The sequence below is a fragment of the Bartonella doshiae NCTC 12862 = ATCC 700133 genome (assembly GCF_000278155.1).
Lineage (GTDB): Bacteria > Pseudomonadota > Alphaproteobacteria > Rhizobiales > Rhizobiaceae > Bartonella > Bartonella doshiae.
Genome location: NZ_JH725097.1, coordinates 56,069 through 165,876, shown reverse-complemented (window position 1 = coordinate 165,876; position 109,808 = coordinate 56,069). Strand labels below are relative to the sequence as shown.

The following is a 109,808-nucleotide window of genomic DNA, read 5'->3' as shown; positions in this document are numbered from 1 at the left end:
TTGACTGCATCCGGTCTGTTAACTTATGTGAGTGATAACAAACAAACGAGTGTTGGTTTGGAAAATCATCAATATGACTTTGTTGGTGGTGTGATCGGAGGCAATCCTGCTACTTTATACCAAGTTCCTACAGGCAGTAACAGATGGAAAGAATGGTGGCAAATGTTGACGAGTTATCCCAATGTTCATGCTTGTTATGGTCATGCGGATCAAGGATGTGAACATGCTTATGGGGCTTCTTATAAGCATCATGACCAAATTGATTCAATTAAATCAGGTAAATCAGGGGGAAAAAATGAATATATTTTTTAAATTATTAAGTGGGTTAATTCTGCTAAGTATAGCTGGATGTGGTATTGAAAACATTGATAAGCCTTCTCCAGGGTATTTGAGTTTGTGGGAGAAGCCAGGAGCAGATTTTACTGAGATAGCAAAAGCGCTGTTAGAATGTGGAATGCCAGCCCCTTATGATGTTTTTCCAGAAAGCAGGAAGCAGAGCATCAATGCAAAAGCAACAGTTCATGCTTGTATGACCCAAGCAGGATATCACTATAAAAATGAACATGAAGGAGGATGGTGTTATACGTTTAAAGAAGAAAACCTTCCGATTTGTCGTCCAGGTGCTGTCATCCCGCAACGAAGTGTGAAGAGGCGCTTGAATAGCCCGTTTTGTAAAAAGAATCCTAAAGAAGATGAATGTCAGCCTTAAGTCTTGCTTATGATGATCAACAATCCGCCATCCTTACTTTCGCTTGGAATGGCGGGGTTGTTTCCTCAATCCACTTTCTCATTCAGTCCTGAACTGTTTTGGAAGTGGAGGCATAAATATCAACAAACTTATGAGCTTTCTCATCGTAAACAAACCCATTGAAGGAGGGGGAAAATGAAGAAAACTTTGAAATTATTATTGAGTGGAATAGCGCTTCTAAGCACGGCTGGATGTATTAACCAGCCCCCTCCATCGACATTGGCTTTATGGGAAAAGCGAGGTGATGATCAGTCTACGATCGGCCAAACACTGTTAAAATGTGGTTGGAAACCGGTTTATGCTGCTCCTGATGATATGAATTCGCGTATGAGTGAGTTTGCATCCATTTATGAGTGTATGACTAAAGCAGGTTATCGGTACAAATTGCAAGACTCGAAGGGCATATATTTTTCAGAATCTCCACGAAGTGACTCATTGATAAGCAACCTTATGATAGCAGGATATCAGCAATTTATGGATAATGATAATTTTGGTGTGACCAATGCAACGAAACAGGAGCGCGTTTTGTTAAAGCGTTTTGAAAATGCAAAACCAGGTCAAAAAAGAACCAAAGCTTTACAAAAATGACCACCAGCGTCATTCATATTCTTAAAGAAGATTACGCATTGACTCACGCTTTTGTTTATTGCGTTCTTTAATAGAGTCACGCCCTTCACGTAAAACAGAACGATATTGGGTTGCATATTCACGGGCTTGTTTTAAAGAGACATCTCTCAAGGCATCCAACCATTTCGCGACGGCGTCTGTGAAGGGTATAGCGTAAAATCCTTTCAGCACCCCCATCTTTACGCTTGTGAAGAAGCAATTCGGCGCCATCATTATATTTGCCAGCTCCCAATGTTGCTACAGCCCTTGCATTAAGACGATTCATAAGAGCCATTTTTACTCCTTTCTTCCAGTGTTTTTATCCACACACTTATCCCGCTTGTGATGTGCAAGTGAGTGGTTTTGATTGATTCAAGATAGACAAATTTGAAATGAAAGAATCTTACGATATTCGGGGTTCTCATTCAATATGAATAACACTAAATTATCTTTACAAATCAATATATTGTACAGGATATTCTCATTTGGTTATTCTATTCATCGAACAGGATCTATTGAATTGTAGTGAATATGATTTTAAAGGGTACTGCAAGAGTCATCTTTTTTCATATAGATATTCAATATTGATATAAAAGAAGCCGTTATACGTAATTGTTCTCGATATTTAATATGCTTATTAAGATTCATTGAGGTAAAAACAATGATCATATGAGAAATGATCAAGAGGCACTAAGAGAAACAAAAAAGCATTTTGCGTGTTTTGTTCTAAGAAATTGATTATTTTTCAAGTTGTTTGAGGTGATAGAGTGCCTCTAAAGCTTGCTTAGGGGAAAGTTCATCAGGGTGGATATTTTTTAAAGCCTCATGAAGAGCACAAGTTTTATGTGTTTCTTCATTTATGGGAGATGCTGCTTTAAGAGAAAACAGCGGTAAATCATCAATTAATTTATGTCCTTTTCCAGCCATTTCACCTTGTTCTAATTGATGTAGAACATCTGTAGCACGTGTAATCACTTCTTTGGGAAGTCCAGCAAGTTTTGCAACTTGTACTCCATAAGATCGGTCAGCAGCTCCGGGTGCGATTTCATGAAGGAAAACAACATCACCATCCCAATTTTTGACTTTCATGGTTACATTATGAAGGCGGTCAAGTTTCTCGGTGAGTGCTGTCATTTCATGAAAATGCGTGGCGAGGATAGCACGACAGTGGTTAACTTCATGAAGATATTCAACAGCCGCCCAAGCAATGGAAAGTCCATCAAAGGTTGACGTGCCTCGACCAATTTCATCAAGAATAACAAGCGAATGACTACTAGCATGATTCAGGATCGTTGCGGTTTCGACCATTTCCATCATAAAAGTTGAACGCCCCCGTGCAAGATCATCAGAAGCACCAACACGACTAAACAAACGGTCAACAACGCCAATATGCGCTGAGGTGGCTGGAACAAAGGAACCCATTTGTGCCATAATAGCAATGAGAGCATTTTGTCGTAAAAAAGTTGATTTTCCTCCCATGTTTGGACCTGTGAGAAGCCAGATTGGTGCATATTGATGATTTTCTTGTACAGAGAGGTCACAGTCATTAGCAACGAATGGTTCTGCTGCTTGCTTTCGTAATGCTTGCTCCACAACAGGGTGGCGCCCTGCTGTGATATGAAAGGTCAATGAGTTATCAATTGTAGGACGACAATATCCTTGTTCTTCAGCGAGATGCGCTAATGCAACGGATACATCTAAAACAGCAAGGGCTTCTGCGGCTTTACGGATGAAATCAACCTGTTCGGTGATTTCATTGGTAAGAGTATCAAAAATTTCCAATTCAAGCGTCATAGCGTGGTTAGCTGCATGGGCAATACGGCTTTCAAGGTCCGCAAGTTCTGTTGTGGTAAAGCGCATAGCATTTGCCATTGTTTGGCGGTGAATAAAACGCGCTTTTGCTTGTGGAGTATCAGTGAGAGCAGACGCTTGCAGGCTGGTTACTTCAATGAAGTAACCTAAAATATTGTTATGCTTTATTTTAAGTGTTTTGATATCTGTTTCTTTTGCGTATTTTGCTTGAAGTTCAGCAATGACACGACGAGATTCATCGCGTAGGGCCCGCATTTCATCCAGTTCTTTATGATACTGAGGACGAATAAAACCACCATCACGTTTAAGTAGAGGGAGCTCATCGGCTAATGCTTGTTCTAAATGAAGATGCAAAGCAGTTGGTAATTGTGAAAAAATATGTTGCACATCACTTATTTCTTGAGGAAGCAACTCATCATTAAAAAGTTGATGAAGTTCACGAATGATGTCAAAACCGCGCTGAATTGCAGCCATATCACGTGGTCCTCCTCGACCAAGTGCTAAACGTGAAGCCGCGCGGGGCATATCTGGTCCCCCTTTTAAAATGAGCTTTATAGCTTCTGCAAGAGAAGTATTGCGTAGAAAAAAAGCAATTGAATCTAAGCGTTTGTCAATTGTTGAAGGCGTGGTTAAAGGTGCAATAAGGCGATCAATGAGAAGGCGTGATCCTCCTCCTGTTACAGTACGATCAATCGCTTTTAGTAAGCTTCCATCACGTTGCCCTGATGTGGTTCGAACAAGTTCAAGACTGAGTCTTGTTGCAGCATCAATAAAAAGGGTAGCGCTTTCATTTTGACGTTCAGGGCGCATGAGAGGAGGACGGTGGGTTATTTGCGTTTTTTCGATATAACGAATAGCGGCGGCAATTGCGGAGAGTTCGGGACGCGAATAATCGGCAACACCTTCAAGGGTTGATAATTTAAAATATCTACAAATATCGTATTCAGCGGTGATTGTATCAAAAAGACTAGCGGGTTGAGGTGAGAGGATACGATCGAGAACATTAAAAAGTGACTTATGGGATTTATCATGAAAAAAGGAGTCGGATACAATGATTTCTTGTGGGTCCACACGCATAATGTCTGCCAAAAGTTTTTCATGGCGGCTTTCTGTTACACGAAATATACCTGTTGAGATATCAATCCAGGAAAGGGCCAATTCCTCTCCCTCATTGGTTTTGATACAGGCTAGTGTCATCAGATAATTTGCACGCGTTGGATCAAGGAGTTTTTCTTCTGTTATAGTTCCTGGCGTTACAAGGCGAACAACATCACGCTTAACAACTGATTTTGATCCTCGTTTTTTTGCTTCTGCAGGATCTTCTGTTTGTTCACAAACAGCAACGCGATAGCCGCAAGCAATCAATTTTTGCAAATAATCATCTGCAGCATGAACAGGAACACCGCACATAGGAATATCTTTACCCAAATGTTTACCGCGTGCTGTAAGCGTAATTCCTAAAGCTTGAGAAGCTTCAATGGCATCATTAAAAAACAATTCATAAAAATCACCCATTCGGTAAAAGAGAAGGGAATCGCTATGGATAGCTTTGATTTCTATATATTGTTCCATCATCGGTGTAAGACGTTCTTGATGCGGAGCAGATGAGAGCACGAATGGAGTTAAATTATTTTTATGCTCTGTTTTTTTATTCATTTTTATGCGTCCGTTTCCTATAAGTGAGGATTTGACACCCTTTTTTGTTTACTTCAATGTTTATCTTCATTATCTCTAAATTGAAACGCATGATAAGGTTTGTTAAAGTAAGCATAGCGATTTCTGATATGTGAATCAAATTTTAAAATCGGATAATGACATGCATTATCGCGCAAAATTTACACTGTTTGTGGAGAAAATAAAGTGAGATGAAAAAAGGTGAGCAGGATCAGAAAACGCATAAAACGGTTTATAATGCCAATGAGCGAGAAGCTCTTGATTTTCATAGTCGTGGTAGGCCAGGGAAGCTTGAAATTATTGCAACAAAATCTATGGCAACGCAGCATGATTTAGCGCTTGCTTATTCGCCAGGTGTTGCTGTTCCGGTTAAAGCAATAGCGCAAAATCCTGCGTTGGCTTATGATTATACAACAAAAGGTAATCTTGTTGCTGTTATTTCAAATGGTACAGCTATTTTAGGTTTAGGCAATTTAGGGGCGCTAGCATCTAAACCAGTGATGGAAGGCAAAGCAGTGCTTTTTAAACGCTTTGCCGATATTGATTCTATAGATCTGGAAGTTGATACGAATGATCCAGAGAGTTTTATCAATTTAGTGCGTCATTTAGAGCCCTCTTTTGGTGGTATCAATCTTGAAGACATTAAAGCGCCAGAATGTTTTATGATTGAAAGTCGCTTACGTGAGGTTATGAATATTCCTGTTTTTCATGATGACCAACATGGTACAGCGATCATTGTGGCTGCTGGCGTACTCAATGCTTTGTGTTTAACAGGGCGTGATATGCAAAATACTCGGTTAGTCTGTAATGGCGCTGGTTCTGCTGGGATTGCTTGTATTGAACTGATTAAGGCAATGGGATTTCGACCTGAAAATATCATCTTATGTGATACGAAAGGCGTTGTCTATGAAGGTCGTGAAGAGGGAATGAATCAGTGGAAGTCCGCTCATGCTATTCGAACGGATAAGCGCACGCTTGTTGAGGCAATGGAAGGTGCTGACATGTTTTTCGGGGTTTCTGCTAAAGGTGCTATTACCCCTGAAATGGTAAAGTCTATGGCACCACAACCAATCATTTTTGCTATGGCCAATCCTGATCCAGAAATTACGCCGGAAGAGGTTATGCAAGTGCGTGATGATGCCATTATCGCTACAGGTCGTTCAGATTATCCAAATCAGATTAATAATGTTCTTTGTTTTCCTTATATATTTCGTGGTGCTCTTGATGTGCGTGCGAAAGTCATTAATGAAGATATGAAGATTGCTGCAGCAAGGGCTTTAGCAGGTTTGGCTCATGAGGAAGTGCCTGATAGTGTTGCTGAAGCTTATCGTGGAAAGCGGTTAAAATTTGGTCCAAATTATATCATCCCTGTTCCTTTTGATCCGCGTTTGTTTACGGTTGTTTCAATTGCGGTGGCAAAAGCAGCAATGGAAAGCGGTGTTGCGCAAAAGCATATTGATGATTTAGAGGCTTATGAGCGTGATTTGAGGGCAAGACGTGATCCCATTTCCTCTATGATGCGTGGAGTTTATAATCATGTTCGTCAAGCGCCAAAACAAATTGTCTTTGCAGAAGGTGAAGAAGAACAGGTAATGCGCGCAGCTGTTTCCTATGTTCATCAGAATTTAGGACAAGCGATTTTGATTGGTCGTGAAGAACAAGTGAGAGAAACTGCTTTTATTGCTGGTATTGATCTTGAGCGTGAAGGTATTTCTGTTATGAATGCTAAGCTCTCTTGTCGCACGGATGCTTATGCGAATTATCTTTATAAAAAGATGCAACGCCAAGGTTGGTTGTTGCGCGATTGTCATCGCCGTATCAATAATGATCGTAATTATTTTGCTGCATGTATGGTGGCATTAGGGGATGCTGATGCAATGGTTACAGGGGTGACACGCAATTATGAAACTGCGTTGATTGATATACGCCGAGTAATTGATGAGAAACCCAAGGAACGGTTGATTGGTATTTCAATGGCTATTTGCCGTGGAAGAACGGTGTTTATTGCCGATACAGCTATTTATGAGGCTCCTGACGCTGAGGAACTTGCTGATATAGCAGAACAGACAGCTTCTTTTGTTAGAGAATTTGGATATCAACCACGGGTAGCATTTGTAGCATTTTCTACTTTTGGTTATATGAAAGGACAAGTTACGCAAAAAATTCAGGATGCTGTTAACATGTTGCATGAACGCAAAGTTGATTTTGAATTTGATGGAGAAATGAGTGCTGATGTGGCGCTTAATTTGAAATTGATGCAGCAATATCCCTTTATGGGATTAACGGAACCAGCTAATATTTTAGTAATGCCTGGGTATCATGCCTCTTCCATTGCTAGCAAAATGTTGCAAGAGCTTGGTGAAGCAACCATTATTGGTCCTATTTTGATTGGATTGAAAAAATCTGTCCAAATTGTACCGTTTAGTGGAAACGATACGGATGTTGTCAATATTGCAATGCTAGCAGCTTATCATGCGAAAAAGTTGTAAAAATAAAGGCCTCTGATATTTCAGGGCCTTTACAGAAATTAAAAAGTAAGTTCTTAAGATGGCTGTATTTTGCTGTCTTTCTTTTCTTCGGCAATACGCTTCTGGAAAAGGGCAGCAAAATCAATTGGGTCAATCCATAAAGGTGGAAAACCACCATTTTGGGTGGCATCAGAGATAATTTGCCGTGCAAATGGAAACAAAAGACGAGGGCACTCAATAAAAACAAGCGGCATAACATGTTCTTGAGGGATATTTTTGAGATGAAAAACACCACCGTAAATCAATTCCACATGAAACAATATTGCCGTATCATCATTGGCTTTGACAGAGAGGGATAAAACAACATCATAATTGTCATCACCAATTGGGTTAGCGTTGACATTAATGTTGATATCAATTTCTGGCGCTTTTTCACGCGGACGCAATGATTGCGGTGCACTTGGGTTCTCGAATGAGAAATCTTTTAAATATTGAGTTAATACAGCAAAAACTGGCTCTGCACTATTGTTATTCACTTCACCTTCGGCCATACTACGAACCTCTCATTATAACAAAATATTATTTCTATTTTAGATCTGAAGATTAAGCTGGTTATCACGCCTTGTAGAAGGTTGCAAGGAATGCTCTTCTTATCTTGATTGTTTTTTTCGTGTTCGTTACAGATTTTTTTAGGCCTTTTAAGGACTATCATCATTTTTACGCCATGGAGATTCCTTGGTATTATAAATCTTGTAGTCTTCCGCATTAAGATCAATTATTTTTTCAGATTGATATGTGCTATTGGTATTATTTTTAGTATGAGTATTTATTTTGTTTCTAAATGATGAAAAGAAATGCCAGATAATAGAACGGATTGGCTTAATAATAAGCAATATTCCCAAAATATCGCTTACAAAGCCGGGAAGAATAAGCAAAATCGCTCCTATAATGATGAGACCATCATTGATGATATCACTTTCTACTGTTCGTCCTTGGATAAGTTCGCGTTGTATATTTTTTAAGATGCTAATTCCTTGAATTCGCAATAAAATGCTTCCAGCACATGTTGTGAGAATGACCAGAATCAAAGTGGCTAAAATCCCAATTTCTTCTCCGACAAAAATAAAGCCGGCGATTTCAATCAAGAGAACGCTAAGGGAGGTAACGATAAAAAGGCGAGGCTTTATAAGATAAGACTTTATCACATGAAAATTCCTTTTTCAGTGTTTGGAATAGAAAATCAGTAAGAGCTAACTTTTAGAATATAAATGTATTAAAGGTTATAAAAAATATTAAATGGCAGATTCCCTATTTTACATATTTATTGATAAATGGTATTGACTGCAATGTTCATTACAGATCACCTTAGGCTTGGAGATTGACAGAGTCCATGGAATTTGACGTATTATTTGTCGTAGCTCTTATTATTATGGTTGTTGTTTTTGTGCAACTCCGCAATGTATTAGGAAAACGGATTGGTTTTGAAAAGCCTCCCTTTGATCCTTATTCGGGTTGTTCTAAAAAACAGATTGAGACGGAAACGGCTGACAGTATTGTTTCGTTCCCCCATCAAGCTAATTCGCAAAAGAACAATTTTAGTGAAATTGATGCAATTGCACCAAAAGGAAGTGCACTAAATAAAGGTTTGCGGGCCATCTACGAAATTGATCCTCATTTTTCGCCTCAATTTTTTATAAAAGGCGCTCAAGTTGCTTATGAAATGATTGTAACAGCTTTTGCTAAAGGTGATCGCAATCAACTTAAAAAATTGCTTTCTCAGGATGTTTTTGAAAGTTTTTGTGCTGCCATTGAAAAACGCGAAAACAACAATGAAAGAATTGAGTTTACTTTTGTTGGAATTAATAAGATCGAGTTTATCAAGGCAGCAATACAAGATAAGGATGAATTTATAACTGTGCGGATTATCAGTGAAATGATTTCTGTAACCTATAATGAGCAAGGAGAACGTATAGATGGTGATTCTGATGCTATTGTAGAAATTAGAGATATTTGGACTTTTGTTCGCAATAGCTTATCATCGGATCCAAATTGGAAGCTTTTTGCAACGGAAGATGAAAATTAAGGCGTTTTTCATCTATAAGATCGTATCAATAAAGTTTATGAGAGATTGAAAATTCCAATGTCCACGGGTGAATGGAGACAAAAAAAGGATCCATTGGTTCCACAGGACCGTCTGCTATGGGAGATGGTTTGCCGCACAATAATACCGCTTCATGATAAGGTTCATGCTTCTATTGTGAAAGATGCTGCAAATATTGACAATAAAAAACAACACGGAACACAAATCTCCCCATTGATTCAAGCAAATCAAAAGAGATCAACAGTGGTTAAAAGAGAAAAGAGGACGGTTGCACAAACACCAAAGGTCTCTTTCTTCGATCGTGTTGTACATCGTAAAATTGCCAAGGGGCATTATCCTCTTGAGGCTCGTCTTGATCTTCATGGGTATGGGCAGGAAGAAGCCTATTTTTTCTTGAAAAAATTTCTACAATCATCTCAACAAAAAGGATTACGTTATGTACTCGTGATAACAGGGAAAGGTCGGTCACATGGGAGTGATGGCATTTTGTATCAGTTTGTCCCTCACTGGTTGTCAACACCGGCTTTTCGATATTATGTTCATGCATTTGAGCAAGCTTCCCGTCAGCATGGTGGTTGTGGAGCGCTGTATGTTCGATTGCGCCGTTTTGTGCCAGAGAAAGAGGTATGATGCTGTTTGGCTGTTTTAGATTCAATATGGGTTTCATTAGGTATATTATTTTGCAAGCAATGATATCCTCTTTCCGATATAATCAACCATATAGCCAATAAACCTAGCATTGCAGATATTTTGGGTATTTGTGTGCTTTTTTATTATTTTTTGTATAATTGCAAGAGAAACAAAACTGGAAAACATAAATAAATTAGAGATAGTCCGACTATTAGAACGAAAGAACAATTTAGGAAGAACTGCGTTGACTATAATCTTTGCGCTCGTTTCTCATATTCGAATGTGCGTGTTTTTTGGGTATACATATCTTTAAGCTAGAGCATTGAATAGGATTGAGCTGCAGCTTATTAAGATGAATTATATCGTTTTTAATTGTTAGTATGCTAGATGCAATAGTCTTCAAAAAGATAGAACAGATTGGCTTTATCTTTTTATATATTACCATTGATGGTTTACCACGTGTGATCGATTTTTCTTGCAGAACTATCTATGGCTGAAAATTTTGTGCTAATTCTAATATAGCTTAGCTTATATAATAGGAAACTTATGAAATTTATTGATAAGGCGTATGTATATTAAAAAACCTGAAATCTTTTTTCATTATTAATCATAAAATTGCAAAGATGGTTATAGAAGATAATGCAGGCGACGGTTTGTGTTATATACCGAAATGCCTGTACTTTCTGCGAGCATTATGTAAGGTCTGATTTTTCAGAAGCTGAAGGAATAGGGAAAAGAATTTCACCAAACCAATAAGGAAGTGATAATAGTAGAAAAGATTGAATATGTTACAGTGGGGGTTAAGAAGTTTACACAATAAAGAAAATTAAGATTGGCATAGAGCTAATGAGCACAGAAAATATAACAAAAGACAAGGAGGTGTACGTATTAGCCCTTTGGAAATACAAAGAAAATAAAAAGCAGATATCTACTTTCTAGAGGTATGTCATTGAATTTTGATCGTTCCTTTCATATGGGTGAATGAATTATCTTCTGCCGCGATATTAGTGTAGACTGTTTCTGTATTCCAATCTTGAACATGAACGACATTAGAATTCTTTTTAGGCTCTTGCCAGTAAACCATGAATACATTTTTACTGACTTCAACAGCGGTATATTCCACTGTATCTTCGATGCCTTTAAAGGCGCCAGATGTTCCTTTAAATGCCATTCTCCGGTTATCATGGAAGTTAAGTTCAAAAACAGCTTCACCAAAGTTCATTTCTGCTACTTTGCCAATAGGGGGATAAGGATTGTTTATATGCCAAGGAGTTTCACCGGCAAAAACTTTTGCTCCAAAGTCAAGAGATTGTTGACTAGGAAGATCGGGATATTTTTTCTCCATATCAGAAATAATGCTGGAAGAGTCCTTATATGAAATGGCAGCATTTTTGTAGTCAGTAAGATATTTTTTTACAAAATCGAGCGATGTCGGAGATGTATCATTTTTAATATAGTGTCCAGGAATAACCATTTCTGGTTTCAGTGATTGCATATCCTCAATACGCTTTATCCACAAATCAAGACCCTGAATGTTTGAGATATCAGCTATCCAAATATGCCCGCCGGTCGATATTGAGACGCCGCCAAGTACGGTTTTCAGGGAAGGGATCCAATAGATAACTGTGTGCTGTATTATTTCCATCCTGTCGAATATCGATATCTTGACCATCAATAATCAATTGATGAGAGGTTACAGAATCAGGAATATATTAATTCTTCTGGAGCATCAGTTCCCATTGTTTCTTTCCACACGTTTCTCTTCGCATCTTTGGTAACAGAGACTAGATACGCTTGTTTGTGCAGTTGATATTATTTGTGCTTGAGGGAACGCTTTTTTAATTTCATGTAGTCCAAAATAATAATTAGGGTCACTATGTGAGATAAAAATATATTTTAGATTTTTTTTGGTATTTTGCTTGCTTTAGGGGATAGAGACTCCTTCAGACTCTAGTCTGAAGCTCGTTTGTTTCTTTTAGTAAGCTCTTATTGCTGATTTATAGGATTGAATTTATATTTTAAAACGGTAAGTTGTTGAACAAAACTCACATGTGACAGAAATTTGTTTGTTTTCAACAAGTTGATTGTATTCTTCAGTAGAAAATCCATCTAATATTTCTTTAATTTTTTTGCGCGAACAGGAGCATTTATCTACAAGAGAAATGGGATTAAAGACTTTGACACCTTGTTCATGGAAAAGACGGTACAGAAGTCTTTTACTGCCAACTTTTGGATCTATCAGTTCTTCATTTTCAATTGTTGCAGTTAGAGCTTTGGCTTCTTGCCATTGGTTTTCAAGTTGAGCACGCGTTTTCGTTTCTTCTTGTTTGTGATCACGTTCATGTATTTTATGATGAGGCGATGCTTGGGGTAAGAGTTGGGTCAAAATGCCACCTGCTCGCCAGTTTTTTTGTGGTTTTCCTTGTTGGTTACGATTGATTAAGATAACAACTGCCAAACGGATATCGGTGGGGATTTGTTCTGATTGGTCAAAATAAGTGCGGGCAACTTCTTGTAAATTTGATCCATCTAATGCAACTATTCCCTGATAGCGCTGTGTATAAGTACCCTGGTCAATAGTAAATGCTAAAGTTCCTTTTCCGAGAAGTGTTTCTGAAGATGTTTGGCCATTCGCTATTGCTTGTTTTAGCTTATCGTCATCAAAACGAGCATACCCCCGTAGATTGGAGGGAGGAGAAAAGTCACACACCAACATGTTAACCGGTCCATCAGAATGGGTTTGTAAGATAAATTTTCCTTTAAGTTTTAGGGAGGTCCCAAGCAAGACAGTCAAAACTAATGCTTCTGCTAGAAGGTAAGAAACAGGTTCAGGGTATTGATGTCTTGTGAGAATAGAATTTAAACTTTCCCCAAGTTGTACAGCACGTCCACGGATATCAAGTTCTTTAACTTGAAAGGGGATAACGATATCATCTTCATTCAAGAAGATGTTACGGAGGTAAGCATCTTTAGTTTGTCTGCGTTTTTCACTCATATTTTGCCTTTTGTGTAATTTGTTTTGGCTCGCTATTGTGGAGAGAAAAATGCATCTTGTAAACACCAAGCAAGAATGGCTTTTTGAGCATGAAGACGATTTTCAGCTTCATCAAAAACCACAGAATTTGGTCCATCAATCACGGCATCAACAACTTCTTCTCCACGATGAGCAGGAAGGCAATGCATGAAAAGAGCATCGGGTTTGGCTAATTTCATTAAAGCTTCATTGACTTGATAAGGCTGAAAAATAGAATGGCTGCGGGCACGAAACTCTTGTCCCATGGAAACCCATGTATCTGTCATAATACAGTCAGCATCTTCAGCGGCTTCTTGGGGAGAATGGGTTAACGTAATATGAGCTCCTCGTTCACGTGCCCAGTATACAAATTTTTCTCGCGGTTCACTGCCTTTTGGTGTTGCAATTCGGAGATGAAAGTCAAAAAGAGCTGCTGCTTCAATTAATGAATGCAGCACATTATTACCATCTCCCATCCACGCAAATGTTTTGTGAGCAATGGGTCCACGATGTTCTTCATAGGTTAGTATATCCGCTAGAATTTGGCAAGGGTGGGTGTCATCTGTGAGTGCATTAATGACAGGAACTTGCGCATATTGCGCCAATTCGAGCATCCGGTGATGTGCTGTTGTGCGTAACGTGATGATATCCACAAAACGCGATAAGACGCGTGCTGTATCGGCGATAGTTTCGCTATAACCAAGCTGCATCTCTGAGCCTGTTAACATGATCGTGTTTCCACCAAGCTGGCGCATACCGATATCAAATGAAACACGAGTTCGTGTAGACGGTTTTTCAAAAATCATCGCTAGGGTTTTACCAACAAAGGGTTTTGAACTTTTTTCTTCTTTGAAGGTTGCTTTGAGGGTTTTAGCATAATCGATAAGTGAGCGAGCTACGAGTGGAGTTAAGGCGGATAAGTCTGTTAGGTGATGAAGAGCGTTTGTCATATTTATGATACTTGTCTTTTTGGGTTTATTTGTGAAAGATGAGCAATGGCTCTTTCAATACGATACAAAGCTTCACATATTTCTTCTTCAGTGATAGTAAGAGGAGGCAACAAACGCACTACATTGTTATTGGCACCAACACTTAAAAGATATTCATTTTCCAAGGCATTGATAATGTCCTCTTGAGGGATAATAGACTGAATACCCACCATTAGACCTATGCCTTGAATGGCGCAGATAATATCAGGGTAGGTGTTGAGAATGGTTAAAAGTCCACTTTTTAGCTTATCCCCCATGTTCTGAACATGGTCGAGGAAACCTGGTTCTAATATGATATCAAGAACACTGTTTCCTACAGCCATACCAAGCAGATTTCCTCCAAAGGTCGATCCGTGCGTTCCTGGTGTCATACTTTTTGCGGCTTTCTCTGTAGCAAGACAAGCGCCCAATGGAAAGCCGCCTCCGATTCCTTTTGCAAGAGTGAGAATATCGGGTGTGATATCACTCCATTCATAGGCAAAAAGTTTTCCTGTTCGTCCAATGCCAGTTTGGACTTCATCTAAAATCAATAACAAATCATTATCATCGCATATTTTACGCAAAAACTTTAAATTTTCATGAGATACTGTTCGTATTCCTCCTTCTCCTTGGATGGGTTCAATAAGGATAGCTGCTGTATTTTTATTGACAGCGTTACGCAAAGCGTTTTCATCACAAAAAGGAATTTGAATAAATCCACCAGCTTTAGGTCCAAAACCTTTCAGATATTTTTCTTCTCCAGTAGCAGCAAGGGTTGCAAGCGTGCGACCATGAAATGCGCCTTCAAAAGTAATAATCTCAACGCGTGTTGAATGACCGGATGCATAATGGTAATGACGAGCAGTTTTAAATGCGCATTCCAGTGCTTCAGCGCCGGAATTGCAGAAAAAGACCTTATCAGCAAAGCTATTTTCACAAAGCCGTGCGGCAAATATTTCTTGTTCATGTGATTGAAAAAGATTAGAAATATGCCAAAGTTTTTCAGCTTGTATTTTGAGAGTATTGACCAATTTGGGATGCGTATGTCCTAATGCATTGACAGCAATGCCGGATGTGAAATCAAGATAACGCTCTCCTTTATCGGAAAGAAGCCATACACCATTGCCTTGTTTAAAATGCAAATTACGGCGAGTGAAAGTATTGTAGAGTGGTTGTATAGCGGTGGTATTCATCATTTTTTCCTTTATTTTTTGAATTTTGCAATACAACAAACAAAGCAACGTTATACTATAAAACAACGTTGTATTATTGAAAACATTGTTTCAGCAAATTCATTACGATAAATTATATCACCCACATAATAGATCATTGCACCGATTGGCAAAAAGTCAATGAAAATTCTTTAAAGATGAATTTGTAAAAAAGTCTTAAGAAAAAATGAGAGATTAAGCTATGATTGATTTGCAAGTTGGGGAAAACATTCTAAATAGACTATTCCAGGAGGAAAGGCACTTGTCATAGAGTCAGTGCATATTGTAATTTAAATCATTAAGCAAGATTGTGTTTCAGTTTTAAATTCCATAGGTTGAGTGAAGTTTTTATGCTCGTGTAGGGTATAAAGTTTTTCCATTCGGCTCATTGGGAGTGTGATTGGAACATTTGAAGGTGCAATGGGATACCTCTCAATGAGGTGATCAGAATGGAGTGCTGATATGGGTTGGACATGTGAACGCGTTGAACTTCTTAAGAAGTTTTGGAGTGAAGGTTTAAGTGCAAGTCAGATTGCCGCTCAATTAGGTGGGGTTAGTAGAAATGCGGTGATTGGTAAAGTACACCGGTTAAAATTGCCGGGACGTGGTAAGACAGCACAGGTGGTATCACGTACACAAAAGACACTTGTAGGTTCTAATCCACCGTCTCCGCGGATGCGCCGCACCACATCGACAATTTTGCCAACGAATAATGCCACGTCTTGTAGTGTTGGAGCAACAGCTTTAAAAATGGAATTTGTAGCGGAGGAAGTGACAGAAGTTGATATGTCGGCAAAATCGAATGTGGTTGTGCCTATATCGCGCCAGCTTAATCTTTTACAATTGGGCGAAAATACATGCAGATGGCCTGTTGGGGATCCTTTATCATCAGATTTTTATTTTTGTGGTGCCGATTCTGGTGAAAATAGTCCTTATTGTGCATTTCATGCAAAAATAGCGTTTCAGCCAATATCTGAAAGACGGCGGATAAGAATATAATATTCGCAAATATAATTTAATTAAGTTTCATTTTTTCGTGTTATTGCGTGATTATGTACCGTTGAGTGTTTCTTCTGTTATTATAGCCTTTTCAATTTTGGGTAGGAATTTTTCCTGGTAAATTTGCCATGTTAGAGGACCTATATGTTTGGCAATAATGATACCATCTTGATTCAAGAGAAAAGTTTCTGGTGGTCCGTATACCCCCCAGTTAATAGCTGTATGTCCTGATGCATCAAAGCCAATAACTTTAAAAGGATTGCCAAAATTGTTCAGAAAGCGTTTGGCGTTTTCTTTGTTGTCCTTATAATTAATTCCAATAAGGTCAAAACGTTGATCTTGTGCGATCTGCATGAGAAGAGGCTGTTCTTCACGACAGGAGAAGCACCAAGATCCCCAAAAATTGATCAATGTGATGCGTCCTTTAAACTGTTCTGAATCTAAATAGTTTGTCTTATCAAGAGAGGGAAGATTTATTTTCGGAGCACGTTTTTCAGCGAATGTAATTGGAATAAGAGAAGTATAATTTGCATCTTTTTTTTCTATAAAGCTGAAGAAAAACATAATAAGAAAAAGCAAAAGCAAAAATGGTCCAAAAAGACTCAAAAAGACGGGAAAGGATATCTTTTTTTTAGTTTTTGAATGGATGCTTTTCATTGTATTTTTCTTTCAAGAATAACTCTTTTGCGTTTAGCCTCTGTAGGATTTTTTTTTGATGAATTGCTTTACGAAGAATATACCCAGTAAAACAAAGAAGAGAAATTGCGGAAAGCATGTAGCTCAAAATAACAATTTGCTCATGGTGTAAGGTTCCAAGGAAAAAATCAATTTTCTGCGATAAAGTTCCTAGAATGCCACTTTTCATGCTGTTTAAATGGGGCATGATGAAGAGTCCTGATGTCGTACACGACGGGCTTTTTTTATCCGAAGGACTTTGATATGACGACTGTCGATTTCATTACACATAGCCATTAAATATAACAAAATGAATATACAGGTAAAACAAAATATCATTGTTATCAGTGGCCATAACATAGCATGTTCAATTGTTGTGCCTCCTGAACGGAAAAGTGATGCTGGTTGATGAAGTGTATTCCACCAATTAACGGAAAATTTAATAATGGGGATATTCACAAGGCCAACCAATGTTAAAATTGCTGTGGCGCGTGTAGCTTTTGCTTGATTGTCAAAAGCACGAACTAACATGATAATAGCAAGGTAGATAAAAAGCAGAATTAAAACCGATGTTAACCGCGCATCCCATACCCACCATGTTCCCCATGTTGGACGCCCCCAAAGTGCTCCTGTCATCAAGGCTAAGGCTGTAAAAACTGCACCGATAGGTGCACCACATTTAAGTGCAACGTCAGCAAGATGATATCTCCAAATGAGAGTTCCTAGTGCAGCAGCACTCATTATTACATAACAAACTGTAGATAACCATGCAAATGGTACATGAATATACATAATTTTAACAGTGATTCCCTGTTGATAATCATTAGGGGAATACAGAACCAAAATGAGTCCTAAGAGAAGAAGACACAATGTTGTACCCGTTAACCAAGGCAAAACGGCTCTGCTTATTTTCATGAAACACGTTAAACTTGCAGGAAGAATTTTCATTTTATGGATGTGAGATATTTCATTCATGAGGTTTATAATAGGCAGACTTTAGCATTGCGGCAATCATCTTTTGCTATTCTGATAAAAACCTGAGCGTTATAGCGGCAACAAAAGAGCTAAAAAGACTCAGAAGGAGCGAAAAAGCGATAAGCAAAGTTAAAGAAGAGAGAAAAGAAACATTTGGATTTATTGGAGCTGTAGCAGTTAAAACACCAAAAATCATGATTGGAATTATCCATGGTAAAATGATGATAAAAATAAGAAGAGTACTGTGCAATAATGACGTTGCGAGTGCCGCTCCAATAGCACCAATAAAAATGATAGCTGGTGTTCCGCATAAGAGGCTGAGTATTGTTGTAAAAGTTATTGTTGCATCTAACTGAAGCATTAAAGCTAAAATAGGAGTGACAAAAATAAGGGGGAGCATAGTTCCTACCCAATGAGCAAGACATTTGATAAATACAATTAATGTAAGACTTTGTCTTTCTCCAGAAAGGATAAATTGATCAAGATTGCCATCATCGCGATCGGCTTGGAAAAGTTTATTCAGATTAAGGAGTCCTGCGAGAAGAGCTCCGAACCATAATATGCCTGGACCTATTTTTGCAAGAATTTTTGGATCTGGTCCGATGGCGAAGGGCGTTATCATAATAACAGCAATGAAAAACAAAAGTCCTGTTAATGAAGAAGCTTGTGGAGCTAAGGTTAGTTTGAGATCACGCCAGAACAATGCGTTCATTCTTTTTTCTCCTGAGGAGGTAAAAATTTTTCTAGGGCAATTCTATGGTTTTCTGGGATACCGAGAGAATTATGGGTTGCTGCGATAATCATGCCCCCTTGGTTCAGATGGTGTTGGAAAAGATGAGTAAGGAGAGTTTGGGCATGGCTATCAAGACCTGATATTGGTTCATCTAAAATCCAAATAGGACGAAAGGAAAGCAAAAGGCGGGCAATGGCGACACGTCGTTTTTGCCCGATTGACAAAACATTAAAAGGTAACTGCTCAAGATCAGCAAGACCAAGATCAGCAAGGGCTTCATAAGGATTGCGTAAATGTTGCCCATAAAATGCTGACCAGAATTTCAGATTGTCTATAACTGATAAGGAAGATTTCATAGCATTTTGTGTGCCGAGATAATGACACGCAGTTGCTACGGGGTATGTTTGTTTGTGGTCTTTAAGACTTACATGACCTTCATCAGCTTTAAGAAATCCAATAATGATTCGCAGTAATGTAGATTTTCCAATGCCATTTGGACCTGTTATTGTCATAAATTGCCGTGGAAATAAACAAAAAGAAAGACCTTGAAACAGAATTTTTTCGTTTCTATATGCTGCTAAATCTTTGCCAAATAGTACCATGCAATTACCTGTTTTGCTTTTATTTCTATAATCTTTATTGCATTATAGGATAAAAAACACGTTTTTTATGCAATTATGTCTAGAATAGTTCTAGAAATAGTTCTATAAGCTACCTGTTGCATCAAGATCTGGTGTGGAATAATTTTTGACGCCGATTTCTGAATTTGCCAATGAGAAGGTGAAGGGAGAGATGGTTGTATCTGCGCTCAAGCTATGACCTTGACTTGTAGTTTGTGTTGTTCATTCTGGGGGGAGATTTGGGTAGTTTGTAGTATGAGGGTGGGCAGTCATGTCTCAAATTAATAGCTTTAATTGTCGTAGAACTTTAGATGTTGGTGGTAAGCAATACACTTATTACAGTTTGATTGAAGCAGAGAAAAATGGCCTTAAGGGTATTTCTCGCTTACCATTTTCGATGAAAGTTATTCTAGAAAATTTATTACGATTTGAAGATGGTCGTACGGTTAAGAAAGAGGATATTTTAAACGTTGCTAAGTGGTTAGATGACAAAGGCAGCGCTGGTGCAGAAATTGCTTACCGCCCCGCACGTGTTCTCATGCAGGATTTTACAGGTGTTCCTGCTGTTGTCGATCTTGCAGCAATGCGCGATGCTATGGTGAAGCTTGGAGGTGATGCTGAAAAAATCAATCCTCTTATTCCTGTTGATCTAGTCATTGATCATTCGATTATAGTCGATAGTTTTGGCAGTTCTACAGCTTTTAAGGAAAACGTTGAATATGAGTATGAGCGTAATGGTGAGCGCTACCGTTTCCTTAAATGGGGGCAGCAAGCCTTTCAGAATTTTCGTGTTGTTCCCCCAGGAACGGGGATTTGCCACCAAGTTAACCTAGAATATTTAGCACAGTGTGTATGGATGAGGGATGAAGAGGGGCGCAAGACCGTTTATCCTGATACTTGTGTGGGAACTGATTCGCATACAACTATGGTGAATGGTTTAGGTGTTTTAGGTTGGGGTGTTGGTGGTATTGAAGCAGAAGCAGCAATGTTAGGCCAGCCCGTTTCTATGCTGTTGCCTGAAGTGATTGGTTTCCGTCTAACAGGTAGGCTTAAAGAAGGCGTGACTGCTACTGATTTAGTATTGACGGTTACGCAAATTTTACGCAAGAAGGGCGTTGTCGGTAAATTTGTTGAGTTTTTTGGTCCAGGTTTGGAGCACATGACGCTTGCTGATAGGGCAACGATCGCAAATATGGCTCCCGAATATGGAGCAACCTGTGGTTTTTTTCCAATTGACAAAGAAACAGTGCGTTATCTCAACATGACAGGGCGTGATGAAAGTCGGATTGCTTTAGTAGAGGCTTATTCCAAAGCGCAAGGGATGTGGCATGACGAGATGATCGCCAATCCCATTTTTAGTGATACAATTGAATTAGATATGGAAAGTATTGTGCCTTCTATGGCTGGTCCTAAACGTCCTGAAGGGCGTATTGCATTGGAAAGTGTTGGGCAAGGTTTTGAGGAGGCATTATTTAGTGACTATAAGAAAACTTTTGATCAAGATGGCCGTTATAGAGTTGAAGGTGAGGAATATGATCTTGGCCATGGCGATGTGGTGATTGCTGCGATTACTTCTTGTACGAATACATCAAATCCAAGTGTTCTTATTGCGGCAGGTCTTTTGGCACGTAATGCTGTAGCAAAAGGTCTCAAGAGCAAGCCATGGGTTAAGACTTCTCTTGCGCCTGGCTCGCAAGTTGTCGAAGCTTATCTTATCAATTCAGGTTTGCAAAAAGATTTAAATACACTAGGGTTTAATTTAGTGGGTTTTGGGTGCACAACCTGTATAGGGAATTCTGGTCCTTTGTCACCAGTTATTTCCAAAACAATTAATAATAATAGTTTAATTGCAGCTGCGGTTCTTTCAGGAAATCGTAATTTTGAAGGGCGCGTATCGCCTGATGTACAAGCGAACTATTTAGCTTCGCCACCACTCGTTGTTGCGTATGCTTTGGCAGGGACAGTGCGTAAAGATTTAACGAAGCAGCCTCTTGGAGTAGGTTCAGATGGTCAATCAGTTTATTTGAGAGATATTTGGCCAACTTCTAAAGAGATACAGGAATTTATCGAGAAGAATATTACACGTAAGATTTTTGTCGAAAAATACGCAGATGTCTTTAAAGGAGATGAAAATTGGCAAAAAGTTCAGGTTCCAACGGGAGCTACCTATTCTTGGGATGAGCAATCAACGTATGTGCGTAATCCACCTTATTTTGATAATATGCAGAAAATCCCTGAGGTGCTGTCAGATATTAAAGAAGCACGAATCCTAGGTCTGTTTGGTGATAAAATCACGACAGATCATATTTCTCCTGCTGGTGCTATTAAGGTTGATTCCCCTGCTGGAAAATATCTAATTGATCATGGGGTTAAAGTAGCTGATTTTAACCAGTACGGAACGCGTCGCGGGAATCATGAAGTTATGATGCGGGGGACCTTTGCCAATATTCGCATTCGTAATTTTATGTTAGGGGATAATGGTCGTGAAGGAGGCTATACAGTTCATTATCCGTCAGGAGAAGAACAAGCAATTTATGATGTAGCAATGAAATATAAGCGGGAGGGTATTCCACTCGTTGTTTTTGCTGGTATTGAGTATGGCAATGGGTCATCTCGTGATTGGGCCGCTAAGGGGACAAATCTCCTTGGGATAAAAGCGGTGATTTCTCAGTCTTTTGAGCGAATTCATCGTTCTAATCTTGTTGGTATGGGAATTGTTCCCTTTGTATTTGAAGACGGTGCAAGTTGGCAATCTTTTGGTTTAAAGGGGAATGAAAAGGTAACGATTGAAGGGATCAATAACTTGAAGCCTCGTCAGAAAACTGTTGCTACAATCACTTTTGCTGATGGAACAGTAAAAATCATTCCATTGTTGTGTCGTATCGATACTGAAGATGAGTTGGAATATTTACATAATGGTGGAATTTTGCAATATGTTTTGCGTAATCTTGCAGTTTAAACCCCATTTGTTTGTTTAAGCGTATTTTCTCAAGATGGGGATCAAGAAAGTTGGGCTATTATTATTTTGTATGTCCTTCTTTGAAAATTCAGCCCTTCTTTGAAAATTCGATTGACGTTGGCTTTAAGGTTGCGTTATAAGCTCCGTAGTTATGAGCAGCTTTAAAGTTTAGCTTGGCTTGGATTTATTTATATTGGTAGAGATGTCGTGAGACTATTCCTATCCGATGAATTAAAAGAGAGAGATATTTATGGCGAATACACCTTCGGCTCAAAAGGCAGTGCGTAAGGTTGCTATGCGTACGCAGGTCAATCGGGCCCGCCGTTCACGCGTTCGTACTTTTATGCGTAAGTTTGATGATGCTTTGGCTGGTGGCGATAAGGCATCTGCTGAAATGGCATTTAAGGATTTTGAGCCTGAAATTATGCGTGCGGTTTCCAAAGGGGTTTTTCATAAAAATGCTGCCGCACGAAAAGTGTCGCGTTTAGCAAAACGTTTAAAGGCGCTTAGCATTTAAGTTTTTCTATTTTATTAAAAAATTGGCCAGCATCCCTAGGGGTGCTGGCTTTTTTATTGTTCTCTAAAAATCTTATATTGTTGGGGAAGTATGGGGCGATTCTTTTTATGAAAAGGAAGGTTAGGATTGTAGAATTTGGATGGTTATCCACAAGCTTTGTGGATTTTTACAGAGTCTTTTTTGTCAAGCTTTTTTTATTTTTTTTTTTAATCTGAAAAGATTCTTTATTCCTGGTAATTTTAGAGAAAAAAAAGTGAATTGAATCAATTATTTTTCTCATGTCTGATTTATATGAGCATATTTATAGAAGTTTTTTATGGGCTTTTGATTTTTATTTGACCCCTTGCATTTTACCTTTGCTGTTTTGTATGGTTCTCACGGAGGCTGAAAACAGACAAGGTTTAGATCAGCTAATTGCCCTGTATTGTGTTGAGTGAAGGGGGATGAGTTTGGACTATCATGAGTCTCATGTTGGAGGGATTTTCTAGCGTGTTTTTTAGTTTTCTTAATTGGTATGTTTTCCATTTTAGAAGAGGGGATTATATCATGAGTACAAGTAAATCTTATTGGTCATCTTTGTTAGTGGGGTTGTAATAAGGCTATCCTAGGGGAGAGTGAATAATTTTATTGGGGTAGGTCGTTTTTGCCTTCGCTGAGTCTGTTTTAGCTGTTTGGCGAGACAAATTTAATTTTTTATCGGGATGAAAGATGGTGGATAAATTGAACTCTAGAACTAGTTCCTTTAAAAAGGTTTCGGTAAATATCCTGTCGGCAGAGAGAATAATAAAAAATAAGATGACGGATATAACGGATATAAGTGGATCAGTCGGTAGGAGTGCTTCTGTAGGGCATTCAGTTATTTCAGAGGAAGAAGGTGCTGCAGCTTTTGCACGTGTGATGGCACAAGTAAAGGCACAGGTTGGCATAGAGGCTTATACGAGTTGGTTTGGTCGTTTGAAGCTTGCTGAATATAGCCGTAATATTGTGAAACTCTCTGTTCCTACAGCATTTTTGCGTTCATGGATTAATAATCACTATGGCTCTCTTTTAACCAATTTATGGAAACAAGAGAATTCAGCGATTCTTCGTGTTGAAGTTATTGTGCGTGGTATGAAGCGCGTTTCAAAAGGTGTTGTATGTAGGACGAGTGCTGCTCCTGTTATTTTAGAGGAACAAACATCTTCGCCTTTTGTTGAGAGTTATACAGAGCATTCAGTAAAGGGTGTTGAAACAGGGATTTTAGGTTCACCCCTTGATTCTCGTTATACTTTTGAGAATTTTGTTGAAGGATCTTCTAATCGTGTTGCTTTAGCAGCAGCGCGTTCTATTGCAGAGGGTCATAAAAGTGCTTTGCGCTTTAATCCTCTTTTTATTCATGCATCCGTTGGTTTAGGGAAGACACATTTGCTTCAGGCTATAGCTGCTGCTGCTCTAAAGCGTTTAACATCTGCGCGCGTTATTTATTTAACTGCTGAATATTTTATGTGGCGTTTTGCGACCGCTATTCGTGACAATGATGCTCTTTCTTTTAAGGAACAGCTTCGTGATATTGATCTTTTGATTATTGATGATATGCAATTTTTGCAAGGAAAATCAATACAGAACGAATTTTGTCATTTGCTCAACATGTTGCTTGATAGTGCAAAACAGGTTGTTGTTGCTGCGGATCGTCCGCCAGCAGAATTAGAATCACTAGATCTTCGAGTTAGGTCTCGACTACAAGGAGGGGTCGCTCTTGAGATTGAAGCGCCGGATTATGAAATGCGTTTAAAAATGTTGCGTCAGCGGTTAAAAGTTGCGCAGCAAGATGATAACATGGTTACTATTTCTGATGAGGTTCTGGAGTATATTGCTAAAACAGTTTTAGGGTCAGGGCGCGATATTGAAGGGGCATTTAATCAATTATTATTTCGTCAGTCTTTTGAGTCGGATTTATCTCTAGAGCGGATTGATGAATTGTTGGGCCATTTGGTGCGTTCAGGAGAGCCTAAACGTATTCGTATTGAAGAAATTCAACGTGCGGTTGCGCGTCATTATAATGTTTCTAAGCAAGATTTATTATCTAATCGTCGGACGCGTACAGTTGTAAAGCCGCGACAAGTTGCGATGTATTTGGCGAAAATGTTGACACCTCGCTCATTGCCGGAGATCGGCCGTCGTTTTGGAGGGCGTGATCATACAACGGTTTTGCATGCTGTACGTAAAATTGAAGATATGGTTTGTGATGATCAAACATTAGCAAAAGAGCTTGAGTTGCTTAAGCGTTTGATCGGAGAGCAGGCTGCATAATATTTATAAATTTCCTTTTTTCAGGATGTATTACGGAGAAATGGCAGAGGGTATTTTTTTCTTGTGCAGGACCCACTTGCCATTTGTGAAGAGGTTGAATAGACTTCAAAAAGTGATTCTTTTAAGTGAATCGGTTGTTTTTTTATCTCTAAAGAATTCCTATGGTTCTTAGTAAGTTGTAACGGGGATTTTATGCGTATTACAGTTGATCGTAATCAACTTCTTAAATCTCTTGGTCGTGTTCACCGTGTGGTTGAACGTCGTAATACTGTTCCTATTTTATCGAATGTGTTGATTGATGCAGACAACGGCAGTGTGCAATTAAAAGCAACAGATCTTGATTTAGAAGTTACCGAATCTTTTATGTCCAATGTTCAACAGGCGGGAGCAATAACTGTTCCAGCGCATTTGCTGTACGATATAGTGCGGAAACTTTCCGATGGCAGTGAGATTGTTTTATCCGTTGGTGCCGATCAGGCAAGTACGATGTCTATTGTGTCTGGTTGTGCGAATTTTCAGCTTCAATGTCTTCCCAAGATAGATTTTCCAGAGTCACTACCAGGGCAGTTTGGTTACCGTTTTTCTTTATCCGCGTCAGGTTTGAAGCATTTGTTGGATTGTACGCAATTTGCTATTTCTACTGAAGAAACCCGCTATTATCTTAACGGTATTTATTTTCATGTTATTGATGATGGTATTCTAAAGCTGCGTTTAGTTGCCACAGATGGTCATCGTTTGGCGCAAGTTGATATGGTAGCTCCTTCAGGGGTTGAAGGTATGCCAGGTGTTATTATTCCTCGTAAAGCTGTAGGAGAGTTGCAAAAGCTTCTTTCAGAAGAAAGTGATGGCGATGTATGTATAGAGCTTTCGGAAACAAAAATTCGCTTTTCTATAGGGTCTGTAATTTTTACATCAAAGTTAATTGATGGCACATTTCCAGAGTATCAACGCGTTATCCCCCTTGGCAATGATAAAAAATTGATCGTCAATAGGCAGGATTTTTCTTCTGCAGTTGATCGTGTTTCAACAATTTCAAGTGATCGCGGGCGTGCAGTGAAGTTAACAATTACGCATGGGCAATTAAAGCTCGTTGTTAATAATCCTGATTCGGGAAGTGCAGAAGATCAATTGGCCGCGACTTATACGTCTGATCCACTTGAGATAGGGTTTAATTCGCGTTATCTTTTGGATATTGCTGGGCAGCTTTCAAGTGATGAAATGGTTTTTATGTTGGCTGAAGCCGGGGCGCCTGCTTTAATTCGTGATAATGATGATGCGGATGCACTTTACGTGTTGATGCCTATTCGCGTTTAGGGGCAATTATTTTGCGATGCATGGCTGATCATGTGCACAAAGTGACAGTGAGGCAGCTAAGGCTTGTACGTTATCGCAATTATTCTTCTTTTAATATTCATTTTTCAGGTCAGCATGTGGTTTTTATTGGCCATAACGGTGCTGGTAAAACAAATCTTTTAGAAGCGCTGTCTTTTCTTTCTCCTGGTCGTGGTTTACGGCGTGCGTCGTATTCTGATGTCAGCTTTGCGGATGGTGAGAATGCAGGGTTTGTAGTGTTTGCTCGTTTACAATGTGCCCTTTATGGTGAAGTAAATATTGGTACGGCTTTAGAGGCAGGCGATAACAGTCGAAAAGTCCATATTAATGGTGTAAATGAGACAAGTGATAGCTTGACAGATTACTGTCACATGAGTGTGCTAACTCCTTCTATGGATGGGATTTTTACGGGACCTTCACTTGAGCGTCGCCGTTTTTTGGATCGTATGGTTTTGGCTATTGATCCTTTGCATAGTCGTCGTATAGCAGATTATGATAGAGTTATGCGTGCACGTAATCGTTTATTTTTAGATGGAAATAATGATTGTGCTTGGTTTGATGCTTTAGAAAAGCAAATGGCAGAACTTGCAACGGCTATCGCTGCAGCGCGTATTGATGTTGTTAGGCTTTTAAATGACATGTTTTCACGAACGCCATCTCAGATACCTTTCCCGCGGGCTTTTTTACAAATTGATGGTTTTTTAGAGACGGCTCTGGGTAAGATATCAGCAGTTGAGGTTGAAGAGCAATTTTGTGATCGGTTACAGCATAATCGCGCGATAGATCGTGCTGCTGGGCGGACATTAGAAGGACCGCATCGCACAGATTTACAAGTTTTTTATGCCGATAAAAATATGGCTGCAACATCCTGTTCGACAGGTGAGCAGAAAGCTTTGTTGACAGGTTTGGTTTTATGTCATGCACGTTTAACAGGAATGATGTCAGAGAAAGCACCTATTCTTCTCCTTGATGAAATGGCAGCGCATCTTGATTCTCATCGGCGTGCTGCTTTATTTGATATTCTTGATGATTTAGGTGGGCAAACATTTATGACAGGAACAGATCGTATTTTATTTGATTCTTTAAAAGGGAGAGCAGAGTTTTTTGAAATTAAAGATGGAGCTTTATCGTAGCAAAAAGCGTGTTAAAGTTTTTTTATAGGGTGGTGATCGAGGAGAAGAGGCTTGCTATGTCTACTATTATAACAGTTTTAAATGGTCCTAATTTAAATTTTCTCGGTAGACGTGAGTCAGAAATTTATGGAACTAAAACCTTAGAAGAGATTGAACAATGCTGCAGAGAAAAGGCAATAAAGCTTGGTGTGAAAGTGCAGTTTCATCAAAGTAATTGTGAAGGACAATTAATAGAGTGGATACAGGAGGCTATTGGTGTCAGTTCTGGATTAATCATCAATCCAGCGGCTTATAGTCATACATCCGTTGCGCTTCTTGATGCATTAAAGATGTTTTCAGGGCTAAAGGTAGAAGTTCATTTGTCTCATATTTATCAGCGTGAAGCCTTTCGTCACCATTCCTACACCTCTGCGGGTGTGGATGCAATTATATCTGGTTGTGGAAGTGAGGGATATCTACTTGCGCTTGAATATATTGCTAAGCAATTTAAATATAATGGATAGAGCGTTGGATAAGAGAAATATGGATGTTGAATTTACTTGATAAATATTTTTGGATAGGTAAGATGGCCATTAAGGTGCTATCTGTTTATTTATAGTAACTTCCAGTGCATGTAACGGGGGTAAATAAAGATGAAAAGCTTTATTAGACAATTAGAAATGTTTGTGATTTTAGGGGTCGCACTGCTTTTATCTAGTTGTAAAATTGATGTTATCCAACCATCAGGGTATGTTGCACGTCAACAGCTTGTGCTGATTGTGATTTGTGTTCTTGTTATGCTTTGCGTTGTCATTCCAGTGATGGTGAGTGTGGTATTTTTAGCTATCAAATATCGTGCATCAAATACAGCGAAAGAGTATTTACCTGATTGGGGACACTCAAATAAAATTGAAGCCTTTATGTGGAGTGTTCCCATTATTATCGTAATTATTTTAGGAGCGCTGACGGCCTATTATACCTATGAGCTTGAACCAGAAAATCCGCTTCCAGTGGAGGTTGTTGGAGAAGAAAAGCCGTTACAAATTGATGCTGTTGCTCTTGATTGGAAATGGCTTTTTATTTATCCTGAGTATGGTATTGCATCTATAAATGAAATTTATGCACCTGAAGGTCGTCAGGTTTTTTTGCAGTTAACATCAGAGAGTTCTGTTAATGCCTTTTGGGTCCCAAAACTGGGAACGGTTCTTTATGCTATGCCGCAAATGAATGCTAAATTGCATTTAATTGCTGATGAACAGGGAGTATTTAAAGGGAGCTCTGCGAATTACAGCGGTGATGGTTTTGCAGGGATGCGTTTTAAATGGTATTCTGTATCTTCACAAGATTTTGATGATTGGATTATTAAAGCTCGGGCTAATGGTCAAGCACTTGACCGCGCATCTTATCGTCAGCTTTCTATTGCGCCTCGTATGGGTGATATTGTTGCGAAGGAAAAGGATGCTGAAGTGCGTTATTTTGCTCCTGTTGAAAAGCGGCTTTACTATCGGATTGTCAATCGATGTGTTGATGAAAATACGGTCTGCAATGAAGACTTAATGAAGCGTGCCGCTGCTCAGACACTTTGGGGTGCACTTTGTTCTGTTTTTGATCCTGGTGTTATCTAGGATCAATCGAGAAAGAACCTTTTTAAATAAGGTTTCTTTTAAACTGAAATTCATTTGATATGGGTTGAGAAATGTTTGGAAGACTTACAGATCCTACTGCTGGTGCTTTTCACGCACTTGCACATGAACCAATCGTTTTATATACATGTATTGCGATCGTTTTGGTTGGTTTAATTGCTGTTATTGCTTTAACGGTGCTTGGATGGTGGGGAGTTTTATGGCGAAATTGGATTACAACAGTTGACCATAAGCGAATTGGCATTATGTACATCGTTCTTGGGATTATCATGCTTGTTCGTGGTTTTGCTGATGCGATTATGATGCGGACACATCAGGCTTTGGCGCTTGGGAGTGAATCGGCAGGGTATTTGCCACCTGATCATTTTGATCAGATTTTTTCGGCCCATGGCACCATTATGATTTTCTTCATGGCTACGCCTATTTTATTTGGTCTTTTCAATTATCTTATACCGCTTCAAATTGGTGCTCGTGATGTTGCCTTCCCTTTTGCGAATAATTTAGGGTTTTGGATTACTGCTGCAGGGGCAATATTGATTAACATATCCCTAGGTGTTGGAAATTTTGGTCGTGGTGGTTGGTTGATGTATCCACCTTTCACTGAGTTGCAAGGTAGTCCAGATACAGGAGTAGATTATTATTTGTGGTCACTTCAGCTTTCTGGTATTGCGACGACAATGGGGGCGATCAATTTTGTCGCGACCATCATTAAAATGCGTGCTCCTGGGATGACGATGATGAGAATGCCCGTCTTTTGTTGGAGCGCTTTTGTTAGCAATGTCCTTATTTTAGTTATTTACCCTGTCTTAACTGTAGCATTTGCACTCTTGGCATGCGATCGTTATTTGGGCATGAATTTTTTTACCAATGTTGGTGGTGGAAATCCAATGGTGTGGATTAACTATGTTTGGATTTTTGGTCATCCTGAAGTTTATGTTTTGGTTGTTCCTGCTTTTGGGATTGTTTCTGAGGTTGTCTCAACTTTTTCTTCAAAACGCCTTTTTGGTTATACTTCTATGGTATGGGCAATGTTGGTTATTTTGATTCTTTCTCTTCTTGTTTGGGGTCACCATTTTTTCACAATGGGTGGAGGAGAAGCTGTAAATACCTTCTTTGGTATTGCAACAATGATCATTGCGGTTCCAACAGGTGTTAAAGTCTTTAATTGGTTGTTTACTATGTATAAAGGTCGGATTCGTTTTGAACCTCCGATGCTTTGGTGCATGGGGATGATATTTACGTTCGTTGGTGGTGGATTAACGGGTGTATTGCTCTCAATTGTTCCTGCTGATTGGCAGTTTCATAATTCGCTCTTTTTAGTAGCACATTTCCACCATACAATTATTGGAGGTGTGGTTTTTGCTTATTTAGCGGGACTTGCTTTTTGGTTTCCAAAAGCTTTTGGTTATAAACCAAATCGGGCATTGGGTATTGCATCTTTCTGGTGTTGGTTCATTGGTTTTTACCTTGCTTTTTTCCCAGTCTATGCACTTGGTTTAATGGGTGCGACGCGTCGTCTTCAACATTACATGGAGCCTAGTTGGCAACCAATGTTCGTAATCGCTGCATTAGGTGCTTTTATTATCTTGCTTGGTATTCTTTGTTTTGTGCTGCAAGTTGTTTTGGCAATTTGGTACGGTATTAAACATAGAGGATGCTTGCCAGTGACAATAAATGATTCTTGGGGTGATGCACGGACACTTGAATGGTCTATTTCTTCACCTCCTCCTTCTTACAATTTTGCAATACTTCCAGAGGTACAATCTGACGATGCTTATTGGAATATGAAGAAGAATGGTTATCAGCGTCCGACAAGTGGATTTGCAAAAATTCATATGCCATCAAATACATCCGCTGGAATTATTGCAGGATTCTTTTCATTGGTTGTTGGTTTTGCTCTTGTTTGGCATATTTGGTGGCTTGTTGCGATTGGATTGATTGGTTTTGTTGCAACGATTGTATGTCATTCATTAACTGGTGATCATCATGGTTACTATATTTCAGCTGAAGAAGTGCAGAAAACTGAGGATGCTTTTACAGCAGTTCTTAAAGAGCAAGGAGTAAGAGTATGAGTGCTATGACAATGAATAATGCTCATGTTGATGAGCATCATCACGACAATAGCTCAACAATGACATTTGGTTTCTGGATCTATATTCTTTCGGATTTGATTCTATTCGCAACGCTTTTTTCAAGTTTTACTGTTTTCTCTTCTTCTTATGGAGGGGGAAAAGCTGGCAATGAGTTTATTGATTTAAAATTTGTTTTGGTTGAAACCGCTATCTTATTGTTGTCATCAATTACTTATGGTTTTGTAATGGTACAAACCCATAAGAGCAATCTCGGTGGTGTGCGTTTATGGCTAGCTATTACCTTTGTACTTGGAGCTTTCTTTATTGGAATGGAAATTTATGAATTCCATGAACTTTTGGGCGAGGTATTCTATTACGATCCTGGTGCATACGCTGGTATTGATCATGCAACGGGTTTACAGATTTTTGGTCGAGAGATTTTGTCTGCTTATTGGTCAGCATTTTTTGCTTTGGTTGGCACTCATGGTCTTCATGTGAGTGTTGGGCTTCTCTGGATGATAGTAATGTTTTTTCATCTTCGTCGTAATGGTTTAGATCAAGATAATAAAACACGTTTGACATGTCTTTCAATTTTCTGGCATTTGCTTGATATTGTGTGGGTTGGTGTTTTTACTATGGTTTATTTGTTAGGAGCATTGTAATGAGTATGCACAATGATGCACATAGTCCAAGTAATGGTTCCTATATAGTTGGTTTTATTTTGGCTGTGTTTTTCACTTTGGGTTCTTTTATTCCTGTGATGTATGGAATGATGGAGAGCTGGGCAATTAGTACAAAGGTTGTATATCTTTTGGGGATGGCAATTATTCAAATTATAGTGCAAATTGTTTTCTTTTTACACTTAAATTCTGGTCCAGATGCCAAATGGAATTTAAGCACTTTATGGTTTGCAGTTATTTGCGTTTTCATTATTATTGGAGGAACGTGGTGGGCTATTTCTCATTTGAATTATAATATGATGGGTGGTTCAGGACGTATTATTGAGCCGGAAGAATTAAGAAGCAGTGGTTCTGTATCCGCAATAGAGGAATTATCAGATATACAAAAACCAGAGGAACAGTTATCAGGTACAGGGGTATCTTCGGAGGAAGTTTTAGGTACGCAGGCACCTGTAGAACAGGTACCTAGTGTAGAAATACCGGTAGGGCAAGCATCAGATGCGCAGGTTTCTGAAGAAGAGCAGACGCCTAATGAAAATATACCGGTGGGAGAAGCGCTAGGTGTGCAGACTCCGTAAGATGATTACCAGGTACATATAATGTATTTATAAAGCCAATGCACTTAGCATTGGCTTTTTTTATAGGCAGTTTAGTCATAAAAATGTTTGTAGGCTAGCAAGGTGGGTATTAAGCACAAGATTCAGTGGAGTAATCATTTAGAAAATGGTAAATGCGCTTTTATTCTAACCAAGAGAATCTATAGATAATTTAGAAAAATCTAATTTTAATTTGAAATTAACAGTCATTTGTAGAATGTACAAAAATGATGTTTATGTAATTCAATACATAGAATATGGGGATCTTTAAAAGGTTTTATATTCTAGTATTTTATAAAGCTACGGAGAAGTAGCTCTTTCAAATTCAATGAATTTATATTAAAGATATTTGCTACTATAATATAAATATACAGTAAAATCGGAAATTTGGAAAATAATCAGAAAACGTTAATGAAAACCGTTTCGATGACCGTTCTTGGTGCTGGTTCTTTTGGTACTGCATTAGCCGTTGTTCTTGCCCGTAATGGCCATCGTGTTTTACTCTGGGGCAATAAACCTCAACATATGAGAGAATTACAGGAACAGCGCAGTAATCAAACGTATTTGCCCGATGTTGAATTTCCCGATAATTTATTAATTGAAGCTTCGCTTGAGGCTGCAATAACAGCAAGCCATAACATATTAATTGCTGTTCCAAGCCATGGATTTCGCCAGCTATTATGCAATATTAAGCTCTATTTGGATCAATATTCGCGTATTATTTGGGTAACGAAAGGTCTAGAACATGGTACAGGACGTCTTTTACAAGAAGTTGCCCGCGAGATTTTAGGTGATAAAATCCCTTTGGCTGTCTTTTCTGGACCGACTTTTTCTAAAGAACTTGCAATTGGTTTGCCCACTGCAATTACGGTATCGGCTTCTAATACTGAATTTAGTGAAGAATTACAAAAACTTTTCCATTGTAGTAAAAGTTTTAGAGTTTATAAAAACTCAGATATGGTTGGTGTTCAATTAGGTGGGGCAGTCAAAAATGTCATTGCCATTGGTGCTGGAATATCAGATGGTATGGGATTTGGAGCAAATGCTCGAATAGCTCTTGTCACACGAGGATTAGCTGAAATCAGCCGTTTAGGCATTGCTATGGGTGCTGAGCTTAGCACATTTATGGGAATGACAGGTTTAGGTGATTTGGTTTTGACATGTACTGATAATCAGTCACGCAATCGTCGTTTTGGAATGTTTCTTGGCCAAGGAATGGATATAGAAGAAGCAAAAAAACAGGTAGGTCAAGTTGTAGAGGGTTATTTAAATACTCAAGAAGTGCGTATGTTAGCACAACGTATTGGGGTGGAAATGCCAATTACAGAGCAAATTTATAAAGTTCTATTTTGTAATAAAAGCATTTTTGAAGCAGCTCATGCATTATTGAGTCGAACACTCAAAGATGAAATGTATGATACAGTATGTTTTTAAACAATCCAAATACATGAACAATACGATTATAATATAACAGAAGCTTTTAAACAGATTACGTTGATCAATTAAATAATATGATAATGCTTTATAAAATTACAGTGTTACATGGGTTTAGTTTTATATAATATAACTTAAACATGAATAACTTAACTGGTGTCTAAATCACACTTTTGAAAATAAGCTATTTCTTCCAATTATAAATATTATAAGCTTGAGAAAATGCTCAATATATTTCTTAAAATAGTTTGCAAATAATCATTTCGTATTTCTAAGTACTATGAATAGTTATTCTCCCTGAGTTTCCTCACTTTGTTTTAATTCTTCAAGTGTTGGCATAGACATAATGTTATAGCCTGAATCAACATAATGGATTTCACCAGTAACACCTGATGACAAATCGGAAAGCAGATAAAGAGCCGATTTTCCGATTTCATTGATATTTACAGTACGGCGTAAAGGCGAATTACGGCGTTGATAGGAAAAAATTGCTCGCGCAGCAGCAATGCCATTACCGGCTAAAGTTCTAATAGGACCAGCTGAAATTGCATTGACACGAATATTTTGGGGACCAAAATCCGCAGCTAAATAGCGTACCATAGCTTCTAAAGCAGCTTTAGCAATACCCATAACATTATAATTAGGTACAACTTGCTGTGAAGCGCCATAGGTGAGTGTTAAAAGCGCTCCTCCATTCGGCATAAGCTTACCAGCACGCTGAGCAATTTCAGTAAAGGAGTAAGCTGAGATCACCATCGTACGGTTAAAGTTCTCGCGTGTTGTGACATCAACATAACGTCCTTTTAGTTGGTTTTTGTCTGAAAAACCAATGGCATGGACAACAAAATCAATAGTTTTCCATTCTTTTTCAAGATACTCAAAAACACGATCAATATTTTCAACTTTTTCTACATCGCATTCAAGCAATAACTTACAGCCGAGTTTTTCCGCGAGTGGTTGAACGCGTTTTCCGAAAGCATCTCCTTGATAAGTAAATGCTAATTCAGCCCCTGCATTTGCTAGTTGACATGCAATGCCCCAAGCAATTGAATGGTCATTTGCAACCCCCATAATAAGGCCACGTTTTCCCTCCATCAAAGCTTTCATATTATTCTCCGTAAGACCGTGCTTGTTTTCAATCAGCTAAGAACTCCTGTTTTATACATAGCGTTGGAAAATGAGCGTTGCATTGGTACCGCCAAAACCAAAGGTATTAGACAATACAGTATTAAGTTGTTGATGATCACGACGCTTACGAACAATTGGCATATCGGAAAAATTAGGATCAAGCTCTTCAATATGAGCACTTTCACAAATAAAATTATGATTCATCATTAACAGTGTATAGATCGCTTCTTGAACACCTGCGGCCCCCAAAGAGTGACCGGTAAGAGATTTTGTAGCAGAAATTGGCGGGCATTGGTCTCCTGTTCCAAAAATGCGGCGGATTGCTTCTATTTCAGGGGGGTCTCCAACCGGTGTTGCTGTTGCATGGGGATTGATATAATCAATTTTTTCATGCACGCTTGCAAGTGCCATACGCATGCATCGCTCTGCTCCTTCTCCAGATGGGGCAACCATGTCATGCCCATCAGATGTAGCACCATAACCAACAATTTCTCCGTAGATTTTTGCACCACGTGCTTTAGCGCATTCTAGTTCTTCCAGGACCAATACACCAGCTCCACCAGCAATAACAAAACCATCGCGATTGATATCATAAGCACGTGATGCTTTTTCTGGCACATCATTATATTTGCTAGACATGGCACCCATGGCATCAAATAAAACAGATAATGTCCAATCTAAATCTTCACAGCCACCAGCAAACATACGATCTTGTTTGCCATATTGTATCATTTCATAGGCATTACCGATACAGTGATTAGATGTAGCGCAAGCTGAAGAGATTGAATAATTTACTCCTTTAATTTTAAAAAAAGTTGCAAGTGTTGCGGATGCAGTAGAACTCATCGCTTTAGGCACGACAAAAGGACCAACGCGTTTTGGACCCTTTTGGCGTGTAATATCAGCAGCCTCAACAATGGATTGAGTTGAAGCTCCTCCAGAGCCCATAATGATACCTGTATGTTCATTTGATACTTCATGAGGTTCTAAACCCGCATCAGCAATTGCTTGATCCATGGCAATGTGATTCCAAGCAGTTCCACGTCCATGAAAACGTAAAGCACGTCGATCAACCAATTCTTCTATATTAACATCAGGTTTACCATGAACTCTGCTTCGGAAACCTAATTCAGCATATTGAGGTGCGTAAGAAATTCCGGATTTTGCTTCATATAAACTGGTTAAAACAGCCTGCGTATCATTCCCAATCGCGGAAACAATTCCCATTCCGCTTACAACAACTCGACGCATTCATACCTCCTTGTTCCATATAGAATAACAAAATACTTTTCTAATGGAAATTAATGTTCAGTCTTCTTTGAATAGAGCGACGCGTAAATCACTCGCTTTATAGATAGCTTCTCCATCTGCTTTCACCCATCCATCGGCTATTCCCAAGACCAAATTTCCACGCCGAATACGTTTGAAGTCTATCCCATATTCAAGAAGTTGGGTTTGTGGAGTGACCATACCTGACAATTTTACTTCACCTGTTGATATAGCTCTTCCTTTTCCTGGTTCACCTAGCCAACCAAGAAAAAAACCTGTCAATTGCCACATGCCATCCAAACCAAGACATCCTGGCATGACTGGATCACCTATAAAATGACAGTCAAAAAACCATAGGTCTGGAGTGATGTCAAATTCGGCACGAACCATTCCTTTACCGTATTCACCATCAGTTTCACTAATGTGAGTGATTCGATGAATCATTAGCATCGGTGGTGCAGGTAATTGTGCATTACCCTTACCAAACATTTCGCCGCGAGCGCAGCTTAGAAGCTCTTCATAAGTGTAGCGAGACTTTTGTTCAGTCATTATTACTCCATTTATTTGCGTATATTTTTACTTCTGCGCTTCTCCGCAATCTACTTTTAGAGCAAATTTACAGGAGAGGGAAATGGTTTTATATCATTTTTAATGACAAAATCCCTTTTTTGTGTATCTTGTGTAGTAGAATAATAAAAAAAATAAAAAATTATACCGTACAGTTTTCATTTTGCTGTATTTTAATCTTAGTTTGAACAGAAATATGTTGTGGTTTGTAACATGACAGTGATCGCAGATAATTTAGATTTGAATGAAGAGGAACGGTCTATGAGAGACTGTGAGAAGGTTGTGAATCATCATTCCGTATCTACATTAGAAGAGCGTTTGCGTAAAAATGGTTTGCGGCCAACACGCCAACGTTTAGAACTTGCTAATATGATTTTTTCTCAAGGGAATCGCCACATTGCTGCTGAAGAACTCTATGAAGAGGCAATAGGATTAGGGGTGCCTGTATCTTTGGCAACAGTTTATAATGCGCTTCATCAATTTACGGAAGCAGGGTTGCTGCGGATTATTGCTGTAGAAGGTTCAAAAACTTGGTTTGATACCAATACATCTGACCATTATCATTTTTATATTGAAGGCGAAAATCGTATTCTTGATATTCCTTGTGATTTGGATGAAACTCCTATCATTGAGAATCTACCTCCGCCACCAGAGGGTATGGAGATTTCGCATGTTGATTTGATAGTTCGATTGAGACCGAAAAATCTGACTTGATTTTAAAAATCAAGAAGTTCAGTGAGAAGTAAAAATAAAATAATAAAATATTGTTGGTTTTAAAATTTATCAGCCTTTGATTTTTTCATCAGGATAGATTCCCCATAACTGTGATTGTTGGAGCCATCCGCGGGTGTTCTGAATGTTTAATTCACACCAGTATCCGTCACATTGGCGGATTTTACCGATGACATTAGGCTCTACTTCTGCTACAAGTGCTGCGTTATCTGAGGGGCTTTTGCGTAGTATAAGTCTTTTTGTTTTATCTTTTTGCCATGGAATTGTTATAGCTGTTCGTTTTCCTGATAAAAGCGATTGATATACCCAGCCTTCATCACCTTCAGCATCACGAATTTTACGCCATTGATCGTATTCTTGGATAATTTCAATAGGTAAACCTTGCTTTTGGTAGGTGAAGATGATGGAATAATTGCTTCCTGGTCCGACACGTACATTCACACGGACAGGCTTAATTGAAGCAAACCGTGGGAGTGGTAAACCGCTTGTTCCTAAATTCTGATTAAGTGTTTGTGCGCGTAAAAAACGAGGTGAATTGAATAAGAAAATTTCTACCATAAAGATACATGATGCGTATACTAAAAATCGAAACCAATAAGAATGCTGCATACCTAAAACCTTTTATCTCTTTGTTACTTTAATATTGGCAATCTAAGATAAGAAAAATAGGATTGAGAGTTGATTGGAGGTATGGCACACTCTTAGTTAAAGAGATCTAAATAATAGGGAAATTTTTGTATAACTAAATCAGACAAATAAGAAAAAAGTTTGCATTTTTTGATGCTCATTTGGTTTATAAGTATGTTTATAAATTACTTCAGTTTTCATTATCATTTATGGATTCTGCTCAGAGATAAGATTTGCAATAAATAAAGCTGTCTTTTTTAAGAAAAGTTATGAAGAGAACTCAATGTTATAAAGTTATTTGTAAAGCACATAGTTTCATTAAAAATCTCAAAAATAGAAATGTAAGGTACTGAATAATTCAACCTGTTGTAAAAGTATGAACTGACAAAAAATAAAGCCTTGACAATTTATACAGACCGATTGTGAAAATAAATTACTCTGTACAATTGGGTAGGCTTATTTAAAGCGGGGAGCTATTTAAACATAGTATCAATCATAATCTCCTGTATCGCACTCTATGCCAATAATTTTTTTCTTCATAAGATTTTTGAAAGTATAGTGTCCCCATGAAGGAAGGCTGAGATGAAGAGATTTTACATCTTCAATTGTAAATATTTTATTTTCTTTATCATGCGTTATTTTGTTGTGATCGTCAGCAACAATTTTTAATTTGTTTAAGTCAGCAGGGGAAGAGTACGATAAAGTAAATGATACCTTTTTAGGTTTAAATGTATTGCATGCATATTCAACGCCTTGGTGTATTGTATCAGATGGAGCAATTGTAATACTTTCACCCGGAGAAAAGACCCATTTTTTTTCACCAAATCCGGCAAATGCAAAACTGGAGCATATGAGAATATTGGTAGCTAATAATATTTGAGTGGAGATTTTTTTCATTATTTATTCACTTTTTTATACAGGTAATGTGCGATCATTTTGGGCTGGATAAATGCCAAGAATACGTAATTCAGCAGAAAAGAAAGTAAGCTCTTCCAAAGCAAGTTTCATCATAGGATCTTCAGGATGTCCTTCAATATCAACGAAAAACTGTGTTGCATTAAAATGTCCGCCAATTTGATAACTTTCCAATTTTGTCATATTAATACCATTTGTGGCAAATCCTCCCATAGCTTTATAAAGGGCAGCGGGAACATTGCGGACTTTAAAAAGAAGGCTAGTAATGATTTTTTCGCCATTTTTGGGTTGTGGTATATGCTTCTGATATCGTGAAAGTATGACAAAACGGGTAATGTTATGAGGACTATCTTCAACATTTTTTTCAAGAATATCAAGTTCATAGAGTTTGGCTGCGATTAGAGGCGCTAAAGCTGCTTGTGAACGTTTCCCTTCTTTTTTTATAAATTTTGCTGCTCCAGCTGTATCGGCAGAAATGATAGGTTTCCAGCCGTTATTTCGTATAATTTTACGGCATTGGGCAAGGGCATGCGTATGGCTGTGGACGGTTTTAATTTCTTCGTGTGTAACGCCGGGTAAAACCATTAAGTGAAAATGGATCGGCAAAAAGTATTCATCAATAATATAGAGAGATAATTGCGGTAAAAGGTAATGAATATCTGCAACACGTCCAGCAAGAGTGTTTTCAATAGGAATCATAGCAAGATCAGCTTGCCCACGTTCCACTAAGTTGAGTGCGTCTTCAAAAGTTGTTGAAGGTACGGCCTCCATAGAGGGAAACATATTGGAGCAAGCAATATGGGAATTGGCACCGTATTCTCCTTGAAAGGAGATTTTATTGGTTTTTTCAGTTTTTTTCATGCTAAATTTATATACTCCCCTCTGTTACCTATCGACTCCTAAGGGAGTTATATCATCCTATTTTTCCATTATTATCCATATTATGCTCTAGTGTGCATAATTGTTCAAGTTTTTCACATTGTTTGAGTGTAGAGAATGAAGTGTTACAAATTATTCTAGGTCCTTATTTTTATAGATAGAAACGCTAATATGATAGTGAAAACGCTCTATTTCCCTATAGTGCTATTGTGTGGGTAAAAGAAAAAACAGAAGCCTTGAGCAAGTGATATAGTGATAATTTAATGATATTCGGATTATTTTTTATTTTTTGCAATGATTTTTGTATTCAATACTGCAATATTCATAATGTTATTGCTGGGGATAAAATGTGAACAATTCCACAAAATTAAAATAGCATGAGAGCGTTTTTGATTAATCAATATTGGGCGTAAGTATTATAAATGCAATTGGTTATTACTGCATGTTATGGACGCGTTTACGTCGATAAGTGATAACAGCTTTAACGATTATCATTATTGACTCATTGCAATGGAAGTATGTCTTAGTAGGATTTTTAAGCCTATATAGTGACATGAACAATCATCAAATTTTAGTGATATTTGCAAGATTTTTTAGAAATAGATATGTCTTAATCTATACAAGATCTATACAAGCAGGAAAATTAATTCAATAGCTATACTATTGCAATGTTTTAAAAGCTTTATGTAGTGCGTTTATAATAATGTTGTCTCTTATGAGGAAAAAGCTTAAACTGGAAGTAGTAATAAAAATATGAACAGTTGAGCTTTATGAATCTTTTGAAAGTTGCTTTTTTTGTTTGTGCTAGTCTCTTTTTGCTGATTATTTTGGCAGGGATTTTTGTACTTAGCGATATGATCTATGACAATTCTGCACCGGTTCAACGTTCTTATAAGGTCATAGAGAAGGAAGCACTTAAAGAAAAACAGCAGGCATTTGATACTTCTTTATCATTGAATGATCGTCTTAAACGGGCTAATCTTGAAAATGGGCGTAAGATTTTCCATCAGTGTGCTGTATGTCATACTTCTGGCCGCAACGAATCCGGTCGTGTGGGTCCAGCGCTTTGGGAAATTGTTGATCGCCCTTTGGCTGCTGCTACAGGTTTTGCGTATTCACGAGCATTGCGTGCCAATTCTGATCAGAATTGGAACTTTGTGATGTTAGATCGTTATCTGCGCGCACCACGTGAGGTGTTTCCAGGAACGATTATGTCTTTTCGTGGAATAAAAAATAATCAAGATCGTGCTGATCTTTTGCTTTATTTACGAAGTTTGTCTGACAATCCTGTTCCTTTGCCAATGGATAATAAATAAGATTAGTCCATAGTGCGAAATATTTAATTTCAGGGAAATTTGATTGATTTTTTGTTTGTAATGTGAGTTTGATGCATTAATAAAAAAGCGAGTTATCAAAAATGATTTAATACAACTGTATCGAAAGGTGAAAATAAAAAATGACAGCCTATATTCTCCGGCGTCTTTTTCTGATTATACCGACTCTGATCGGTATTTTGACGGTAACCTTTATCATTGTTCAATTCACACCGGGCGGGCCCATTGAAAATATTATTGCTCAATTACAAGGAATAGGTGGTGATGCCATAGGACGAGTAGGTGGAGGAAGCGACCTTGGTCTTTCTTCTGACATTATTTTGGATGGTGTTGATGTTGGATCGTCTTCTTCTGGAGTTTTTAAATATCGCGGTGCACAAGGACTCGATCCAGAATTCATTGCCAAACTTGAAAAGCAATTTGGATTTGATAAGCCACCTTTAGAACGTTATTTAACAATGCTGGGTCGTTATTTGCGTTTTGATTTTGGCGATTCTTATATACAAGGACGTTCAGTTATTGAGCTTATTAAGAGTGCTTTACCTGTTTCTCTTTCACTTGGATTTTGGCAATTGCTCATTTCTTACGCTATTTCTATTCCTTTAGGGATTCGTAAAGCGCTTAAGGAGGGATCGGCTTTTGATGTATGGACAAGTGCACTTGTCATTATTGGTTATGCTATTCCGAGTTTCCTCTTTGGTATTTTTTTAATGGTTTTTTTTGCGGGTGGGTCTTTTTTTAATTGGTTTCCGTTAAGCCATTTGACGTCTGATAATTTTGATCAATTATCCTTTGGTAGTAAAATATTAGACTATCTTTACCATTTGGTTTTGCCGTTAACGGCAATGATCATTTCCGCTTTTGCTACAACGACTTTATTAACAAAGAATTGTTTTCTAGAAGAGATTCGTCAGCAATATGTTATTACAGCACGTGCTAAAGGTTTAAGTGAAAGCTCTGTTCTTTATGGACATGTTTTTCGTAATGCAATTTTGATTGTAATTGCCAGTTTCCCTACAACGTTTATGGCATCATTTTTTAGCGGATCTTTATTGATTGAAATGCTCTATTCATTAAATGGTATGGGACTTTTAAGTTATACTTCTATTGTTAATCGTGATTATTCTGTTGTATTTGCCTCTCTTTATATTTTTTCGCTGATTGGTCTGATTGTTAGTCTCGTTTCTGATGTCGTCTATATGCTCGTTGATCCACGTATTGATTTTGATAAGAAGGATTTATGATGCAAAAGGCAAAATGTGAGAGTACACAGAGTTTTAAGTTGCAAAAAGAGTCTTTTTTTTCTCCATTAAATGCGCGTCGTTGGCGCAATTTTAAGAAAAATCGTCGAGGTTGGTGGTCATTATGGCTTTTTCTCTTTCTATGTTTTTGTTCTTTTTCAGCAGAGTTTATTGCCAATGATCGCCCGATTATTGCTTCTTATAAAGGAGAGATACTGTTTCCTATTTTTTTTGATTACCCCGATGAAAAGTTTGGTGGAAATTTAGCTGTAGCGGATTTTCGAGATCCTTTTATTCAAAATGAAATTGCTGAACATGGGTGGGCGCTTTGGCCACTGATACGGTATTCTTATAACACAGTAGTTGGAAATAAAACTGTAGCATTGGCACCTCCTTTTTGGCTTCAAAGTAAAGAGGAGCGTTGTATCAATTATGTGCAAGGGAGTGCTGATCCGGAGTGTACACTGAGTCAGTGGAATTGGCTTGGAACAGATGATCTAACGCGTGATGTTTTTGCGCGTGTTTTATATGGTTTTCGCGTATCAATAATTTTTAGTATTCTTCTGACGTTTGTTTCCACAATCATTGGTGTTACAGCAGGGGCTATTCAGGGATATTTTGGTGGTTGGATTGATTTAATTTTTCAGCGTTTTATTGAAATATGGTCTTCTGTACCATCTCTTTATTTAGTTATTATCATGGCTGCGGTTTTGGCACAGGGCTTTTGGGTTTTATTGGGGGTAATGTTGCTTTTTCAATGGGTGGCATTGGTTGGTGTCGTACGGGCAGAGTTTCTGCGGGCACGCAATTTTACCTATGTTGACGCTGCACGTGCTTTAGGAGTTCCTAATCGCATTATTATGGTGCGTCATTTATTACCAAATGCAATGGTTGCTGCTTTGACCTATATGCCCTTTTTATTAACATCGGGAGTTTCATTACTCACATCTCTTGATTATTTGGGATTTGGGCTTCCTCCTGGTTATGCCTCTTTAGGTGAATTGATGCGGCAAGCTACTACAAACTTAAATGCTCCTTGGATTGGTATTACAGGATTTGTTGTGATTGCTGTTATGTTATCGTTGCTAGCATTTATTGGTGAAGCCGCACGAGATGCTTTTGACCCACGAAAGACATTACAATGACAAATTTGCTTTCGGTACATGATCTTTCGATTGCCTTTTATCAAGCGGAAGAAAAAAAACACATTATTGAACAAGTCTCTTTTGATATTAAAGAGGGAGAGACGGTTGCTCTCGTGGGAGAATCTGGGTCTGGGAAATCGATAACTGCACTGTCTATTTTGCAATTATTGCCTTTTATGACAAAGTTTTCTCAATCGGGTGAGATTCTTTTTAATGATAAGGATTTATTGAAGCTGAAAGAAGAAGATTTGCGTAAGGTTCGTGGTAAAGATATTGCCATGATTTTTCAGGAGCCGATGACTGCTCTTAATCCTTTGCATAATGTAGAACGCCAAATAGGTGAAGTTCTAAAACTGCACTCAAAGGTACCCGATAAATCATTGCGCACACGTGTTATTGATCTATTAATTAAGGTAGGAATTCATGAGCCACAAAAACGTTTGGGTTCATTTCCTCACCAGTTGTCAGGTGGGCAGCGACAACGTGTGATGATTGCGATGGCACTTGCGAATGATCCACGATTGTTGATTGCTGATGAGCCAACAACGGCACTTGATGTGACTGTTCAGGCAAAAATTCTTGAGCTTTTGGTACAATTAAAAAAGCATAACAAGATGTCCATGCTTTTTATTACTCATAATTTATCTATAGTGCGTCGTATTGCGGATCGCGTCTATGTGATGAGGAAGGGAAAAATTGTTGAAGGTGGCACAACAAGTGAATTGTTTAATAATCCTCAACGGTTGTACACAAAGCAATTATTGGCAGCAGAACCTAAAGGTTGTCCTCTTAAAGTTGATGATAATGCAGCTATTTTAATGCAAGGTAAGAAAGTTCGTGTTTGGTTTCCGGTGAAAAAGGGATTATTGCGACGAACAGTGGATTATGTGAAAGCTGTTCAGGATCTAGATATTACAATTCGTGTTGGTCAAACACTTGGTGTTGTGGGAGAATCGGGTTCAGGAAAAACAACATTGGGGCTTGCGCTTATACGGATGTTATCTTCCAAGGGACAGATTATCTTTGATGATATTAATATGAGCAATTTTACTTTTAAACAGATGCGTCCTTTGCGCCGTCATATTCAGATTGTGTTTCAAGATCCTTTTGGATCACTATCTCCGCGTATGTCTGTGAGTGAAATTATAGCTGAAGGATTATCAATTCATGAACCGCAGCTTTCTTTTTCTGAACGCAATGATCGTGTGATTGAAGCGTTGTGTGAGGTTGATCTTGATCCTTCTGCTCGTCACCGTTATCCACATGAGTTTTCTGGTGGACAGAGACAGAGAATAGCTCTCGCACGTGCAATCATTTTAAAGCCGCGTTTTATTATGCTTGATGAACCAACATCTTCTCTTGATGTAAGTGTGCAAGCACAGATTATTAATCTTTTGCGTCATTTACAACAAAAGTACCAATTGGGCTATTTGTTTATTAGTCATGATTTGAAAGTTGTAAAAACGCTTGCACATGAAGTGATTGTTATGCGCAATGGGGAAATGGTTGAGCAAGGCCCTGCGAATTGTATTTTTTCTCGTCCCCAAAATCCTTATACACAAGCTTTAATGTCTGCTGCATTTGCGCTAGAATCGGATCGTTTATAGGTAATGACACGGAATTGCGCAGACAATCCATTATAGATTAGGATTTTTCCTACTAAGGGTTCACCGATATTTGTGATAAGCTTTATGGCTTCCATGGCTTGTAGTGTTCCTATAACTCCGGGTAAAGCTCCAATAATTCCAGCTTCAGCGCATGTTGGGAGAGTTCCAGGAGCTGGAGGGTTTGGAAATAAATCGCGATAATGCGGATTGTTGTCTTTATAGGGCATAAGCACTGTCAATGAACCATCAAAACGTCCTACAGCGCCGCTTATTAAAGGTTTGGCACACTGTTTGGTGTGATCAGCAAGCAGATAGCGTGTGGTAAAGTTATCACTTCCGTCAATAATGATGTGGTAAGCATTTAATAGTTTATCCACATTACTTTTATCCAAGCGTATTTGGTGTTTTTCAACAACCACATGGGGATTTATTTCTTTTATAGTAGCTTCAGCACTATCAGTTTTACATTGGTTAATAGCGCTTGTTTTGTGAATAATTTGGCGTTGTAAGTTAGAAAGAGAAACGATGTCATTATCAACAATTCCAAGGGTTCCAACGCCTGCAGCGGCCAAATAAGTGAGTACAGAAGCACCAAGACCACCTGCACCAACGACAAGAACGCGTGCAGCTTTGAGCTTTTGTTGTCCTGCACCACCAATCTCAGGTAAAATGATATGCCGTGCGTAGCGTTCAATTTCCTGTTTGTTTAATTTTTTATTAGTTTCTTGTGTCATAGGCTTTCTCTTGTCATAGTCACTTTACTAAGTTTATGGTGCATAGACCAGTCCGCATTTGGTTATAGAGAGGTTTTATTCATGAAAGTTGCCATTCAGATGGATCATATTTCAACGCTTCGCATTCAAGGAGATACAACATTTGCACTTGCGTTAGCAGCACAAGAACGCGGACACACTCTTTTCCATTATACACCAGATCGTTTATCTATGCGCGATGGTTGTGTGATTGCACGATTGGAAGCATTGAAAGTATATGATGAAGAGGGGCATCATTATCAATTGGGGCCTTCTGTACGTACAGAATTGATGGATATGGATGTGGTTCTTTTACGTCAAGATCCACCCTTTGATCTCAATTATATCACCACGACTCATTTATTAGAACGTGTTCATCCTCAAACGTTAGTAGTGAATGATCCGGTATGGGTACGCAATAGCCCTGAGAAAATTTTTGTGACAGAATTTTCTGATCTTATGCCAGAAACGCTCATTACAAAAGACATTGAAGAAATAACGACTTTTAGAGATACATTTGGTGATATTATTGTGAAACCACTCTATGGCAATGGAGGAGCAGGCGTTTTTTATTTGAAACGGGATGATCGTAATTTGTCATCGCTTTTGGAAATGTTTGCAAAAAGTTACCGTGAACCTTTCATTGTTCAGCGCTATTTAGATGCTGTACGAAAGGGGGATAAACGGATCATTTTACTTAATGGTACTCCAGTTGGAGCAATTAATAGGGTTGCATCAGAAATGGATGTTCGTTCTAATATGCATGTTGGAGGACGCGCGGAAAATATTGATTTAACAGATCGTGATTATGACATTTGCGCGCGAATTGGTTCAGCTTTACGGGAACGAGGGCTTCTTTTTGTCGGGATTGATGTAATTGGAGATTATATAACAGAAATCAATGTGACATCTCCTACTGGAATTCGTGAAATTAAACGCTTTGGTGGTAAGGATATTGCTCATCTTTTTTGGGATCTTGTTGAATCTAAGTGTTCAAATTAAATTTGCTGAAACAGAGAATAAGAACATGATTTTGTCAGAAAAATTATAAATATCACTTTTTTATATTTGTTATGCTGCAAATGTGAACTAGAATTACAGTATGATACAAACAAGAAGGTTTTTTACCTTCTAAGGAGCTTATGAATGTGTAGATTATTATCCGTTGGACTAGGTCTGATTTTTGCAGTTGTACTATTTGTGAATGTTGGTCATGCACGTGATCGAATTCAAATTGCTGGTTCATCTACAGTTTTACCTTATCAAAAAATCGTTGCGGAGATATTTGGGGAAGTTTATCCTCATTTCAAAGTTCCTGTTATTGAATCGGGTGGTTCAGGTGCTGGTATTAAAGAATTTTGCCGTGGGATTGGAGAAAATGCAATTGATATTGTCAATAGTTCGCGAGCAATGAAGCCTAGTGAATTGCAATCTTGTTTTGATGCTGGTGTAAAAGATATTGAGGAAATACGCATAGGGTATGATGGCATTGTTGTTGCAACAGATATTAATGGTCCTGATTGGAAATTGCATCCGGTAGATGTTTATAGAGCACTTGCTGCTCAAATTATTGTGAACGGAAAATTACAGCCCAATGCAGTTTCAAAATGGAATGTAGTCAATGATGCTCTTCCTGATTGGACGATAGCAGCTTATATTCCTGGAGAAAAGCATGGAACGCGGGAGGTTTTTGAAGAAAAATTGCTTGCTGTAGGTTGTAAAGACAGTGGAGCAGTTGATGCGATGAAATTATTAGGGATGGATGATAAGGCGATTCATGCGGCATGCGTTACTGTGCGTAGAGATGGAAAGGCTATCGATATTGATGGTGATTATTCTGAAACGTTTGCACGTATAACTTCTCATAAAACAGGGATAGGTGTTTTTGGTTTGTCTTTTTATGAAAATAATGCTGATAAACTCAAGGTCGCAGAGATTAATGGTTTTGCACCAAACGCTGAAACAATTTCTAGTGGCAAATATCCGGTTTCTCGTCCTCTTTTCTTCTACGTTAAGAAAGCGCATTTAAGTATTATCCCAGGTCTGCGGGAATATATTGATTTTTTTCTTTCTGATCAAATGATTGGTCCTAACAGCCCTTTGGCTGAATATGGTTTGGTTATTGCTTCTGAAAAAGAGCGCCAAGCGCAGCGTTCTGCGTTTTCTGCTGGTCTAGTGATGATTTTAAAATAATTTCAGGATTTGTAGTTTAGGAATTTTCTACGCTGCTTTTTTATAAAAATTGAAAGACAATATGCACATTTCCTTTATTATTTTATTCCTATTGCTTTTTGGTTTTGTTGGCTTTTTTATTTCTTATATGCGTGCGCGCTATCTTGAATATACACAATACAAGATGCACTCTCGTGCGTATTATTATGGTTGGTGGACATTTTTTCTTACTGTTATTCCTGCTTTAATTTTTTTTGTTTTTTGGAATAGTGGGAGTACAATTTATTTAGAGTATAGTGCCTCGCGAGAGATTAGGATGTATAGTGCGCAGGTTACAGAGGTTGTTAATCATGACCTCATTTTGGGGATTGTCCGCAGTTTAGCCAAAATAATTCATAATTTTAAAGGAGATCTTACCACTGCTTCGTATGAAGAGATACGGACGCAATTCTTCGCAAATGGTTTTATTTTACCTCATGAAGCACCAGAGGTTGTATTGAGGATTGCACAATCATGGTATGATTTATCCGAAAAATTGTGGTTTATTGGTTATTCTTTACTTTTTATTATTGCATTTTGTGGTTTTTCTTATGGAGTGATGCAGGTTACTTCACGTCAGCGTGCACGTAATAAGGTTGAGTGTTTGATTATTATTGGGTTAATTTGTGCATCTACAGTTGCGGTCTTGACGACAGCAGCGATTGCATTCTCCATGTTTTTTCAAACAATAAGTTTTTTTCAGTCTGTACCCCTTTCAAATTTCTTTTTGGGAACGGTTTGGGATCCACGTTTTTCGGCCAGTGGTTCGGGCAGTGAGGTAGGGCAATTTGGTTTGATTCCGCTGCTTGCAGGCACACTTTATATCGCGCTTGTCGCAATGCTTTTTGCTGTACCGATAGGATTATTTTCAGCTCTTTATATGGCTGAATATGCTTCTGCTCGATTGAGATCGATTGTGAAGCCGTTGTTGGAGGTTCTTGCTGGTATTCCAACCATTGTTTATGGTTTTTTTGCCTTGAAGATTGTTGGACCGTTTTTACATGATCTCTCTGTTTCCCTTTCTGGTGGTGTTGGTTTTATTATGGCTCAAAGTATTTTGACAGCTGGAGTTGTGATGGGAATTATGTTGATACCTTTTGTTTCGTCTTTATCAGATGATGTTATTACAGCTGTACCACGTTTTTTGCGTGAAGGATCTTATGGTTTAGGTGCAACACAATCTGAGACGATAAAAAAAGTAGTGATACCAGCAGCGCTCCCAGGGATTATAGGAGCGATTTTGTTAACGGCGTCACGTGCGATTGGGGAGACAATGATTGTGGTTTTGGCGGCAGGTGTTGCTGCAAATTTAACGCTTAATCCGTTTGAGGCAATGACCACGATGACGGTTAAAATTGTTAATCAATTAACGGGTGATTTTGAGTTTAATTCTCCACAAACTCTTGTGGCTTTTGCTTTGGGGACGACGCTTTTTATTCTGACTCTTGTGATGAATATCCTTGCTCTTTACATCGTGCGCAAATATCGGGAACAATATGAATGAATAAGGTCTTTTCTTCACATCATTGCAATATTGGTCTTAAGCGTCGATATTGGGCTGAACGTTGTTTCCGCGCATATGGCCTGATTGCTATTTTTATTGGTTTGTTTTTTTTATGTGCTCTTTTATGGTTTGTCATCAGTCAGGGTTATACAGCTTTTTTTCAAAGTGAAATGGCATTATCGGTTTATTTGGATGAAAAGGTCATTGATCCAAATAATCAACGGCAAACAAATCCTCAGGTACTTATAACTGCGAATTATCCATTTCTTGTACGGAATGCTTTGGCAGCAAAGCTTGATCTTGATCAAAATGATCGAGCATTACTGCGGGATGTTAACCGCATGTTTTCAGATAGTGTACGTGTTCAATTACGTGAGATGGTGACAAAAAATCCAAGTTTGATTGGAACAACACAAAAAATCAAAGTGTTAGCATCGGCAGACATTGATTCCGCTTACAAAGGGCAGATTGATTTACATGTAGCAGAAAAAAACCGCAAAGTCTCTGATCGTCAGGTAAAATGGATGAAACGTTTAGCGCATGATGGTACACTTTATAAAACATTTAATTTTGGTTTTTTTACATTTGGTGCTTCAAGTCGTCCTGAGACTGCGGGATTAGGAGTCGCTATAATTGGTTCTTTTTACATGATGGCCATAGTTTTAGTGATTTCGCTACCAATAGGGATAGCAACCGCTATTTATTTAGAAGAATATGCACACAAAAATAAGTTTACAGATTTTATTGAGGTTAATATCAATAATCTTGCAGCTGTTCCTTCGATTGTTTTTGGTCTTTTAGGCCTTGCTGTTTTTGTTAATTTTTTTGGGTTACCACGCTCAGCCTCTTTTGTAGGTGGGCTAGTTTTGGCTCTTATGACTTTACCTACAATTATTATTGCGACACGCTCTGCTTTGCGGGCTGTTCCTCTTTCTATTCGTGCGGCAGCTTTAGGGCTTGGGGCATCAAAAACTCAAATGGTTTTTCATCATGTTGTTCCTTTGGCCGCACCCGGTATTTTAACTGGTACAATTATTGGTGTAGCGCAAGCATTGGGTGAAACGGCTCCTTTGCTTTTGATTGGAATGGTTGCTTTTGTTGCAAATATTCCTTCTACACCAATGGATCCAGCTACGGCCTTGCCTGTTCAAATTTTTATGTGGGCGGGTGAGGCAGAGCGTGCTTTTGTTGAGAAGACATCTGGTGCTATTATCGTATTAATGATTTTTCTCGCTATCATGAACATTTCTGCTGTTTTTTTACGTCGACGATTTGAACGGCGTCAGTAATTTCGATAAAGCGGCAATCTTTGATAAAGTTTATGTTCTAAAGTTAAGGTGAATTTTATAATGAAGATTAAAATGCGTGGTCAGGATGTAAAGGTTTTTTACGGAGAAAAAGAAGCTCTTCATGGTATTACCCTTGAGATTCCTGAACATCAAGTTACTGCTTTAATTGGTCCTTCAGGATGTGGAAAATCGACCTTTTTGCGTTGTTTTAACCGCATGAACGATACAATTGAAGGCGCTAAAGTAACAGGTCTTATTAGTTTAGATGGGGAAGATATTTATGATTCGCGGATTGATGTTGTAGAATTACGTGCGCGTGTTGGGATGGTTTTTCAGAAGCCTAGTCCTTTTCCTAAATCTATTTTTGAAAATGTTGCTTATGGGCCACGTATTCATGGTTTGGTAAAATCACGCGCTGAATTGCATGATATCGTTGAAAAAAGTTTGAGACAAGCGGGTTTATTTGAGGAAGTAAAAGATCGTCTTCATGAGCCTGGGACAAGTTTATCAGGAGGGCAGCAGCAGCGTTTATGTATTGCGCGTGCTATTGCGGTTAGTCCTGAAGTTATTTTGATGGATGAGCCCTGTTCAGCTCTTGACCCTATTGCAACGGCACGTATTGAGGAACTTATTGACGCATTACGAAAAAATTATACGATTGTCATTGTAACACATTCAATGCAGCAGGCAGCACGCGTTTCTCAATATACGGCCATGTTTCATTTAGGGCATTTGGTAGAAGTTGGTGCAACTGAAATGATCTTCACCTCACCAAAAGAGCAGCGTACGCAAGATTATATTACGGGGCGTTTTGGATAGGTGAATGGAGGAGTGTAGAATATGACAATGAACCATACTGTCCGTTCTTATGATGCAGAACTCAAATATTTGGAAGCAAAGATTACGGAAATGGGGAGTCATGCAGAAAGGATGATTGAAGATTCTATTGCATCGATTGTGCGTAACGATCTTCAGCTTGCTGCGACGGTTATTGCTGATGATTTGTTTTTAGATGAAGCAGAACGTGATATTGATGAAAAAGCGATTACTATTATTTGCAAGCGTCAACCGATGGCAGTTGATTTGCGTGAAATTGTTGGTGCTATTCGCATTTCTTCTGATCTTGAAAGGATTGGAGACATGGCAAAAAATATCGCTAAGCGGACAGTTGCTCTTTCGGAAGTACGTCAGCCTGCGTCCTTTTATTGTGGGCTTGAAACGATAACAGCTTTAGCGCTCAATCAGTTAAAGGAAGTATTAAGTGCTTACACGAGTCGCTTATTAGATCGTGTTGATGCAGTGCGTGAGCGTGATGGTAAAATTGATGCTTTATATACTTCTCTTTTTCGGGAACTTTTGACATATATGATGGAAGATATGCGCAATATCACAGTTTGCACACATTTACTTTTTTGTATAAAAAACATTGAACGCATAGGTGATCACGTCACCAATATTGCTGAAACGCTCCATTATATCATAACGGGTCATCATATGTCTTCTGATCGTCCTCGCGATGATCTTACCTATAGAGTTGGGGTGAATGAGAAGAAGACAGATTAAGTTTTTTACTCTCAGAGGTATAAAGGATCATTTTTTGCATATTCATATTGTTGGATGTTTGGAAGTTTAGCATTTTTTAGCGATTGAAATATGAAGATTAATATTATGGGTTACATCTGGTGCTCAGTAATAAAAATATAAATTTATATTTTCTTTATTTATGAAAAGGTTAATCCCTTTAATTAAGATTTTTTTATTTTTTCTTTCATATAGGTGTCTTTTAATTACTGCTTGTATTAGAATTTTACTAAATTGTAATAATTAGCCATATATTTTCTTTTAAGAAATATTTAAAATACATTTGTATTTCAAGTATGTCTATGACATAGGAATGTGCTGCATAAGATGAAAAAAAAATATTGGACTGTTTTTGTTGCGTGTTGTATTGCGCCGTTGGTTATTGTGGGTTGTAGTTTAAATCACTTTAAAGTTGAAAAAGATAAAGATAATAAGACAAAAACAGTGATGTATCCATTGACAGAGCGTCAGTGTCTTATGCGTGCAATGTATTTTGAATCAAATCGCACAAGTCGTGAAGGAATGATTGCAGTAGGAACAGTTGTTATGAATCGTGTTAATTCAACTGCTTATCCAAAGACAATTTGTGGTGTTGTTGGTCAGTACAAGCAATTTGCCCCTGGTGTTTTAACGCGTTCTATGGATGAACCGGCATCTGTTGCCCGTGTTAAAGAGGCGGCTGATGCTGTTTTACGTGGTGAACGTGATAAGAAAGTTAAAAACGCTATGTTTTTTCACACTGCTGGTTTAACTTTCCCTTATACAAATATGTATTATGTTCGTGTTGCGGGTGGTAATGCTTTTTATGAAAAGCGATCACGTAATGGATCACGTCAGATTCCTGCTAATAACCGTCCTTATGATGTTGCTTATGCTTTTGCTCAAGAACGTTCTGGTAATGTACAAAGCTTCATTGGAGCAGGCTTAGGAAGTAAAGCAATAAAGATAGAAGCAAAGGAAAAAGAGAGACACAATGCATCTTCTACAGTAAAGGTTGCGCAAGTAAATAAGGTGCACACTACGTCTTTTGTTGTTGCACAGCTTGATAGGATTCCCATTCCTACGAGTGCACCTCGTCGTATAGATAAGAGGGAGGAGACTAAGACAGTTGTTGCATATGCTGTACCTTCATCAGATCAGTTAAATGCTATTGTTGCAGTGTTAGAAGAACGCTATAGAAGCCGGTAATGTTTACGAGCAAGGAAGAGTGTTGGTAATGTATTTTGATATTCATGAGATGATTTCGCCTGAAATGCTTAATCGGCTTGCAGAAATTACAGTAAAAGTAGGTCTTAATTTACAAGAGGGCCAGGATCTTGTTTTAACTTCTCCGGTTTCGGCATTACCTTTTGTTCGACGTATTGCTTATCATGCTTATAAGGTTGGTGCAGGTGTGGTAACCCCGATTTTTAATGATGATGTGTTATCGCTTATGCGCTTTGAAAATGCGCATATTGCTAGTTTTGATCATGCACCTTATTGGCTTTATGAGGGAATGGCGCAGGCTTTTAGAAATGGTGCTGCGCGTTTAGCTATTGTTGGTGATGACCCTTCGTTGTTGTCTAATCAGGATTTTAATAAAGTTGCGCGTTTGAATAAGGCTACTTCGATGGCTTACCGACCTGCTCTTAAAGAAATATCGAATTTTGCCATAAACTGGTCGATTGTTGCTTATCCAACAGCAGGATGGGCTACAGCAATGTTTCCTACTTTACCGCTTAAGGAAGCGGTTAGGCAATTAGCTGATGCAATTTTTGCTGCTTCAAGGGTTACAGAAGAAGATCCCGTGCATGCATGGACTGTGCATAATGCAACTTTGAAAAAACGGTCATCATGGCTTAATGAGCAGCGTTTTGCTGCTTTACATTTTACAGGACCAGGTACTGATTTAACAGTTGGTTTGGCTGATGATCATGAATGGCATGGTGGTGCATCCGTTGCTCAAAATGGTGTTGTTTGTAATCCGAATATTCCGACAGAAGAAGTTTTTACGACTCCTCATGCTTATAAAGTTGAAGGTTTTGTTCGTTCAACGAAGCCACTTTCCTATCAAGGAGCGGTGATTGATAATATTGAGGTACGATTTGAATCTGGACGTATTGTTAATGCACGTGCCTCAAAGGGCGAGGAAGTTCTGCGACAGGTTTTGCAAAGTGATGAAGGGGCAAGTCGATTGGGTGAGGTTGCTCTTGTTCCTCATTCTTCTCCGATTTCTAAAAGCGATCTTCTTTTTTATAACACATTATTTGATGAAAATGCTGCATGTCATATTGCTTTAGGGCAGTGTTATTCCAAATGCTTTTTGAATGGAGCATCGTTGACAGCAGAGGGAATTGCAGCGCGTGGTGGTAATAAAAGTGTAATTCATATTGACTGGATGATTGGATCAGGTGAAATTGACATAGATGGTATTATGCAGGATGGTGGGAGAGTTCCTGTCTTTCGAAAAGGTGAATGGGCTTAATATTTTATTGTTTATGATGCTTTGTTGGAAAATGTATAATTTTAAAAAAAATAGATGCCTGAGCTTCCTGAAGTAGAAACTGTTCGTCGTGGACTGGAATTAGTTGTGACAGGTGCAAAAATTATATCTGTCACGCTTAATCGTAGAGATTTGCGTTTTCCTTTTCCAGAAGCTTTTCCTGAGCGGCTTGTGAATAGAACAATCGTGGAACTTGGTAGACGCGCGAAATATTTGTTATTTCATCTTTCACAGAATGAAACAATTTTAAGCCATTTGGGAATGTCAGGGTCGTGGCGCATAGAGGATGATATTTTAAGAGAAACATCTTCTGCTAAAGAAAAACTTGTTAAGCATGATCATTTTGTCATGAATGTTCAGGCAAGGAATGGCAAAATTTACCATCTTATTTATAATGATGTTCGTCGTTTTGGGTTCATGCTTTTAGTAAATACAAGCAAGCTTTATGAGCATCCACTTTTAAAGAAGCTAGGAATCGAGCCTATGAGCAATGCATTTTCTGGTGGTTATTTGCGAGAGGTTTTTGTTAATAAAAAAATATCTCTTAAGGGGGCGTTGCTTGATCAGTCTATCATTGCGGGTCTTGGAAATATTTATGTTTGCGAAGCGCTTTGGCGTAGTCGCTTATCTCCACAGCGTAGTGCTTTTACATTAACATCAAAAACAGTGCATGCACAAGAACTTGCAGATTCTTTAGCACAGAATATACGCAATGTAATTGCTGAAGCAATTCTATCTGGTGGTTCTTCTTTACGTGATTATATGCATGTAGATGGCTCTCTTGGTTATTTTCAACATATTTTTTCAGTTTATGGGCGAGAAGGCAAGGAATGCATGCAATGTGGAACGCCCATTGTTCGTATTTTGCAATCTGGGCGTTCAAGCTTTTATTGTGCACAATGTCAAAAATAAATAAGTTGTCTTGCAAAATCTTACAGGAGGCTTAAAGTCGTATCTATAATTATATAAGGCTTGAGAGGTTTTTTATGCTAAATAAGGTACTAACACATATTGATGATAATATCGAAAAGAGCCTTGAACGCCTTTTTTCTCTTTTACGTTTCCAATCGATTTCTACAGATTCGGCTTATAAGGATGCGTGTCGTGAAGCAGCTGATTGGCTTGTAGAGGATTTAAAAAGCATAGGTTTTGAAGCTTCACGACGTGATACGCCAGGGCATCCAATGGTTGTTGGACATCATCCAGGTCCCTCAGATGATTGTCTACATGTGCTGTTTTACGGACATTATGATGTTCAACCTGTTGATCCGCTAAATTTATGGGAAGATGATCCATTTACACCTTCTTTAAAAGAGAGGGAGGGAGAGAAAGTTATTTGTGCTCGTGGGGCTTCAGATGACAAAGGACAGCTTATGACTTTTATTGAAGCATGTCGTGCATTTAAGAAAGAAACAGGACAGCTTCCTGTTAAAGTTACTGTTTTATTTGAGGGAGAAGAAGAAAGTGGTTCTTCTTCTCTTGTTCCTTTTTTAAAAGAGAATAAGGATGAGCTTAAAGCTGATTGTGCATTGGTTTGTGATACAACAATGTGGGATGCAGATACCCCTTCTGTTTGTATTGCTCTTCGGGGTATTTTAGGAGAAGAGGTTACGATTACAGCAGCTAATCGTGATTTGCATTCTGGTGCTTTTGGAGGAGCAGCTGCTAATCCTATTCATATTTTAACGAAAATCTTAGCCGGACTCCATGATGAAAATGGTCGGGTAACACTTCCAGGTTTTTATGATGGAGTTGAAGAAACACCTCCACATATTTTGCAATCATGGAATGAGCTTAATTGTACTGCTGAAAATTTTCTTGGTCCCATAGGGCTTTCCATTCCTGTTGGTGAAAAAGGGCGGAGCATTTTAGAGCTTGTATGGGCGCGTCCTACAGCAGAAGTTAATGGGATTAGTGGTGGTTATGAGGGAGAAGGTATAAAAACAGTTATTGCTTCTAAAGCGAGTGCAAAAGTATCTTTTCGTTTAGTACATAAACAAGATCCAAAAAAAATACGCCAATCTTTGCGTGATTATGTGCGTAGTCTTGTTCCTGTTGACTGTACAGTTGAATTTAAGGAGCATGGTGGTTCTCCAGCGATTCAGATTCCTTATGATTCACCTTTTATCAAAGCAGCAAAGGACGCTTTATCGCAAGAATGGAGCAATCTTGCTGTGCTCGATGCTATGGGGGGCTCGATTCCGGTTGTTGGAGATTTTCAATCAATTCTTAATATGGAAGCGGTTTTGGTTGGATTTGCCTTATATAATGATCGTATTCATTCGCCCAATGAAAAGTATAATTTAAAATCGTTTCATAAGGGGCAACGGTCTTGGGCACGTATTCTTGCAGCTTTTGCAAAGGAGGGTAAATGACGGAGATTCGTGTTCATCAAGGTGATTTACCAAATTTAGACAATTATAAAACGAACGCGATTGCGATTGATACTGAAACTTTAGGGTTACAACCACATCGTGATCGTTTATGTGTTGTTCAGCTTTCTTCTGGAGATGGTACTGCTGATGTTATACAGATTGCCAAAGGACAAAAGAGTGCACCAAATTTGGTTAAATTGCTTGAAGATAAGGACATCACAAAAATATTTCATTTTGGGCGGTTTGATCTTGCTATTTTAGCGCATACATTTGGCATTATGCCAGATGTGGTTTTTTGTACAAAGATCGCTTCAAAACTTACGCGTACCTATACGGATCGTCACGGATTAAAAGAAATTTGTAGTGAGTTGCTGAGTGTGAATATTTCCAAACAGCAGCAATCTTCAGATTGGGCAGCAGGAACTTTATCACGCGCGCAAATTGAATATGCCGCGTCAGATGTTTTATATTTGCATCGTTTAAAAGATATATTTGAAGAACGTTTAAGGCGTGAAGAGCGAGAACATGTTGCAAAGGCATGTTTTCAATTTTTACCGATGAGGGCAAAACTCGATCTATTAGGATGGTCAGAGGTTGATATTTTTGCACATAGTTGAATTTGAAAATTTGCTTTTTAAAAAGAGAATAGGGGGAAAATATTAATGCAAAAAAACAAAACTCCTATTTGTTTATGGGTATTTTCTATTTTCTCATCTGTTTTTACATCTGGACTATAGATTTGTGTACTGGTTATAAAATTAAAAACTGCGGCGTTGGCATAATTTAAAATTTTCATTCCAGTTGCTAGAAATCCCTACTTTAGGTGACTTTGAGTTTTTATCTATCATTTTTCTATAGAAAATTTGTAGTAGGATACTATATAAAATCCATTATGAATTTTAATATGAGGATAGATTTATGAATATGAAACATTTTATTATAGCGTTTGTTACAGTTTTTGCTGTTCAGGGAACGAGTGTTATGAGCGTTATGGCTTCTCAAAAGCTTGTGTTTGGCATGGCTTCAGCTATTTCTTCTAGAGATTTTTTATCAAATAGACAAATGAGTTATTCTTTGGAAGATGTCTTTAAAGAGAAATTTTCTTCTGTTGATTATGCTAAAGGAGCAGTGACTGTTCAGTTAATAGTTGTGTCATCTTCGACTAAAAATAAAAGTTCCAAATTTAGGAAAAAACCACCACAACGACTAAAAGGACGGCCAAATTTATCTAAGATAAGTCCGTTTGCTTTTTAGCAAATGAAGAAGCGATATCAGGAGATAATTTCTTTTGCTGGTGATGAATGAGAGGTTTGTCATACTCAGAAAGATAGTGATCAATTTCAATAAGTTTTAAAGAGCTGAAATTGTTTATATCCCAAAGTTTAAGCAGCATTCAATTAGTTTCTGTTGTGCAAGAATGGGTACTGTGAGAAAAAAGTTGAGAGAATTAATTGCTTTTGTTTGAGAGATGGAGAGAATTTTCTTCTTATATTCTAAGTTTGAAGGTTGATTTTTCTCGTGAGATTTTTTCTCACGAAGAATAGTATTCTATTACACAGCTAGTTACATACTTACTTAAACCTTTTCATTTGATAGTATTATTCACGGCATTCAGATATTTTCATCAATATGAAATACGATGAATTATGCTCAATTATTGTATTATTTCATATGCGAATATTGTTGCGCAGATTTTTATACAAAATTTATAGATAACAGAGTGAATCTTATATCAAAAGCATTAATTTCTATATTATTATAGTCGATAAGCATTATTTATATTATAGTTGAAACGATTAAAGATTTGTGTCTTTTTGACTAAGAAGTCTTGTTTTTTTATAGGTGTATCATTTTTACTACAGATATCTGTATTTGCCGCTCTATATGAATTCAGGTGTTCAAATATAAGCTATGGAGAGAAATTATGAATATAAAATGGTTAATAACAGCTTCTGCTTTCGCTTTTGTTTCGGCTTCTGCAGCGCAGGCAGCGGATGTTATTGTTCCTCCCAGTCCGGCACCAGTTGCACCAGTTATTGTTGCACCTACTTTTTCTTGGACGGGTTTTTACATTGGGGGTCAAGTTGGAGGCTTTTCGAGTGATATAAAGATGGATCTTCTCGGTAAAGAAAAAAACATTCCAGTAAGTGATGACTTTTTGCCGAAACTTTCAGATTTTGTAGGTGGTGTTTATGCGGGATCGAATGTTGATCTCGGAAATGGTCTTATTCTAGGTGTTGATACAGATATGATCTGGTCTGATAAAGAAGATGTAAAGTCAGCGCCAACACGTATTATTGCGCAGGATCGTATACCATATATTGTACAACTACTGAAAGATAATGGAATTCAAATTAATGAAAAAGCACTTAAGGATGGTGATAAAGTAGATAATAATTTTACTTTTAAAGAAAAGTGGGCTGGTGCTACACGCATACGCATTGGTTTTGCTGCTGATCGCATTATGCCTTATATTGCTGGGGGTATTGCCTATGCAGAGCTTCAAGATACTGCATCGATATCAATAACAGGAAAAGATACAGGTAGAGTTATTACTTCTGGTAATATATCCGATGAAAAAAAGACATTAGTTGGTTATTCCTTGGGTGCAGGTATTGATTTGGCGATGACTGATAATATCATTGTCCGTGCGGAATATCGTTATTCTGATTTTGGTAAAAAGAAATTTTCAAAGAATAAATACGAGATTTCTTACAAAACCAATAATTTTCGTGTTGGTGTAGCTTATAAATTTTAATTAAGTGCAAAACTGAATTACAAAAAAACAAAGAAAAACAAAGTTGTTAAGGGGTCCTGTCTTGAATGGGGCCTCTGTTTTTTTGTAACTGTGTCATTTTTACTACAGATTTTTGGAGTGTTGTCGTATAGCACTACATATATAAATAAATTAGGAGCAAAATTTATGAATATAAAATTTTTAATGACGACTTCTCTTGTCGCTTTGGTTTCAGTTTCTACTGTACAGGCTGCTGATGTTATCGTTTCTCATCAAGCTGCACCAGTTAAAGTTAAAGCAGCACCAGTTGTTGCTGTCCCTGAATTTTCTTGGACTGGTTTTTACATTGGTGCTCAAGCTGGACTTTTTTCAAGTGATACCAAAATAATTAATTCAGACGTAGAAAAAAATAATGTTTTTACGACAGTAGATGCACCTAAGCCTTCTGGTTTTAGAGGTGGGGTTTATTTAGGTTACAACGTAGAACTTGGTCAGGGTTTTGTTCTAGGTATTGAAACCGATGCTGTTTTAGCTAGCGGTAAAGACGAAAAAGAAGATGCAGAAAGAACTATTGATGACAAAGAAGTCACAGCTTTAAATACAGCTTTTGAGAAGGCTGGGAATAAGCCAAGTCAAGCTTTTGCTAAGGATCAAAAGATAAAGGAAACTTATACTTACGACGAAAAATGGTCTGGTGCTACACGCATACATATCGGTTTTGCTGTTTCTACACGCATTATGCCTTACCTTTCTGCTGGTATTACCTATGCGCAGATACAGGGTGTTTATGGGATTACAGAACAGAAAAAAGATGACACTGTATATACAGCACCTGGCCAATTGTATGATGAAACAAAGACTATGACTGGTTATACTCTTGGTGGTGGTCTTAACTTTGCAGTGACTGATAATGTTATTGTCCGTGCGGAATATCGTTACTCTGATTTCGGCAAAGAGAAATTTGTAAATAGCACACGCGAATTTAGTGACAAGACTAATGATTTCCGCGTTGGTGTAGCTTACAAATTCTAATTAAGTGTAAAACCAACTTACGAAAAGCAAAGCAAAATTGCTAGGAGGTCTCGTTTAAAACGGGGCCTCTATTTTTTTGTTATTGTGTCATTTTTACTACAGATATTTTTAAATAGATGCCCTATATATGCTTCGTTTTGTATATTTGGAGACATTTTATGAACACGAAACGTTTAATAACTGCATCTATTTTTACTATAATTTCGGCTTCTGCAGCGCAGGCAGCTGATGTAATGGTTTCTCGTCATCCAGTAAAAGCTGTTTCGCCAACTCTTGTGGCACCTGCTTTTAGTTGGACAGGTTTTTATTTGGGGCTCCAAGCTGGTGGTTTTTCAAGCAAGAGTGATATGAATATCATTGTTGATAAGAACAAAAGCATACCACTAAGCAAAGACTTAACTCCTAAACTGTCAGCTTTCTCGGGTGGTTTTTATGCAGGTATAAATATTGACCTTGGCGATAATTTTGTGTTTGGTATTGATACGGATTTGGTTTTGTCTGGGAAAAAAGAGACAAAATCTGCTGTCATAAGTGCATCTGATAATGCTGCGGTAGATAATTTAATAACAAGATCTCGCAGATCAGCACCAGCGCAGCCGGCGACCCCAGTAAAACCAGCACCAGCGCAGCCGGCGACCCCAGTAAAGCCAGCATCAGCGCAGTCGGCAACCCCAGAAAAACCAGCATCAGCACAGCCGACGACCCCAGTAAAGCCAGCACCAGCAGAACCAGCACAGTCGGCGCCCTCAGCAAAACCAGCACCAGCACAGCCGGTGACCCCAGTAAAACCAGCACCAGCGCAGCCGGCGACCCCAGTAAAGCCAGAATCATCACAGCCGGCGACCCCGGCAAAGACAGAATCAGCGCAACCAGTAGTAGAGGGAGTCCAAAAATCAGAAGGAGCATCATCTTCTAATCAATCATCTGGACTGGTCTTCGCAAGATCAGCGGGTTCAGGATCAGAATCTTCTGGTGGACTGGTATTATCAAGATCAGCGCATTCAGGACCAGAATCTTCAGGGTCAGAAGGATCATCTGTTAAAGGAGTGAATACAGCTAACTCTGGCGATCATTCTTATGGTGTATCACATGGATCTGGGCACGGAAGTAATTCTCCACATGGATCTGGACACGGTAGTGGTCATTATCACGGTGCACATTCTGGAGGTGTAAATCCTCATAATAATACACATAATGTATCTATTAAAAATGAAAAAGAAAATAATGTATATGGTGTAGAGCAAATTACGAAGTTAATTTCGGCTCTTGGTTTTGATCACAGTCAAGACCAGGGTGCTAAAGTATTCAATCATACTTTGAAAGAAAATTGGGCTGGCTCTACACGAGTGCGTATTGGTTTTGCTGCTGATCGCATTATGCCTTATATTGCTGGGGGTATTAGTTATGTGCAGCTTCAAGACATCATATCGGTATCGCTAAAGGAATCGGATAAAAAAGCATCCCCTGCTAAGGAATTAGTAAACGAAACAAATACGATGATTGGCTATACTTTGGGTGGCGGTATTGATTTTGCAATGACTGATAATGTTGTGTTGCGTGCAGAATATCGTTACTCAGACTTTGGTAAAAAGAAATTTGCTAAGGAAAAACTTGAAATTAATTATAAAACTAATGAGTTTCATGTTGGTGTAGCGTACAAATTCTAATTTTTTTAAGAATGAATGGCTAAAGGCTCTGCCAGTGGTGGGGCCTTTATTTTTTTGAAAGAGTTATTTTGGGGTTTCCTTTTAGGATAGTTTCATGATAAAGCCCATGAAACGTGATGATGTATCTTCTTGATCGCTGCTTAATACGAATGATGAGCTCGGCTTTCCCTATAGATAAAAAACCAGAGTTGCAGGGTTCAGGGAAGTTATGCAAAAATGAAATCGTAAAAGTGGACAGGGATATTTCACAATGACTGTGAAAAATGAAACAATAGACTATTCAAAAACTCTTTATTTACCACAAACAAGTTTTCCTATGCGTGCGGGGCTTCCTCAAAAAGAGCTTGAATTGATGGCGCGCTGGGAAAATATGGGGCTTTATGCGCAATTGCGTCAGCAAGCAAAAGACCGTCCACTTTACATTCTTCATGATGGTCCGCCTTATGCAAATGGCAATATTCATATTGGGCACGCTTTGAACAAAGTCTTAAAGGATGTGATTGTCCGTTCCTTTCAAATGCGCGGTTTTAATGCCAATTATGTGCCTGGTTGGGACTGCCATGGGCTTCCTATTGAATGGAAAATTGAAGAGAAATATCGTGCACAAGGAAAAAATAAAGATGATGTACCTCTTAATGAGTTTCGTCAAGAGTGTCGTGAATTTGCACAACATTGGATAACTGTTCAAAGTGAAGAATTTAAACGTCTTGGTGTTGTTGGAGATTTTAAGAATCCTTATACTACAATGGCTTTTCATGCAGAGGCGCGTATCGCCAGTGAATTGATGAAATTTGCTATGTCTGATCAGGTTTATCGGGGTTCAAAGCCTGTAATGTGGTCTGTTGTTGAGCGAACGGCTTTGGCTGAAGCAGAGATAGAATATCATGACCATGAATCAGAGGTGATTTGGGTTAAGTTTCCTGTTTTGGAAACAAATTCTACAGATTTATATGGTGCTTATGTTGTAATTTGGACAACGACCCCATGGACAATTCCTGGAAATCGCGCGGTGAGTTATTCCTCGCAGATTTTATATAGTGTTTATCAGGTTGAAAGTACGGAAAATGATTTTGGTCCTCAAGTTGGTGAGAAGCTTCTTTTTGCTGATAATTTGGCTATGGGTTGTGCTGAAAAAGCAAGGCTTGTTTTAAAGCGTTTGCGTGCTGTTTCTGCTGATGAACTAAAAAATCTTGTCCTTTCTCATCCATTAAAAGGTTTGGCTGGAGGTTATAACTATAAAATTCCGTTACTTGATGGTTCGCACGTAACGGATAATGCTGGTACAGGGTTTGTTCATACAGCGCCTAGCCATGGGCGTGAGGATTTTGAAATTTGGAATGCGTATAAACCTTTCTTGGAGCAGACAGGCATTGATTCGTCTATACCTTTTCCTGTTGATGATGGTGGTTTTTACACAAAGGATGCTCCCGGTTTTGGACCGGACCGTGAAGGGGGATCTGTGCGTGTTATTGATGATAATGGAAAGATGGGTAATGCTAATAAAGAGGTTATCAATGCTTTAATTCAAGCAGATCTATTATTTGCACGTGGTCGTTTAAAGCATTCTTATCCCCACAGTTGGCGTTCAAAAAAACCGGTTATTTTCCGTAATACACCACAATGGTTTATTTCAATGGATAAAGATTTTGGAGATGGTTCAACTTTACGCAGTCGTGCTTTAGAAGCTGTTTCGATGACGCGTTTTGTTCCTTCTTCTGGTCAAAATCGTTTGGCTTCTATGATAGCAGATCGCCCTGATTGGGTTCTTTCGCGTCAACGGGCTTGGGGGGTTCCTATTTGCATTTTTGCAAATGAGGACGGTGTTATTCTTAAAGATGAGCAGGTTAATGTGCGTATTTTGCAGGCTTTTGAAGCGGAAGGTGCGGATGCATGGTTTGCAGAGGGAGCGCGTGAACGTTTTTTAGGTGAACGTGCGCATGAGTCTTGGGTTCAGGTTCGTGATATTCTTGATGTGTGGTTTGATTCTGGGACAAGTCATAGTTTTGTACTAGAAGATCGAGCTGATTTGAAATGGCCTGCTGATGTTTATTTTGAAGGTTCTGATCAACATCGTGGTTGGTTTCAGTCTTCTCTTTTAGAAAGCTGTGGTACGCGTGCTTGTTCTCCTTATAAAACAGTTATCACACACGGTTTTACTTTAGATGAGAATGGCAAGAAAATGTCTAAATCCTTGGGGAATACGGTTGTACCACAGGAGATTATTAAAACATCTGGTGCTGATATTTTTCGGCTTTGGGTGATGACAACTGATTATTGGGAAGATCAGCGTTTAGGCAAGAAAATTATTCAAACCAATGTAGATTCGTATCGTAAACTGCGCAATGCAATTCGTTGGATGCTTGGAACTTTAGCGCATGATGAAGGAGAAGAAATATCTTATAATACTTTACCGGATCTGGAAAAATTTATATTGCATCGGCTTTTTGAACTCGATCAGTTGATTCATCAAGCCTATAATGAATTTGATTTTAAGAAGATTATGCGTGCATTATTAGATTTTTCAATTATTGAATTATCAGCATTCTATTTTGATATCCGCAAAGATTCTCTTTACTGTGATGCACCATCATCAAAAAAACGGAAAGCTGCTTTGCAGGTTGTACGTGAAGTTTTTGAACGTATGATCACATGGCTTGCTCCAATGTTGCCTTTTACAACGGAAGAGGCTTGGTTAGAACGTTACCCAGAAAGTCATTCGGTGCATTTGGAGCAATTCCGTCCTGCGCGAGAGGAATGGCAAAATGAATCTTTGGCTGGACGTTGGAAAAAAGTTCGGCAGGTTCGTAAAGTTGTGACAGGTGCTTTAGAGCTTGAACGTGCCGATAAGCGTATTGGATCATCTTTAGAAGCAGCACCTGTTGTTTTTATTTCTAATCCGGCTTTATTAGAAGCTTTAGAAAATTTGGATATGGCGGAAATTTGTATTACTAGTGCTCTCACAGTGGTTCATGATGAACCCCCTTCGGATGCTTTTACTCTTGGGGATGTTGAAGGTGTTGGTGTATATCCCGGAAAGGCTTTGGGTAAAAAATGTGCGCGCTCATGGCGCTACACACAGGATGTTGGAAGTGACCCATCTTATCCTGATGTATCTGCTCGTGATGCTGCTGCTTTACGGGAATTACAAATGCTTGGAAAAATTGAAAAGTTTTGAGTCAAAGAAAAAATACAGGATTTTAGATATCTAAATTTATTATAGATGAATAGGATGTTTTATAGTGTCGATAATTCCTGTTACTTTGTATTTTGAGAAAGTTTTATGAATAGAGCTGATCTCTTCTAATAGATCACGGAAATATTTACGTTGTCGGAGAGGGCAAGTTGGAAATGCCAATTAGCGTCGATATCTTACTGAGCTGTCTTAAGCTATCATCAACCCATCAACCGGTAACGCCGCTTTTATTGTGAAGAGCGGTAAGGGTGAAGCATTAAAGAGCAATGAAAGAAAAAATGCTACGAAAAAGAGCTCTGGTAAAAAGAATTGATAGCTTTTTTAAAAGAGCTCAAGTAGCATTAAGATAAGAAAAAAGGTGTTTTTAACGCCGCTTTTGGGTAAAAAAATCCTTAAGCAGTTGAGCGGCTTCTTTTTCTTTAAAACCAGTATAGATCTCAGGCTTGTGATGACAGGTTTGTTGTTGATAAAAGCGTGGCCCATGTTCGACAGCGCCTCCTTTTGGGTCTTTTGTTGCGTAATAGAGGCGTCGTATACGTGCAAATGAAATGGCTGCAGCGCACATAGCGCAAGGTTCGAGCGTTACATAAAGATCGCAATCGGATAGCCGTTCATTTTGAAGTATTTCGCAAGCTGTACGAATAACGCGCATTTCTGCATGTCCTGTGGGATCATATGTAGCTTTTATGGAGTTGCCAGCACGTGCAATAATTGTTTTTCCTCGTGTGATGATGGCGCCCACGGGGACTTCGCCTTTTTTTTCTGCCCATTGTGCTTCCAAAAGGGCTATTTCCATAGGAGTCAATGTCATAGTGTTCTTTCTCTTGAAGAACAGAGAGCCATAAGGCTTCTGCATAGAGAGGGGGATGTGAAGCGAGTGAGCAATTATCTTATATCATCAAAGTTCTCAATTTCAGAAAAATTTTGTAGCACACGAATCCTAAGCCTCTTCTTCTGAACTCAATTGAATCTATATACTGGGTATGAAGGCATCATTTAAATTTGTAGAAATTGTAGGAACTACTTTTATTCTCGTTTTTTCATTGTTAAAATCCCAATTTTTAAAAATTAGAATGGGTTTAGCAGAACCCATAATATTCATAATCGGAACGGTCTCTTTGTAATGAAGAAGATCTCATTGTTTTTTAAAAGAATTTACGACCAACTTGCAAGTAAACAAGTACATTATTGTTGTTAAAGGATAGAAAATAGTCAATGATTGTGCTACTTCCGTTTTTCGGGATAAGCAGTATGGTGCGTGTGAGCAATTTGCTGAATTTACAGGAAGAGATTGGTGTGAAAAGCAGATGAATGAAAACAGTGAGAGTGAGCGGATTGCCAAAAGGTTAGCGCGTGCTGGTGTTGCTTCACGTCGTGATGCGGAAATGATGATTATTGCAGGTCGTGTTGTTGTTAATGATAAAGTTGTAACAACGCCGGCTTTTAATGTTACTCGCTCTGATGTTATTAAAGTTGATGGAAAACTTTTGTCTCCTATAGAACGAACACGGTTATGGCTTTACCACAAGCCAGCGGGTCTTGTCACAACGAACCGAGATCCTGAAGGGAGACCAACAGTCTTTGGTAATTTACCGAAAGGAATGCCTCGTGTTCTTTCTGTTGGTAGGCTTGATATCAATACGGAGGGGCTTTTACTATTAACAAATGACGGTGGCTTAGCACGTGTCTTAGAGTTACCTTTAACAGGTTGGGTGCGTAAATATAGAGTTCGTGCTCATGGAAAAGTTAAACAAAGTGCGCTTGATAACCTTAAAAATGGTATTGCGATTGATGGTATTTTCTATGGTTCGATTGAGGCATCAATCGAGCGTGAGCAAGGAGCAAATCTGTGGCTTTCTGTAGCTTTGCGTGAAGGAAAAAATCGTGAAATAAAAAATGTTTTGGGTGCGTTAGGATTATCGGTTAATCGTTTAATTCGTGTATCTTATGGTCCATTTCAGCTCGCTGATTTAGAGGAAGGCGCTGTTCGAGAGCTAAAAGGTCGGATATTGCGTGATCAATTGGGTGAGCGTTTGATTATGCAAGCTAATGCAGATTTTGATTCTCCTATTCTTAAGCCATTTTCAAATGCTGCGGTTGTTGCAGAAAAACAAAGTCATAAAGAATCTTTTATTTCAAATGATGGTTGGATTGTTTCAAGTGTGAAAGGTGCACAGCGCAGACAGAAAGATGGTTCTGTTAAATCTGGTCGAGTACGGTTAAGCACGAAATCTGATGAAAATATACGTAAGGATAAAAACGAGGAAGGAAAAGTAGAGCGTTTTTTACCACGTTCCCGTCGTTCTAATGTTTGGATGGCACCTGGTGCACGTCCGCAGGGTACACGGAGAACATTTCCCTACAATAAGGATCATTCTCATGAGCATAAAAGTGATTTTTCAGGTAAGAGAGCCTTTCATAAAAGTCATGAAAAGCCATCAGAAATCCCGGTACGAAAGGAAAAAGGGGATGATCTGATTCAAAAGCGTAGAAAAACATCCTATGATGAAACGCATGTTTTTGGCAAGAAAGATCGTTTTTTTAAGGAAAAAAAGAAAGGGATGAAAGACAGCAGTGATGAACGTTCTTTTGATAGAAGACGAAAGACGAAATCATTTGATAGTGCTATAAAAAAATCTAAAAAGCGTGGTCATGGTGTAAAAACGTCAAAACCATTTGGAGGCTCACGTGCGGGTCATCGGCGGTAAATTTGCTGGGCGTGTTTTGTTTGCGCCTGTTGATCAGTCGATTCGCCCAACGAGTGATCGTACGCGTGAAAGTCTTTTTAATATTCTTGCCAACCGAGAAGAACAGTTTTGGACAAACAAACGTATTCTTGACCTTTTTGCTGGAACAGGTGCTTTAGGTATTGAGGCACTTTCACGTGGCGCTAAAGCGGCTGTTTTTGTAGAAAACTCTGTAGAGGGACGTGGGCTGATTCAAAAAAATATTGAATCTTTTGAATTACAGTCTATCGGGCGGATTTTGCGTCGTGATGCAACCAAACTTGGTAATATTGGAACAATGCTTCCATTTGATGTTATCTGCGCAGATCCTCCCTATGGCCATTGCTTGGGTGAGCGTGCTTTTGTGGAGGCTTTAAAAGGAGGATGGGCAAAAGCTAATACACTCTTTGTGCTTGAAGAAAAAAAAGATGCTATTATCCATTTACCTGATACTTTTTATCAAGAAGATGAGCGTTGTTATGGTGATACAGCAATAAAGTTCTATAAATTGCGATTATAGCTTTAGGCTTGTGGAAGAGTTTGCTTTATTGTAACAGAAAAAATAAGTGTAAAAAAGGTCCAAAAATAACCTTTGTACTTGATAAAGTTATAAAAACGTTTGTTATCTCTGATTATTCTAGAATTATTTTTACCTGTATACGTTTCGATCATGAGTATATTGTTTCAAAAGAGTCTGAATCTCAAAACAATAAAATTTGCAATAATTATTGGATCAAAACTTAAACAGTATCTTCACGATGCGGTGATTGTAATAAGCTGATGTGTTCTTAGTGGAGATAAACCCATTTCGTAGCTATGCGCATTTATGAGAAAAGTTGATGTTAAAAAATGATATAAAGATTATAATTTATGTTAAATTCAATCTCTGATTTATTTGTGTTTTATAGACAAATTATTCATGAATTGTTTTTGAGTTATTCATTTGAATATAATAAGATTATTGCATAGGGTAGATTTTGCACTAAAGCTCTTATAAAAATCATTTAATTTTGTCAGACACATAAAAGCATTATAAAAAAGCTTCTTTTCAGAAGAAGCGAAAAAGAAAAAATGCATGAACAGTGCATAATTTGTAATCGATGAGCATGCAAAGATATATTTTTGTATAAATTTATCGCGTTGCTTATAAACATGAATGATTAATATTTCAGGGAGTCTATAATGGCTGATAAAAACCAGATTGATAAAGCTGTTTCTTTGGTTGAATCGGCAAAGCGTTCTGGGGCAGATGCTGCTGATGCTTGTATTATTTACACACGTTCTACTAGTGTATCGGTCCGTTTTGGAAAAGTTGAAACGACAGAGGCTTCAGAAAGCAATGATTTTACACTCAGGGTTTTTGTTGGCAAAAAAGTAGCAAGTGTTTCTGCTAATTTATCGTCTTATCCGGAAGAACTTGCAGAGCGTGCTGTTGCGATGGCTAAAGCTTCTCCTGACAGTTTATTTGAAGGTTTACCAGATAAAGAGTGTTTGGTGACACATCCTAAAGATCTTGATCTTTTTGATGATTTTGTTCCGCACAGTCATTTTTTAACAGAAGATGCTTTGAAAACGGAAGCAGCAGCTCTCGATGTTGAAGGGGTTAGCAACTCTGGTGGAGCTGCGACAGCTTACGGAAATAGTGGATTTGTTCTTGTAACCAGCGATGGTTTTTGGGGGTCTTATCGTTCCAGTTGTTTTTCACGTTCTTGCAGTGCTCTTGCTGGTGAGGGTACAGAGATGGAGAGGGATTATGATTATACAACAGCCTTACATTTTTCTGATTTGAAAGCAGCAGAAATTGTAGGAAGGAATGCAGGGGTTGGTGCAGTTCGACGTTTAGGAGCAGTTCGTGCTGCTACTGGAGTTATTGATGTTATTTTTGATCCACGTACGGCTCGTGGAATTGCAGGGCATATTGCGTCTATGGTGAATGGGGCATCTGTGGCGCGTAAAACGAGTCTGTTACAAAATTTTTTAGGAAAGGCGGTGATGAAACCTGATGTTTATGTAACAGATCAACCTTTGCGATTGCGTGGGAATGCTTCTCGCCCTTTTGATGGAGAAGGAGTAGAGGGAAAAACATTAAATATCATTGAAAATGGTATTTTAAAAAATTGGCTTCTTTCATCATCGTCAGCGCGTGAATTAGGTCTTAAAACAAATGGTCATGGTGTGCGTTCGGCATCATTAGTGCAGCCAGCGAGTACGAATTTTGCTATTGAACCGGGTTTAGTATCGCCGCATGATATGATAAAAGGTTTGCAGAGTGGATTTTATGTTACAGAATTATTTGGGCATGGTATTGATTTTATTACAGGACAGTATAGTCGTGGCGCTTCCGGTTTTTGGATTGAAAATGGCGAAATTGCTTATCCGGTGAGCGAAGTCACATTAGGTTCTGATTTGCTCCATATGTTAACGCATTTAACACCTGCGAACGATATTGATCGTCGTTATAGTACAGCTGCTCCAACATTGTTAATTGAAGGGATGACACTTGCAGGAAAATAACACACATTATTCTTCTGATCTAAAGCTTTTGCTTGATAGTTGCCGAGAGGCAGGGGATTTGGCGATGAAGTATTTTGGGTGTGCGTTAGATGTTTGGATTAAAGATGGAAATTCACCAGTCAGTGAAGCGGATTTTGCAGTTGATGACTTTTTGAAAGAAAGGCTTCTTGGAGCGCGTCCGGATTATGGATGGATTTCAGAAGAAACAAAAGACAATCGAGGACAGCAAATTTATGAACGCTATTTTGTGGTTGATCCTATTGATGGGACGCGCGGTTTTCTTTCTGGTAGTGTTTATTGGTGTATTTCCGTTGCTATTATTGAGAATGGACGCCCTATTGTAGGTGTTTTGCAGTGTCCGGCTCAAAGGGATGTTTATGCGGCTGTTACTGGTGGAGGAGCAACATTAAATGGTAGAAAACTGCCTCTTTTACCATCTCAGGTTAATCGTAAATATATAGTTTCGCTTGATAAAGCGCTCGCGCAAAAATTGTCAGATGATTTTTGTAATCAGGTCAGTTTTTATCATCACATTCCTTCTCTTGCATATCGTATTGTTCTTGTTGCTCAAGATGAAGTTGATATCGTGTTGGTTCGTCCCAATTCTCATGAATGGGATATTGCTGCTGCTGATCTTATTTTGCAGGAATGTGGGGGAAGCTTTCTACCACTTAATGCACCTTATATATCTTATGGGAGCGAGCCTTATCAATATGGGCTCTTAGTCGCTGGTAAAAATAATTGCTGCCAACATATGATAGATATTGTTCGTCGAGCTAAGTTAGGTTAATCACATAAAATCGCGCTAAAATCATCTGAATGATATGGAGGCACACATGACTGAAACAAACGAAAAAAAACAATATTTGTATCTTGTATTTGGCGGAGAACTGAAAAATCTTAATAGTAATCAGTTTAAGAATCTTGATGATTTAGATGTGGTTGGTATTTTTCCAGATTACCAATCAGCTCAAGAAGCATGGCAGGCAAAAGCGCAAAGTAGTGTAGATAATGCATTACAACGTTATTATATTGTAGACTTACATGAATTTCTTGAATCTGAAATGGATTAAGCAGAATAAAGTTTGAACATTCAATTATTGTTTTTTTCGTTATGCTAATACAGTAAGGTTAAATCTGTTAAATTTACATCGGGATGAGTAAAGAAATTACGAAGAGAAAGGGTGCATTTTAAAATACTTTTTGTAAGAGAAACATATTATAGCAGCTTTGCTATGTTTTCTTAATTTTCTTATGCAGAAAGAGATGCACAATTGATAAAGAAGTGAGGGTTTAAATTGTATGTGATGTAGGGGAAAGCAGGTAAATATATCATATTCATAGAGGTAGAAGATAAAAGCTGTTAATGCTCGAAAATGTTTTTAAGTCTGAAAAATAATTATACCTATGAATATTCTGCATGAAAAAGTGTGTAAAACTAGGAAAAAGGTTGTTCTATTAACAAAATTATGTGTTCCTTCAGCGGGGCTTTTAAATTTTTCCAATTCATTAAAAAATTGTAGGGTCATATAATGCAAGCTTATTTTCATCACTGTTTTTTACAAACAAGAATTTAAAAAAGCTTACCAAAAGGCAATAGTGTACAACTTATGGCTAGCCACAACTGCTAAGGATTATACATGTACTTAGATTAAGAGTGCACAAAAAGATTTAAAAATCTTTTGTGTTTGATATGAAAGCTAATTTTTCTCAAGAATTTTTTTAATTGGTGATTTTAAAGGTAAGGGTTAGAGTTTATTTTTTCTCTGTTTTAATAATTGACGGAGGTACGGATTGCATTCTAGTTCACGATGATAGGAAATTTCACAACTGGCATATGCTTCTTGTCTGTGATGGTTCCAATATTTTAGATCATCTATAGGGATTTTTTGTCCACTGACAGCGCAAAGAGTATAGGTTCCATATTCTACGATTTTATATCCATTATTAGAATAATGGATTTTTGCTTCGCGTTCATCATTAGAAAACATTTTTATAATCCTTTTTTATCTTTGTGAGAATTGGTCAAGAAAGATGCTATAAGACATGTTAATAAAGTCGAGAGTGAAATAAAAAATATTTTTCTCCATTGGCGGGATAAACATTGACTTATTTTCTACCAAAAAGCCGTTCTATGTCAGCTAATTTGAGTTCAATATAAGTAGGACGGCCATGATTGCATGTACCTGTATTGGGTGTTGCTTCTATTTGTCGTAACAATGCATTCATTTCTTCTGGGCGTAAAAGCCGTCCCGATCGTATTGAACCATGACAAGCCATAGTTGCAGCAACATAATCAAGCATTTCTTTTAAATTGTTTGTAGTATCATATTCAGCGACTTCATCTGCGAGATCCTTAATGAGGGCTTGTACATTGATTTCTCCTAACATAGAAGGTGTTTCACGTACAACGATTGCACCAGGTCCAAAAGGCTCTATTCCTAAGCCGAATTGTTGCAAAGCATCTTTATGCATTAAAAGGCATGTTGCATCTTCTTCCGAAAGTTCTACAATTTCAGGAATCAGCAACAATTGTGAAGGAAGCGGTTTGGAATAAAGCGCATTTTTGAGTGCTTCATACACCAATCTTTCGTGTGCAGCATGTTGATCAACAATGATTAAACTGTCTTGTGTTTGAGCAATAATGTAGTTTTTATGGATTTGTGCTCTGGCAGTTCCTAGTGGATAAGAAAATTCTTCTGATGAAGGTACTGTGTTTTCCATGTAGACATCGCCACTTGGCGTATCTAATCCCTTTATAAGAGGAGGGGGATCTTCTCTGAAGGAGTCCTCTTTTAAATTGAGAGAGCTCATAGTATCAAGTGGTTGGTGAACCATTGATACAAGATGGGAGTGCTGTGGGCTGTAAGAAAAAGAGCGGTGAGTATTTTTAAAATTTCCTAATGGCTGTGGTGACTGAAATGCCGCTAGCATTGCTTCAGAGCGCGTTGAAGTAGGACGAACACCAGCCTGATGTAATGCTTCATGAATTGCTCCAACAATTAATCCGCGAATTAATCCAGAATCACGAAATCGTACATCTGCTTTGGTTGGATGTACATTAACGTCTACATCAGCAGGTGGCAGATCGATAAAAAGAATGGATACAGGGTAACGATCTCGTGCTATAACATCGGCATAGGCTCCTCGAATTGCTCCCCATAGAAATTTATCACGTACTGGACGTCCATTAACATAAGCAAATTGATGGAGGCTATTGCTACGGTTGAAAGATGGTAAACAGGCAAAACCAGTTAAACGAACGGATTCGCGTTCAGCATTCAGTGCAATGCTATTAGGGGCAAATTCTTTTCCCATAATTTGTGTGATACGTTGCAGCTGTCCTTGGATGTTATTTTCTGTTGCTGGTAACTCCAAGGAAGTTCTGTCTGGACCAGAAAGAGAAAAGCGAATATGTGGAAATGCAATAGCAATTCGCTTAATCATATCGGTAATGGCATTTGCTTCAGCACGATCTGTTTTCATAAATTTTAATCGTGCTGGAGTGACAAAAAAGAGATCGCGAACCTCAACAATTGTTCCAAGATTGGCAGGTGCAGGTTTTGGACCTACAATTTTCCCTGCTATGACATTAATTTCTGTAGCGTTGTCAGCATCTTTCGTTCGTGAGGTTAATTTAAGTTTAGCTACAGAACCAATAGAGGGAAGAGCTTCTCCTCGAAAACCAAGGAAGCAGATATTATGTACGTCATCTGTAATTTTTGATGTACAATGGCGAGAAACAGCTAAGGTTAATTGATCAGTAGGAATACCACAGCCATTATCACTTACCTTGATAAAGTTTTTTCCACCGTTGGCTGTAACGATTTCAATACGAGTTGCACCAGCATCAATGGCATTTTCCACAAGCTCTTTGACGACATTTGCTGGCCGTTCAATAACTTCTCCGGCAGCAATTTGATTAATAATATTTTCGCTGAGATGGCGTATAATCATCATAAATTCTAATAAGATTCCTATGGATTTTAGAGAAGCCTTAAATGATGATAACATCATTTGCTCAATATTCAAGAATGAGAGAGTGTGAAAGATATTCTTTTTAAAATGACTATTATTTAGGGAATATATACTTTCAAAGACTATTGTACCAAGTACTGTTTTATCATTTTAGCTATTCTATTAGCAATTATGGCAGAAAAGTGATTGACAAGAACGGAGGGAAATTCTTAACACCTAGAGTAGCTTACACCATCAATAATCTGAGATGAAAAAGAAGCAAAGTAGAAAATGGAAGGCAAGGCAAATGGCGCGTATGAGCGGTATTTTAGCAGATAGTGATATACAAGCTTTAATTGATAATGGTATTCTTAAGGCCTTTTGGCCATTTGATGCAACTCAAATACAACCTGCAAGTCTTGATCTTCGTTTAGGAGATAAGGCTTACCGTATCCGTGCTTCTTTTATGCCGGGGCCTGAAGCAACGGTTTTAGATAAGCTCGAACGATTAAAGTTGCACGAATTTGATTTACAGGATGGAGCTGTTTTGGAAACCGGTTGTGTTTATATTGTTCCTCTTTTAGAAAATTTAGCTCTACCTAAAACTTTATCTGCAATTGCCAACCCTAAAAGTTCTACAGGACGATTAGATATTTTTACACGTGTGATTACGGATAATGCACAGGAATTTGATAAAATTTGTGCAGGTTATCATGGTCCGCTTTATCTTGAAATTAGCCCACGTACATTTCCAATTTTGGTGCGTGCTGGTTCCCATTTGTCTCAGCTTCGATTTCGCAAGGGGCAAAGTTATTTAAATGAAATTGAACTATACACTTTGCATAAGGAAGAAACGCTGATATCAGCTGATTTTCCTAATATTAGCGATGGTGGTGTTGGGCTTTCCATTAATTTGCAAGGGGATGAAAATGGTCTTGTAGGGTATCGAAGTAAACGCCATACGAGTGTTATTGATATTGATAGACATGCTGCTGCGCACGTTTTAGATTTTTGGGAACCTCTTTTTGATCGTAATCAAGGGGAACTCGTTCTTGATCCTAATGAATTTTATATTTTAGTTTCGCGAGAAGCGATTCATGTTCCTCCACTTTATGCTGCTGAAATGACTCCCTTTGATCCTCTCGTTGGTGAATTTAGAGTGCACTATGCAGGTTTTTTTGATCCAGGATTTGGTCATGTAGAAGCGGGTGGAAAAGGAGCACGGGCCGTTTTGGAAGTCCGTAGCCATGAAGTTCCATTTATTCTTGAGCATGGTCAAATTATTGGTCGTTTAGTATATGAACATATGCTCAATAGGCCGTTAGCTCTTTATGGGCATGGCGTTGGTTCACATTATCAAGCACAAGGATTAAAGTTATCTAAGCATTTTAAATGAGTATGGAATATAGACTTTGATAAAGTGTATTGTTTGAGGAAAAGTTGTAATTTTCGTGAATAGGATACAATGATGGTTGATAGCTTTTCAAATTCAATGTCCGATATGGGGTGCTGCGACAGGTTCCATTATCTATATTAGAATTGGAATGACGATATTTGTATTTTTTTCTATGTAAAATGTCATTAAAGGTAAACAAATAAACATTCAAAAACGGTACAGTAGCAGCTTTTTCAGAAACTGTTCTAGTGATATTGTTTGCACGTTTTTATATTATTTTTGATTCGACTGTTCTTTTGGTGATTGTATGAGGGCACTTTTTTGTGTGTAATTAATTTATAGAATGATTGAATAATTACATAACCAAAGCTAAATTTCTCCTTAATGCATAAGAATATTGAATTTTTTTGAAAATGCTCTACCTCCAATAATAGATGCTTGGCATAATAAATTTGAATAAGCAGGAAATCTACAGAAGTTTGGATGTTGATATGAAAAAATTGTTAGATGCATTCAACGGTTTAGTTTTCAGTTTTATGAATAGCATTTTTGTCTTTATGGGGGAATAGTAGCATATACTCAATAATTGGTTTCAGCTCCATATGTGATATAATATGATACACCTTTGTGATGGATCATTTAAGATGGCAAGAAGTAATTAAGCCATATCTTTTGAAGAGATGTTGGTTAGAGGGGCTGTTATCTTAATTCTTAGTACATATAAATGACCTATCGTGTGTACATTATTGATTAAGGGCGAGCACTATGAAGTTTTAAATCTGAAAAAGAGAAATAAAAACGTTGTATTCATTGATATTTTTTTAAGTTGCAATCTTTATTGTTTGTATTTACTGAATGTAATGTTTGTTCTATTGGGGCGTTGAGAATATGCAGCGCGGGTTGGGGTTTATTGGTCTTAGGATGTTTTCGTTTTTCATTCAGAAACAGTGGTACCATTCATGATTATTTCCTCAACATTTGATTATCGCAAAGCAGCAAAACGTCGGCTTCCTCCTTTTCTTTTTCACTATATTGATGGTGGTGCTTATGCTGAGGAAACAATGCGCCGTAATTATACAGATCTTCAGGAACTTGCACTGCGTCAAAGGATTCTGAAAGGGGTTGGTGAAGTTGATCTTTCAACTAAGCTTTTTGATCAAACACTTGATTTGCCAATTATACTTGCCCCTGTTGGGCTAACGGGCATGTATGCACGCCGTGGTGAGGTGCAAGCTGCACGTGCGGCAGTTGCAAAGGGCATTCCTTTTACACTATCCTCAGTTTCTGTTTGTCCTATTGCAGAAGTGCAGAAAGCGGTTGGAAGTGCATTTTGGTTTCAACTTTATGTTCTCAAAGATCGTGGGTTCATGCGAGATGCATTAGAGCGGGCTTGGTTGGCTGGTGTACGTACATTAGTTTTTACAGTTGATATGCCGGTTCCTGGTGCACGTTATCGTGATGCGCATTCCGGGATGTCTGGGTCTTATGCTCGATTACGCCGTATTTTACAAGCTTTTACCCATCCGCATTGGGCTTGGAATGTTGGTGTTATGGGGCGTCCGCATGATCTTGGTAATGTTTCCGCTTATCTCAAAAAGCAGATTGCATTAGACGATTATGTTGGTTGGCTTGGTGCAAATTTCGATCCTTCAATTGGTTGGTCTGATTTGCAATGGATTCGAGATTTTTGGAAGGGAAAAATGATTCTGAAAGGTATTCTTGATCCAGAGGATGCGCGTGAAGCAGTGCGGTTTGGTGCTGATGGTATTGTTGTTTCCAATCATGGTGGACGTCAACTTGATGGTGTGTTGTCAACTGCACGGGCATTGCCAGCAATTGCGAAAGCTGTAAAGGGTAATTTGACCATTTTAGCAGATTCTGGTGTTCGTTCTGGTCTTGATGTTGTACGCATGATAGCACAGGGGGCGGATGCCATTATGATTGGTCGTTCTTTTGTTTATGCACTTGCTGCAGTGGGTGAGAAAGGGGTTGCTCATCTTCTTGATCTTTTTGCTAATGAAATGCGGGTTGCCATGACATTGACTGGTGTAAGTACAATTAAAGAAATTACACAGGAGAGCTTAACAAGAGTAAAGACCGTTGGCCAATAAAGGGAGCGTTTCTGAACTTTTTAAAAGAGTAAAGTTTGTTTCATTGTAAGCAGAAAAAATGCACTTTATATGTTTATTGCTATACGGCCTTTTTGCATCCTCAATAATTTACAATATTTTTTATGGATAGTCCATTTAGGTAAATACATTATTTCATTGCTAACACAGTTTGCGTTATACTATCTGAACTGATTTCATAATTTGCTAAAACGTCCAATTGGCTTCCATTACAAATTGGTGTATATGGTATTCTTAATGTTACAAATTTACATGCAAAACTATATTCTATGTATTCGGATAGAATGTATTATTGCAGAAAGTAGTACACTGACTCCCGATATAGCACTAAGATTAGCTTGTTCTTTTGATACAACAGCTAAATTCTAGCTTAGCATGAAGCTATTTTACGCAGTTAATATATTACCAACTGTAAAAACAGAAGAGTTCGCTAAAGTAAACAAATTTGAATATACAATTTTGTACGCAATATTAAAAAATTATATCATAACTTAATCAGAGTTTTACATTCATCTTATTAGAGCTTTATATTCGGAAACTCTTTTTTTGTGCGGAGAAACAGATACATTTTTACTCTCTATTACAACTGAGTTCTTATTAAACCTCTTATGAATATTTTCACCCTTCTTGTTAACGATTTCCTTTTTAGCTTGTGGATTTGATTTTATATACTCATTGAGACGATTTACACTTTGCACATGTTTGTAAAAAGTGACGGGCAGATAATGATCCAATTCATCAGAAGATACAAAGAGAGTATCTGGTTTACATAAGATACCGTTAACATTGTCTTTGTGTAATCTCCTTAATTTATTGGATTCAAGATAGAGTTTTTTGGCTAGAGCCACACTAAAAATCCCACATTCAGAAGCACTTCGTTGAATATCCATTTCCACCATAGAAAAATGATAATTAGGCAATTGACTTTCTTCAAGGGCTATTTTTGCCCTCATTGCTAACATGGTCGGTGGCATATGTTTGAATGCTACAGATTCAAATAATATTAGGGATATCTTATCATCGACGGTTTTATGATCGATTACTGCAAAATGGATTGCGTCGTCTTCTAGGTTAACTATTATTCTAGAAGATTGAATTCCATCATCGATTGTGTTTTTTATTAATGTAGGAATATCTTCTGGTGTTGGAGAAAATTTAAGTTTCATTTGTGGGTATTTTTTGTTTGCTTGCTTTACCAAGGCGGGCATCATTTTGAGATCTATCTTTCCGTAAAAGGTATCTATCCAATTACCATTAGTGATATCATTCTCTAGACGCGCAATAATACTTTCTAATGTTTCATCATCCCCAAATACAAAATCGTGTCTTTTCCTATGTACAGCATTTTCTTTTTTTTGTTTTGAACCACGGATTTTATTTAGTAAATCTCTTAGTTTTGGCATAATTAATCTCCATTTTAACATGGAGGTAAAATAATAGTTTTTTGGCTAAATGATGTTTTATATTAACCATCTCCCCACTTTTGAAAGCTGAAAGGTAATCAAGATATTTTACTTTACAGATTAACGAAAGCACTTTGCTTGCTTCTGGGCTTTCAACGACAGATATAAAGTATTGGGAAATTCAAAATTTCTTTTAATTGTGGACCTTTTGTTAAAAACTTATGAGCCGAGTTTTGTACACACTCTGAACTGTGTTTTGATACTACAATTCATAGAAGGAGGTTTTTGCGAAGCCTTTTTCTTTATCATAACAGATTTTCAATCCTTAGAGAACCACTGCTTCAAATGTATATGGATATCATCTATCGCATCTATAAGATGCACAAAATCAATAACTAATAAGAATAAAATAAAAACACTCCATTTCACATAGCGAGATACTATTTTTATACCTTGGTAAGTATTAATTATCTCATGAAGAAGCTGTTTTTCTAATTCTGTAAATTCTATGTTTCTATTACTTTGTTTTTTGTCCATGCTTCCATCCACACAGACGTTCACCTTGCATGTTATGTTTTAGGATATCTCTTGCCAAACTTGGGCTAATCACATTAAGATCTTTTAGGTCCAAATAAATTGGCAGCCATCCAAGACAAGAGGTTCGTTCATTCGTTGCGCAGCCAGCTAGAAAGCTCAGTACGCACATTAGCATCACTTTTCTTGTTAATTTCATTCTCTATCTCAATCCGCGTTTTTGCTGTGTTTAAAGCTTTCTCTGTTTGTTTTTTCTGCTCAGCTTTTTTTCCAAGAAAAAAGGCTTTTACTAAAGCTATAAAAAAAGCTGCCAAGATTGTTGCTATTACCGTCAGATATTTTTTTATCCATAAGATCATAGACGATGCTCCTGAAAGCGTTTAGCAATATATACCATAGCCGTACAAGCAGCCAAAACCATAATGCCTGCTAAAGCCCATTGAATAGGACCATTTCCTGCGAAAAGTCCTCCAAGCCCTGAGAAAGAACCTATAATTGGTGCAAGAGCTTCTACTTTGCAAATACCCGTTACGCCTTGTGCTTCTACTCTTTGATAATTTGGAGATACATGAGCTCCCTGAGCCCATAGCCACGCTTCGGCTGCTCGACGATTGATAAGACCTTGAAGACGCTTTCCTCCTGCTCTTGTCCATTTTTGCAATTCAATTGGTACAGCTTCATAATTTCCTTGATTAAGCTTTTTTAGGAGTGTAGAGCGACAAAAAGCTTCTGTTCCAACATTATAGCAAAACGATACAAGTGCTGCGAACTGCTTATCACTTAAAGGAACAGTAACAGTGTATTTAATGTGATCTTCAAATTGTTTCAAATCTTGAAGAAGGATCTTTTCTGCCTCTTTTTCTGTAATCTGCATGCCCTTATAGACATCTGGAGCACCGGCAGCGCTTGTATGTCCATAACCAATCGTCCACACACCGATAGCATCTTCATAAGCACTTAAACGCAAACCCTCCAATTGCTTAATGAGTGCAAGCCCTTCTTTTGATATTTTTCGCATTATCTTTAATCCCATAAAAAAGCCCCACACAAAGCAGGACATGAAGTGAAAATTAAAAACTTACCTTTCCATAAAAAAGTAACTCATTAAAATTGAAAGATCTGTGCGATAGGGAGTAAAACCTATGCCGCTTCTTCATTAAAACAAAAGTTACATTAATTATTATCCATTTTGTAGTTATTAATCTCTTTTCTGCTTAAAAAAACAACAATTTTTAATAAATAAAACGTGTAACTAAAAAATCTCTCGATGGCTTTCTACAGCTTCTTGTACAGTTTACTTCATAAACTCTATGAATAAACATTACCTTGTGTATTCATTTGTTGAACGACAAATCATACTTACAATATCCCATTGAATACACTCCACATTACTACCTAAAAGAATAACTTTCACGGTAAGCTAAAGAAATAAGAACTTGCAAGGTGTACAAATAAGAAGATCATTGATCTTCTGGCTAATTCTCAGTTTTTCCTTTGCAAATTTCTTTTTCCTAAAAACAAACAATAACTAACGCCACATGACAACATTATTATCTTTTGCAAAGTTAACACCAATACTAAATTGTACTAACATATTGTTTTACATTACTTTTCACCCGCTTAATTTAAATTTATATTCTCTTTACAGTGCTGGACCACATCGATATCTCTACCCAGAAATCTCTCTAAAATCTGCAAAACTACTCATAGATTTCAAAGATTCAGATAACAAATTTTCATTAACGCATACCCATTTTCCAGTATCAGCATCTTTAAAAGTTACTTAAAGCAGTTTTACTTGAAAAATCATCAATCTGCCTACCAACAAAAAACTCTCCAAGAAAAATATAATATTACAATAAGTTACAAAGTAATACACATTCACTCTTTAAGAATTATATCAACTTTTGCACTACAAGCATAAGTTGATATTAAACTGAAAAAATATACCGCAATTAAACATTTTGTATTTATTTATTTGCATAAAACCATATTCAAAATACATAACGTATTATACATGTTTCATTGAGAAAATCTACAGTTAATTTGAATATTTTCCATTTTGTTTTCTAAGTGCTTAAAAAATAACTTTTTTTGTCATATTAAGATACATATTTAGACAAAATTCGCTGTGAAATTACTTATTAAAATAAAAAATGATGTATCAATCAGCGCCGCAATGTGTATATCATAATTGACACATGTGCCAATCCGTGTTGACAAGATATCAATGATCAATGCTGGTAGCAGCTTTCCTTTGTTCCTTATTCAATTGGGACTTATTGTCATAGAGCACAACGAGGAGTAACAACGCCGTAAATATGTGTTGCTTCTTATAAACAACGCGTGAATGTGCACAACTTTTTAGCGTATCAACAACAACGATTCGCAATTAGCTTCTTCAAGGAGAGTTCCCCCAACCCTGTATGCTAGGGAGAGCAGTGAGGTGGAGAAAGAAGGAGATTTTAGTATTCACATCAAAGAAAAATAAGGAAAAAATAGGAGCAAATGAGGTAAAGTTTTATAAACCGTAAAGGGTGATCTAAAAATAGCTCTTTAAAGAAAAAATCTATATATTTCAATATGCTGAAGAAATAAAATGGTGCCGCATGCCGGATTCGAACCAGCGACCCCATCATTACGAATGATGTGCTCTACCAACTGAGCTAATGCGGCAGCATAGATATGTACGTTAATCAAACAGAAGTCTTCAGCCTGATGGTAATAGTCAAAACTATGTACAAAAGCAAGAGTGCATTTTTTTCAATAATTGGTGAAATGTGGTAGTTATTTAAGGAGGCAAATGAGGTTGAGAAAGTGAGAATGAGGAGCAGTGTCATATGATTATATTCACGCTTAAAACTTAATATAAAAAGTGCATCTTTAAGATCGATAATGGTATCAAATATTTTTTATAGGTAAAGACATCTACTGCTACTATGAAAGGGGAGAAATTTTCTGAACAAGTTATTTTGGAAATAAAAATTCCATCAGTCTTTGTGATATGAATATAAGATAAGTAGACTTTTTAGAAATGTCTCTTCTCATTCTTATAGGAATGGAGATAAAGAGGGGGATGAAATAAAATTGAATGTTTTTTTATTTAAGATGTAGTGAGAGCCATGTCAGATGAAGATCGGCTGATAGAATTAGAAATGAAGATTGCTTATCAAGCAAAGTTCATCGAGGAACTTTCTTATGTGGTAACAGATCAATGGAAAAGTTTAAATGAAGTATCTAAAAAATTTAATGTATTTTGTTAGGTCTGTAGGATAGATTGTATAAGATCTTTGCTTCATCATTATTTTTAACTTTCACTCCATAAGATAAAGTATTCATGTTTTTTTATGAATTTTTTTATGCGATTATGGAGTTGAAAAATAAAAAGAAGTTTGTTGAGGGAATAAATTAGGAATCATAGACAAATTTAGCCATTTTCAACAGATTCGGTTTTTCTATACAGTTTTTTTATAAATGGGATTGGAGATGAAATCTTAGTGCTTAAATGCGTCTCATTGACAAAAATGAGCACATACCATAGTTGCCTATAATGATTATAAGGTTGGTTATCATTCTTCATAGGCTACTGTCGATTTATGTTCATGAATAAAATGGTTTTCTGCATTTTTGATAGGATAAAGCTCTCTAAGATGTGTTGTTTGTAATGGGCTTGAGAAAAATCTTCATACTATCAACTGTATTTTCCTTTTGTATATGAAATTTTATGAAAAGGTTTTTGTTTATCATAACTCAAGGTGCAAAATATTGTTGCTAAAGCACCAAAGATAGACCATGCTGGTAAAGCAGTAAGAGTGATGCAAATTGAGGACAAAAAAGGAGGAACGGTAGTGCGTATAGATTGGTTAAAAGTGTAGATATCAGTTTGCAGGAGATTGACTAACATTTTATTGAAGGGTGTTGTCGTCCAATGTGATGTATTTACAGAATATGCACTATCAATGACAGATATTATAATTGTCAACGTAACAAAAATGAAAGCTATCAATTTAATTAAAGGACGGAGCATATTTTTCTTATCATTTTAATAGACATTTGTGTAACGCAGAGAAAAACAAAGAGTTGCATTGTGGAAAGAAAAATAACTTACGTTTGTTTTTTATTGGTTTTTAAAAATATGCGAAATTGCAAGTGATTATTTTACTAAAAATTAAGATTCAAGTTAATAAGAGTAATGAGAGATGATATCTGAAGAAAACCACAATGAATTGAAGCGTAGTCTTCAAAATCGTCACATTCAAATGATTGCTTTGGGAGGAGTTATTGGAACAGGCCTTTTTTATGGATCGACGGAATCCATAAAATTAGCCGGCCCTTCGGCTATTCTCGCTTATCTTTTTGGGGGACTTATTATCTATTTCATTATGCGTATGTTGGGTGAGATGTCAGTAGAAGAACCAGCTTCTGGTGCTTTTAGTTTCTTTGCCTATAAATATTGGGGGAGTTTAGCTGGTTTTATAACTGGTTGGAATTATTGGTTTCTTTACATTCTTGTTAGTATGACCGAACTTACGGTTATCGGATTTTATCTTGATCATTGGATTATGATTGATCATTGGAAATCGTCCTTTGTTGTTCTTTTGTTAGTGACATTAATTAATTTATTTAATGTTCGTCTTTACGGAGAATTTGAATTTGGCTTTGCTTTGATTAAAGTCGCGGCTGTTATTGGTATGATTGTTTTTGGTATTTTTCTTATCATCGTTGGAATAGGTGAAAATCAAGCGAGTATTAGTCATCTTTGGGATCATGGTGGCTTTTTTCCCTATGGTGCAATGGGAGTTGTTTTGGCCACTTGCGTTGTGATGTTTTCTTTTGGTGGGACAGAGCTTATTGGTATTGCTGCTGGAGAAGTATCAAATCCACAAAAAACAATTCCAACGGCTATTCGTAAAGTTATGTGGAGGATTATAATTTTTTATGTTGGTTCTATTAGCGTTATTATGATGATAAGCCCATGGAATATGATTGGGGAGAATGGTAGTCCTTTTGTGACAATTTTTGAAACTATAGGAATTCCAGCAGCGGGGCATATTTTGAATTTTGTTGTCATTATGGCTGCCATTTCAGTTTATAATAGTGGCATTTATTCTAATGGTCGTATGCTTTATAGCTTAGCCATACAAAAAAACGCACCACATATTTTTAGTAAATTGAGCGCTGCGCGTGTTCCTTATGTTGCTATCCTTTTTTCATCACTTTGCACTGCGATAATTGTTGTTGTTAATATTCTTGTTCCGGACAATAGTTTTATGCGGATCATGGCACTTGCAACTGCTGCAGCGGTTATTACTTGGGCAATTATTGTTATTGTTCATTTAAAATTTCGAAAAACATATAAGGATAGAAAAGGATCATTTATTTACGCTTTTGGTTTATATCCTTATGCCAACTATCTGTGTCTTGGTTTTCTTGCATTACTATTGTGTATTATGTTTGTAAGTGGCTTTGGGCAGAATGGGTTAATGACTCTGCTTTTTGGAAGGTTAGGGTTAAGAATGACCTGTATTGAAGCGCATATTCCTGTACAGATGCCTGATATGAGTTTAGCGGTCATTATCATTCCTTTATGGTTTTTACTTTTGCTATTGGGCTATAAAGTTAAGCGATAGTTCTAAAAAGGTAAAAGGAATTGATTGGAATAAACCTTGAGTATAATAGAATTTGAAAACGTAACACAAGTCTTTGGTGATTTATGCGTATTAAAAAATATTACTGTACAGCTTACTGAAAGACGAATTGCAATTATTGGTGCAAATGGTTCTGGAAAAAGTACATTTGTTCGTCTTATTAATGGATTGCAACTTCCAACAAATGGCTTTGTGAGTGTTGATGGCCTTGATACAAAACGCGATGCAAAGGCCGTAAAGCGTAAAGTAGGCTTTGTTTTTCAAAATCCTGACAACCAAATTGTATTGCCATTGGTGGAAGAGGATTTGTCTTTTGGTCTCAAAAATTTAAAACTAAGCAAAGATGAAATCAAGAAACGTGTAGATGAAATTTTACAGCGTTATGATCTTCATAGTTTTAGAAATCATGCGGTCCATTTATTAAGTGGTGGTCAAAAGCAATTAATTGCTATTTCTAGTGTTGTAGCAATGAAACCAGATTATATTATTTTTGATGAACCAACGACATTGCTTGATTTACGGAATAAACGCCGTGTTACACAAGTTATAGATGAATTACCGCAAACAGCGATTGTTGTATCGCATGATTTGGAATTTTTGAAAAACTTTGATAGAATATTGGTTTTTGATAAGGGGGAGATAGCAATTGATGATGTCCCTTTGGTTGCTATCAAGGAATATATGAGAAAAATGTCATGATTGGTTTATATTTTCCGAGGGACACGTTTATTCATAAGCTAAAACCAGGCATTAAATTATTATTTCTTGCGGTATGTGGAACTACTCTATTAATGGTTTCATCTGTGCCGTTTCTAGTATTTTTTTTATTGTTAGCAGCTTTATTGTATAAAGTTGCCAAAATTCCCTTTAGCACTGTGATAACGCAGTTTAAATCAATAGCTTTCTTTTTAGTCATTATATTTGTGTTTCAAGTTATTTTTGTTAATTGGCTTGAGGGTGTTGAAGTCGTATTACGCCTTATTATCCTTTTTTCTTTATCATCGCTTATTTCATTAACGACAAAAGTTTCAGATATGGTTGACTCGATTCAAACAGGGCTTCAACCTTTTCGTTGCTTTGGTATAAATCCATCAAAAGTAAGTATGGTTATCTCTATGGCAATTAGGTTTATTCCTCTTTTGAGTGAAAAGTTTAATGAAGTGCGTGAAGCACAGCGAGCACGCGGACTTAATAGCAACATTGCAGCTCTTGCAATACCTTTAATTATACGGACCATAAGAATGGCTTCAGAAGTTGCTGAAGCATTGGAGGCGCGTTCTTATAATGCTGATGCTGTTGATCAAGTATCTAATGATAAAAAAAGCAACTCATAATGAAAGAATTATCTAATGAATACAAAAGATTTAACTTATATTGCCCTATTTGCTGCTATTTATGCAGTTTTGGGATTTTTTCCTCCTATTTTTCTTCCTTTTCTTCTGGGTGTACCTATTACAGCGCAGTCTATGGGACCTATGTTAGCAGGATCTATACTTGGGGCGAAAAGAGGAGCTTTAGCATCGCTTCTTTTTCTTGTTCTTGTTGCAATTGGGTTACCTCTTTTGCCTGGTGGTCGCGGTGGAATTAGTGTTTTTTCAGGAGTTGCTAGTGGTTATCTGATAGGTTTTCCATTTGCTGCATTTTTTATTGGTTTTATGGTTGAGTTGTTTTGGCAGCGATTAAATTTTATAACATTATTTGTAATAAACACTGTGGGTGGTATAGGAATTGTCTATGCTTTTGGCATTCCATGGACGGTATATATGACTAAAATCTCTTTATTGAAGGTTTTAATGGCTTCATCGGGTTTTTTGATAGGTGATTGTGTAAAAGTGCTGATTGTATCTTTTATTGCACTTACAATTAAAAAATCTGTTCCTCTTATTACATCAAAGAAAAGGTAGTTTTTATTTTAAATACGTTTTCATAATACGATATATTTGAAAAAAATCAATATTTTATATTATAAATAGCGGATTATAATGGAGTGTTATTTATATTAATAATATTATTTCACTATTATTCTTTCTATAATAAGAGCAGCATTGAAATTTTTTAAGATATTGGAAGCATGCTTTTATAATACTGATACTGTTGATCAAGTATATAACGATAATCAAAGATCCCCCATGATAAAGGAACAATTCAGTGAATACAAAAGATTTAACTTATATTGCCCTATTTGCTGCTATTTATGCAGTTTTGGGGTTTTTTCCTCCTATTTTTCTTCCTTTTCTTCTGGGTGTACCTATTACAGCGCAGTCTATGGGACCTATGTTAGCAGGATCTATACTTGGGGCGAAAAGGGGAGCTTTAGCATCGCTTCTTTTTCTTGTTCTTGTTGCAATTGGGTTACCTCTTTTGCCTGGTGGTCGCGGTGGAATTAGTATTTTTACAGGGGTTACGGGTGGTTATCTGATCAGTTTCCCATTTGCTGCATTTTTTATTGGTTTTATGGTTGAGTTGTTTTGGCAGCGATTAAATTTTATAATATTATTTGTAATAAACACTGTGGGCGGTATAGGAATTGTCTATGCTTTTGGTATACCGTGGATGGCTTATATTACTAAAGTCTCTTTATTAAAAGCTTTAACAGTTTCATCCGGTTTTATGATTGGTGGGTTTGTGAAAGTATTTATTGCATCTTCTATTGCACTTGCAATTAAAAAATCTGTTCCTCTCATTACGTCAAAGAAAAGAAAAGTCTTATTTTGAGAGAGGTTTTTATGTGGTACATATGAAGATAATACGTTTCTATATAATTGGAAAATATAAAAGAACATATAGATATTCTTTTATATTTCAATTTCTACAGCAGAGGCATAAAATATGCAATTTTCTTTAGAAAATAACCTAAATTTTATTACAAAGGCGAGAGTTTACAAAGGGTGTTTGCATACAGAAATTGCCGTGTACGTAACTTGTTTGTATTAATAATTTATATATCTCGTGCATTAAATGATGATTTTACTAGTATAAGTAATCTAAACAGTGGAATTATTAATCTTTTCTAATGGGTTGATAGAAAAACAACAGGAGTCGTTTGTTTTTTACAAAAATTGCTTTTTGAATTTGCACAAATTGACTCTCTGAATTTGACTAAGGCGGAAAGAGCAATACGATTTTATTGTTTCAGTATTGCACTCTTTTGGGCAAAAAATGTTACATATTGATGTAAGTCAAATCTCTTAATTTTGGTAAAAAAGGGGCTGTTGCATTTAGTGCCGAAAAGCTTTTAGTAAAGATGAGGTATTAGGCAAAAGCTGTTTGGTGTTATTATTCTAAACTTTTAAATACTCCAGACAGTTTATTTGATTTAGATTATCCTTATCTTTTTAAAAATATTATAGCTTCAGAGTTTTGTGTAAAATGATTTTGTAGAAATGACAAGCTTTTTCAAAGGTATCTAAGGAAAGTTTGTATTGAGCCCGAATAATTGTGAAGAGATAAGAGAGATCTTTAAAGAGTTCTATTTTTTAGAAGAAGGTATTTCTAGGACACTTGGTGTAACTGAAAAATACCTCGGAAAGCAGTCCTGATTCGTAATCATTAGAAAAACTCGTTAAAAAATCCTATTCCCTCATTTTTATTCTGGCGTCCCTCATCTTTAAAAAATCAATAAAAACAATAGTCTGTAGTTAATAAAAAAGAGAATGGTGCCCAGACGCGGCAAGCAGGGGCTTAGCAACAAGATTCAAAGTATATAAAGATGTGTAAGGGCGTATTGATGTCTATAGCTTTTTATGATTCAATAAAAAAAGTAAGTATTAAAGAAAAAATCTCAAATCAGAAATTAAAGGTGGTCTAAAAGGTGGACCAAAAAAGGTGGACGAGCAATGCTTGAAAAGGTGGACGAGAGGGGACGTTAAGTGAGGGCGATTCATCGATTATCAGCATTACTTGTAAAGTCCTCTCCACAAGGAAAATATTGTGATGGGGCAGGGCTATGGTTAAATGTTCGAAAAGACAATACACGCTCTTGGTTTTTTCGCTATACGCACCACAATAAGCGTCGTGAAATGGGACTTGGTCCTGTTACGAAACTCTCTTTAAAAGAAGCGCGTGAGCTTGCAAGATATTATAGTGATATTCTTAAAGAAGGCAATGATCCTATTGTCTTTAGGGAACAAACCGTTTTAAAACAGCAAAGCAATATTTTTCAAGAAATTGCAAAAGTGGCTTTTGAAAGCAAAAAAGCAGAGTTGAAAAATGAAGGTAAAAACGGCCGCTGGTTTTCTCCACTAGAGTTGCACGTGATTCCACACATAGGCAAATTACCTATAGAAAAATTAACAGCCAATATCATTCGCAATGTTCTCGCACCCCTTTGGCATGAAAAAGCAGATACGGCAAGAAAAGCACTTAATCGTATTAACATTTGCTTGAAATATGCTGCGGCTCTTGGTTTAGATGTTGATCTACAGGCTTGTATGAAGGCACGCGCTCTTTTAGGAAAACCACGTGCGACATCAACAAATATTCCTGCTATGCCATGGCAAGAGGTTCCGGCATTTTATCAAAGCTTGGATGATAAGATCCTTTCAAATTTAGCACTGAAGTTATTGATTTTGACAGGAGCACGGTCATATCCATTGCGCTATTTGCGCCTTGAACAAATTGACAAAAATATATGGACGATACCAAAAGAAAACATGAAAGGTATTGTAGGGAAAGTTTCAGACTTTCGTGTGCCACTAAGTGATGAAGCTTTGAGAGTTATTGAAAAAACTCTCCCCTTTGAAAAGAATGGTTTTCTCTTTTCTGGTCTTAGAGGCAACCCCATTTCTGATGCTACCATGGCAAAATATATGACACTTTGCGGCTTAACCTATCGTCCCCATGGTTTTCGTTCAAGCTTACGGGATTGGATAGCAGAGACAACATCAACACCATTTGAGATTGCTGAAACTGTTCTTGCACATACAGTTGGGAGTTCAGTGACGAAAGCCTACATGCGAACGGATTTTTTAGAACAGCGACATGTTCTCTTGGAACAGTGGGCTTCATTTATAACAGGATAGAATTTTTACAATTACCTCTGCAGTGTTTTTAGCTATTTTGAAGAGAAATTTGATATGTCCAATTCTGTGAAAATAACAGTTTTAAATGTGTAAAGCTATTATTGATAGTCTCCATGAGACGAGCAAAATTAAGAATTCATTTTCTAAAGAATTTCGCGCGTCTCAGAGTATGTTTAGAGTCGGATATTTGGTTTTTGTGTAAAAATACTTACAAACGCATCCATGATACGTGAAAAATCAAGTGCCAATAAGAGTATAATGAGTACAATCCATTTTGTATAACGCGACATCACTTTTACACTTTTATAGGTCATGATGATTTCCTGAAGGATTTCTTTTTCTGCTTCTGTAAGTTCTGTATCGTCTTTTGTTCTTTTTCTAGCCATGTTTCCACCCACACACGTGTTCACCTTGTTTATTGTGCTTTAAGATCTCTCTTGCTAAGTTTGAACTGATGGTGTTCAGATCTTGCTGTTTTAAATAAATAGGCAACCAACCAACACAAGAAGAAACATATTTATTTGTCGCGCAACCAATCAGAGAGAGCAGCACGCACATCAGCATCACTTTTTTGATTAACTTCACTTTCCACCTCCAGACGTGTTGTGGCTGCTTTTAAAGCTTTTTCTGTTTGCTTTTGTTGTTCACTCTTTTTACCAAGAGTAAAAGCTCTTGCTAATGCAATAAAAAAAGCGGCTAAAACCGCAGCTGTTACCATTAGATTTTTTTTTATCCATAAGATCATAGGCGATGCTCCTGAAAGCGTTTAGCAACAAAGAAAATACCAGCACATGCGGCTAAAATCATAATGGTGGCCAAGGCCCATTGAATCGGACCGTTTCCTGCTAACAAACCACCAAGCCCAGAAAAAGAGCCAATAATCGGTGCAAGTGCTTCTGCTTTGAAAACCCCCGTTGGTGCTTGCGTTTCGACTGTTTGATAATTGGAAGAAACATAAGCTCCTTTTGCCCATAAGCCTGTTTCTGCTGCACGCCGGTGTGCTAGACCTTGAAGACGTTTACCGCCTGCTTTGGTCCATTTCTGTAGCTCTGCAGGGACAGCTTCATATTCACCTTGATTGAGCTTTTTTAACAGTGTCGAGTTACAAAAGGCTCCTGTTCCTACATTATAGCAAAAAGACACTAACGCCGCGAATTGTTCATCCGTTAATGAAACTGTCACAGCGCGTTCAACGGCATTTTCAAATTGTCTTAAGTCTTGGCAAAGAATTTCTTCTGCTTGCTTTTCAGTGATTGTCATGCCTTCGTAAATAAAAGGCTTTCCAGCACTGTTTGTATGTCCATAACCTATTGTCCACACCCCAATGGCATCTTTATAGGCGTTCAAACGCAAACCTTCCCATTGTTTGATAAGTGCTAGTCCTTCTGATGATATTTTTCGCATATGTTGCTCCATAAAAAAAGCCCCACACAAGGTGGGGATGAGTGAATATTAAAAATTGCAATTATTGCCTTTTATTAAAAATCTCGTTTCATGTAACTTTTTTCTGTGTTATACGTTACATGAAACATAATGGAGATTTTATTATGGGTACAATGCACGTTAATGAACGGGTTCAAAAACATCGCAATGCGCAAAGAAAAGCAGGTTTGCGCTTAATGCAGATTTGGGTTCCAGATACACGCCAGCCAAATTTTGCAGAAGAGTGTCGTCGCCAATGTCGCTTAGTAGCAAAAATGGATAAAGCTGATACATCTATACAATTGTTTATGGACCAATCTTTAATGGATGTTGATGATTGGACAGACTGATGCGTGGTTCTCTGGTAACAATAGCGATACAAGGTGATTTTGGTAAACCAAGACCCGCATTGATCATTCAAGCTAATCAATTTAGTAAACATACCAGCATGACGGTTTTACCAATTACAAGTACACTTGTTGATGCACCATTACTCCGCATTACGATTCAGCCAAACGCTAAAAATGGTTTGCAAAAACCTTCGCAAGTAATGATTGATAAGATTATGACGGTAAGATGTGACAAAATGAGTTCCATTTTTGGCTCTCTTCAAGCAAAGGAAATGCTAGAGATTGAACGTTGTTTGGCTGTATTTTTAGGAATAGTAAAATAAAAATTGGATTTCTTTTTTCGGATAAGAATATGCTTTTTATCATCATTAGATAAGATAGCTTTATTCTCATGTATCCTCTTCATCCATATGGATAACGCCTTCACCTTCGTCACATGCGTCTTGTGGGGCGTTTGGATCAAGGGTATCATCCTTGTCTGGCTTTGTGTTTGCAACGTTTCCAGCCGCATCTTCTTGGGCTTCATCAAAAAGTTCGCACTCTATTTTTGTGGTGTAACCACCTGTTTTATCAAGTTTGTGCTTGACGCTTTTGATGCGCCATTCTGCTGGTATATAGGGGCGAAAAGGGGGCTCCTGAACAAGCTTTGCTTCTGCTTGCACAAAGGGATCACCACCAATATCACAGGAGAAAGAAGATTTACCGCGTGATGACTTATTGCGATAAGCGGCAATGGCCGCAACAGCTTCTGCCTGATTGTGATAAGTGTATTTGAGTTCATGAAACGGTGGTTTACCAACTTTAACTTCTTTTTTTTCACCACTGCGGATATCATGATAGGTTGCAAGAACACCGCCTTTTTTCTCTTTGTCTTCCTCTTCTTTCTCAGGTGTTGTTTCTGCTTTTTCTGATTCAGATGATGATAGTGCTCTGTCATTGTCATCCATATGGATAAGGTTTTCATCATCATCAATCTCTTCTGGTTCTCGTGCATCAGCTGCAGCTTTTTGGTCGTCTCCCACATCCGTTTCTAAGCCATTGGCTGCACCTGCTTCATCCCGTGCGCTGTATTTAAAATCCCAAGAGGTACAATGTTTCTCATGAATAACAATAACGGGGAGTGTTTCACCAGTGATGGCTTTGCCTTCCCCCCGTTTAGCCAAAACAAGCTTGCCATCAACGGGTTTCGCTACCGCATCATAGTCTTCTGCAAGGCGTGTAGCAAAAGCCATATCGCTTTCAGCTGTTTGGTCAATGTGACGCACAACGATTTTTGCAAGAGAAGGATCAACCTTTGGCGTATAGCCATTACGCTCTGCTATCTCTTGAACAATACTGCCAAGGGTTTGTTGGTGATAGGATTGGCTTTTTGGAGTTCTGTAAGACGTGTTCATTGATGCGGCGCGCCCTGTAACACTTAAGCTTTGCGGTGGACTGCTCACAGAGATTTCATCAATAAGATAGGCTCCCATATCGCGGTTTTTCCCACCTTCATAGCCAAGTGTTATGGAAATAACTGTCCCGATGAGGGGTATATCTAAAAAGCCGTTATCACTGTCACGCGCACGGTCATCAAGCTCTATAGTGATACGATCACTTTTGTTTTCTGCTTCATCGGTAATTTCAATTGATAAAACATAATCCATGAGCGTTTTGGTGATGTCTTCTCCATTTGCCAGAACCGTGCAAAAAGGTTTCATGATTTGCTACCCCAAATTCTGATCACTGGTGTGGCTTTCGGATAGGGGAGGGTTGGTAAGAGTATCGTGATACCTGCTTTTAAAATGGGTCCATAGTCTGCAAGCCTCAAATTCGCTGCATAGACGTGTTCAACAGCAAGTGCTTGTTGACCTTTGGCATAGTATTTCCAGCAAATGGCATCCACCATATCGCCATCTTTGGTCATATAAAGATCACTCATAGGTCTTCACCATACTCTCTCAATTTTATTGTAAATTCTTGTTTTTTGGGGGTGCCATTATGATGAAAAATGCTTTGCTTTTCCTCTACAGAAAGAATGACAAACTTACCTAAGATTTTGCCTTGACCGGTCACAAGAATGTGAGGTCCCATATGCGCTATTTGTCGCAAATATTCGAGCTGTCTGTGACCGCCTTTGAAATCTGGATAAATCACGCCTGCTAAAGAAAATTCCACATTTGCAACAGCAGGCAATTGAAGAGCAGCCTTTCTCCCCAATCGCCCTTGCTCCACCCATGGAACACCATAAGACATATCAAGTGTTTGGTAAGCTGCTGTTTCAATCGAAAAAATAAAACCACCCAAAGCTAACATCATGGTATTTAATCCGAAAGGCTAGAGGCTATGGCTAAACGTTGCTGTTTTGCATAGCGTTCAAGTGCTTGATTGACAGCGTCTCTGATTTCGTCCTTGAGACCATTTGGTACTGAAATATTGAGATTTGTAATGGTTACACGGGCGTCTACTTCAACAGGCTTGTGAACCGTAATGGGCTTTGGAGCTTTAAAGGTAGCCACTTTTGCATTTGTTGCTTGCATTTGTCCTGTTTCAACTATGCCTGTATTAAAACTACTCTTGCGTTTTTCAGGTGGGGTATTTGTAACCACTACTGTATCCAGCATTTTTTTTGCCCGTGCATTGGTTTCATTGGTAAAGGTTTTAATCGTCTCCGTTGAAGTCTTATTGATTGAGATATTAAAGCCTAACTTTTCTTTCATCCAATTAGGCATCCAGCTGGTTAATTGATTAATCTGATTGCTGAACCAATCAGATAGAGCATTCCATTGGCTTTTGATGCCGTCCCATAAGCTACCAATGAGATTGGCACCAGCTTCCATTAAATCAACGCCAAGCAACCATTTAATGAGTTCATTGATTCCTTTTGCCATCCAATAGAGTGGTGAAAAGTTTTTAAAGAGCGTAAAGAGGTTATTGAAAATGTTACTACATAAGCTGTAAAAAGAATTCCATAGCTTTCCTAAGAAGCTTATTACGGTATTCCAGTTTTTGTAGAGTAGATATCCAGTAGCAATAAGCACTGTAATGCCGCCTATTATCCAGCCTATGGGAGTAGACATCATGACTATGCGAAGCGCGGCGAATGCTGTACCAATTACAGCTAATGATGCTACCAACAAGCTTTTTATTTTGTCCCAATATTTGTAAAGCACATATAGAACAGCAATAAGCGCAACAATGCCACCAATTACCCAAGTGATAGGAGAGGACATCATGATGATACCAAGCTTAACAAACGCTGCACCAATTACAGCTAATGATGCAACCAACCGGAAATCTATTTCATCCCAGTATTTACACAGTGCAATAACTGCTGCAATACCACCAAGTATCCAGCCGATAGGTGTGGTCATGATTGCATAGCCAAGCGTGACAAACGCTGCTCCAGCAGCGGCTAATGCGGCAATGAGTGGACCAAAAATGAACGAGCCAAGTGCTACAAGCCCCACCTTAAAGAGGGTTATTTCACCAACCAAAGGCTCTAGCCAGCGAAACCAGCCTTTAATCCTCTCTGTGAGATCACTGATACCTTTTCTTAAATCAGAGGTAGGATTAAGCAAATCATTAAAGGCTTTTCTTAAGGTTTTAGCCCAGCTCGCAACGGTTGTTTGGATGAGGTCACGGTTTTCATCAATCAGGCGAGAAAAACTGTCAATCATATCATTGATAACGGGCATGAAACGTGCACCAATAAAACTAGCGATACCCCCTATTTTTTTCTTAAAGGCACCAAGCTTATCACTTAAATCTGCTGCATATTGTGCGACATCGGCACCTATAAGCCATTTTCCTTTCCTAGCCTTTGCAAAGAGCTCTTTTATGGGCGCCATCCCTTGTGCAAGCATGGCGGCCATTTCCTTGCCATCACCACCAAAAAGCAGAGAAGCAATATGCTGTCTTTGTGCTTGATTTTTCATTTTACTCATCTTGTCGGTAATTTCTTCCAACAAGGTAGAATTTGATTTGAGTTTTCCCGAGGCGTTTTTGACAGAAATACCAAGCGCCTCAAACCCCATAATGCCTCTTTGTTGTCCAGCATAGGCTTGTGCAGAACGCCTATTTAAAGTTGCTAGAGATTGTTGAAAAAGTTCAGCGGAATATCCTGAATTATCGGCTGCATCGCCCCATAATTGAAGCGATGCAACACTCATTCCCAAATGTCGTGATGCGTGATGAAGACTATCTCCCAGATGCATGGTTTTCATGGTAACGGCGGTCACACTTGCCACAAGACCACCACCTGCAAGCCCTAAAGCACCAGTAAAGACTGAAGCACGGTTTGCAGCTGTACCAAGAGCACTTTGAACGCCATGAAGGCTCGTTGTCATGTTTTTTACAGCAGCAGAAAAGCGCGGAATACTCAATCTATGTGAGAGTGTTTTTGACAATGTATCGAATTTTTTTTGAAGATGTTTAAGAGGTGCGGTGAGTTTGTCTTCAAGGGACAACTTAACCTTTGCATCGGCAACTTTTTCAGTCATTTTGTCTTATACCTTTCTGCTGCTTGTTTTCGCCAGAATATTAGTTCTTGCAGTTCCATTTCCATCATGTCTGAAAGTGACCAATGGAACACAATGGCGATATCGGCTATGAGTTTAGCGGCGGTTTCCCAGTCGAGGTGTCCCGCCGCTTGATAAAAGACTCCAAAATCTCTCCAATGTTCGACAAGTCATTAATATCGAGTTCTCCAACCGCTTCATGTGCCCATCCAGAAAGGCGTGCAACCATAGCAATTGTTTGCTCTATGCCTTCTTTTTTGTCGATTGCTTGCACATCTTTTGTTTTGGGGCGCTGTAAGGTAATTGTGGTGTGCTCTTTTCCTTCAAAGGTAACCGGTACAAGTAATTTATGTGTAATGCTTGTTTGTACTGTCATTTTTATAATCCTAAGTTTTCTCTATGATCTGCTAATTGATTGACGCCATTGAATTTTCTGATGAGGTTGGGGACGTCTATCTCAACAATTTCAACGTCCTTCTGGACATATTTGAAATACTGTAATGTGAATGTAGCCGTGGATGTTGCTTTGCTCCCCGGTTGCCATTCTGCCATTTCAAAGCCTTTGCATAGTCCTCTCATGGTAATGACAACACCTTCTGCGGGTGTGCCTTGCGCTTGCATTGAACTTCGTAATGAAATGTCGACATCAGTGCGCCCCAACAGTGTCATCAACTCTGGAGAGCAATCAGAAATGGTCATGGTGAGAATGAGAGTTTCAAGACCAAGGTCAACTTCAATGGAGGAGTCCATGCCTCCGCCGCGATAACTTTCAACAACCAAATTCAAATTCGGTAATGTTACGCTTTCACATTTTGCTTGATAGGGAATGCCGTCGACAAAAATGTTAAAATATTTCAAAACTCTTGGTAAAACGGGGATAGCCATTAAAAAATCTCCTCTAAATAATCATTCACAATGCGTGAACGGAATGTGATGTGTTCTGCTGGTGTTGTTGGTGTGAATTCGACATTGAAATAGACTCTGCCGTCTTCAATAGCGCTTGCTGTATTCAACTCTAGATCAGGCGTACAACGCCCACCAAGAATGGCGCCTTGTGCTTTTAAATCACGCAAATAGGCATTGACGCTTTCACTTACGTCATGCATGTAGGTTTTTTTGATATTGCGGTCGACAGCCCATAGATGCCCGCGCAAAATGGCATCATTGATCATATCTGCGGTTCTCACCACCGATAAGAAAGAAAATTTTGTATCACTTGAAAGGGTGCGATTACCCCAGAGGCGATAACCATTTTCACGAATAATGGTTGTGATGTTTTGTTCGTTAAGAAGGTTGGCGCGGCTTGATCTATCCCCAATGGAAAAATCAATGGGGCGCGCAATACCAACAATGCCATTGATCACTTTGTTTGAAGGGGAATGCCAAAAACCGTGTGTAAAATCAGTTTTGGCAATGACACCTGCAACCGCTGCACTTGCTGGCTGTTCTACAATTTTTCCATCACGATTAACTTTTACAAAAGGATCAATAAGAATGGCGCGCTTTGAATCAAAATCCTTTGCTGCGCTAAGGGCTGCTTCATCTGTTGTGTTTGGTGCATCAAGCACCACAATAGCACGCAGACGCTCTGCAATGCCAATGAGTTCTGCTGCTACAGGATTAGAGGTTGTACTGATTTCGGCTTTGGCTGTCGCTCCAGTGCCATCCCCTTCAATCGTCACATTTGGGGCGGTTTGATAATCAAAGCCATTATCCTTAATGACAAGTGACGTTACTTTTCCATCTTTCAGGATTGCTTCTGCTTCTGCACCGCCGGCAATTTTAACAGTTGCTTGAGTGTAACCACTTCCTTGGTTTATCACATCAATCTTGCTAAGACTTATAGGGCGTTTGTGTGTAAAGCCTGGAGCGATGAGAATGCGTGGTGTTTGTCCCACAATGGATTGTGCTCCAATCAAAGCATGGACGCCTTCATAAGCGCCATTTGCGTTCACACCGCCCAGAATATTGGTGAGAGTTGCATTTTCATTGTCACCCTCGTTCACACGCACGACAACAACAATAGCACCCACTTGCTTAAAAATGAGATCAAGGGCATTAGGTAAGGTGCCTTGACGCTTACCTGTTTTATCCAGTTTAGCGGCTTGTGAAAGAGAACCCGTTACCAAAACGGGTGTGTTAAGGGGAAATGCTTGGTCATCGGCATCGGGTGCCGTGCCAACAATCCCGATAACTGCCGATTGTACCGCGCGAAGGGGACGGGTGCCGTCGTCAACCTCGACAACTTCAACACCGTGTAAAAAACCTGTTGCCATACTTTATGCTCCTTTAAATAAGTGGTGAAGGAAAATGAATGTGAAAAATGAGGGGTAAAAGCCGCTCTGACGAGCGACTTGACAAAAACTTTAAAACCGTTAGATTCATACAAAGGTGCTTGAAAAACACCTTAAAACAACAAGCGGATTGGTTGCCGAAATAACTAATCTTCCGCAGACTAAAGACTTTGACTCATTATATGCGCGTAGCGTATAATAATGTCGTCGGGTGTGGTTATGTTATACAATACCCTTTTGGGGAAGGCATAACGACGGGCTTGTTGCCGTGTTTTTCAGCACCCGGCATTTTTAAAAAGTGTCAATGAAAAACATTAATCAACAAGGAGTTCATCATGAACAATTTAGTAAACACTCAAACTACATTAACAATGTCTAGCCGTGAAATTGCAAAGTTGTGCGATAAAAGGCATGACAATATTGTAAGAGATATTCGGCAAATATGTACTGACCTCAAAATTGAGGTGAGTAAATTTCAGGGAAATTATAAGGATTCTACAGGACGTAAATTAGTCTGCTATAACCTCCCTAAACGCGAGTGCCTTATCTTAGTTTCCGGATACAGTACAGTATTGCGTTCTAAGATCATTGACCGTTGGATAGAGCTTGAGGGGCAATCAGCTTTACAGCTAGGACATGACTTTGATGATTTTAACTATCTTCGCCAATATGTTTTGACAAATTATCCTAAAATCATGGGTATCATCTTTGGTCGTCTTTTGAAAATAGATGAAATCGAAAAAGAGCTTGATCATTACAAATCAGTTACAAAAGAAGCTAAGCGCGTTCTAGCAAGCCCTATCGTAAAAGCTGCTTAACTTTAAAAACATGATTTTATCTCCTCGTCTTTTAGGCGGGGAGGTGGTTAATGCCGTAAAATATCTTTACATAATACACATTATACGTATTATTCATTAAAGATAGGGTGTGCATATGAAAAAATATAGTTTTACAGATGTAAACCGCGGGACAGGCGATATTTTAGATGAGGCTATGTCTAAACCTGTAGCTTTAACAAAGCGAGGTCGTGAGAAAATCATTATGCTTCCTGTTGATTTATATCATGAATTAATAAAAGCGCGTTCTCGTGTACAATCTTTTGTTTATGCAGATGCATCGCAAAATATATTAGACGATTTAGATCGTGGTTTAGATGACATTTTAAATGGCGACGAACATGTTTAAAGCAGGGGATGTTGTTCAATATTATTATTTATCCAGTATTCCATAAAACATCGTCTCTTCAGAGTGAGGAAGAAATCAAACAGCGTGAAGTGTTGGAACTTTGCTAACATTTGTTTCACGTTCCGCATGCCAAGCGTCATAATTAGCTTGCATGCGTAACCATATAGCAGCTCCATCACCAAACATTTTGCCAAGACAAGCCGAAACAGCAGGAGAAACAGGCTTTTTTGCGTTCAGAATATCGTAGAGATGTTGGCGTGATATACCAAGCATCTGCGCAATTTCTGATTTTGTTTTGCCTGTTTCAGGAATAATTTCTGCTAAAACTTCTCCTGGATGAGTAGGACAACGGTTTTTATCTCTTTGTGCAGGAATGTCATTCATAACTGTATCCTTAGTGATATTGTTCAAGATCAACACGGTAAGCATTACATGAGTCAAATTCAAAGGTAATACACCATGGTCCGTTAACGTGGACGGTGTAACGAGTGGGTGAATATCCAATCAAAGAATGAAAGTTGAATCCTGGAAGATTCATATCTTCTGGTCTTTCAGAAAAATCTAAACGATCAAGACGAACCATGATACGTTTTATAAGTTTCTTATCAATCTTGGATGAATTTCCCGTTTTGAATAATTCTGCCAATATTTTGCTTTTAAACGTTTTAATCATTCTTTTATATAGCGTAAAATACTTATAATGTCAACAAATAGCTTACATTATAAGTGCTAAAATGGAAAAACAGTAACATCCCATTAGAAACCCTTATCGTCTAGACTTGTTTTTCTTTTCTCCACCTCATGCGTAAAGAGAAGAATAGGTGCATGGAGGGGATAAATTTGCACGTCAACATCAAGGATTTTACGATCATATCAACGGCTGCCTGATCAAATATTGCTAAAAACTTAGATCCCTTGCCATTCTTAATAAAGTGAATACGAAGTTTAAATTCTATTGTCATTTTGCTCTCCAAATCAATGAAGAGACTATAACAACAAGCGCACACTCTCATAAGACTGACACTGTCAGTCAAAAAGTCCCTTTAAAGGGCTTTTAAAGAGTTTTAAAAAGGACTTAAAGAAAATCATACAAGCCTTTAAACGCTTATACAACAACTGCTCCGTTGACCCATGCCATTAGTTTTTAAATAGCTTGTAACCTAGACTTGATTATTTTTCTCTTGTGGTTCTTTTACAGGCTCTACAGGTATATCTGTTTCTTTCATTTCAGTAGATGAGAGCTGTTTTGTGTTTTCATCAACAATAGGAGGAGAGAACACTCCATCCTTATAAGTCCAGCTGATTTGTGCTTCACTTGAAGGAATGGCTTCACCATCAAAGGCGTGAACATAATCTTCTGAGGCTACAATAATATTGGTTACCACACCATTTTCAACAACTGCATATTCCATAAATACCTCCTATATAAAAAATCTAAATAAGATTGCTCCATCGCCGCCATTGCCGCCATCTCTACCAGATTTTCCTGGAAAGTAGCCACCGCCACCGCCGCCGGTAGAACCATTTCCATCACCACCATTGCCGCCTTTTCCACTGTAACCCCCTTTTGCGATGCCATCACAGCAAGCACCACCAGCACCACCATAAATAGAGCTTCCACCATGTCCAATGTTTGCTTTATAAACACCATTGTTACTTCTATAGTATGCATAGCTACCACCACTCCCGCCACCGAAAGTAGAGCTGCTACCATTAACACTGTAGTTATTAGTGTAGTAGTTGCCACCGCTACCACCTTGACCACTGCTGTTGACACTTCCTGCACTGCCGGAAGTTCCATATCCATAGCATCCACCACCTCCGCCGCCGCCTGCGGTAAGAAGTCCTTGAATTATTGTTTGACCGCCTTCGCCTCCTCTCTCGTTATTGCCGCCTTTCCCGCCACGTCCAATTTGAGCACTTCTTGAGTTTCTCAGCTCATATCCTCTGATTTGAATACGTACACAACCGCCTCCGCCGCCGCCACCGCCAAGAAAAGAACCTCCACCTCCACCACCACCCCACGCCCATATTTCAATATCGGTGTAGCTAGTAACACTATCAGGAAATGGAATGGTGCCACTTTCTGTCATGAGGATTTCAAGGGGATTACGCGCGGTAACTTCTTTCAGTTTTGCAATCTCATTGCGTATTTTTTGAAGAGCAGTAGTAGCCTCATCTTTTGTGTAAAGTGCCTCACCATCAACAGTTGCTGGACCTTTAAGCATGCTTCCTGTTGCACTTAAATTTGTCACTACTTCACCATTATGAATGAGGTTCAATGAAGCGTTGCCCAAAAGCTCTAAGTTGCTACTCATGGTAACTTTGCTGGTAAATTTATTGTAATTCTGCCATTCATTGGCTTGTGCTAAACGTCCATAGCTTGTAAGATCTTCATTGATTTTGGCTCTAAAATCATCAAGACCCACAATGTCATCAATCTTATGCTGGTGTGCACCTAACAGAGAGATAGCACTGCCAAAGGTGAAACTGTTGTTGCTTGCTTTATAGAGAACATAATTGCTTGCCGCATCCTTAGCACCCTCGATATCGCTTAAATCAGCAAAGGTGAAGGTTTTATCGGCCGCCATCTTGGCCTTAAGGGCTGCTTCAAGATCCGTAACATCACTTATGCTATGTGTGTGCTGTAAAGGGGCTTTGCCCTCTATCTGTTCCTCAACATCGGCAATGGTTTGATCAATTTTCGTCAAGTTTTCCCGCAAGATTGGGAATTCAGAACTGATAAAACGCCCTTCTTTAGGCAATTCCATGTCGAGTTTTTTGGTTTTGGTCATCTCTGTTTTCCCCTCATAATATGCCAGCACCGAAATCACACACCATAGATCGTGCTGCAGGTCCACCGGTAAGGGTGAGTTTCAAACGCGCTTGTTTGGCTGTTTTGTCGCTGCTAATGAATTTTCGTTCTGTCCAAAGAGGCTCGGATAACTGCTCTGTTTCTTCTAATGTGAGAGGGACAAAAGCACCCTCATCCAGTTGCATCTCTAGTAAGAACGTTGCACCGCCCGGTAAAAAGGTTTTGATATAGCTCGTCAACCTTGCCTTTTCACCAAAGGCAAAAGCACGGGTGATATAGGTTGCTTCTTTATGAATCTTCCCCGCAATCAATTGAACAGGAGCAAATAACACGGGTGAGAGCTTTTCCGTGCCTTTGAGAATGGCCCGGAGTTGAACTTTTTCACTGATATATTCAGTAAGGCTTAGCAATTGAAAGGGAAGGAGTTGATAAACCGTGCCGTTGTTTCTTTCAATTTCAAAGATAACAGAACACTCACTTGAAGGCAATTCAATGGCTGCACGTATTTGCAAATCAGAACAATCAACAAGATTAAAAGTGCCAAGATCAATGGTTTTTTCTGTTTGTGTGTAGCGTGCCGCCAGCACGCGAAAGGCTAAAGCCTCATCTTGATGGGCTGTCCAGCTTTGCGCGTTAACTGAAGAAAAGCGGGGACCGGTTACATAAGGATGGCTTGAGACATATCTTTGCTTTTCCTCATCAAAATCTCCAAGCTTTGCCAAGGAGACGGAATGATCAGCATCATCGGTTTTAATGACAAAGGCGGTGAGACGATCATCGGGGACAAGCAAAGGAACATCGTAGCGTGCCTGTGCCCAACCTAGCTTTGCGCCCTTCATAGAATAAAAGCTTTGTGCTTGAATATCGGCGGTCGGATAACCATTTTCTGTAGTGACCAAATCAATCACCAGATCATGGTTTTGATTACCGATTTTACAAAGATGAAAGTCAACACCTGTGATTTGCCGTGTTTCATCGGGGGTAAAAACTTGCGCTTGTGGGTCCACTTTCGTCCATATCTTCACCGTGGTGGTGCGCCGCATTACTTTCACATCAATCACGCCTTGACCTGTAAAAAGCCCTGTTGCAATTGTTCCACCTCTGCCTCGTGCGATCACATTCTTTGTGCCAGCAGGAATGTTTTGTGGAATCGTGAAAGTGCCTTCAAGGGTGCCTTTGCTATCTGCAACAAGCTTTGTTTTTGGTAAAACATTCACACCATCAAAGGTAAGACTTTCCAAGATTTCGCTACTGCCAAAGCCTTCAATTTTAAAGCCAAGATCAATTTGCCTTAAAAAATTGATTTGTTTTAGGGTTTCACTGATGAGTTCATCATTCACCTCTGTCTTACGGATACTACTACCGCGGTGTGTTCCCATATTCAGTTGATTGGTGACACTCGAGAGCCAATCGGTGCGCTGTTCATGCCAAAAGTCTGTCGCGGGTTCAAGGGTTACTGTACCAGGCAAGGTCGCAAAATTTTGATAGGGGTTGATTTTTTCGCAAGCGGTTGTCAACTCTTGCGCAATGATCACTTCATTTGTCCAATCAAGGGTGACAGGCGCTTTTAAAGGAGCAGTATAGAATGTTGGGTCAATGGCAAGCTGCAAAATGCCGTTTCCTACCGCCCCCGTTTGTTGAAAGCCTTCATCTCTGTAACTGTCATCAAGAAAAGGATCTGCGAACATGCCTTTTTTGGCAACAGGTTCTTTAGAGTCAACATTGCTTTTAATGCGCTCTAACTGCATCAACCGGTCAAGCGAAAGTACCCGTTGAAAATAGCGCCACATCTCATCATAGGGGGCAACACGTGTGCCATCATTGACCACAACCGGCGTTTCAAGCCAATTGTTGGTGATCGTTGCAAGGGACAACACATCATCAGGGACACTTGGTGCCATGGGGTGATCTGCCGAGATACCTTTGATGTAAACCACATTGCCCCCTGTGTTGAGACCTATACGGTCAATGCGGGGCAATTTGTAAGTATAACTGACGATAATATCCCCACCTTGCGCCCCACCTGAGACAGTGATTTCCTGCGCTGTTACCTTATCAGCCGTGATTTTTGAACGGTAACGATAAGTCACTTTGTAGGTGCTCCCCGGAGCAGGTTCATCTCCCATGGGAGCCCAATCAATGGTGTCTCCGGTTTTTTTAAAATCTGTACCTTCTTTAAATTCCTTGCTTCCTTGAACGACTTTAATAAAAGAGGTAATACTTTTATCAGGAACACCATCACGCCCAGCAGCAACCGCACCACGGGTGACGTTAACGGTTTTTTCTTTTGTCAACAAAAGAGACTGAATATCAGCAATAGGAAAATAATAGGGTTTAAAGGTGAAGCTTGTCTTGCCGTTTTGAGGCGCAAAAATATGTGTTTCGCTTGGTACCAAACCTTTCGCAAACTCTTCCTCTTCTTCATGCCGCAAAGCCGCAAGGCGTTTGCGTTTAAAGCCATTAATATTGGCTTCTCCTTCTTGAATGCTAAACACTTGGCAACCGTCATTTGCTCCCAATGCGCTTACACGGCAGCCATTCACGATATAATGTCCATGGGCTCTGTCATAAGTAGCAATAGCTTGCATGGCCGGTTCAAGCAATGAGGGGGATTTTTGATCAATCAGAACACCATCTTGTAAAATATAAACGGGAAAGAAAGTGCCGTCTTGAGCATCCTCTTTCAGTGCCCAAACAAGCTTTGCTGTTTCGCGTGCGGCACCAGGTTCTCCTTCTGCTAATGTTCCGGGTATTTGCCCCAACAGCTCTGGATCATCTTCATGTGTTATCCATTTTTTTTGCAGCTTTACACCAATTTCCAAGCGTCCGATCATGGAAACATTGTTGAGTACAGCTTCAGAGACTGGAAAGATATCGCCTGCGATATAAATCTTGCCATCCGTTAAAGTGACGGTCCTCATGTCTTTGTTGACAAAAGCATCAGCACGTTCAACGCGGTCTCCTTCTTTGGCAACAAGGCGCCCCAAACGGTCATGGCGTCCCCTTATGATGGTTTGAACCTCATTGAGTTCACCGCTTTGAATAAAAGGACGCGTGCCATAAAAGACAACGCTTTGTTGTTCCTCTTTGCCACGAGATCTGTCAATTGCAAAGGGCAAACCACTTTCATGCTTCATATTAAAACCTCAATAAAATCTTGAATTGTTCACGAACATCTGCACGCAAAGGAATAGTGACAGGCGTTTTGAGTATCTCTGCAACACTTTGATTTATAAGGATAATTCACTGTTTTGCATATTGAATGAGAGACCCGAATATCCTAAGATTCTCTCATTTCAGACCTGTTTATTTTGAATCAATCAAAACCATTCATTTGCACATAACAAGTGGGATGAGTGTGTGGATAAAAATACTTAAGAAAGGAGTAAAAATGGCTCTTATGAATCGTCTTAATGCAAGGGCTGTAGTAACATTGGGGGCTGGCAAATATAACGATGGTGCCGGCTTGCTTCTTCATAAGCGTAAAGATGGTGGTGCTCAATGGATTTTACGGTATACCATTCACGGACGCCGTCGCGAAATGGGCTTGGGTGCGTTGCGAGATGTCTCTTTAAAACAAGCGCGTGAATTGGCAACCCAATGGCGTTTTGTTCTTCGTGAAGGACGTGATCCCATTAAAGAACGTGAGAAACAAAAGCGTGAAACAATGCGTAATCTCCATTATTTAAAAGATATTGCCGTGGATGCTTTTGAAAGTCGTAAAGCTGAATTAAAAGATGATGGCAAGGCTGGGGATTGGTTTTTACCTTTACGCCTTTATATTCTTCCAAAATTAGGCTGTCTGCCCGTTTCTGAGATTACACAAACAGAGATACGCAATACCCTTGCTCCTATTTGGCATACAAAAGCTACAACAGCAGAGAAAGCACTAATTCGTCTTAATCTTTGTCTCAAACATGCGGCTGCACTGGGATTGGATGTTGATTTACAAGCAACAGCAAAAGCAAAAGCTCTCTTAGGAAAGCAACGCCATAAAGCACAAAATATACCAGCCATGGATTGGAGAGAAGTGCCGACTTTTTATCAAACACTTTGCCAAACAACAACCATAATACATCTGGCTTTACGTTTACTTATTCTTACAGGCGTTCGTACGCGTCCCTTGCGTTTTATTTGTGACAATCAGATTGATGAGGATATATGGATAATCCCTGCTGAGAATATGAAAGGAAGGCGTGATGCTACAACAGAGTTTCGCGTCCCTTTATCAACAGAAGCAATGAAAGTGATTGAACACGCCCGTTGTCTCTCCAAAAGTAATTTTCTTTTTTCTCCTACCGGTCGTTGTCCCATTGGTGAGAATTGTATGGCAAAATATATGCAACAGACTAGACTTAAAGCACGTCCCCATGGGTTTCGCTCTAGTTTACGCGATTGGCTAGCAGAAACAACCGATGCTCCTTATGAGGTCGCTGAAACCATTCTAGGTCACACGGTCGGGGGTAAAGTAGAGCGTGCCTATCGTCGGACTGACTATCTAGAACAGCGCCGTGTCTATATGAATAAATGGGCGGCTTATGTCACCGGTCAATCTTAAGATATGGGGTGCATAACCCCATTATCTGTGGATAACTTTCTCTCTCTGTTCTCTCATATCATCTCAATTAGATTCATAAAGAATCAAATGAGAAATTATCTGATAAGACGCTGTTTTTCATGAATAAAATACCTTTATAAATCAACCAAAATATGGTTAATGAATACTTATGATTTGTTTTCATTTTTTTACTTTTGAAAGGATTTTAGTATGACAGAAAATGATATTCTTTTGACAGACCGTGAAAGTGCAAAACTGCTTCATATGAGTGTCTCAACATTCCGCCGTCATGTAACTAATGGATCTTTACCAAAGCCCTTAAAATTTGGTTTTTTATCGCGTTGGTTACAATCGGATCTTATCAATGTCATCGAGCAAGCGAAACAGCAACGTTATAACGACGTGGCATAAAAAAACCTTGTCACGTAAGGACGGACAAGGCTCTCTCAAACTCACCAATCTGAAGATAGCAAAATCCGTCCTGTGACGCAACGTTATAGGATGAAAAAATGTTATTTTATTATAGAAATGCGCAGGGTATTACACGTGCCTTGCGGGGTGTTTGGCATGGGCGTTATGGACTTGCCCCTTGCCCTGCTCATGATGATAGGCTGCCTAGCTTATCCCTTGCCAATGGACATGATGGGCGTCTTTTACTCACTTGTTATGCTGGCTGCTCTTTTAGAGAGATCATACAAGCACTCATTAGAATTGGCTTGCTTGGAAAACAAGCCTTTTTTGATAAAGCTTATGATCAGACACTTTCTTTCTCAAAACAGTTTTGTGCTGATCTCAAACGAGCAAAACAGAAAGCAGAGAAAGTAAAAGCAATTTGGCTACAAAGCAAACCAATCAAAAATACTTTAGCAGAAACCTATTTACGCATGCGGGGAATTACTTGTGAATTGCCTGCTGATTTACGCTTTCACGATAAATGCCCACATCCATTAGGGATGACACTGCCCGCGTTGGTTGTTCTTGTTAAGGGCGCTGGTTCTTTTGCCATTCATAGAACCTTTTTAAAATCCAATGGCTGCAAAACAGATAAAAAACCAGCAAAAGCCATGTTGGGATCTGTAATGGGTGGTGGGGTGCATTTAAGCCAAGCCAATCCAAAACATCTGGTTATTTGTGAAGGCATTGAAACCGGTCTGGCTCTGCTGTCTGGGTTGTTATCAGAGCCCGTTGATTTATGGGCGTCCCTTTCAACCTTATAAAATGCA

General features: G+C 38.4%; 102 protein-coding genes, 1 tRNA gene and 4 pseudogenes. 61 read left to right on the top strand and 46 right to left on the bottom strand.

Annotated elements, in window-relative coordinates:
• The 3 genes and pseudogenes from MCS_RS08500 to MCS_RS07455 all read left to right on the top strand — a co-directional run.
• Positions 1-312 (top strand): annotated as a pseudogene (locus tag MCS_RS08500) (hypothetical protein); the annotation flags it as partial.
• Positions 296-709 carry a hypothetical protein gene (locus tag MCS_RS07460; RefSeq protein ID WP_004857153.1) on the top strand — a complete coding sequence of 138 codons (414 nt, stop codon included), beginning with the start codon at positions 296-298 and terminating at the stop codon, positions 707-709. The pseudogene MCS_RS08500 and the gene MCS_RS07460, both read left to right, overlap by 17 nt.
• Positions 710-883: 174 nt before the next feature.
• Positions 884-1,336, top strand: coding sequence for a hypothetical protein (locus MCS_RS07455; protein ID WP_004857150.1), 453 nt, complete (start codon positions 884-886; stop codon positions 1,334-1,336).
• A gap of 27 nt (positions 1,337-1,363) precedes the next feature.
• Here MCS_RS07455 and MCS_RS08255 read toward each other — a convergent pair.
• A pseudogene (locus tag MCS_RS08255) lies at positions 1,364-1,649 on the bottom strand (Arm DNA-binding domain-containing protein); the annotation flags it as partial.
• Between the two features lie 443 nt (positions 1,650-2,092).
• Positions 2,093-4,822, bottom strand: coding sequence for a DNA mismatch repair protein MutS (gene mutS, locus MCS_RS07445; protein WP_004857143.1), 2,730 nt, complete (start codon positions 4,820-4,822; stop codon positions 2,093-2,095).
• Positions 4,823-5,031: 209 nt separating this feature from the next.
• Here mutS and MCS_RS07440 point away from each other — a divergent pair, with 209 nt between their 5' ends.
• The gene (locus MCS_RS07440; RefSeq protein WP_004857141.1) at positions 5,032-7,329 is read left to right on the top strand and encodes an NADP-dependent malic enzyme; all 2,298 of its coding nucleotides are present in this window, start codon (positions 5,032-5,034) and stop codon (positions 7,327-7,329) included.
• 53 nt (positions 7,330-7,382) lie between these two features.
• Here MCS_RS07440 and secB read toward each other — a convergent pair whose 3' ends face one another.
• Positions 7,383-7,859, bottom strand: coding sequence for a protein-export chaperone SecB (gene secB, locus MCS_RS07435; RefSeq protein ID WP_004857138.1), 477 nt, complete (start codon positions 7,857-7,859; stop codon positions 7,383-7,385).
• 147 nt (positions 7,860-8,006) lie between these two features.
• On the bottom strand, positions 8,007-8,513 hold the full coding sequence (locus tag MCS_RS07425) for an FxsA family protein (RefSeq protein WP_004857135.1): 507 nt from the start codon (positions 8,511-8,513) through the stop codon (positions 8,007-8,009).
• A 185-nt stretch (positions 8,514-8,698) separates the two neighbouring features.
• Between MCS_RS07425 and MCS_RS07420 the strand changes: the two genes are divergently transcribed.
• A complete protein-coding gene (locus MCS_RS07420) occupies positions 8,699-9,391 on the top strand; it encodes a Tim44/TimA family putative adaptor protein (RefSeq protein ID WP_004857132.1) in 693 nt (230 codons plus the stop codon).
• A gap of 57 nt (positions 9,392-9,448) precedes the next feature.
• The gene (locus MCS_RS07415) at positions 9,449-10,039 is read left to right on the top strand and encodes a Smr/MutS family protein (protein WP_004857129.1); all 591 of its coding nucleotides are present in this window, start codon (positions 9,449-9,451) and stop codon (positions 10,037-10,039) included.
• A gap of 946 nt (positions 10,040-10,985) precedes the next feature.
• Here MCS_RS07415 and MCS_RS07410 read toward each other — a convergent pair.
• From MCS_RS07410 to MCS_RS07395, 4 genes are all read right to left on the bottom strand, one after another.
• On the bottom strand, positions 10,986-11,711 hold the full coding sequence (locus MCS_RS07410) for a MoaF-related domain-containing protein (protein WP_244596024.1): 726 nt from the start codon (positions 11,709-11,711) through the stop codon (positions 10,986-10,988).
• Positions 11,712-12,050: 339 nt separating this feature from the next.
• The gene (locus tag MCS_RS07405) at positions 12,051-13,034 is read right to left on the bottom strand and encodes an Hsp33 family molecular chaperone (RefSeq protein WP_004857124.1); all 984 of its coding nucleotides are present in this window, start codon (positions 13,032-13,034) and stop codon (positions 12,051-12,053) included.
• A 32-nt stretch (positions 13,035-13,066) separates the two neighbouring features.
• On the bottom strand, positions 13,067-14,002 hold the full coding sequence (argF, locus tag MCS_RS07400) for an ornithine carbamoyltransferase (protein WP_004857122.1): 936 nt from the start codon (positions 14,000-14,002) through the stop codon (positions 13,067-13,069).
• Positions 14,003-14,004: 2 nt separating this feature from the next.
• Positions 14,005-15,213, bottom strand: coding sequence for an aspartate aminotransferase family protein (locus MCS_RS07395; protein ID WP_004857119.1), 1,209 nt, complete (start codon positions 15,211-15,213; stop codon positions 14,005-14,007).
• A gap of 480 nt (positions 15,214-15,693) precedes the next feature.
• On the opposite strand from MCS_RS07395, the gene MCS_RS07390 reads away from it, so the two are divergent.
• Positions 15,694-16,230 carry a GcrA family cell cycle regulator gene (locus tag MCS_RS07390; RefSeq protein WP_004857117.1) on the top strand — a complete coding sequence of 179 codons (537 nt, stop codon included), beginning with the start codon at positions 15,694-15,696 and terminating at the stop codon, positions 16,228-16,230.
• A 51-nt stretch (positions 16,231-16,281) separates the two neighbouring features.
• Here MCS_RS07390 and MCS_RS07385 read toward each other — a convergent pair whose 3' ends face one another.
• From MCS_RS07385 to ccmA, 5 genes are read right to left on the bottom strand one after another with little or no spacing between them, the layout of a single operon-like run.
• The gene (locus MCS_RS07385) at positions 16,282-16,887 is read right to left on the bottom strand and encodes a DsbE family thiol:disulfide interchange protein (RefSeq protein WP_004857114.1); all 606 of its coding nucleotides are present in this window, start codon (positions 16,885-16,887) and stop codon (positions 16,282-16,284) included.
• On the bottom strand, positions 16,862-17,113 hold the full coding sequence (locus MCS_RS08785; protein ID WP_004857113.1) for a hypothetical protein: 252 nt from the start codon (positions 17,111-17,113) through the stop codon (positions 16,862-16,864). The genes MCS_RS07385 and MCS_RS08785 overlap by 26 nt, the downstream gene beginning before the upstream one ends.
• Complete coding sequence (locus MCS_RS07375) at positions 17,101-17,880, bottom strand: heme ABC transporter permease (RefSeq protein WP_024864234.1); 780 nt, start codon at positions 17,878-17,880, stop codon at positions 17,101-17,103. The genes MCS_RS08785 and MCS_RS07375 overlap by 13 nt, the downstream gene beginning before the upstream one ends.
• A 46-nt stretch (positions 17,881-17,926) precedes the next feature.
• Positions 17,927-18,592 carry a heme exporter protein CcmB gene (gene ccmB, locus MCS_RS07370; RefSeq protein ID WP_004857106.1) on the bottom strand — a complete coding sequence of 222 codons (666 nt, stop codon included), beginning with the start codon at positions 18,590-18,592 and terminating at the stop codon, positions 17,927-17,929.
• On the bottom strand, positions 18,589-19,215 hold the full coding sequence (gene ccmA / locus MCS_RS07365; protein ID WP_004857103.1) for a heme ABC exporter ATP-binding protein CcmA: 627 nt from the start codon (positions 19,213-19,215) through the stop codon (positions 18,589-18,591). The genes ccmB and ccmA overlap by 4 nt, the downstream gene beginning before the upstream one ends.
• A gap of 289 nt (positions 19,216-19,504) precedes the next feature.
• Here ccmA and acnA point away from each other — a divergent pair, with 289 nt between their 5' ends.
• The 11 genes from acnA to gpsA all read left to right on the top strand — a co-directional run bounded on the left by acnA (position 19,505) and on the right by gpsA (position 33,867).
• On the top strand, positions 19,505-22,192 hold the full coding sequence (gene acnA / locus MCS_RS07360) for an aconitate hydratase AcnA (protein ID WP_004857100.1): 2,688 nt from the start codon (positions 19,505-19,507) through the stop codon (positions 22,190-22,192).
• A gap of 250 nt (positions 22,193-22,442) precedes the next feature.
• A complete protein-coding gene (gene rpsT, locus MCS_RS07355) occupies positions 22,443-22,709 on the top strand; it encodes a 30S ribosomal protein S20 (protein ID WP_004857098.1) in 267 nt (88 codons plus the stop codon).
• A 708-nt stretch (positions 22,710-23,417) separates the two neighbouring features.
• Complete coding sequence (dnaA, locus tag MCS_RS07350; RefSeq protein WP_004857093.1) at positions 23,418-24,998, top strand: chromosomal replication initiator protein DnaA; 1,581 nt, start codon at positions 23,418-23,420, stop codon at positions 24,996-24,998.
• 192 nt (positions 24,999-25,190) lie between these two features.
• Positions 25,191-26,312, top strand: a complete 1,122-nt coding sequence (dnaN, locus tag MCS_RS07345) for a DNA polymerase III subunit beta (RefSeq protein ID WP_004857091.1) — start codon at positions 25,191-25,193, stop codon at positions 26,310-26,312.
• Positions 26,313-26,332: 20 nt separating this feature from the next.
• Positions 26,333-27,463, top strand: a complete 1,131-nt coding sequence (gene recF / locus MCS_RS07340; RefSeq protein WP_004857088.1) for a DNA replication/repair protein RecF — start codon at positions 26,333-26,335, stop codon at positions 27,461-27,463.
• A 56-nt stretch (positions 27,464-27,519) separates the two neighbouring features.
• Complete coding sequence (gene aroQ / locus MCS_RS07335; RefSeq protein ID WP_004857083.1) at positions 27,520-27,966, top strand: type II 3-dehydroquinate dehydratase; 447 nt, start codon at positions 27,520-27,522, stop codon at positions 27,964-27,966.
• Positions 27,967-28,095: 129 nt separating this feature from the next.
• Positions 28,096-29,067, top strand: a complete 972-nt coding sequence (cyoA, locus tag MCS_RS07330; protein WP_004857078.1) for a ubiquinol oxidase subunit II — start codon at positions 28,096-28,098, stop codon at positions 29,065-29,067.
• 71 nt (positions 29,068-29,138) lie between these two features.
• On the top strand, positions 29,139-31,157 hold the full coding sequence (gene cyoB / locus MCS_RS07325; protein WP_004857072.1) for a cytochrome o ubiquinol oxidase subunit I: 2,019 nt from the start codon (positions 29,139-29,141) through the stop codon (positions 31,155-31,157).
• Positions 31,154-31,819: a cytochrome (ubi)quinol oxidase subunit III gene (locus tag MCS_RS07320; RefSeq protein ID WP_004857067.1), complete on the top strand. Its 666-nt coding sequence runs from the start codon at positions 31,154-31,156 to the stop codon at positions 31,817-31,819. Before cyoB ends, MCS_RS07320 begins: the two co-directional genes overlap by 4 nt.
• A complete protein-coding gene (gene cyoD, locus MCS_RS07315; protein ID WP_004857065.1) occupies positions 31,819-32,415 on the top strand; it encodes a cytochrome o ubiquinol oxidase subunit IV in 597 nt (198 codons plus the stop codon). Before MCS_RS07320 ends, cyoD begins: the two co-directional genes overlap by 1 nt.
• 429 nt (positions 32,416-32,844) lie before the next feature.
• A complete protein-coding gene (gpsA, locus tag MCS_RS07310) occupies positions 32,845-33,867 on the top strand; it encodes an NAD(P)H-dependent glycerol-3-phosphate dehydrogenase (protein WP_004857063.1) in 1,023 nt (340 codons plus the stop codon).
• A 288-nt stretch (positions 33,868-34,155) separates the two neighbouring features.
• Here gpsA and fabI read toward each other — a convergent pair whose 3' ends face one another.
• From fabI to fabA, 3 genes are read right to left on the bottom strand one after another with little or no spacing between them, the layout of a single operon-like run.
• Complete coding sequence (gene fabI / locus MCS_RS07305) at positions 34,156-34,974, bottom strand: enoyl-ACP reductase FabI (RefSeq protein ID WP_004857059.1); 819 nt, start codon at positions 34,972-34,974, stop codon at positions 34,156-34,158.
• A 51-nt stretch (positions 34,975-35,025) separates the two neighbouring features.
• Positions 35,026-36,246 (bottom strand): beta-ketoacyl-ACP synthase I, encoded by a 1,221-nt coding sequence (gene fabB / locus MCS_RS07300; protein ID WP_004857056.1) that lies wholly within the window; start codon positions 36,244-36,246, stop codon positions 35,026-35,028.
• Between the two features lie 57 nt (positions 36,247-36,303).
• On the bottom strand, positions 36,304-36,813 hold the full coding sequence (fabA, locus tag MCS_RS07295; protein WP_004857053.1) for a 3-hydroxyacyl-[acyl-carrier-protein] dehydratase FabA: 510 nt from the start codon (positions 36,811-36,813) through the stop codon (positions 36,304-36,306).
• A gap of 231 nt (positions 36,814-37,044) precedes the next feature.
• On the opposite strand from fabA, the gene irrA reads away from it, so the two are divergent.
• Positions 37,045-37,545 (top strand): iron response transcriptional regulator IrrA, encoded by a 501-nt coding sequence (irrA, locus tag MCS_RS07290; protein ID WP_004857050.1) that lies wholly within the window; start codon positions 37,045-37,047, stop codon positions 37,543-37,545.
• Between the two features lie 69 nt (positions 37,546-37,614).
• Here the strand turns inward: irrA and MCS_RS07285 are convergent, their stop codons facing one another.
• From MCS_RS07285 to MCS_RS07275, 3 genes are all read right to left on the bottom strand, one after another.
• Positions 37,615-38,172 carry an SH3 domain-containing protein gene (locus tag MCS_RS07285; RefSeq protein ID WP_004857047.1) on the bottom strand — a complete coding sequence of 186 codons (558 nt, stop codon included), beginning with the start codon at positions 38,170-38,172 and terminating at the stop codon, positions 37,615-37,617.
• A 507-nt stretch (positions 38,173-38,679) separates the two neighbouring features.
• On the bottom strand, positions 38,680-39,087 hold the full coding sequence (locus tag MCS_RS07280) for a hypothetical protein (protein ID WP_004857044.1): 408 nt from the start codon (positions 39,085-39,087) through the stop codon (positions 38,680-38,682).
• A 15-nt stretch (positions 39,088-39,102) separates the two neighbouring features.
• Positions 39,103-39,966 carry a prephenate dehydratase gene (locus MCS_RS07275; protein WP_004857041.1) on the bottom strand — a complete coding sequence of 288 codons (864 nt, stop codon included), beginning with the start codon at positions 39,964-39,966 and terminating at the stop codon, positions 39,103-39,105.
• A 788-nt stretch (positions 39,967-40,754) separates the two neighbouring features.
• On the opposite strand from MCS_RS07275, the gene MCS_RS07270 reads away from it, so the two are divergent.
• The 4 genes from MCS_RS07270 (at position 40,755) to MCS_RS07255 (ending at position 45,311) form a co-directional block, all read left to right on the top strand.
• Positions 40,755-41,300, top strand: a complete 546-nt coding sequence (locus tag MCS_RS07270; protein ID WP_004857037.1) for a c-type cytochrome — start codon at positions 40,755-40,757, stop codon at positions 41,298-41,300.
• 140 nt (positions 41,301-41,440) lie between these two features.
• Positions 41,441-42,562, top strand: a complete 1,122-nt coding sequence (locus MCS_RS07265) for a microcin C ABC transporter permease YejB (protein WP_004857034.1) — start codon at positions 41,441-41,443, stop codon at positions 42,560-42,562.
• Positions 42,562-43,704 (top strand): ABC transporter permease, encoded by a 1,143-nt coding sequence (locus tag MCS_RS07260; protein WP_004857031.1) that lies wholly within the window; start codon positions 42,562-42,564, stop codon positions 43,702-43,704. The genes MCS_RS07265 and MCS_RS07260 overlap by 1 nt, the downstream gene beginning before the upstream one ends.
• Positions 43,701-45,311 (top strand): ABC transporter ATP-binding protein, encoded by a 1,611-nt coding sequence (locus MCS_RS07255; RefSeq protein WP_004857026.1) that lies wholly within the window; start codon positions 43,701-43,703, stop codon positions 45,309-45,311. The genes MCS_RS07260 and MCS_RS07255 overlap by 4 nt, the downstream gene beginning before the upstream one ends.
• On the opposite strand, the gene MCS_RS07250 is transcribed toward MCS_RS07255, so the two are convergent.
• A complete protein-coding gene (locus MCS_RS07250) occupies positions 45,257-46,045 on the bottom strand; it encodes a molybdopterin-synthase adenylyltransferase MoeB (protein ID WP_004857024.1) in 789 nt (262 codons plus the stop codon). The genes MCS_RS07255 and MCS_RS07250 overlap by 55 nt on opposite strands.
• 81 nt (positions 46,046-46,126) lie before the next feature.
• On the opposite strand from MCS_RS07250, the gene gshB reads away from it, so the two are divergent.
• From gshB to ileS, 16 genes are all read left to right on the top strand, one after another.
• On the top strand, positions 46,127-47,065 hold the full coding sequence (gene gshB / locus MCS_RS07245) for a glutathione synthase (RefSeq protein WP_004857021.1): 939 nt from the start codon (positions 46,127-46,129) through the stop codon (positions 47,063-47,065).
• Between the two features lie 144 nt (positions 47,066-47,209).
• Positions 47,210-48,256: a PstS family phosphate ABC transporter substrate-binding protein gene (locus MCS_RS07240; RefSeq protein WP_004857019.1), complete on the top strand. Its 1,047-nt coding sequence runs from the start codon at positions 47,210-47,212 to the stop codon at positions 48,254-48,256.
• Positions 48,257-48,317: 61 nt separating this feature from the next.
• Complete coding sequence (gene pstC, locus MCS_RS07235) at positions 48,318-49,778, top strand: phosphate ABC transporter permease subunit PstC (protein WP_004857016.1); 1,461 nt, start codon at positions 48,318-48,320, stop codon at positions 49,776-49,778.
• Positions 49,775-51,067 (top strand): phosphate ABC transporter permease PstA, encoded by a 1,293-nt coding sequence (gene pstA, locus MCS_RS07230; RefSeq protein ID WP_004857013.1) that lies wholly within the window; start codon positions 49,775-49,777, stop codon positions 51,065-51,067. The genes pstC and pstA overlap by 4 nt, the downstream gene beginning before the upstream one ends.
• 60 nt (positions 51,068-51,127) lie before the next feature.
• Complete coding sequence (gene pstB / locus MCS_RS07225) at positions 51,128-51,886, top strand: phosphate ABC transporter ATP-binding protein PstB (RefSeq protein ID WP_004857011.1); 759 nt, start codon at positions 51,128-51,130, stop codon at positions 51,884-51,886.
• Between the two features lie 21 nt (positions 51,887-51,907).
• Positions 51,908-52,630: a phosphate signaling complex protein PhoU gene (gene phoU / locus MCS_RS07220; protein WP_004857008.1), complete on the top strand. Its 723-nt coding sequence runs from the start codon at positions 51,908-51,910 to the stop codon at positions 52,628-52,630.
• A gap of 345 nt (positions 52,631-52,975) precedes the next feature.
• Positions 52,976-53,836, top strand: a complete 861-nt coding sequence (locus tag MCS_RS07215) for a cell wall hydrolase (protein ID WP_004857005.1) — start codon at positions 52,976-52,978, stop codon at positions 53,834-53,836.
• 28 nt (positions 53,837-53,864) lie between these two features.
• Entirely contained in the window at positions 53,865-55,112 is a 1,248-nt protein-coding gene (locus MCS_RS07210) for an aminopeptidase (RefSeq protein ID WP_004857003.1), read from the top strand.
• Between the two features lie 54 nt (positions 55,113-55,166).
• On the top strand, positions 55,167-56,042 hold the full coding sequence (gene mutM / locus MCS_RS07205) for a bifunctional DNA-formamidopyrimidine glycosylase/DNA-(apurinic or apyrimidinic site) lyase (protein WP_004857001.1): 876 nt from the start codon (positions 55,167-55,169) through the stop codon (positions 56,040-56,042).
• A 74-nt stretch (positions 56,043-56,116) separates the two neighbouring features.
• Entirely contained in the window at positions 56,117-57,505 is a 1,389-nt protein-coding gene (locus MCS_RS07200) for a dipeptidase (RefSeq protein WP_004857000.1), read from the top strand.
• Positions 57,502-58,122, top strand: coding sequence for a ribonuclease D (locus MCS_RS07195; RefSeq protein WP_004856998.1), 621 nt, complete (start codon positions 57,502-57,504; stop codon positions 58,120-58,122). The genes MCS_RS07200 and MCS_RS07195 overlap by 4 nt, the downstream gene beginning before the upstream one ends.
• A gap of 301 nt (positions 58,123-58,423) precedes the next feature.
• Positions 58,424-58,759: a hypothetical protein gene (locus tag MCS_RS07190; RefSeq protein ID WP_004856994.1), complete on the top strand. Its 336-nt coding sequence runs from the start codon at positions 58,424-58,426 to the stop codon at positions 58,757-58,759.
• Between the two features lie 670 nt (positions 58,760-59,429).
• The gene (locus MCS_RS07185) at positions 59,430-60,263 is read left to right on the top strand and encodes an outer membrane protein (protein ID WP_004856990.1); all 834 of its coding nucleotides are present in this window, start codon (positions 59,430-59,432) and stop codon (positions 60,261-60,263) included.
• 165 nt (positions 60,264-60,428) lie between these two features.
• Entirely contained in the window at positions 60,429-61,274 is an 846-nt protein-coding gene (locus MCS_RS07180) for an outer membrane protein (RefSeq protein ID WP_004856986.1), read from the top strand.
• Positions 61,275-61,432: 158 nt separating this feature from the next.
• A complete protein-coding gene (locus MCS_RS07175) occupies positions 61,433-62,941 on the top strand; it encodes an outer membrane protein (RefSeq protein ID WP_004856981.1) in 1,509 nt (502 codons plus the stop codon).
• Between the two features lie 250 nt (positions 62,942-63,191).
• The gene (ileS, locus tag MCS_RS07170) at positions 63,192-66,116 is read left to right on the top strand and encodes an isoleucine--tRNA ligase (RefSeq protein ID WP_004856977.1); all 2,925 of its coding nucleotides are present in this window, start codon (positions 63,192-63,194) and stop codon (positions 66,114-66,116) included.
• 382 nt (positions 66,117-66,498) lie between these two features.
• Here the strand turns inward: ileS and MCS_RS07165 are convergent, their stop codons facing one another.
• Complete coding sequence (locus tag MCS_RS07165) at positions 66,499-66,945, bottom strand: nucleoside deaminase (protein WP_004856974.1); 447 nt, start codon at positions 66,943-66,945, stop codon at positions 66,499-66,501.
• Between the two features lie 496 nt (positions 66,946-67,441).
• Here MCS_RS07165 and MCS_RS07160 point away from each other — a divergent pair, with 496 nt between their 5' ends.
• The 5 genes from MCS_RS07160 (at position 67,442) to MCS_RS07140 (ending at position 72,447) form a co-directional block, all read left to right on the top strand.
• On the top strand, positions 67,442-68,842 hold the full coding sequence (locus MCS_RS07160) for a pseudouridine synthase (protein WP_004856968.1): 1,401 nt from the start codon (positions 67,442-67,444) through the stop codon (positions 68,840-68,842).
• On the top strand, positions 68,823-69,380 hold the full coding sequence (gene rsmD, locus MCS_RS07155; RefSeq protein WP_004856966.1) for a 16S rRNA (guanine(966)-N(2))-methyltransferase RsmD: 558 nt from the start codon (positions 68,823-68,825) through the stop codon (positions 69,378-69,380). The genes MCS_RS07160 and rsmD overlap by 20 nt, the downstream gene beginning before the upstream one ends.
• Before the next feature lie 662 nt (positions 69,381-70,042).
• Entirely contained in the window at positions 70,043-71,374 is a 1,332-nt protein-coding gene (locus MCS_RS07150) for a TldD/PmbA family protein (RefSeq protein ID WP_004856959.1), read from the top strand.
• A complete protein-coding gene (locus MCS_RS07145; protein ID WP_024864233.1) occupies positions 71,361-72,164 on the top strand; it encodes a 3'(2'),5'-bisphosphate nucleotidase CysQ in 804 nt (267 codons plus the stop codon). Before MCS_RS07150 ends, MCS_RS07145 begins: the two co-directional genes overlap by 14 nt.
• A gap of 46 nt (positions 72,165-72,210) precedes the next feature.
• On the top strand, positions 72,211-72,447 hold the full coding sequence (locus tag MCS_RS07140) for a DUF4170 domain-containing protein (RefSeq protein ID WP_004856954.1): 237 nt from the start codon (positions 72,211-72,213) through the stop codon (positions 72,445-72,447).
• A gap of 675 nt (positions 72,448-73,122) precedes the next feature.
• On the opposite strand, the gene MCS_RS07135 is transcribed toward MCS_RS07140, so the two are convergent.
• Positions 73,123-73,365, bottom strand: a complete 243-nt coding sequence (locus MCS_RS07135; protein ID WP_004856952.1) for a DUF2093 domain-containing protein — start codon at positions 73,363-73,365, stop codon at positions 73,123-73,125.
• A 118-nt stretch (positions 73,366-73,483) separates the two neighbouring features.
• Positions 73,484-75,331 (bottom strand): DNA mismatch repair endonuclease MutL, encoded by a 1,848-nt coding sequence (gene mutL / locus MCS_RS07130; RefSeq protein ID WP_024864232.1) that lies wholly within the window; start codon positions 75,329-75,331, stop codon positions 73,484-73,486.
• A 307-nt stretch (positions 75,332-75,638) separates the two neighbouring features.
• Between mutL and MCS_RS07125 the strand changes: the two genes are divergently transcribed.
• Both MCS_RS07125 and lldD read left to right on the top strand, forming a co-directional pair.
• Entirely contained in the window at positions 75,639-76,727 is a 1,089-nt protein-coding gene (locus MCS_RS07125; protein ID WP_004856944.1) for a 2'-deoxycytidine 5'-triphosphate deaminase, read from the top strand.
• Between the two features lie 959 nt (positions 76,728-77,686).
• Positions 77,687-78,838 (top strand): FMN-dependent L-lactate dehydrogenase LldD, encoded by a 1,152-nt coding sequence (gene lldD, locus MCS_RS07120; protein WP_004856942.1) that lies wholly within the window; start codon positions 77,687-77,689, stop codon positions 78,836-78,838.
• Positions 78,839-79,365: 527 nt separating this feature from the next.
• On the opposite strand, the gene MCS_RS07115 is transcribed toward lldD, so the two are convergent.
• The 4 genes from MCS_RS07115 to MCS_RS07100 form a co-directional block, all read right to left on the bottom strand.
• Complete coding sequence (locus tag MCS_RS07115) at positions 79,366-80,259, bottom strand: YopJ/AvrA family T3SS effector serine/threonine acetyltransferase (protein ID WP_004856940.1); 894 nt, start codon at positions 80,257-80,259, stop codon at positions 79,366-79,368.
• A gap of 318 nt (positions 80,260-80,577) precedes the next feature.
• Entirely contained in the window at positions 80,578-80,796 is a 219-nt protein-coding gene (locus tag MCS_RS07110; protein WP_004856937.1) for a hypothetical protein, read from the bottom strand.
• Between the two features lie 128 nt (positions 80,797-80,924).
• Positions 80,925-81,152 carry a hypothetical protein gene (locus tag MCS_RS07105; RefSeq protein ID WP_004856934.1) on the bottom strand — a complete coding sequence of 76 codons (228 nt, stop codon included), beginning with the start codon at positions 81,150-81,152 and terminating at the stop codon, positions 80,925-80,927.
• The gene (locus tag MCS_RS07100; RefSeq protein WP_004856932.1) at positions 81,149-81,811 is read right to left on the bottom strand and encodes a lysozyme; all 663 of its coding nucleotides are present in this window, start codon (positions 81,809-81,811) and stop codon (positions 81,149-81,151) included. Before MCS_RS07100 ends, MCS_RS07105 begins: the two co-directional genes overlap by 4 nt.
• A 1,321-nt stretch (positions 81,812-83,132) precedes the next feature.
• Between MCS_RS07100 and MCS_RS08775 the strand changes: the two are divergent.
• Positions 83,133-83,327 (top strand): annotated as a pseudogene (locus MCS_RS08775) (helix-turn-helix transcriptional regulator); the annotation flags it as partial.
• A gap of 66 nt (positions 83,328-83,393) precedes the next feature.
• Here the strand turns inward: MCS_RS08775 and MCS_RS07090 are convergent.
• Positions 83,394-83,469, bottom strand: a tRNA-Thr gene (locus MCS_RS07090).
• A gap of 446 nt (positions 83,470-83,915) precedes the next feature.
• Between MCS_RS07090 and MCS_RS08245 the strand changes: the two genes are divergently transcribed.
• The gene (locus MCS_RS08245; RefSeq protein WP_081486275.1) at positions 83,916-84,056 is read left to right on the top strand and encodes a SlyX family protein; all 141 of its coding nucleotides are present in this window, start codon (positions 83,916-83,918) and stop codon (positions 84,054-84,056) included.
• A gap of 428 nt (positions 84,057-84,484) precedes the next feature.
• On the opposite strand, the gene MCS_RS08930 is transcribed toward MCS_RS08245, so the two are convergent.
• Complete coding sequence (locus MCS_RS08930; RefSeq protein WP_004856930.1) at positions 84,485-84,820, bottom strand: hypothetical protein; 336 nt, start codon at positions 84,818-84,820, stop codon at positions 84,485-84,487.
• 172 nt (positions 84,821-84,992) lie between these two features.
• Between MCS_RS08930 and MCS_RS07080 the strand changes: the two genes are divergently transcribed.
• From MCS_RS07080 to MCS_RS07055, 6 genes are all read left to right on the top strand, one after another.
• A complete protein-coding gene (locus MCS_RS07080) occupies positions 84,993-86,423 on the top strand; it encodes an amino acid permease (RefSeq protein ID WP_004856927.1) in 1,431 nt (476 codons plus the stop codon).
• 36 nt (positions 86,424-86,459) lie between these two features.
• Complete coding sequence (locus MCS_RS07075) at positions 86,460-87,140, top strand: energy-coupling factor ABC transporter ATP-binding protein (RefSeq protein ID WP_004856924.1); 681 nt, start codon at positions 86,460-86,462, stop codon at positions 87,138-87,140.
• A complete protein-coding gene (locus MCS_RS07070; RefSeq protein WP_004856921.1) occupies positions 87,137-87,775 on the top strand; it encodes an energy-coupling factor transporter transmembrane component T family protein in 639 nt (212 codons plus the stop codon). Before MCS_RS07075 ends, MCS_RS07070 begins: the two co-directional genes overlap by 4 nt.
• Before the next feature lie 15 nt (positions 87,776-87,790).
• Positions 87,791-88,345 (top strand): biotin transporter BioY, encoded by a 555-nt coding sequence (locus MCS_RS07065; protein ID WP_004856919.1) that lies wholly within the window; start codon positions 87,791-87,793, stop codon positions 88,343-88,345.
• A 244-nt stretch (positions 88,346-88,589) separates the two neighbouring features.
• A complete protein-coding gene (locus MCS_RS07060) occupies positions 88,590-89,156 on the top strand; it encodes a biotin transporter BioY (protein WP_004856917.1) in 567 nt (188 codons plus the stop codon).
• Positions 89,157-90,310: 1,154 nt separating this feature from the next.
• A complete protein-coding gene (locus MCS_RS07055; protein ID WP_004856915.1) occupies positions 90,311-91,462 on the top strand; it encodes a tyrosine-type recombinase/integrase in 1,152 nt (383 codons plus the stop codon).
• A gap of 173 nt (positions 91,463-91,635) precedes the next feature.
• Here MCS_RS07055 and MCS_RS07050 read toward each other — a convergent pair whose 3' ends face one another.
• The 4 genes from MCS_RS07050 to MCS_RS07040 are packed head-to-tail and all read right to left on the bottom strand — an operon-like array spanning position 91,636 to position 92,866.
• Positions 91,636-91,848 carry a hypothetical protein gene (locus MCS_RS07050; RefSeq protein WP_004856913.1) on the bottom strand — a complete coding sequence of 71 codons (213 nt, stop codon included), beginning with the start codon at positions 91,846-91,848 and terminating at the stop codon, positions 91,636-91,638.
• Positions 91,841-92,047, bottom strand: coding sequence for a hypothetical protein (locus MCS_RS08765; protein ID WP_081486274.1), 207 nt, complete (start codon positions 92,045-92,047; stop codon positions 91,841-91,843). The genes MCS_RS07050 and MCS_RS08765 overlap by 8 nt, the downstream gene beginning before the upstream one ends.
• Positions 91,980-92,207 carry a hypothetical protein gene (locus MCS_RS07045; RefSeq protein ID WP_004856910.1) on the bottom strand — a complete coding sequence of 76 codons (228 nt, stop codon included), beginning with the start codon at positions 92,205-92,207 and terminating at the stop codon, positions 91,980-91,982. The genes MCS_RS08765 and MCS_RS07045 overlap by 68 nt, the downstream gene beginning before the upstream one ends.
• A complete protein-coding gene (locus MCS_RS07040) occupies positions 92,204-92,866 on the bottom strand; it encodes a lysozyme (protein WP_004856908.1) in 663 nt (220 codons plus the stop codon). Before MCS_RS07040 ends, MCS_RS07045 begins: the two co-directional genes overlap by 4 nt.
• A gap of 143 nt (positions 92,867-93,009) precedes the next feature.
• On the opposite strand from MCS_RS07040, the gene MCS_RS07035 reads away from it, so the two are divergent.
• Both MCS_RS07035 and MCS_RS07030 read left to right on the top strand, forming a co-directional pair.
• A complete protein-coding gene (locus MCS_RS07035; RefSeq protein ID WP_004856905.1) occupies positions 93,010-93,234 on the top strand; it encodes an antitoxin MazE family protein in 225 nt (74 codons plus the stop codon).
• Positions 93,234-93,557: a type II toxin-antitoxin system PemK/MazF family toxin gene (locus tag MCS_RS07030; protein WP_004856902.1), complete on the top strand. Its 324-nt coding sequence runs from the start codon at positions 93,234-93,236 to the stop codon at positions 93,555-93,557. Before MCS_RS07035 ends, MCS_RS07030 begins: the two co-directional genes overlap by 1 nt.
• A gap of 66 nt (positions 93,558-93,623) precedes the next feature.
• On the opposite strand, the gene MCS_RS07025 is transcribed toward MCS_RS07030, so the two are convergent.
• From MCS_RS07025 to MCS_RS06995, 8 genes are read right to left on the bottom strand one after another with little or no spacing between them, the layout of a single operon-like run.
• The gene (locus MCS_RS07025) at positions 93,624-94,934 is read right to left on the bottom strand and encodes a contractile injection system protein, VgrG/Pvc8 family (RefSeq protein WP_004856899.1); all 1,311 of its coding nucleotides are present in this window, start codon (positions 94,932-94,934) and stop codon (positions 93,624-93,626) included.
• Positions 94,931-95,155: a tail protein X gene (locus tag MCS_RS07020; RefSeq protein WP_024864228.1), complete on the bottom strand. Its 225-nt coding sequence runs from the start codon at positions 95,153-95,155 to the stop codon at positions 94,931-94,933. The genes MCS_RS07025 and MCS_RS07020 overlap by 4 nt, the downstream gene beginning before the upstream one ends.
• On the bottom strand, positions 95,152-95,532 hold the full coding sequence (locus tag MCS_RS07015) for a phage tail protein (protein WP_004856893.1): 381 nt from the start codon (positions 95,530-95,532) through the stop codon (positions 95,152-95,154). The genes MCS_RS07020 and MCS_RS07015 overlap by 4 nt, the downstream gene beginning before the upstream one ends.
• Before the next feature lie 5 nt (positions 95,533-95,537).
• Entirely contained in the window at positions 95,538-97,715 is a 2,178-nt protein-coding gene (locus tag MCS_RS07010; protein ID WP_004856889.1) for a phage tail tape measure protein, read from the bottom strand.
• Positions 97,712-97,774 carry a GpE family phage tail protein gene (locus MCS_RS08760; RefSeq protein WP_244548654.1) on the bottom strand — a complete coding sequence of 21 codons (63 nt, stop codon included), beginning with the start codon at positions 97,772-97,774 and terminating at the stop codon, positions 97,712-97,714. The genes MCS_RS07010 and MCS_RS08760 overlap by 4 nt, the downstream gene beginning before the upstream one ends.
• Positions 97,775-97,821: 47 nt before the next feature.
• Positions 97,822-98,109 carry a phage tail assembly protein gene (locus tag MCS_RS07005; RefSeq protein WP_004856886.1) on the bottom strand — a complete coding sequence of 96 codons (288 nt, stop codon included), beginning with the start codon at positions 98,107-98,109 and terminating at the stop codon, positions 97,822-97,824.
• Positions 98,110-98,111: 2 nt separating this feature from the next.
• Complete coding sequence (locus MCS_RS07000) at positions 98,112-98,618, bottom strand: phage major tail tube protein (protein ID WP_004856881.1); 507 nt, start codon at positions 98,616-98,618, stop codon at positions 98,112-98,114.
• Positions 98,618-100,009 (bottom strand): phage tail sheath subtilisin-like domain-containing protein, encoded by a 1,392-nt coding sequence (locus MCS_RS06995; RefSeq protein ID WP_004856878.1) that lies wholly within the window; start codon positions 100,007-100,009, stop codon positions 98,618-98,620. Before MCS_RS06995 ends, MCS_RS07000 begins: the two co-directional genes overlap by 1 nt.
• A gap of 353 nt (positions 100,010-100,362) precedes the next feature.
• On the opposite strand from MCS_RS06995, the gene MCS_RS08755 reads away from it, so the two are divergent.
• Together MCS_RS08755 and MCS_RS06985 are read left to right on the top strand one after the other, a co-directional pair.
• Positions 100,363-100,845, top strand: a complete 483-nt coding sequence (locus MCS_RS08755; protein WP_004856875.1) for a Rha family transcriptional regulator — start codon at positions 100,363-100,365, stop codon at positions 100,843-100,845.
• 115 nt (positions 100,846-100,960) lie between these two features.
• Positions 100,961-101,212 carry a type II toxin-antitoxin system prevent-host-death family antitoxin gene (locus tag MCS_RS06985; RefSeq protein ID WP_004856871.1) on the top strand — a complete coding sequence of 84 codons (252 nt, stop codon included), beginning with the start codon at positions 100,961-100,963 and terminating at the stop codon, positions 101,210-101,212.
• Between the two features lie 75 nt (positions 101,213-101,287).
• Here the strand turns inward: MCS_RS06985 and MCS_RS06980 are convergent, their stop codons facing one another.
• The 5 genes from MCS_RS06980 to MCS_RS06955 all read right to left on the bottom strand — a co-directional run bounded on the left by MCS_RS06980 (position 101,288) and on the right by MCS_RS06955 (position 107,164).
• Positions 101,288-101,596, bottom strand: coding sequence for a HigA family addiction module antitoxin (locus tag MCS_RS06980; protein ID WP_004856867.1), 309 nt, complete (start codon positions 101,594-101,596; stop codon positions 101,288-101,290).
• Positions 101,597-101,606: 10 nt separating this feature from the next.
• Positions 101,607-101,885, bottom strand: coding sequence for a type II toxin-antitoxin system RelE/ParE family toxin (locus MCS_RS06975; protein WP_004856859.1), 279 nt, complete (start codon positions 101,883-101,885; stop codon positions 101,607-101,609).
• 487 nt (positions 101,886-102,372) lie between these two features.
• Positions 102,373-102,624 (bottom strand): hypothetical protein, encoded by a 252-nt coding sequence (locus MCS_RS06965; protein ID WP_004856856.1) that lies wholly within the window; start codon positions 102,622-102,624, stop codon positions 102,373-102,375.
• A 9-nt stretch (positions 102,625-102,633) separates the two neighbouring features.
• Positions 102,634-104,007 carry a Bgr_08870 family protein gene (locus tag MCS_RS06960; RefSeq protein WP_004856853.1) on the bottom strand — a complete coding sequence of 458 codons (1,374 nt, stop codon included), beginning with the start codon at positions 104,005-104,007 and terminating at the stop codon, positions 102,634-102,636.
• 13 nt (positions 104,008-104,020) lie between these two features.
• The gene (locus MCS_RS06955; RefSeq protein WP_004856850.1) at positions 104,021-107,164 is read right to left on the bottom strand and encodes a DUF4815 domain-containing protein; all 3,144 of its coding nucleotides are present in this window, start codon (positions 107,162-107,164) and stop codon (positions 104,021-104,023) included.
• 254 nt (positions 107,165-107,418) lie between these two features.
• Between MCS_RS06955 and MCS_RS06950 the strand changes: the two genes are divergently transcribed.
• The 3 genes and pseudogenes from MCS_RS06950 to MCS_RS06940 all read left to right on the top strand — a co-directional run.
• Positions 107,419-108,585, top strand: a complete 1,167-nt coding sequence (locus tag MCS_RS06950; protein ID WP_004856848.1) for a tyrosine-type recombinase/integrase — start codon at positions 107,419-107,421, stop codon at positions 108,583-108,585.
• 210 nt (positions 108,586-108,795) lie between these two features.
• Positions 108,796-108,996: a helix-turn-helix transcriptional regulator gene (locus MCS_RS06945; RefSeq protein WP_004856846.1), complete on the top strand. Its 201-nt coding sequence runs from the start codon at positions 108,796-108,798 to the stop codon at positions 108,994-108,996.
• A gap of 98 nt (positions 108,997-109,094) precedes the next feature.
• Positions 109,095-109,796: pseudogene (locus MCS_RS06940) on the top strand (DUF7146 domain-containing protein); the annotation flags it as partial.
• Positions 109,797-109,808 lie beyond the last annotated feature (12 nt).

What these genes read in the sequence shown, in the direction of transcription:
- MCS_RS07460 (WP_004857153.1), top strand. Translation starts at nt 296, where the DNA reads ATGAATATATTTTTTAAATTATTAAGTGGGTTAATTCTGCTAAGTATA.
- MCS_RS07455 (WP_004857150.1), top strand. Translation starts at nt 884, where the DNA reads ATGAAGAAAACTTTGAAATTATTATTGAGTGGAATAGCGCTTCTAAGC.
- mutS (WP_004857143.1), bottom strand. Translation starts at nt 4,822, where the DNA reads ATGAATAAAAAAACAGAGCATAAAAATAATTTAACTCCATTCGTGCTC.
- MCS_RS07440 (WP_004857141.1), top strand. Translation starts at nt 5,032, where the DNA reads ATGAAAAAAGGTGAGCAGGATCAGAAAACGCATAAAACGGTTTATAAT.
- secB (WP_004857138.1), bottom strand. Translation starts at nt 7,859, where the DNA reads ATGGCCGAAGGTGAAGTGAATAACAATAGTGCAGAGCCAGTTTTTGCT.
- MCS_RS07420 (WP_004857132.1), top strand. Translation starts at nt 8,699, where the DNA reads ATGGAATTTGACGTATTATTTGTCGTAGCTCTTATTATTATGGTTGTT.
- MCS_RS07415 (WP_004857129.1), top strand. Translation starts at nt 9,449, where the DNA reads ATGTCCACGGGTGAATGGAGACAAAAAAAGGATCCATTGGTTCCACAG.
- MCS_RS07410 (WP_244596024.1), bottom strand. Translation starts at nt 11,711, where the DNA reads ATGGTCAAGATATCGATATTCGACAGGATGGAAATAATACAGCACACA.
- MCS_RS07405 (WP_004857124.1), bottom strand. Translation starts at nt 13,034, where the DNA reads ATGAGTGAAAAACGCAGACAAACTAAAGATGCTTACCTCCGTAACATC.
- argF (WP_004857122.1), bottom strand. Translation starts at nt 14,002, where the DNA reads ATGACAAACGCTCTTCATCACCTAACAGACTTATCCGCCTTAACTCCA.
- MCS_RS07395 (WP_004857119.1), bottom strand. Translation starts at nt 15,213, where the DNA reads ATGAATACCACCGCTATACAACCACTCTACAATACTTTCACTCGCCGT.
- MCS_RS07390 (WP_004857117.1), top strand. Translation starts at nt 15,694, where the DNA reads ATGGGTTGGACATGTGAACGCGTTGAACTTCTTAAGAAGTTTTGGAGT.
- MCS_RS07385 (WP_004857114.1), bottom strand. Translation starts at nt 16,887, where the DNA reads ATGAAAAGCATCCATTCAAAAACTAAAAAAAAGATATCCTTTCCCGTC.
- MCS_RS08785 (WP_004857113.1), bottom strand. Translation starts at nt 17,113, where the DNA reads ATGCCCCATTTAAACAGCATGAAAAGTGGCATTCTAGGAACTTTATCG.
- MCS_RS07375 (WP_024864234.1), bottom strand. Translation starts at nt 17,880, where the DNA reads ATGAATGAAATATCTCACATCCATAAAATGAAAATTCTTCCTGCAAGT.
- ccmB (WP_004857106.1), bottom strand. Translation starts at nt 18,592, where the DNA reads ATGAACGCATTGTTCTGGCGTGATCTCAAACTAACCTTAGCTCCACAA.
- ccmA (WP_004857103.1), bottom strand. Translation starts at nt 19,215, where the DNA reads ATGGTACTATTTGGCAAAGATTTAGCAGCATATAGAAACGAAAAAATT.
- acnA (WP_004857100.1), top strand. Translation starts at nt 19,505, where the DNA reads ATGTCTCAAATTAATAGCTTTAATTGTCGTAGAACTTTAGATGTTGGT.
- rpsT (WP_004857098.1), top strand. Translation starts at nt 22,443, where the DNA reads ATGGCGAATACACCTTCGGCTCAAAAGGCAGTGCGTAAGGTTGCTATG.
- dnaA (WP_004857093.1), top strand. Translation starts at nt 23,418, where the DNA reads ATGGTGGATAAATTGAACTCTAGAACTAGTTCCTTTAAAAAGGTTTCG.
- dnaN (WP_004857091.1), top strand. Translation starts at nt 25,191, where the DNA reads ATGCGTATTACAGTTGATCGTAATCAACTTCTTAAATCTCTTGGTCGT.
- recF (WP_004857088.1), top strand. Translation starts at nt 26,333, where the DNA reads ATGGCTGATCATGTGCACAAAGTGACAGTGAGGCAGCTAAGGCTTGTA.
- aroQ (WP_004857083.1), top strand. Translation starts at nt 27,520, where the DNA reads ATGTCTACTATTATAACAGTTTTAAATGGTCCTAATTTAAATTTTCTC.
- cyoA (WP_004857078.1), top strand. Translation starts at nt 28,096, where the DNA reads ATGAAAAGCTTTATTAGACAATTAGAAATGTTTGTGATTTTAGGGGTC.
- cyoB (WP_004857072.1), top strand. Translation starts at nt 29,139, where the DNA reads ATGTTTGGAAGACTTACAGATCCTACTGCTGGTGCTTTTCACGCACTT.
- MCS_RS07320 (WP_004857067.1), top strand. Translation starts at nt 31,154, where the DNA reads ATGAGTGCTATGACAATGAATAATGCTCATGTTGATGAGCATCATCAC.
- cyoD (WP_004857065.1), top strand. Translation starts at nt 31,819, where the DNA reads ATGAGTATGCACAATGATGCACATAGTCCAAGTAATGGTTCCTATATA.
- gpsA (WP_004857063.1), top strand. Translation starts at nt 32,845, where the DNA reads ATGAAAACCGTTTCGATGACCGTTCTTGGTGCTGGTTCTTTTGGTACT.
- fabI (WP_004857059.1), bottom strand. Translation starts at nt 34,974, where the DNA reads ATGAAAGCTTTGATGGAGGGAAAACGTGGCCTTATTATGGGGGTTGCA.
- fabB (WP_004857056.1), bottom strand. Translation starts at nt 36,246, where the DNA reads ATGCGTCGAGTTGTTGTAAGCGGAATGGGAATTGTTTCCGCGATTGGG.
- fabA (WP_004857053.1), bottom strand. Translation starts at nt 36,813, where the DNA reads ATGACTGAACAAAAGTCTCGCTACACTTATGAAGAGCTTCTAAGCTGC.
- irrA (WP_004857050.1), top strand. Translation starts at nt 37,045, where the DNA reads ATGACAGTGATCGCAGATAATTTAGATTTGAATGAAGAGGAACGGTCT.
- MCS_RS07285 (WP_004857047.1), bottom strand. Translation starts at nt 38,172, where the DNA reads ATGCAGCATTCTTATTGGTTTCGATTTTTAGTATACGCATCATGTATC.
- MCS_RS07280 (WP_004857044.1), bottom strand. Translation starts at nt 39,087, where the DNA reads ATGAAAAAAATCTCCACTCAAATATTATTAGCTACCAATATTCTCATA.
- MCS_RS07275 (WP_004857041.1), bottom strand. Translation starts at nt 39,966, where the DNA reads ATGAAAAAAACTGAAAAAACCAATAAAATCTCCTTTCAAGGAGAATAC.
- MCS_RS07270 (WP_004857037.1), top strand. Translation starts at nt 40,755, where the DNA reads ATGAATCTTTTGAAAGTTGCTTTTTTTGTTTGTGCTAGTCTCTTTTTG.
- MCS_RS07265 (WP_004857034.1), top strand. Translation starts at nt 41,441, where the DNA reads ATGACAGCCTATATTCTCCGGCGTCTTTTTCTGATTATACCGACTCTG.
- MCS_RS07260 (WP_004857031.1), top strand. Translation starts at nt 42,562, where the DNA reads ATGCAAAAGGCAAAATGTGAGAGTACACAGAGTTTTAAGTTGCAAAAA.
- MCS_RS07255 (WP_004857026.1), top strand. Translation starts at nt 43,701, where the DNA reads ATGACAAATTTGCTTTCGGTACATGATCTTTCGATTGCCTTTTATCAA.
- MCS_RS07250 (WP_004857024.1), bottom strand. Translation starts at nt 46,045, where the DNA reads ATGACACAAGAAACTAATAAAAAATTAAACAAACAGGAAATTGAACGC.
- gshB (WP_004857021.1), top strand. Translation starts at nt 46,127, where the DNA reads ATGAAAGTTGCCATTCAGATGGATCATATTTCAACGCTTCGCATTCAA.
- MCS_RS07240 (WP_004857019.1), top strand. Translation starts at nt 47,210, where the DNA reads ATGTGTAGATTATTATCCGTTGGACTAGGTCTGATTTTTGCAGTTGTA.
- pstC (WP_004857016.1), top strand. Translation starts at nt 48,318, where the DNA reads ATGCACATTTCCTTTATTATTTTATTCCTATTGCTTTTTGGTTTTGTT.
- pstA (WP_004857013.1), top strand. Translation starts at nt 49,775, where the DNA reads ATGAATAAGGTCTTTTCTTCACATCATTGCAATATTGGTCTTAAGCGT.
- pstB (WP_004857011.1), top strand. Translation starts at nt 51,128, where the DNA reads ATGAAGATTAAAATGCGTGGTCAGGATGTAAAGGTTTTTTACGGAGAA.
- phoU (WP_004857008.1), top strand. Translation starts at nt 51,908, where the DNA reads ATGACAATGAACCATACTGTCCGTTCTTATGATGCAGAACTCAAATAT.
- MCS_RS07215 (WP_004857005.1), top strand. Translation starts at nt 52,976, where the DNA reads ATGAAAAAAAAATATTGGACTGTTTTTGTTGCGTGTTGTATTGCGCCG.
- MCS_RS07210 (WP_004857003.1), top strand. Translation starts at nt 53,865, where the DNA reads ATGTATTTTGATATTCATGAGATGATTTCGCCTGAAATGCTTAATCGG.
- mutM (WP_004857001.1), top strand. Translation starts at nt 55,167, where the DNA reads ATGCCTGAGCTTCCTGAAGTAGAAACTGTTCGTCGTGGACTGGAATTA.
- MCS_RS07200 (WP_004857000.1), top strand. Translation starts at nt 56,117, where the DNA reads ATGCTAAATAAGGTACTAACACATATTGATGATAATATCGAAAAGAGC.
- MCS_RS07195 (WP_004856998.1), top strand. Translation starts at nt 57,502, where the DNA reads ATGACGGAGATTCGTGTTCATCAAGGTGATTTACCAAATTTAGACAAT.
- MCS_RS07190 (WP_004856994.1), top strand. Translation starts at nt 58,424, where the DNA reads ATGAATATGAAACATTTTATTATAGCGTTTGTTACAGTTTTTGCTGTT.
- MCS_RS07185 (WP_004856990.1), top strand. Translation starts at nt 59,430, where the DNA reads ATGAATATAAAATGGTTAATAACAGCTTCTGCTTTCGCTTTTGTTTCG.
- MCS_RS07180 (WP_004856986.1), top strand. Translation starts at nt 60,429, where the DNA reads ATGAATATAAAATTTTTAATGACGACTTCTCTTGTCGCTTTGGTTTCA.
- MCS_RS07175 (WP_004856981.1), top strand. Translation starts at nt 61,433, where the DNA reads ATGAACACGAAACGTTTAATAACTGCATCTATTTTTACTATAATTTCG.
- ileS (WP_004856977.1), top strand. Translation starts at nt 63,192, where the DNA reads ATGACTGTGAAAAATGAAACAATAGACTATTCAAAAACTCTTTATTTA.
- MCS_RS07165 (WP_004856974.1), bottom strand. Translation starts at nt 66,945, where the DNA reads ATGACATTGACTCCTATGGAAATAGCCCTTTTGGAAGCACAATGGGCA.
- MCS_RS07160 (WP_004856968.1), top strand. Translation starts at nt 67,442, where the DNA reads ATGAATGAAAACAGTGAGAGTGAGCGGATTGCCAAAAGGTTAGCGCGT.
- MCS_RS07150 (WP_004856959.1), top strand. Translation starts at nt 70,043, where the DNA reads ATGGCTGATAAAAACCAGATTGATAAAGCTGTTTCTTTGGTTGAATCG.
- MCS_RS07140 (WP_004856954.1), top strand. Translation starts at nt 72,211, where the DNA reads ATGACTGAAACAAACGAAAAAAAACAATATTTGTATCTTGTATTTGGC.
- MCS_RS07135 (WP_004856952.1), bottom strand. Translation starts at nt 73,365, where the DNA reads ATGTTTTCTAATGATGAACGCGAAGCAAAAATCCATTATTCTAATAAT.
- mutL (WP_024864232.1), bottom strand. Translation starts at nt 75,331, where the DNA reads ATGATTATACGCCATCTCAGCGAAAATATTATTAATCAAATTGCTGCC.
- MCS_RS07125 (WP_004856944.1), top strand. Translation starts at nt 75,639, where the DNA reads ATGGCGCGTATGAGCGGTATTTTAGCAGATAGTGATATACAAGCTTTA.
- lldD (WP_004856942.1), top strand. Translation starts at nt 77,687, where the DNA reads ATGATTATTTCCTCAACATTTGATTATCGCAAAGCAGCAAAACGTCGG.
- MCS_RS07115 (WP_004856940.1), bottom strand. Translation starts at nt 80,259, where the DNA reads ATGCCAAAACTAAGAGATTTACTAAATAAAATCCGTGGTTCAAAACAA.
- MCS_RS07110 (WP_004856937.1), bottom strand. Translation starts at nt 80,796, where the DNA reads ATGGACAAAAAACAAAGTAATAGAAACATAGAATTTACAGAATTAGAA.
- MCS_RS07105 (WP_004856934.1), bottom strand. Translation starts at nt 81,152, where the DNA reads ATGATCTTATGGATAAAAAAATATCTGACGGTAATAGCAACAATCTTG.
- MCS_RS07100 (WP_004856932.1), bottom strand. Translation starts at nt 81,811, where the DNA reads ATGCGAAAAATATCAAAAGAAGGGCTTGCACTCATTAAGCAATTGGAG.
- MCS_RS08245 (WP_081486275.1), top strand. Translation starts at nt 83,916, where the DNA reads ATGTCAGATGAAGATCGGCTGATAGAATTAGAAATGAAGATTGCTTAT.
- MCS_RS08930 (WP_004856930.1), bottom strand. Translation starts at nt 84,820, where the DNA reads ATGCTCCGTCCTTTAATTAAATTGATAGCTTTCATTTTTGTTACGTTG.
- MCS_RS07080 (WP_004856927.1), top strand. Translation starts at nt 84,993, where the DNA reads ATGATATCTGAAGAAAACCACAATGAATTGAAGCGTAGTCTTCAAAAT.
- MCS_RS07070 (WP_004856921.1), top strand. Translation starts at nt 87,137, where the DNA reads ATGATTGGTTTATATTTTCCGAGGGACACGTTTATTCATAAGCTAAAA.
- MCS_RS07065 (WP_004856919.1), top strand. Translation starts at nt 87,791, where the DNA reads ATGAATACAAAAGATTTAACTTATATTGCCCTATTTGCTGCTATTTAT.
- MCS_RS07050 (WP_004856913.1), bottom strand. Translation starts at nt 91,848, where the DNA reads ATGGCTAGAAAAAGAACAAAAGACGATACAGAACTTACAGAAGCAGAA.
- MCS_RS07045 (WP_004856910.1), bottom strand. Translation starts at nt 92,207, where the DNA reads ATGATCTTATGGATAAAAAAAAATCTAATGGTAACAGCTGCGGTTTTA.
- MCS_RS07040 (WP_004856908.1), bottom strand. Translation starts at nt 92,866, where the DNA reads ATGCGAAAAATATCATCAGAAGGACTAGCACTTATCAAACAATGGGAA.
- MCS_RS07035 (WP_004856905.1), top strand. Translation starts at nt 93,010, where the DNA reads ATGGGTACAATGCACGTTAATGAACGGGTTCAAAAACATCGCAATGCG.
- MCS_RS07030 (WP_004856902.1), top strand. Translation starts at nt 93,234, where the DNA reads ATGCGTGGTTCTCTGGTAACAATAGCGATACAAGGTGATTTTGGTAAA.
- MCS_RS07025 (WP_004856899.1), bottom strand. Translation starts at nt 94,934, where the DNA reads ATGAAACCTTTTTGCACGGTTCTGGCAAATGGAGAAGACATCACCAAA.
- MCS_RS07020 (WP_024864228.1), bottom strand. Translation starts at nt 95,155, where the DNA reads ATGAGTGATCTTTATATGACCAAAGATGGCGATATGGTGGATGCCATT.
- MCS_RS07015 (WP_004856893.1), bottom strand. Translation starts at nt 95,532, where the DNA reads ATGATGTTAGCTTTGGGTGGTTTTATTTTTTCGATTGAAACAGCAGCT.
- MCS_RS07010 (WP_004856889.1), bottom strand. Translation starts at nt 97,715, where the DNA reads ATGACTGAAAAAGTTGCCGATGCAAAGGTTAAGTTGTCCCTTGAAGAC.
- MCS_RS07005 (WP_004856886.1), bottom strand. Translation starts at nt 98,109, where the DNA reads ATGACAGTACAAACAAGCATTACACATAAATTACTTGTACCGGTTACC.
- MCS_RS07000 (WP_004856881.1), bottom strand. Translation starts at nt 98,618, where the DNA reads ATGGCTATCCCCGTTTTACCAAGAGTTTTGAAATATTTTAACATTTTT.
- MCS_RS06995 (WP_004856878.1), bottom strand. Translation starts at nt 100,009, where the DNA reads ATGGCAACAGGTTTTTTACACGGTGTTGAAGTTGTCGAGGTTGACGAC.
- MCS_RS08755 (WP_004856875.1), top strand. Translation starts at nt 100,363, where the DNA reads ATGAACAATTTAGTAAACACTCAAACTACATTAACAATGTCTAGCCGT.
- MCS_RS06985 (WP_004856871.1), top strand. Translation starts at nt 100,961, where the DNA reads ATGAAAAAATATAGTTTTACAGATGTAAACCGCGGGACAGGCGATATT.
- MCS_RS06980 (WP_004856867.1), bottom strand. Translation starts at nt 101,596, where the DNA reads ATGAATGACATTCCTGCACAAAGAGATAAAAACCGTTGTCCTACTCAT.
- MCS_RS06975 (WP_004856859.1), bottom strand. Translation starts at nt 101,885, where the DNA reads ATGATTAAAACGTTTAAAAGCAAAATATTGGCAGAATTATTCAAAACG.
- MCS_RS06965 (WP_004856856.1), bottom strand. Translation starts at nt 102,624, where the DNA reads ATGGAATATGCAGTTGTTGAAAATGGTGTGGTAACCAATATTATTGTA.
- MCS_RS06960 (WP_004856853.1), bottom strand. Translation starts at nt 104,007, where the DNA reads ATGACCAAAACCAAAAAACTCGACATGGAATTGCCTAAAGAAGGGCGT.
- MCS_RS06955 (WP_004856850.1), bottom strand. Translation starts at nt 107,164, where the DNA reads ATGAAGCATGAAAGTGGTTTGCCCTTTGCAATTGACAGATCTCGTGGC.
- MCS_RS06950 (WP_004856848.1), top strand. Translation starts at nt 107,419, where the DNA reads ATGGCTCTTATGAATCGTCTTAATGCAAGGGCTGTAGTAACATTGGGG.
- MCS_RS06945 (WP_004856846.1), top strand. Translation starts at nt 108,796, where the DNA reads ATGACAGAAAATGATATTCTTTTGACAGACCGTGAAAGTGCAAAACTG.